108 protein-coding genes and 1 tRNA gene (2 of these 109 only partly in view) are annotated in these 109,878 nt (G+C 68.3%); 55 read left to right on the forward strand and 54 right to left on the reverse strand.

Annotation, left to right across the window (positions count from 1 at the left end):
* A protein-coding gene (locus ACSFBM_RS05265) for a MaoC family dehydratase (RefSeq protein WP_435435674.1) crosses the window boundary here: on the forward strand, positions 1-18 show its 3' end. Its footprint begins 429 nt before the window's first position; 18 of the gene's 447 nt are visible here — the last part of the coding sequence; its start codon lies off the left edge, out of view; it ends in the stop codon at positions 16-18.
* A 20-nt stretch (positions 19-38) separates the two neighbouring features.
* On the opposite strand, the gene ACSFBM_RS05270 is transcribed toward ACSFBM_RS05265, so the two are convergent.
* On the reverse strand, positions 39-854 hold the full coding sequence (locus tag ACSFBM_RS05270) for a ferritin-like domain-containing protein (RefSeq protein WP_435483423.1): 816 nt from the start codon (positions 852-854) through the stop codon (positions 39-41).
* Positions 855-904: 50 nt separating this feature from the next.
* Here ACSFBM_RS05270 and ACSFBM_RS05275 point away from each other — a divergent pair, with 50 nt between their 5' ends.
* A complete protein-coding gene (locus ACSFBM_RS05275) occupies positions 905-1,429 on the forward strand; it encodes a gamma carbonic anhydrase family protein (RefSeq protein WP_435435676.1) in 525 nt (174 codons plus the stop codon).
* 37 nt (positions 1,430-1,466) lie between these two features.
* On the forward strand, positions 1,467-2,474 hold the full coding sequence (gene hslO / locus ACSFBM_RS05280) for an Hsp33 family molecular chaperone HslO (RefSeq protein WP_435483424.1): 1,008 nt from the start codon (positions 1,467-1,469) through the stop codon (positions 2,472-2,474).
* Positions 2,475-2,493: 19 nt separating this feature from the next.
* Here hslO and ACSFBM_RS05285 read toward each other — a convergent pair whose 3' ends face one another.
* From ACSFBM_RS05285 to ACSFBM_RS05315, 7 genes are read right to left on the reverse strand one after another with little or no spacing between them, the layout of a single operon-like run.
* Entirely contained in the window at positions 2,494-3,450 is a 957-nt protein-coding gene (locus ACSFBM_RS05285; RefSeq protein ID WP_435483425.1) for a hypothetical protein, read from the reverse strand.
* 52 nt (positions 3,451-3,502) lie between these two features.
* A complete protein-coding gene (locus ACSFBM_RS05290) occupies positions 3,503-4,168 on the reverse strand; it encodes an AAA family ATPase (RefSeq protein WP_435435679.1) in 666 nt (221 codons plus the stop codon).
* The gene (pnuC, locus tag ACSFBM_RS05295) at positions 4,165-4,797 is read right to left on the reverse strand and encodes a nicotinamide riboside transporter PnuC (protein WP_435483426.1); all 633 of its coding nucleotides are present in this window, start codon (positions 4,795-4,797) and stop codon (positions 4,165-4,167) included. The genes ACSFBM_RS05290 and pnuC overlap by 4 nt, the downstream gene beginning before the upstream one ends.
* A 22-nt stretch (positions 4,798-4,819) precedes the next feature.
* On the reverse strand, positions 4,820-5,098 hold the full coding sequence (locus ACSFBM_RS05300; RefSeq protein WP_435435681.1) for a septum formation initiator family protein: 279 nt from the start codon (positions 5,096-5,098) through the stop codon (positions 4,820-4,822).
* A 19-nt stretch (positions 5,099-5,117) separates the two neighbouring features.
* Positions 5,118-6,401, reverse strand: coding sequence for a phosphopyruvate hydratase (gene eno, locus ACSFBM_RS05305; protein WP_435435683.1), 1,284 nt, complete (start codon positions 6,399-6,401; stop codon positions 5,118-5,120).
* A gap of 49 nt (positions 6,402-6,450) precedes the next feature.
* Positions 6,451-6,741: a DUF1330 domain-containing protein gene (locus ACSFBM_RS05310; RefSeq protein WP_435483427.1), complete on the reverse strand. Its 291-nt coding sequence runs from the start codon at positions 6,739-6,741 to the stop codon at positions 6,451-6,453.
* Complete coding sequence (locus tag ACSFBM_RS05315; protein ID WP_435483428.1) at positions 6,738-8,420, reverse strand: CTP synthase; 1,683 nt, start codon at positions 8,418-8,420, stop codon at positions 6,738-6,740. Before ACSFBM_RS05315 ends, ACSFBM_RS05310 begins: the two co-directional genes overlap by 4 nt.
* A 124-nt stretch (positions 8,421-8,544) precedes the next feature.
* On the opposite strand from ACSFBM_RS05315, the gene coaBC reads away from it, so the two are divergent.
* The 4 genes from coaBC (at position 8,545) to ACSFBM_RS05335 (ending at position 11,358) form a co-directional block, all read left to right on the forward strand.
* Positions 8,545-9,768, forward strand: coding sequence for a bifunctional phosphopantothenoylcysteine decarboxylase/phosphopantothenate--cysteine ligase CoaBC (coaBC, locus tag ACSFBM_RS05320; RefSeq protein WP_435483429.1), 1,224 nt, complete (start codon positions 8,545-8,547; stop codon positions 9,766-9,768).
* Positions 9,768-10,229: a hypothetical protein gene (locus ACSFBM_RS05325; protein ID WP_435483430.1), complete on the forward strand. Its 462-nt coding sequence runs from the start codon at positions 9,768-9,770 to the stop codon at positions 10,227-10,229. Before coaBC ends, ACSFBM_RS05325 begins: the two co-directional genes overlap by 1 nt.
* A complete protein-coding gene (dut, locus tag ACSFBM_RS05330) occupies positions 10,230-10,676 on the forward strand; it encodes a dUTP diphosphatase (protein WP_435435688.1) in 447 nt (148 codons plus the stop codon).
* Positions 10,677-10,857: 181 nt separating this feature from the next.
* Positions 10,858-11,358 carry an outer membrane lipoprotein gene (locus tag ACSFBM_RS05335; protein ID WP_116908620.1) on the forward strand — a complete coding sequence of 167 codons (501 nt, stop codon included), beginning with the start codon at positions 10,858-10,860 and terminating at the stop codon, positions 11,356-11,358.
* Between the two features lie 63 nt (positions 11,359-11,421).
* On the opposite strand, the gene ACSFBM_RS05340 is transcribed toward ACSFBM_RS05335, so the two are convergent.
* Positions 11,422-11,946 (reverse strand): FKBP-type peptidyl-prolyl cis-trans isomerase, encoded by a 525-nt coding sequence (locus tag ACSFBM_RS05340; protein ID WP_435483431.1) that lies wholly within the window; start codon positions 11,944-11,946, stop codon positions 11,422-11,424.
* A 14-nt stretch (positions 11,947-11,960) separates the two neighbouring features.
* Here ACSFBM_RS05340 and ACSFBM_RS05345 point away from each other — a divergent pair, with 14 nt between their 5' ends.
* The 3 genes from ACSFBM_RS05345 (at position 11,961) to ACSFBM_RS05355 (ending at position 13,954) form a co-directional block, all read left to right on the forward strand.
* On the forward strand, positions 11,961-13,103 hold the full coding sequence (locus ACSFBM_RS05345) for a JmjC domain-containing protein (protein WP_435483432.1): 1,143 nt from the start codon (positions 11,961-11,963) through the stop codon (positions 13,101-13,103).
* Positions 13,093-13,593: a hypothetical protein gene (locus tag ACSFBM_RS05350; RefSeq protein ID WP_435483433.1), complete on the forward strand. Its 501-nt coding sequence runs from the start codon at positions 13,093-13,095 to the stop codon at positions 13,591-13,593. The genes ACSFBM_RS05345 and ACSFBM_RS05350 overlap by 11 nt, the downstream gene beginning before the upstream one ends.
* 94 nt (positions 13,594-13,687) lie before the next feature.
* The gene (locus ACSFBM_RS05355) at positions 13,688-13,954 is read left to right on the forward strand and encodes a hypothetical protein (RefSeq protein ID WP_435435692.1); all 267 of its coding nucleotides are present in this window, start codon (positions 13,688-13,690) and stop codon (positions 13,952-13,954) included.
* A gap of 68 nt (positions 13,955-14,022) precedes the next feature.
* Here the strand turns inward: ACSFBM_RS05355 and ACSFBM_RS05360 are convergent, their stop codons facing one another.
* The 8 genes from ACSFBM_RS05360 to ACSFBM_RS05395 all read right to left on the reverse strand — a co-directional run bounded on the left by ACSFBM_RS05360 (position 14,023) and on the right by ACSFBM_RS05395 (position 21,511).
* Positions 14,023-14,799: an MBL fold metallo-hydrolase gene (locus tag ACSFBM_RS05360; protein WP_435483434.1), complete on the reverse strand. Its 777-nt coding sequence runs from the start codon at positions 14,797-14,799 to the stop codon at positions 14,023-14,025.
* Between the two features lie 5 nt (positions 14,800-14,804).
* A complete protein-coding gene (gene bamC, locus ACSFBM_RS05365; protein WP_435483435.1) occupies positions 14,805-15,896 on the reverse strand; it encodes an outer membrane protein assembly factor BamC in 1,092 nt (363 codons plus the stop codon).
* 140 nt (positions 15,897-16,036) lie between these two features.
* Positions 16,037-16,927, reverse strand: coding sequence for a 4-hydroxy-tetrahydrodipicolinate synthase (gene dapA / locus ACSFBM_RS05370; protein WP_435483436.1), 891 nt, complete (start codon positions 16,925-16,927; stop codon positions 16,037-16,039).
* Positions 16,928-17,005: 78 nt separating this feature from the next.
* Entirely contained in the window at positions 17,006-17,575 is a 570-nt protein-coding gene (locus ACSFBM_RS05375) for a class I SAM-dependent methyltransferase (RefSeq protein WP_435483437.1), read from the reverse strand.
* A 43-nt stretch (positions 17,576-17,618) separates the two neighbouring features.
* Entirely contained in the window at positions 17,619-17,759 is a 141-nt protein-coding gene (locus tag ACSFBM_RS05380) for a hypothetical protein (protein WP_435483438.1), read from the reverse strand.
* A 19-nt stretch (positions 17,760-17,778) separates the two neighbouring features.
* Positions 17,779-19,002: an MFS transporter gene (locus ACSFBM_RS05385; protein ID WP_435483439.1), complete on the reverse strand. Its 1,224-nt coding sequence runs from the start codon at positions 19,000-19,002 to the stop codon at positions 17,779-17,781.
* Between the two features lie 108 nt (positions 19,003-19,110).
* Positions 19,111-20,319 carry an MFS transporter gene (locus ACSFBM_RS05390; RefSeq protein WP_435483440.1) on the reverse strand — a complete coding sequence of 403 codons (1,209 nt, stop codon included), beginning with the start codon at positions 20,317-20,319 and terminating at the stop codon, positions 19,111-19,113.
* Entirely contained in the window at positions 20,312-21,511 is a 1,200-nt protein-coding gene (locus ACSFBM_RS05395) for a serine hydrolase domain-containing protein (protein ID WP_435483441.1), read from the reverse strand. The genes ACSFBM_RS05390 and ACSFBM_RS05395 overlap by 8 nt, the downstream gene beginning before the upstream one ends.
* 90 nt (positions 21,512-21,601) lie before the next feature.
* Between ACSFBM_RS05395 and ACSFBM_RS05400 the strand changes: the two genes are divergently transcribed.
* From ACSFBM_RS05400 to ACSFBM_RS05420, 5 genes are all read left to right on the forward strand, one after another.
* A complete protein-coding gene (locus ACSFBM_RS05400; protein ID WP_435483442.1) occupies positions 21,602-22,498 on the forward strand; it encodes a LysR family transcriptional regulator in 897 nt (298 codons plus the stop codon).
* A 65-nt stretch (positions 22,499-22,563) separates the two neighbouring features.
* Complete coding sequence (locus ACSFBM_RS05405; RefSeq protein WP_435483443.1) at positions 22,564-24,561, forward strand: DNA topoisomerase IV subunit B; 1,998 nt, start codon at positions 22,564-22,566, stop codon at positions 24,559-24,561.
* Positions 24,562-24,575: 14 nt separating this feature from the next.
* Positions 24,576-25,502 (forward strand): lytic transglycosylase domain-containing protein, encoded by a 927-nt coding sequence (locus tag ACSFBM_RS05410; RefSeq protein ID WP_435483444.1) that lies wholly within the window; start codon positions 24,576-24,578, stop codon positions 25,500-25,502.
* Positions 25,503-25,536: 34 nt separating this feature from the next.
* Positions 25,537-27,945, forward strand: coding sequence for a DNA topoisomerase IV subunit A (gene parC / locus ACSFBM_RS05415; protein WP_435483445.1), 2,409 nt, complete (start codon positions 25,537-25,539; stop codon positions 27,943-27,945).
* Positions 27,945-28,136, forward strand: coding sequence for a hypothetical protein (locus tag ACSFBM_RS05420; RefSeq protein ID WP_435483446.1), 192 nt, complete (start codon positions 27,945-27,947; stop codon positions 28,134-28,136). The genes parC and ACSFBM_RS05420 overlap by 1 nt, the downstream gene beginning before the upstream one ends.
* Positions 28,137-28,194: 58 nt before the next feature.
* On the opposite strand, the gene ACSFBM_RS05425 is transcribed toward ACSFBM_RS05420, so the two are convergent.
* Both ACSFBM_RS05425 and ACSFBM_RS05430 read right to left on the reverse strand, forming a co-directional pair.
* Positions 28,195-29,181, reverse strand: coding sequence for a Bug family tripartite tricarboxylate transporter substrate binding protein (locus ACSFBM_RS05425; RefSeq protein ID WP_435483447.1), 987 nt, complete (start codon positions 29,179-29,181; stop codon positions 28,195-28,197).
* A 23-nt stretch (positions 29,182-29,204) separates the two neighbouring features.
* Complete coding sequence (locus ACSFBM_RS05430) at positions 29,205-30,749, reverse strand: class I adenylate-forming enzyme family protein (RefSeq protein ID WP_435483448.1); 1,545 nt, start codon at positions 30,747-30,749, stop codon at positions 29,205-29,207.
* Between the two features lie 293 nt (positions 30,750-31,042).
* Here ACSFBM_RS05430 and ACSFBM_RS05435 point away from each other — a divergent pair, with 293 nt between their 5' ends.
* The 4 genes from ACSFBM_RS05435 to ACSFBM_RS05450 are packed head-to-tail and all read left to right on the forward strand — an operon-like array spanning position 31,043 to position 34,251.
* Positions 31,043-31,771, forward strand: a complete 729-nt coding sequence (locus ACSFBM_RS05435; RefSeq protein WP_435483449.1) for an SDR family oxidoreductase — start codon at positions 31,043-31,045, stop codon at positions 31,769-31,771.
* A 14-nt stretch (positions 31,772-31,785) separates the two neighbouring features.
* A complete protein-coding gene (locus tag ACSFBM_RS05440) occupies positions 31,786-32,412 on the forward strand; it encodes a 2-hydroxychromene-2-carboxylate isomerase (RefSeq protein ID WP_435483450.1) in 627 nt (208 codons plus the stop codon).
* Between the two features lie 20 nt (positions 32,413-32,432).
* Complete coding sequence (locus ACSFBM_RS05445; RefSeq protein ID WP_435483451.1) at positions 32,433-33,404, forward strand: NAD(P)H-dependent flavin oxidoreductase; 972 nt, start codon at positions 32,433-32,435, stop codon at positions 33,402-33,404.
* A gap of 10 nt (positions 33,405-33,414) precedes the next feature.
* Positions 33,415-34,251 carry an IclR family transcriptional regulator gene (locus ACSFBM_RS05450; protein ID WP_435483452.1) on the forward strand — a complete coding sequence of 279 codons (837 nt, stop codon included), beginning with the start codon at positions 33,415-33,417 and terminating at the stop codon, positions 34,249-34,251.
* Positions 34,252-34,271: 20 nt separating this feature from the next.
* Here ACSFBM_RS05450 and ACSFBM_RS05455 read toward each other — a convergent pair whose 3' ends face one another.
* On the reverse strand, positions 34,272-35,390 hold the full coding sequence (locus tag ACSFBM_RS05455) for an MBL fold metallo-hydrolase (RefSeq protein ID WP_435483453.1): 1,119 nt from the start codon (positions 35,388-35,390) through the stop codon (positions 34,272-34,274).
* A gap of 184 nt (positions 35,391-35,574) precedes the next feature.
* Between ACSFBM_RS05455 and ACSFBM_RS05460 the strand changes: the two genes are divergently transcribed.
* The 6 genes from ACSFBM_RS05460 (at position 35,575) to ACSFBM_RS05485 (ending at position 45,049) form a co-directional block, all read left to right on the forward strand.
* Positions 35,575-37,167, forward strand: coding sequence for an esterase/lipase family protein (locus ACSFBM_RS05460; protein WP_435483454.1), 1,593 nt, complete (start codon positions 35,575-35,577; stop codon positions 37,165-37,167).
* A gap of 23 nt (positions 37,168-37,190) precedes the next feature.
* Positions 37,191-37,727, forward strand: a complete 537-nt coding sequence (locus tag ACSFBM_RS05465) for a cysteine hydrolase family protein (protein WP_435483455.1) — start codon at positions 37,191-37,193, stop codon at positions 37,725-37,727.
* A gap of 793 nt (positions 37,728-38,520) precedes the next feature.
* Positions 38,521-39,327, forward strand: coding sequence for a translesion DNA synthesis-associated protein ImuA (imuA, locus tag ACSFBM_RS05470; RefSeq protein WP_435483456.1), 807 nt, complete (start codon positions 38,521-38,523; stop codon positions 39,325-39,327).
* A complete protein-coding gene (locus ACSFBM_RS05475; protein WP_435483457.1) occupies positions 39,296-40,690 on the forward strand; it encodes a Y-family DNA polymerase in 1,395 nt (464 codons plus the stop codon). Before imuA ends, ACSFBM_RS05475 begins: the two co-directional genes overlap by 32 nt.
* Complete coding sequence (locus ACSFBM_RS05480) at positions 40,683-44,066, forward strand: error-prone DNA polymerase (RefSeq protein ID WP_435483458.1); 3,384 nt, start codon at positions 40,683-40,685, stop codon at positions 44,064-44,066. Before ACSFBM_RS05475 ends, ACSFBM_RS05480 begins: the two co-directional genes overlap by 8 nt.
* 65 nt (positions 44,067-44,131) lie before the next feature.
* Positions 44,132-45,049, forward strand: coding sequence for a hypothetical protein (locus ACSFBM_RS05485; RefSeq protein WP_435483459.1), 918 nt, complete (start codon positions 44,132-44,134; stop codon positions 45,047-45,049).
* A 19-nt stretch (positions 45,050-45,068) separates the two neighbouring features.
* On the opposite strand, the gene ACSFBM_RS05490 is transcribed toward ACSFBM_RS05485, so the two are convergent.
* The 3 genes from ACSFBM_RS05490 to ACSFBM_RS05500 form a co-directional block, all read right to left on the reverse strand.
* Entirely contained in the window at positions 45,069-46,082 is a 1,014-nt protein-coding gene (locus tag ACSFBM_RS05490; RefSeq protein WP_435483460.1) for a phosphotransferase enzyme family protein, read from the reverse strand.
* A gap of 165 nt (positions 46,083-46,247) precedes the next feature.
* Complete coding sequence (locus tag ACSFBM_RS05495) at positions 46,248-46,472, reverse strand: hypothetical protein (protein WP_435483461.1); 225 nt, start codon at positions 46,470-46,472, stop codon at positions 46,248-46,250.
* A gap of 104 nt (positions 46,473-46,576) precedes the next feature.
* Positions 46,577-47,854 (reverse strand): SGNH/GDSL hydrolase family protein, encoded by a 1,278-nt coding sequence (locus ACSFBM_RS05500; protein WP_435483462.1) that lies wholly within the window; start codon positions 47,852-47,854, stop codon positions 46,577-46,579.
* Between the two features lie 110 nt (positions 47,855-47,964).
* Between ACSFBM_RS05500 and ACSFBM_RS05505 the strand changes: the two genes are divergently transcribed.
* A complete protein-coding gene (locus ACSFBM_RS05505) occupies positions 47,965-48,864 on the forward strand; it encodes a LysR family transcriptional regulator (RefSeq protein WP_435483463.1) in 900 nt (299 codons plus the stop codon).
* An 11-nt stretch (positions 48,865-48,875) separates the two neighbouring features.
* On the opposite strand, the gene ACSFBM_RS05510 is transcribed toward ACSFBM_RS05505, so the two are convergent.
* From ACSFBM_RS05510 to ACSFBM_RS05530, 5 genes are all read right to left on the reverse strand, one after another.
* Positions 48,876-49,499, reverse strand: coding sequence for a hypothetical protein (locus ACSFBM_RS05510; protein ID WP_435483464.1), 624 nt, complete (start codon positions 49,497-49,499; stop codon positions 48,876-48,878).
* A gap of 32 nt (positions 49,500-49,531) precedes the next feature.
* The gene (locus ACSFBM_RS05515) at positions 49,532-49,816 is read right to left on the reverse strand and encodes a hypothetical protein (RefSeq protein WP_435483465.1); all 285 of its coding nucleotides are present in this window, start codon (positions 49,814-49,816) and stop codon (positions 49,532-49,534) included.
* 75 nt (positions 49,817-49,891) lie between these two features.
* Positions 49,892-49,965, reverse strand: a tRNA-Gly gene (locus tag ACSFBM_RS05520).
* 141 nt (positions 49,966-50,106) lie between these two features.
* A complete protein-coding gene (locus tag ACSFBM_RS05525; protein ID WP_435483466.1) occupies positions 50,107-50,484 on the reverse strand; it encodes a hypothetical protein in 378 nt (125 codons plus the stop codon).
* A 78-nt stretch (positions 50,485-50,562) separates the two neighbouring features.
* A complete protein-coding gene (locus tag ACSFBM_RS05530; RefSeq protein WP_435483467.1) occupies positions 50,563-50,946 on the reverse strand; it encodes a hypothetical protein in 384 nt (127 codons plus the stop codon).
* Between the two features lie 150 nt (positions 50,947-51,096).
* Between ACSFBM_RS05530 and ACSFBM_RS05535 the strand changes: the two genes are divergently transcribed.
* Positions 51,097-51,327 (forward strand): hypothetical protein, encoded by a 231-nt coding sequence (locus ACSFBM_RS05535; protein WP_435483468.1) that lies wholly within the window; start codon positions 51,097-51,099, stop codon positions 51,325-51,327.
* Between the two features lie 118 nt (positions 51,328-51,445).
* The gene (locus ACSFBM_RS05540; protein WP_435435723.1) at positions 51,446-51,805 is read left to right on the forward strand and encodes a hypothetical protein; all 360 of its coding nucleotides are present in this window, start codon (positions 51,446-51,448) and stop codon (positions 51,803-51,805) included.
* Between the two features lie 419 nt (positions 51,806-52,224).
* Here the strand turns inward: ACSFBM_RS05540 and ACSFBM_RS05545 are convergent, their stop codons facing one another.
* Both ACSFBM_RS05545 and ACSFBM_RS05550 read right to left on the reverse strand, forming a co-directional pair.
* Positions 52,225-52,542 (reverse strand): hypothetical protein, encoded by a 318-nt coding sequence (locus tag ACSFBM_RS05545; protein WP_435483469.1) that lies wholly within the window; start codon positions 52,540-52,542, stop codon positions 52,225-52,227.
* Positions 52,543-52,766: 224 nt separating this feature from the next.
* Entirely contained in the window at positions 52,767-53,591 is an 825-nt protein-coding gene (locus ACSFBM_RS05550) for a ferritin-like domain-containing protein (protein WP_435483470.1), read from the reverse strand.
* Between the two features lie 253 nt (positions 53,592-53,844).
* Here ACSFBM_RS05550 and alaS point away from each other — a divergent pair, with 253 nt between their 5' ends.
* The 3 genes from alaS to ACSFBM_RS05565 all read left to right on the forward strand — a co-directional run bounded on the left by alaS (position 53,845) and on the right by ACSFBM_RS05565 (position 58,864).
* Positions 53,845-56,469, forward strand: a complete 2,625-nt coding sequence (alaS, locus tag ACSFBM_RS05555; protein WP_435483471.1) for an alanine--tRNA ligase — start codon at positions 53,845-53,847, stop codon at positions 56,467-56,469.
* A 57-nt stretch (positions 56,470-56,526) separates the two neighbouring features.
* Positions 56,527-57,543, forward strand: coding sequence for a 2-dehydropantoate 2-reductase (locus ACSFBM_RS05560; RefSeq protein ID WP_435483472.1), 1,017 nt, complete (start codon positions 56,527-56,529; stop codon positions 57,541-57,543).
* 61 nt (positions 57,544-57,604) lie between these two features.
* The gene (locus ACSFBM_RS05565) at positions 57,605-58,864 is read left to right on the forward strand and encodes a D-amino acid dehydrogenase (protein WP_435483473.1); all 1,260 of its coding nucleotides are present in this window, start codon (positions 57,605-57,607) and stop codon (positions 58,862-58,864) included.
* Between the two features lie 44 nt (positions 58,865-58,908).
* Here ACSFBM_RS05565 and ACSFBM_RS05570 read toward each other — a convergent pair whose 3' ends face one another.
* Complete coding sequence (locus tag ACSFBM_RS05570) at positions 58,909-59,664, reverse strand: transporter substrate-binding domain-containing protein (RefSeq protein WP_435483474.1); 756 nt, start codon at positions 59,662-59,664, stop codon at positions 58,909-58,911.
* 162 nt (positions 59,665-59,826) lie between these two features.
* On the opposite strand from ACSFBM_RS05570, the gene ACSFBM_RS05575 reads away from it, so the two are divergent.
* Genes ACSFBM_RS05575 through ACSFBM_RS05595 form a run of 5 tightly spaced genes read left to right on the forward strand, consistent with a single transcriptional unit; the run spans position 59,827 to position 66,161 of the window.
* Positions 59,827-60,243: a response regulator gene (locus tag ACSFBM_RS05575; RefSeq protein WP_435483475.1), complete on the forward strand. Its 417-nt coding sequence runs from the start codon at positions 59,827-59,829 to the stop codon at positions 60,241-60,243.
* Positions 60,240-60,860, forward strand: coding sequence for a biliverdin-producing heme oxygenase (locus ACSFBM_RS05580; RefSeq protein ID WP_435483476.1), 621 nt, complete (start codon positions 60,240-60,242; stop codon positions 60,858-60,860). Before ACSFBM_RS05575 ends, ACSFBM_RS05580 begins: the two co-directional genes overlap by 4 nt.
* Positions 60,861-60,888: 28 nt before the next feature.
* On the forward strand, positions 60,889-63,183 hold the full coding sequence (locus ACSFBM_RS05585; protein ID WP_435483477.1) for an ATP-binding protein: 2,295 nt from the start codon (positions 60,889-60,891) through the stop codon (positions 63,181-63,183).
* Complete coding sequence (locus ACSFBM_RS05590) at positions 63,176-63,634, forward strand: response regulator (protein ID WP_435483478.1); 459 nt, start codon at positions 63,176-63,178, stop codon at positions 63,632-63,634. Before ACSFBM_RS05585 ends, ACSFBM_RS05590 begins: the two co-directional genes overlap by 8 nt.
* Positions 63,627-66,161, forward strand: a complete 2,535-nt coding sequence (locus ACSFBM_RS05595) for a response regulator (protein ID WP_435483479.1) — start codon at positions 63,627-63,629, stop codon at positions 66,159-66,161. The genes ACSFBM_RS05590 and ACSFBM_RS05595 overlap by 8 nt, the downstream gene beginning before the upstream one ends.
* A gap of 46 nt (positions 66,162-66,207) precedes the next feature.
* Here ACSFBM_RS05595 and ACSFBM_RS05600 read toward each other — a convergent pair whose 3' ends face one another.
* Positions 66,208-67,017, reverse strand: coding sequence for a substrate-binding domain-containing protein (locus ACSFBM_RS05600; RefSeq protein ID WP_435483480.1), 810 nt, complete (start codon positions 67,015-67,017; stop codon positions 66,208-66,210).
* Positions 67,018-67,217: 200 nt separating this feature from the next.
* Between ACSFBM_RS05600 and ACSFBM_RS05605 the strand changes: the two genes are divergently transcribed.
* The gene (locus tag ACSFBM_RS05605) at positions 67,218-67,730 is read left to right on the forward strand and encodes a Spy/CpxP family protein refolding chaperone (RefSeq protein WP_435483481.1); all 513 of its coding nucleotides are present in this window, start codon (positions 67,218-67,220) and stop codon (positions 67,728-67,730) included.
* 29 nt (positions 67,731-67,759) lie between these two features.
* Here the strand turns inward: ACSFBM_RS05605 and ACSFBM_RS05610 are convergent, their stop codons facing one another.
* The 3 genes from ACSFBM_RS05610 to ACSFBM_RS05620 all read right to left on the reverse strand — a co-directional run bounded on the left by ACSFBM_RS05610 (position 67,760) and on the right by ACSFBM_RS05620 (position 72,911).
* On the reverse strand, positions 67,760-68,530 hold the full coding sequence (locus tag ACSFBM_RS05610; RefSeq protein WP_435483482.1) for a TIGR04325 family methyltransferase: 771 nt from the start codon (positions 68,528-68,530) through the stop codon (positions 67,760-67,762).
* Between the two features lie 90 nt (positions 68,531-68,620).
* A complete protein-coding gene (locus tag ACSFBM_RS05615) occupies positions 68,621-69,541 on the reverse strand; it encodes a response regulator (protein ID WP_435483483.1) in 921 nt (306 codons plus the stop codon).
* Positions 69,513-72,911 (reverse strand): hybrid sensor histidine kinase/response regulator, encoded by a 3,399-nt coding sequence (locus tag ACSFBM_RS05620; protein WP_435483484.1) that lies wholly within the window; start codon positions 72,909-72,911, stop codon positions 69,513-69,515. The genes ACSFBM_RS05615 and ACSFBM_RS05620 overlap by 29 nt, the downstream gene beginning before the upstream one ends.
* A 245-nt stretch (positions 72,912-73,156) precedes the next feature.
* Here ACSFBM_RS05620 and urtA point away from each other — a divergent pair, with 245 nt between their 5' ends.
* The 9 genes from urtA (at position 73,157) to ACSFBM_RS05665 (ending at position 81,883) form a co-directional block, all read left to right on the forward strand.
* On the forward strand, positions 73,157-74,422 hold the full coding sequence (gene urtA, locus ACSFBM_RS05625) for an urea ABC transporter substrate-binding protein (RefSeq protein ID WP_435435740.1): 1,266 nt from the start codon (positions 73,157-73,159) through the stop codon (positions 74,420-74,422).
* A 168-nt stretch (positions 74,423-74,590) separates the two neighbouring features.
* Positions 74,591-75,505 carry an urea ABC transporter permease subunit UrtB gene (urtB, locus tag ACSFBM_RS05630; protein ID WP_435483485.1) on the forward strand — a complete coding sequence of 305 codons (915 nt, stop codon included), beginning with the start codon at positions 74,591-74,593 and terminating at the stop codon, positions 75,503-75,505.
* A 31-nt stretch (positions 75,506-75,536) separates the two neighbouring features.
* Entirely contained in the window at positions 75,537-76,727 is a 1,191-nt protein-coding gene (urtC, locus tag ACSFBM_RS05635) for an urea ABC transporter permease subunit UrtC (RefSeq protein WP_435483486.1), read from the forward strand.
* 15 nt (positions 76,728-76,742) lie between these two features.
* A complete protein-coding gene (gene urtD / locus ACSFBM_RS05640) occupies positions 76,743-77,486 on the forward strand; it encodes an urea ABC transporter ATP-binding protein UrtD (RefSeq protein ID WP_435435744.1) in 744 nt (247 codons plus the stop codon).
* Between the two features lie 15 nt (positions 77,487-77,501).
* A complete protein-coding gene (urtE, locus tag ACSFBM_RS05645; RefSeq protein ID WP_435483730.1) occupies positions 77,502-78,191 on the forward strand; it encodes an urea ABC transporter ATP-binding subunit UrtE in 690 nt (229 codons plus the stop codon).
* A 24-nt stretch (positions 78,192-78,215) separates the two neighbouring features.
* Complete coding sequence (gene fmdA, locus ACSFBM_RS05650) at positions 78,216-79,448, forward strand: formamidase (RefSeq protein WP_435483487.1); 1,233 nt, start codon at positions 78,216-78,218, stop codon at positions 79,446-79,448.
* A gap of 16 nt (positions 79,449-79,464) precedes the next feature.
* A complete protein-coding gene (locus ACSFBM_RS05655; protein ID WP_435483488.1) occupies positions 79,465-79,809 on the forward strand; it encodes an FmdB family zinc ribbon protein in 345 nt (114 codons plus the stop codon).
* Between the two features lie 233 nt (positions 79,810-80,042).
* The gene (locus tag ACSFBM_RS05660; protein WP_435483489.1) at positions 80,043-80,393 is read left to right on the forward strand and encodes an alpha/beta hydrolase; all 351 of its coding nucleotides are present in this window, start codon (positions 80,043-80,045) and stop codon (positions 80,391-80,393) included.
* Between the two features lie 194 nt (positions 80,394-80,587).
* The gene (locus ACSFBM_RS05665; protein ID WP_435483490.1) at positions 80,588-81,883 is read left to right on the forward strand and encodes an aspartate carbamoyltransferase; all 1,296 of its coding nucleotides are present in this window, start codon (positions 80,588-80,590) and stop codon (positions 81,881-81,883) included.
* A gap of 19 nt (positions 81,884-81,902) precedes the next feature.
* Here the strand turns inward: ACSFBM_RS05665 and ACSFBM_RS05670 are convergent, their stop codons facing one another.
* The 3 genes from ACSFBM_RS05670 to ACSFBM_RS05680 are packed head-to-tail and all read right to left on the reverse strand — an operon-like array spanning position 81,903 to position 83,264.
* On the reverse strand, positions 81,903-82,253 hold the full coding sequence (locus tag ACSFBM_RS05670; RefSeq protein ID WP_435483491.1) for a VOC family protein: 351 nt from the start codon (positions 82,251-82,253) through the stop codon (positions 81,903-81,905).
* Positions 82,250-82,549, reverse strand: a complete 300-nt coding sequence (locus tag ACSFBM_RS05675; RefSeq protein WP_435483492.1) for a hypothetical protein — start codon at positions 82,547-82,549, stop codon at positions 82,250-82,252. Before ACSFBM_RS05675 ends, ACSFBM_RS05670 begins: the two co-directional genes overlap by 4 nt.
* 31 nt (positions 82,550-82,580) lie before the next feature.
* A complete protein-coding gene (locus ACSFBM_RS05680; protein ID WP_435483493.1) occupies positions 82,581-83,264 on the reverse strand; it encodes a class I SAM-dependent methyltransferase in 684 nt (227 codons plus the stop codon).
* 187 nt (positions 83,265-83,451) lie between these two features.
* Here ACSFBM_RS05680 and ACSFBM_RS05685 point away from each other — a divergent pair, with 187 nt between their 5' ends.
* Complete coding sequence (locus ACSFBM_RS05685; RefSeq protein ID WP_435483494.1) at positions 83,452-83,799, forward strand: hypothetical protein; 348 nt, start codon at positions 83,452-83,454, stop codon at positions 83,797-83,799.
* 63 nt (positions 83,800-83,862) lie between these two features.
* A complete protein-coding gene (locus ACSFBM_RS05690) occupies positions 83,863-84,846 on the forward strand; it encodes a MurR/RpiR family transcriptional regulator (RefSeq protein ID WP_435483495.1) in 984 nt (327 codons plus the stop codon).
* Here the strand turns inward: ACSFBM_RS05690 and ACSFBM_RS05695 are convergent.
* A complete protein-coding gene (locus ACSFBM_RS05695) occupies positions 84,783-85,688 on the reverse strand; it encodes an HAD-IIA family hydrolase (RefSeq protein WP_435483496.1) in 906 nt (301 codons plus the stop codon). The two genes, ACSFBM_RS05690 and ACSFBM_RS05695, sit on opposite strands and share 64 nt — an antisense overlap.
* A gap of 137 nt (positions 85,689-85,825) precedes the next feature.
* On the opposite strand from ACSFBM_RS05695, the gene ACSFBM_RS05700 reads away from it, so the two are divergent.
* The 6 genes from ACSFBM_RS05700 to ACSFBM_RS05725 all read left to right on the forward strand — a co-directional run bounded on the left by ACSFBM_RS05700 (position 85,826) and on the right by ACSFBM_RS05725 (position 92,905).
* Complete coding sequence (locus tag ACSFBM_RS05700) at positions 85,826-86,770, forward strand: phosphate/phosphite/phosphonate ABC transporter substrate-binding protein (protein ID WP_435483497.1); 945 nt, start codon at positions 85,826-85,828, stop codon at positions 86,768-86,770.
* A 17-nt stretch (positions 86,771-86,787) separates the two neighbouring features.
* Positions 86,788-87,621, forward strand: coding sequence for a phosphonate ABC transporter ATP-binding protein (gene phnC / locus ACSFBM_RS05705; protein WP_435483498.1), 834 nt, complete (start codon positions 86,788-86,790; stop codon positions 87,619-87,621).
* The gene (gene phnE, locus ACSFBM_RS05710; RefSeq protein ID WP_435483499.1) at positions 87,618-88,616 is read left to right on the forward strand and encodes a phosphonate ABC transporter, permease protein PhnE; all 999 of its coding nucleotides are present in this window, start codon (positions 87,618-87,620) and stop codon (positions 88,614-88,616) included. Before phnC ends, phnE begins: the two co-directional genes overlap by 4 nt.
* 179 nt (positions 88,617-88,795) lie before the next feature.
* Positions 88,796-88,999, forward strand: coding sequence for a hypothetical protein (locus ACSFBM_RS05715; RefSeq protein WP_435483500.1), 204 nt, complete (start codon positions 88,796-88,798; stop codon positions 88,997-88,999).
* 89 nt (positions 89,000-89,088) lie between these two features.
* A complete protein-coding gene (locus ACSFBM_RS05720) occupies positions 89,089-91,341 on the forward strand; it encodes a phosphocholine-specific phospholipase C (RefSeq protein WP_435483501.1) in 2,253 nt (750 codons plus the stop codon).
* Between the two features lie 46 nt (positions 91,342-91,387).
* Complete coding sequence (locus tag ACSFBM_RS05725; RefSeq protein ID WP_435483502.1) at positions 91,388-92,905, forward strand: YadA family autotransporter adhesin; 1,518 nt, start codon at positions 91,388-91,390, stop codon at positions 92,903-92,905.
* A gap of 48 nt (positions 92,906-92,953) precedes the next feature.
* On the opposite strand, the gene ACSFBM_RS05730 is transcribed toward ACSFBM_RS05725, so the two are convergent.
* The 12 genes from ACSFBM_RS05730 to ACSFBM_RS05785 form a co-directional block, all read right to left on the reverse strand.
* Complete coding sequence (locus ACSFBM_RS05730; protein ID WP_435483503.1) at positions 92,954-95,179, reverse strand: glycoside hydrolase family 3 N-terminal domain-containing protein; 2,226 nt, start codon at positions 95,177-95,179, stop codon at positions 92,954-92,956.
* Positions 95,180-95,368: 189 nt separating this feature from the next.
* Positions 95,369-96,367 carry a tripartite tricarboxylate transporter substrate binding protein gene (locus tag ACSFBM_RS05735; protein ID WP_435483504.1) on the reverse strand — a complete coding sequence of 333 codons (999 nt, stop codon included), beginning with the start codon at positions 96,365-96,367 and terminating at the stop codon, positions 95,369-95,371.
* Between the two features lie 36 nt (positions 96,368-96,403).
* Positions 96,404-97,387 carry an NAD(P)-dependent oxidoreductase gene (locus tag ACSFBM_RS05740; protein WP_435483505.1) on the reverse strand — a complete coding sequence of 328 codons (984 nt, stop codon included), beginning with the start codon at positions 97,385-97,387 and terminating at the stop codon, positions 96,404-96,406.
* Positions 97,388-97,394: 7 nt separating this feature from the next.
* Positions 97,395-98,390: a Bug family tripartite tricarboxylate transporter substrate binding protein gene (locus tag ACSFBM_RS05745; protein WP_435483506.1), complete on the reverse strand. Its 996-nt coding sequence runs from the start codon at positions 98,388-98,390 to the stop codon at positions 97,395-97,397.
* Positions 98,391-98,408: 18 nt separating this feature from the next.
* Complete coding sequence (locus ACSFBM_RS05750) at positions 98,409-99,317, reverse strand: amidohydrolase family protein (RefSeq protein WP_435483507.1); 909 nt, start codon at positions 99,315-99,317, stop codon at positions 98,409-98,411.
* 13 nt (positions 99,318-99,330) lie between these two features.
* Entirely contained in the window at positions 99,331-100,299 is a 969-nt protein-coding gene (locus ACSFBM_RS05755; protein WP_435483508.1) for a tripartite tricarboxylate transporter substrate binding protein, read from the reverse strand.
* A 39-nt stretch (positions 100,300-100,338) separates the two neighbouring features.
* Positions 100,339-101,127 (reverse strand): class II aldolase/adducin family protein, encoded by a 789-nt coding sequence (locus tag ACSFBM_RS05760; protein ID WP_435483509.1) that lies wholly within the window; start codon positions 101,125-101,127, stop codon positions 100,339-100,341.
* A gap of 36 nt (positions 101,128-101,163) precedes the next feature.
* Complete coding sequence (tcuB, locus tag ACSFBM_RS05765; RefSeq protein WP_435483510.1) at positions 101,164-102,411, reverse strand: tricarballylate utilization 4Fe-4S protein TcuB; 1,248 nt, start codon at positions 102,409-102,411, stop codon at positions 101,164-101,166.
* Entirely contained in the window at positions 102,395-103,822 is a 1,428-nt protein-coding gene (gene tcuA, locus ACSFBM_RS05770; RefSeq protein ID WP_435483511.1) for an FAD-dependent tricarballylate dehydrogenase TcuA, read from the reverse strand. Before tcuA ends, tcuB begins: the two co-directional genes overlap by 17 nt.
* 77 nt (positions 103,823-103,899) lie before the next feature.
* A complete protein-coding gene (locus tag ACSFBM_RS05775) occupies positions 103,900-104,826 on the reverse strand; it encodes a LysR family transcriptional regulator (protein ID WP_435483512.1) in 927 nt (308 codons plus the stop codon).
* 107 nt (positions 104,827-104,933) lie between these two features.
* Positions 104,934-105,701: a class II aldolase/adducin family protein gene (locus tag ACSFBM_RS05780; RefSeq protein WP_371083434.1), complete on the reverse strand. Its 768-nt coding sequence runs from the start codon at positions 105,699-105,701 to the stop codon at positions 104,934-104,936.
* Between the two features lie 25 nt (positions 105,702-105,726).
* Positions 105,727-106,317 (reverse strand): HD domain-containing protein, encoded by a 591-nt coding sequence (locus ACSFBM_RS05785; RefSeq protein ID WP_435483513.1) that lies wholly within the window; start codon positions 106,315-106,317, stop codon positions 105,727-105,729.
* Positions 106,318-106,452: 135 nt separating this feature from the next.
* Between ACSFBM_RS05785 and ACSFBM_RS05790 the strand changes: the two genes are divergently transcribed.
* Positions 106,453-107,175 carry a Crp/Fnr family transcriptional regulator gene (locus ACSFBM_RS05790; protein ID WP_435483514.1) on the forward strand — a complete coding sequence of 241 codons (723 nt, stop codon included), beginning with the start codon at positions 106,453-106,455 and terminating at the stop codon, positions 107,173-107,175.
* Between the two features lie 45 nt (positions 107,176-107,220).
* Here ACSFBM_RS05790 and ACSFBM_RS05795 read toward each other — a convergent pair whose 3' ends face one another.
* From ACSFBM_RS05795 to gluQRS, 3 genes are all read right to left on the reverse strand, one after another.
* Complete coding sequence (locus ACSFBM_RS05795; RefSeq protein ID WP_435483515.1) at positions 107,221-108,405, reverse strand: ABC transporter substrate-binding protein; 1,185 nt, start codon at positions 108,403-108,405, stop codon at positions 107,221-107,223.
* 171 nt (positions 108,406-108,576) lie between these two features.
* Positions 108,577-109,359 carry a tRNA (guanosine(46)-N7)-methyltransferase TrmB gene (trmB, locus tag ACSFBM_RS05800; protein WP_435483516.1) on the reverse strand — a complete coding sequence of 261 codons (783 nt, stop codon included), beginning with the start codon at positions 109,357-109,359 and terminating at the stop codon, positions 108,577-108,579.
* Positions 109,356-109,878 carry the 3' portion of a tRNA glutamyl-Q(34) synthetase GluQRS gene (gene gluQRS / locus ACSFBM_RS05805; protein ID WP_435483517.1) on the reverse strand. Its footprint extends 380 nt past the window's final position, so 523 of the gene's 903 nt are visible here — the last part of the coding sequence; its start codon lies off the right edge, out of view — the gene reads right to left on this strand; it ends in the stop codon at positions 109,356-109,358. Before gluQRS ends, trmB begins: the two co-directional genes overlap by 4 nt.

Below are 109,878 nucleotides of genomic sequence, written 5' to 3' on the forward strand. Positions count from 1 at the left end.
CACGCGCGGCCTGCCTAGAACGACGCAGGCCGACGGCTTCAGGCCTTGTCCTGGGCCGCCGAGAGCTGGCGCAGTTCCTCGGCGCTGAACCCCGCCCGCCCGCGCGCCTCGAGGTTGAACGGCGGCTTGTGCCGCGGCGCGTCATAGCGCGCCACGAGCGCGGGGTAGGTCGCTTCGGCGTCGATGCCCGCGCCGTCGCACAGCCATCGGTACCAGTGATTGCCGATGGCCACGTGGCCCACTTCGTCGCGCAGGATGATGTCCAGGATCTCGACCGCGCGCAGCGCGTCCGGCGTGTTCACGCGCTTGAGCTTGGCCTGGATGAGCGGCGTGGCGTCCAGGCCGCGTGCTTCCAGCGTGCGCGGCACCAGCGCCATGCGCGCGAGCACGTCGTCCTTGGTTTTCTCGCACATGTTCCACAGGCCGTCGTGGCCGGGGAAGTCGCCGTAGCGGTGGCCCATGTCCTGCAGGTGGGTGTGCAGCAGCGTGAAGTGCAGCGCCTCTTCGTCGGCCACGCGCAGCCAGTCGCGGTAGTAGGCCTCGGGCATGCCGTCGTAGCGCCACACGGCGTCGAGCGCCAGGTTGATCGCGTTGAACTCGATGTGGCAGATCGAATGGATCAGCGCCGCGCGGCCCTCGGGGGTGAAGGGCGAACGTTTCTGCACGGCGGTGGCGGCCACGCGCAGGGGCTTTTCGGGGCGGCCCGGCACGCCGATGTCGTCGCCCGGCACGCGGATGGCATCGCTTGCTATTGAATCTGTAGCGGACAACGCAGCGGCGGCGCGGGTGGCGGCCACCTTTTCATCGGGATCTGTCAGGCGCAGCGCGGCGAGCGCGCTCAATCGGGGGTGCATCCCTACAATTCTAGTTTTGACCTTCTTTGACATTCCCGGAGACAAGAACAATGGCGCTCTACGAACTCGACGGCGTGGCTCCCCAACTGGGCGAAGGTGCATGGGTGGCCGACAGTGCGCAGGTCATGGGCAACGTCAGGCTGGCGGACAACGCGAGCGTGTGGTTCGGCGCCGTGCTGCGCGGGGACACCGAGACGCTGACCATCGGGCGCAACAGCAACGTCCAGGACCTGTCGGTGCTGCATGCCGACGTCGGCTGCCCGCTGACCATCGGCGACAACGTCACCGTGGGCCACCAGGTGATGCTGCACGGCTGCACGGTGGGCGACAACTCGCTGATCGGCATCCAGGCCGTGATCTTGAATAACGCGAAGATCGGCCGCAACTCGATCGTTGGCGCCGGCAGCGTCGTGACCGAGGGCAAGGAGTTTCCCGACAACTCCCTCATCATCGGCTCGCCGGCCAAGGTGGTGCGCACCCTGGACGACGCGGCGGCTGCCCGCCTGCGCCAGAGCGCGGAGCACTACGTGGAAAACGCCCATCGCTTCGCGAAGGGCCTTAAAAAGATCGCCTGACCGGTTCGGTTGCAGGCACACACAGAAAGAAAACGTTTTGAGCGAGCTGCACAAATTCCTGTTCGATGGCCTGCCGGTGCGCGGCATGATCGTGCGCCTGACGGATGCGTGGCAGGAGATCCTTGCGCGGCGCGCCTCCAACACCTCCACCGGTCCCTACCCGCCGCCCGTGGCCGAGCTGCTGGGCGAGATGGCGGCCGCTGCCACGCTGATGCAGTCGAACATCAAGTTCAACGGCGCGCTGATCCTGCAGATCTTCGGCGACGGCCCGGTGAAGGTGGCCGTGGCCGAGGCCAAGCCCGACCTGAGCCTGCGCGCCACCGCCAAGGTCATCGGAGACCTGCCGGCCGATGCGCGGCTGCCCGACATGGTCAACGTGAACAACAAGGGCCGCTGCGCGATCACGCTCGACCCCAAGGACAAGCTCCCCGGTGTCACGCCCTACCAGGGCGTGGTGCCGCTCTTCGGCGACGAGGGCGAGAAGCTGGGCAAGCTCAGCGACGTGCTGCAGCACTACATGCTGCAAAGCGAGCAGCTCGACACCACGCTGGTGCTCGCGGCCGACGACAAGGTGGCCGCGGGCCTGCTGATCCAGCGCCTGCCGGTGAAGGGCGAGGGCAACCTGGAAGGCACGTCGGGCACGTCCCAAAGAGACCACGACCAGGCCAACGAAGACCAGATCGGCCTGAACGAGGACTACAACCGCATCTCGATCCTCGCGTCCAGCCTGACGCGCGACGAGCTGCTGACGCTGGACATCGAGACCATTCTTCGCCGCCTGTTCTGGGAAGAAAAGCTGCTGCGCTTCGAGCCGCAGGCCGGCCTGCTGGGCCCCCACTTCGCGTGCACCTGCGGGCGCGAGCGCGTGGCGCAGATGATTCGCGGCCTGGGCGTGGAGGAGGCCGACAGCATCCTCGCCGAGCGCGGCGACATCGAGGTGGGCTGCGACTTCTGCGGCAAGCAGTACCGCTTCGACGCGGTCGATGCGGCGCAGATCTTCAGGCCGCCGACCGACCAGATTCCGGGCAGCCCGATCGTTCAGTAGAAGGCGGGCGCCTTCAACCTCAGCGCGGCGCGTCGTCGAACCCGCCGAACGCAATGTCCGGCGCGCTGGTGTTGTGCTTGGACGGCAGGCTGCGCCCGAAGCGCACCTGCGTGGCCTGCAAGGTCTTCACCTCTGGCAATGGCAGCACCTGCGGCTCGGCTTGCGGCGATGCCTGCCAGCGCACCTCGCTCACGTCGGCGTTGTCAGGCGTCACGTACATCGAGCGCAGCACCGCGAAGGGCTGGGCGCTGGCGGTGGGCTTGGAGAGCGTCACGTCGAGCACGGTGCGCGTGCGGCTGATTTCGTCGACACGGGCCACGGCGCTCCCGCCGTCCGTGAAGCGCACATGAATGGCCAGCGGCCGGGGCACGATGCGGATCGATGCGATGTTCACCACCGGCCGCGCCGCCGCCTCGACCGGCCCCAGCAGGAACGACGAGCCGTACACGCCGTCGCCGAAGCGCGCGTCGGGCAGCGGCTTCAGGCGCCAGTAACCGTCGGACGGATAGAGCACGATGGCCTCGAGCGCCTTGCCGTTCTCCTTCTTGAACACCTGCAGCAGGTGAAAGCCGCTGTCCTTGCGCTTGCCCACCTGCACGGGCACGCGCTGTGCGCGCCAGAAGGTCGGAAGCGTCATGCCGACGATGCGCCACTGGGCGTTGTCCATCAGCACCACGGTGCGCTTCCTGAAGCGATGGGCCGGGTCGGTAGGGTGCGCGCCGCCGTCGAAGTTGCAGCCCGAGAAGTCGGGTGCCGTGACGTCGTTGCCGATCTTGTCGAGGTAGTCGGGCTGCAGCGCCTCGATGCGCATGCGGCGGATGCCCTCGCCGCGCAGGGTGAGGGAGACGTTGTCTTCCTCGGCGCAGGCGGTGGTGGTGGTGCCGTTCTCGACGGTGGCGGCGACGGGGGCAGCGAGGGCGAGGGCGGGGGCGGATGCCAGCAGCAGGGCGGCGAAAGCGGCGGTCGAAAGGTGCATCGGGTCTCCGGTGAAAGGGGCACGGGCGCGATGCGGCGCGACAGCCGGGGTGCTAGTCGCGGCGCGCAATCAGGTCGCTGAAGAGCTTATGTTCGCATTGCGGGTCGGAACACTTCTCGCAAGGCCATGACCACGAGGCGGGCTTCGCGTCGAGCCGGCCTCGCGCGCGGCCCTCGTTGCCGGCGATCGAATTGATGGCGTTCCATGCGCTGGCCAGCCGCTCGCCGCCCGTGCCGTGCACCACGGCAAACGACAGCCTGGCGCCGGTGAGCGCGGCGCGCACCAGCGTGTCGGTCGGCTGGCGCGCGTGCGGGCCGTCGCGCATGTCGTCGGCCACCCAGGGCAGGTCGAGCGCGGTGAGCAGGGTGATGGCATAACGCCGCTGTGCCGCCAGCGCGCCGTCGTACAGCGTGGTGTCGGCGAACAATTGCTCGCTGTAGACCGCCGTCATGAGCGCTGTGGTGTCGGCCACCACCACGCCCAAGGCGGCCGCGGCGTCGATGCGGCGGGTCTGTTCATCGGCGATGGCCTGCTGCTCGTCGGGGCGCGGCGTGCGGCCTTCGCGCTCGCACCACTCGCGCAGGTACTCGCTCACGAGCGTGGTCGGTGTGCCGCGCTCCTGCAGGCGCTGCGCAAGGGCGCGCGCCAGTTCGGTCTTGCCGGTGCTCTCGGCACCCACGAGCGCGATGACGCAGCCGGTCGGCAGGCTTGGCGTCATGGGCGCACCGCCTGGGTCGCCGCGCCCGGCATGCGTTGCCGCCACGCCAGGTAGCCGGCCACGCTGAGCACCGCGAACACCGCGTACAGGCCCACGGTGAGCCACAGGCCTTTGTGGATGAAGAGCCCCACGCTCACCACGTTCACTGCCAGCCAGATCAGCCAGTTCTCGATGAACTTGCGCCCGAGCAGGAACTGCCCGACCAGGCTCAGCCCGGTGGCGAAGCCGTCCCACCAGGGCACGTCGGTGTCGGTGAAAAAGATCAGGAAGAGGGCGACCGCCGGCCATGCGAAGGCGCAGGCGGCCAGGGTGAGGGCGATGCCGCGTGGCGAGAGCCGGCTGACATGCAGCGCGCTGCCGTCGGCGCGGTGGCCGCGCAGCCATTGCGCCCAGCCCCACAAGGCGACGAAAGCGAAGAAGACCTGCAGCGATGCGTCGCCGTAGATGCGTGCCTTGGCGAACACGGCCACGTAGAGCAGCGAACTGACGATGGCCAGCGGCCAGCCCCAGTGGATCTCGCGCATGTTACAGCCGACCATGGCGAGTGCCAGCAGGGCGGCGACGAATTCGAGCCAGCTGACGGGGGAGCCCCACAACAAAAAAACGGGGGCCGAGAGAAGCTCGGTCATCAGCGGGCGAAAGATTGAAGGGTCAGTGCGCGATCTGTACGAACACTTCGTTCGGCTTGACCATGCCGAGTTCCGCGCGCGCGCGTTCTTCGACCATCTCGAGGCCGTCCTTGAGGTCGTTGACCTCGGAGTTCAGGCGCTCGTTGGTCAGCGCGGCCTTGGCGTTGGCTTCCTTCTGGTCGGACAGCTTGGTGCGCAGCTGGCCCACGTCGCGCACGCTGCCGCGCCCGTTCCACAACTGCCACTGCAGGATGGACAGCAGGAGCAGCAGGATGATCGGTGGAACGAGGCGGGCGCGCATGCCGCGTGGCGTCCTGGCGTTACTTCAGGTTGTAGAACGCGCCGCGGCCGGGGTACACGGCGATGTCGCCCAGGTCTTCTTCGATGCGCAGCAGCTGGTTGTACTTGGCGATGCGGTCCGAACGCGACAGCGAGCCGGTCTTGATCTGGCCGGCGTTGGTGCCCACCGCGATGTCGGCGATGGTGCTGTCCTCGGTTTCGCCCGAGCGGTGCGAAATGACGGCCGTGTAGCCCGCGCGCTTGGCCATCTCGATGGCGGCGAAGGTTTCGGTCAGCGTGCCGATCTGGTTGATCTTGATCAGGATCGAGTTGGCGATGCCCTTGTCGATGCCCTCTTGCAGGATCTTGGTGTTGGTGACGAACAGGTCGTCGCCCACCAGCTGCACGCGCTTGCCCAGGCGTTCGGTCAGGTGCTTCCAGCCGTCCCAGTCGCCTTCGTGCATGCCGTCTTCGATGCTGATGATCGGGTACTTGTCGACCCAGGTCGCCAGCATGTCGGTCCAGCTCTCGGCCGACAGCGAGAGGTTTTCGCCCGACAGCACGTACTTGCCGTCCTTGTAGAACTCGCTGGCCGCGCAGTCCAGGCCCAGGGCGATCTGCTCGCCAGCGGTGTAGCCGGCCTTGTCGATCGCTTCGAGGATCAGCTGGATCGCCGCTTCATGGCTTTCGACGCTGGGGGCGAAGCCGCCTTCGTCGCCCACCGCCGTGCTGATGCCGCGGTCGCCCAGGATCTTCTTGAGCGCGTGGAACACTTCGGCGCCGTAGCGCACGGCCTCGCGGAAGCTCTTGGCGCCCACGGGAATGATCATGAACTCCTGCAGGTCGAGGCTGTTGTTGGCGTGCGCGCCGCCGTTGATGACGTTCATCATCGGCACCGGCAGCTGCATGCCGCCCATGCCGCCGAAGTAGCGGTACAGCGGCAGGCCCGACTCTTCGGCCGCGGCGCGGGCCACGGCCATCGAGACGGCCAGGGTGGCGTTGGCGCCCAGGCGGGCCTTGTTGTCGGTGCCGTCCAGGTCGATCATCGTGCGATCGAGGAAGGCCTGTTCGCTCGCGTCCAGGCCGAGCACCGACTCCGAGATCTCGGTGTTGATGTTCTCCACCGCCTTCAGCACGCCCTTGCCGAGGTAGCGGCTCTTGTCGCCGTCGCGCAGCTCGATGGCTTCGCGCGAACCGGTCGATGCGCCCGAGGGCACGGCCGCGCGGCCCATGGTGCCCGACTCGAGCAGCACGTCGCACTCGACGGTGGGGTTGCCTCGGCTGTCGAGAATTTCGCGGCCGACGATGTCAACGATTGCACTCATCTTTTGTCTTTCTCTTTTGGTTCTCTTTGGGCGAATAAATGAACGGGGCTCAGAGGCCCTCGACGGCGATCATGTTCATGATTGCGGCGCCGGCACGCGCTTCGCGCGCCTTGAGGTACTCGGGCGTTTCGTAGAAGGCCTTGGCCTGCTCGAAGCTGGCGAACTTGAGCACGACCACGCGCGTGGGCTGCCAGTCGCCTTCCAGCGGCTGCACCTGGCCGCCGCGCACGCACACTTCGGCGCCGTGCGCCTGCATGGCAACGCTCGACCACTTCTTGTAGTCCTCGTACTGCGCCGGGTTGGTCACCTCGACATGGGCAATGACGTAGCCGCTGCTCATGCCACGGCCTTCAGCGACTTGCCGGTGCTGCCCGCGCTCTTGTCCTTGTGCTCCAGCGCCGCCTTGATGAAGGCGTTGAACAGCGGGTGGCCGCCCCACGGGGTCGACTTGAACTCGGGGTGGAACTGCACGCCCATGAACCAGGGGTGCACGTCCTGCGGCAGCTCGACGATTTCGGTCAGGTGCTCGCGCTGCGTGAGCGCGGAGATCACGAGGCCGGCTTTGCGCAGCTCGTCGAGGTAGTTGACGTTGGCTTCGTAGCGGTGGCGATGGCGCTCGGTGACCACGTCGCCGTAGATGCTGTGCGCCAGCGTGCCGGGCGTGACGTCGGAGCTTTGCGCGCCCAGGCGCATGGTGCCGCCGAGGTCGGACTTCTCGTCGCGCGTCTTCACGGTGCCGTCGGCGTCCTTCCACTCGGTGATCAGCGCGATCACGGGGGTGGGCGTCTCGGGGTCGAACTCGGTGCTGTTGGCGTTCTTGAGGCCGGCCACGTGGCGGGCGTATTCGATGGTGGCCACCTGCATGCCCAGGCAGATGCCGAGGTAGGGCACCTTGCCTTCGCGGGCGAAGCGCGCAGCCGAGATCTTGCCCTCGACACCGCGCTGGCCGAAGCCGCCGGGCACCAGGATGGCGTCGTACTTGGCCAGGCGCGAGACGTCCTGCGTCGAGATGGTCTCGGAGTCGATGTAGTCGATCTTCACGCGCGCATGGTTCTTCATGCCGGCGTGGCGCAGCGCCTCGTTGAGCGACTTGTAGCTGTCCGACAGGTCGACGTACTTGCCGACCATGGCGATCGACACTTCCTTTTGCGGATGCTCGACCTCGTACACCAGGTCGTCCCAGCGCTGCAGCTTGGCCGGCGGGGTGTTGATGCGCAGCTTGTCGCAGATCAGGCCGTCCAGGCCTTGCTCGTGCAGCATGCGGGGCACCTTGTAGATGGTGTCCACGTCCCACATCGAGATGACGCCCCACTCGGGCACGTTCGAGAACAGCGAGATCTTGGCGCGCTCGTCGTCGGGAATCGGGCGATCGGCGCGGCACAGGAGCACGTCGGCCTGGATGCCGATGGCGCGCAGTTCCTTGGCGGTGTGCTGGGTGGGCTTGGTCTTGAGCTCGCCGGCGGCGGCGATCCAGGGCACGTAGCTCAGGTGCACGAAGGCCGAGTTGTTCGGGCCGTTGCGCAGGCTCATCTGGCGCACGGCTTCGAGGAAGGGCAGCGACTCGATGTCGCCGACCGTGCCGCCGATTTCGACGATGGCCACGTCCACTTCGTGCGAGGTGCCGATACCGGCACCGCGCTTGATGTATTCCTGGATCTCGTTGGTGATGTGCGGAATCACCTGTACCGTCTTGCCGAGGTAGTCGCCGCGGCGTTCCTTCTCGAGCACGCTCTTGTAGATCTGGCCGGTCGTGAAGTTGTTGGCCTTGCGCATGCGCGTGTTGATGAAGCGCTCGTAGTGGCCGAGGTCGAGGTCGGTCTCGGCGCCGTCATCGGTGACGAACACTTCGCCATGCTGGAAGGGCGACATCGTGCCGGGGTCGACATTGATGTACGGATCGAGCTTGATGAGGGTGACTTGGAGGCCGCGCGATTCGAGGATCGCGGCGAGCGAGGCGGAGGCGATTCCCTTGCCAAGGGAAGAGACGACACCACCGGTGACGAAGACAAATTTGGTCATGCCAGTTCCGGACGTGATGAATCCGGGCAGTGGGAAATTGCGATTATAGATGTGCCCTTCGCGACACTTCGGGCCGAGGGCTTGTTGCGCGAAGCTTCATGGCCTATGCGCAACAATACGGCCCATGCAAGATCTCGCCGGCAAACACATCGTCCTGGGCCTCACGGGCGGCATCGCCTGCTACAAATCGGCCGAACTGTGCCGCCTGTTCGTGAAGGCCGGGGCCACGGTCCAGGTCGTGATGACCGAGGCGGCCGAACAGTTCATCACCCCGGTGACCATGCAGGCGCTCTCCGGGCGCACCGTCTACACCTCGCAGTGGGACACCCGCGAACCCAACAACATGCCGCACATCAACCTGAGCCGCGAGGCCGATGCGATCGTGCTGGCGCCCTGCAGTGCAGACTTCATCGCGCGGCTGGTGCAGGGCCGCTCGGACGACCTGCTCAGCCTGATGTGCCTGGCGCGCCCCACGCAGCGCATTCCGCTCCTGATCGCACCCGCCATGAACCGCGAGATGTGGGCCCATCCCGCCACCCAGCGCAACCTGATGCAGGTGGCGGCCGATGGCGCCAACGTGCTGGGCGTGGGCAGCGGCTGGCAGGCCTGCGGCGAAACCGGGGACGGGCGCATGCTCGAGCCGGCGCAACTGCTCGAGGACATCACCGCCTTCTTCAGCCCCAAGCTGCTGGCGGGGCAGAAGATGCTGGTGACCGCGGGCCCGACCTTCGAGGCGCTGGACCCGATTCGCGGCATCACCAACCATTCGTCCGGCAAGATGGGCTTTGCCATTGCCCGCGCGGCCCGCGAGGCGGGCGCCGAGGTCACGCTGGTGGCCGGGCCGGTGCACCTGCCGACCCCACGCGGCGTGACGCGCGTCGACGTGATTTCGGCACAGGACATGCTCGATGCGACCGTCCGTGCTGCGGAGTTTGCTAGCATTTTCGTAGCAACGGCGGCAGTGGCCGACTGGCGGCCTGCAACGCACAGCGACCAGAAGATCAAGAAAGACGGCAGCGGCAAGACGCCGGTACTCGACTTCGTCGAGAACGCCGACATCCTGCTGACCGTGGCACGCAGCGAGCGGGCCCAGGCGAAGCAACTTTTCTGTGTGGGCTTTGCCGCCGAAAGCGAAAACCTCATCGAACATGCCAAGGCCAAGCGCCAGCGCAAGGGCATTCCGCTGCTGGTCGGCAACATCGGCCCGCTGACTTTCGGACAAGACGACAACGCGTTGCTGCTGGTGGACGCCCACGGCGTGCGCGAGCTCCCCCGCGCGCCCAAGCTCACGCTGGCGCGCGAACTCATGACCGAAATTGCCGCACGACTTACCGACTGGAGGGTCTGATGAACCTGAATCCCCAATGGAACACGCCGCCCAACGGCGACTTCGCCCGCTATGTCGAGCGGCTGTCGGCGCAGGCGCTGCTCCCCAAGCGCGCGGCCAAGGAGGGCGAGCCGGGGCTCGACGTCGGCATCACGACCTTGCCCAACCAGCCCGGTCCCGTGACGGCCGCCATGCAGCAGCGCGGTGACGCGTCCAGCGGCGAAGTGGCCAGGTCCCAGCCTGGCACCTTCGACCCGACGACGCTCAAGGTGCTGGGCGGCGTGGGCGCGCTGGTGTTCCTGGTGCTGTGGTCGATCGGCGTGCCCTTCAGTGCGCTGGTCCTGCTGCTGGGCGTGGCGGTCTGGTTCGGCAGCAAATTGAAGGGCGTGAAGCTCACCCCGGGCATTGCCAAGTGGCAGCAGGTGCTCGAGGACGCGGCCCGCAAGCAAAGAGAACAGCAACACAAGCAAGGCAGCAAGTAAGTGAAAGTCGACGTCCGTATCCTCGATCCGCGCATGGTGGATCAATTGCCCGCGTATGCCACCCCCGGAAGCGCCGGCCTCGACCTGCGGGCGTGCCTTGATGCGCCCATTACCCTGGCGCCCAACGGTTGGCAGCTGGTGGGCACCGGCATTGCGATCCACCTGGCCGACCCGGCCTATGCCGCGCTGATCCTGCCGCGCTCGGGCCTGGGCCACAAGCATGGCATCGTGCTGGGCAACCTCGTGGGCCTGATCGACAGCGACTACCAGGGCGAGCTGAAGATCAGCGCGTGGAACCGCAGCGACACGCCCTTCGTGCTGGAGCCGATGGAACGGCTGGCGCAGTTGGTGATCGTGCCGGTGGTGCAGGCGCAGTTTCGGGTGGTCACAGAATTTGCACCTACGCAACGCGGCGAGGGCGGCTACGGCTCCACAGGCAAGCACTGAGCCTTTTGGGGATCCGATCCTTAAGGGGACCTGAGTGTCCGAGCGGTAAAGAACGGAACTGCCGAGGCCCGCGCGCCTCGAAGGTTTCAGTGTGTGTTTTGCGTCATCGCGGCAGCGGCTGCGGCGTTAGTCACACGCAAGTGCATTTTTGTGCACCGTTCTATCCGAGGAGCCTCCCAACATGAAGATCTCAATGCGCTTCGTTTCCGTCACTGCTTCCGTGCTGGCCGTTGCCACGCTCACGGCGTGCGTGGCCCCCGCGCCGGTCTACCAGACCTCGCGCTACCCGTACCAGGCGCCCCCGCGGGCGATCCAGTACCAGGAAGCTTCCTACGTCGAATACGGCCACGTCGCCAACATCGAGGTGTTGCGCAGCGAAACCGCGGGTACCGGCACGAGCGGCGGCGGCGCCGTGGCAGGCGGTGTCATCGGTGGCGTGGTGGGCAACCAGTTCGGGCGCGGCAACGGCCGTGCCGCGGCCACCGCGCTGGGCATCGTGGGTGGTGCCCTGTTGGGCAACACCATCGAGGCACAGCAGAACGGGCCGCGCGCCTATGAAACCTATCGCGTGTCGGTGCAGACCGACCGCGGCGGCTACCGCGCCTTCGACGTGCAGAGCCCGGGCGACCTGCGCATCGGCGACCGCGTGCGCATCGACAACGGCCAGATCTCGCGCATGTAGCCCTCGTTCTTCGAGACGCGAAAAAGCCGGGCACGCCCGGCTTTTTGCTGGGTTGCCCAGGCCTCAGTGCAGCGTCTGGTTGCCCGGCGCCATGGGCGCCACCTTGAAGAAGCCTGTGCCCGCCGAACCACGGCCGATTTCCTCTTCGGAGGCTTCGCGCACCGAGCGCACCGTGATGTCGAGCCGGATCGCAATGCCCGCCAGCGGATGGTTGCCGTCCAGCACCAGGTGGTCGGGGTAGATTTCGGCCACCGTGTAGATCGTGTCCTTCGGAATGGTGTCGCTCACGCCCTTGGGCAGGGCGGAGCCGTCGAAGGTCATGCCTTCTTCCGTGTCCGCGGGAAACAGCGAGCGGGGCTCCAGAAAGAGCAGCTGGTCGTTGAAGTCGCCGAAGCCCTGCTCGGGTTCGACCTGCAGCTGCACCCGGGCGCCGGGCTCATGGCCCTGCAGGGCCGCCTCGATCACGTCGAAGAGATCGTCGCCGCCGACCAGAAAGTCCACCGGTTCGTCCAGCACGTCCAGCACGTCGCCGAGCGTGTCTTTCATGGTCCAGGTCAAGCCGACCACGCATTGTTCAGAGATTTCCATTGCAGAATTCTCCCATGGAGATTACACAACCGCTGCCGTTGCTCGGCGGCCTGAGCGCCGCGCAGTTCATGCGGCGGTACTGGCAGAAAAAACCCTTGCTCGTTCGCCAGGCGATTCCCGACATGGTGCCACCGATCGAGCGTCATGCGCTGTTTGCGCTGGCCGAGCGCGAGGAGGTCGAGTCGCGCCTGATTCGGCATGGCAAGTCCGGCTGGTCGCTCAAGCACGGGCCGCTTGCCCGCCGCGCCTTGCCCCCCCTGAAACAGCCCGCCTGGACACTGCTCGTGCAGGGCGTGGACCTGCATCACGAGGGCGTGCACGAGCTGCTGCGGCAGTTCCGCTTTCTGCCCGACGCCCGCCTGGACGACCTGATGATCAGCTATGCGAGCGACACCGGCGGCGTCGGCGCGCATTTCGACAGTTACGACGTGTTCCTGCTGCAGGCGCAGGGGCGCCGCAAGTGGTCCATCGGCAAGCAGGGCGACCTGAGCCTGCAGCCCGGTGTGCCGCTGAAGATCCTGCAGAACTTCGAGCCGGAGCAGACCTTCGTGCTGGAGCCCGGCGACATGCTGTACCTGCCGCCCAAGTACGCCCACGACGGCGTGGCCGTGGGCGACGACTGCATGACGTGCTCCATCGGGCTGCGCTCGTCCGCGGTGGGCGAGATGGGGGCCGACCTGCTGTCCCGCATGGCGCAGGCCTACTCTGAAGACCTTGAAGACGCCGGGCCCGCCGAACTGGCCCGCTACCGCGATCCGACGCAGCCCGCCGTCGATGCGCCGGCTCGCATGCCCGTCGCGTTGCAGGCCTTTGCGCGCAAGGCCGTCGAGACCGCGCTGCGCGACCCCGATGCCGTCGAGCGCGCGCTCGGCGAATCGCTCACCGAGCCCAAGGCCAACGTGTGGTTCGATGAAGGCGGCGAGTTGCCCGATGCCACGCAGCGTGTGGCGCTCGACCGCCGCACGCGCATGCTCTACGACACGCGGCACATCTACATCAACGGCGAGAGTTTTCGCGCAGGCGGTGCCGACGCCACGCTGATGCGCCGACTGGCCGACCAGCGCGAACTCGGGCCGCGCGAACTGGCCCGCGCGAGCGAAGGCGCGCGCGGGTTGCTGGGCGAGTGGTGCGAGTCAGGTTGGCTTCATGCCGACTGACGAAACTCATTCGCTGGCCGACGGCCGTTTCGACGGCCGCGAGGCCTTCGACGCCATCCTGCGCGGCGCACTGTCTTGCGCGGCGCAACAAGGCTGGAAGGAAATCGTCTTCAGCGACCCCGATTTCTCGGACTGGCCTCTGGGCGAGCGCGCGAGCATCGAGGCCTTGCAGGCCTGGTCGGCCAGCGGGCGGCGCTTCGTGCTGCTCGCACAGCGCTTCGATGTGCTGGAGCGCGCGCATGCCCGCTTCGTCCCGTGGCGCCGCATGTGGGACCACATCGTCGAATGCCGCGCGACCGGCAAGGCCGCGGGCGCCGAGGTGCCCAGCGCCATCTGGACACCCACCTGGTTCGTGCATCGCATAGACCCCGAGCGCAGCAGGGGCGTGAGCGGCACCGACGCGCAGTCGCGCCGCGCTTTGCGCGAGGCCATCGACGAGTGCTGGCGCCTCGGGCGGCCGGCCTTTTCAGCGTCGACGCTGGGCTTGTAAGCCAATGCCGCGAATCCGGCCGCCAGACACATTCGAGCGGTGATGCAGGTCTAGAATTTTTTCGTTCCAGACATTCATCGCCAAAGGAGATTCCATGAAGAAGTCAACGTCCGTCCTGGTTGCCTCGCTGATTGCCGCTGCCGCGCTTGCCGCCTGCGGAAAGAAGGAGGACGCCGCGCCGGCGGTTGTGACGCCGGCTCCTGCGCCAGTGACCGAACCCGCACCGCCGGCAGCCGCGCCGGCCACCGCGCCCACCACCGATTCGGGCGCCATGGCGCCTGCACCGGGCGCTTCGTCGGCACTCGATGCCGCGAACGCCGCGACCGAAGCTGCGAAGAAGAACGAGGCGCCCAAGCAGTAACGACTGCCTGGCACTCGCCATGAAGAAAGCCGCCATGAGGCGGCTTTTTTTCGTGGTGCGGATTCAGCTCACACGTCGAGCCAGGGCGAGCCTTCCGCGGCTGTTGCGGTGAGCATCTCGGACTCGTTGCCGCCCAGGGCATCGGCCATCAGGCGGCGCACGATGTCGGGCCGGTTGTTCTGCTCGCTCAGGTGTGCAGCCACCACATGCCGCAGGCCGTCGTGAAGCACTGCACGCGCGATTTCAGCGGCGGCCGTGTTCGACAGGTGGCCGTAGTTGCCGCCCACACGGTGCTTCAGGAAGGACGGATACGCAGAGTTGGCCAGCAGGTCGCTGTCGTGGTTGAACTCCAGCAGCAACGCATGCACACCGCCCAGCCTGGCCAGCACATGGGCCGTGGAATGCCCCAGGTCGGTGAGCACGCCGAGCGTGCGGTTGCCGTCGGTGCAACGCAGCTGCAGGGGCTCGCGCGCGTCGTGCGGTACGGTGAAGGGCTGCACGCCGATGTCGCCGACCGAAAACTCGGCATCGTCGCGCGCGATGTTCAGCCGGCCTTCGAAGTCGCGCCCGCCCGTGGCGAGCCACGTGCCTTCGCTCATCCAGACAGGAATGCGGTTGCGCCGCGACAGCGAATGGGCACAGCCGATGTGGTCGCCGTGCTCGTGCGTCACGAAGACCGCATCGATGTCGCCGGCGACGAGGCCCGCTTGCGCGAGCCGCAGGTCGAGCTGCTTGAGGCCGAAGCCGCAGTCGACCAGGAGGCGGGAGGTGCGGCCGGCGCTGGTCGATTCGACCAGCGCGGCATTGCCCGTGCTGCCGCTGCCGAGGCTTCGGAAGCGGAGCATGCGGGTTACTTCAGGTCGTCTGCAATGACCTTGACGATGCGCTCGGCGTTGGCCGAGGTTTCCGGCGCGCCGGCTTCGTTGAGCACCGACACCGTCGTGGCTTCGCCCTGGCCCTTGACCGAGATGCGGAACTTGATGGGTGCTTCGTCCTTCGGCGAGCCGCTGAACAACTTGCCGAAGAAGCCGGGCTCCTTCTTGTCGGGGTTCGGCGTCACGTAGCGCACGTAGTACACGCCGGCGCTGCGGTCGCGGTCTTCCACGGTGAAGCCGGTGCGGTCGAGTGCCAGGCCAACGCGGCGCCATGCGCGGTCGAAGCCTTCGCTGATCTGCACCACTGGCTGGTTGCCGACCTTGGCAATGACGGCGGTCTTGGTCGGCGCGGTGGTGGCGGCGAGGATCTTCGACTGCTCTTGCGAGACGCCGAGCTTGACCATCAGGCGGCGCAGGAATTCGGTCTCGAGTTCAGGATCGCTCGGGCGGGGCTGCCACACGGTCTGGTCCTGGCGCGAGTTGTTGTAGACCTCCTGCATGCCGCGGTGGCTGATGAAGATCTCGGTGCCGTTGGGCGTGCGCTCCAGGCGGGTGCGGAAGCGGTCGAGCTCGCCGGTCGAGTAGACCGAATCGACCAGCTTGCCCAGCGTGCCGCGGATGATGTCCTGCGGCAGCTTGGCGCGGTTCTCGGCCCAGTCGGTTTCCATGATGCCCAGGTTGCGCTGCTCGGTGGTCAGCAGGAAGCCGCTTTCCTGCCAGAAGTCTTTCACCGGGTCCCAGAGCTGGTCGGGCGCGCGGTTGACGACGATCCAGCGCTGCGTGCCCGCGCGCTCCATGCGCACGTCGCCGAGGGCGCTCACTGCGGTGGGCACGCCCGGTGCGTTGGCGATGCCGGCCTGGTATGCATTGGCGGTGACGGCGCCGCCGGGCACTGCATAGCGGTTGTCGCGCGAGAGCTGCGACAGGTCGGGGGGGACCTCGAGCGTCGGGGCCTTGCCGGCGCTCTTGTAGTCGATCTTGTCGCTCTCGAGGACGGAGCACGCGGCGAGGCTGGCAACGAGGGTGGCCAGCAATGCATATCGCGAAAGTTGCGAAAGGTTCTTCAACGTCTTCTTCCTTGTTGGAATGGTTCGGTCAATCTATGGGCCGCAGCGCCCGCCATCTCTGAGCACAGTTCCGGCAAAAGGTTGCGTAACCTTGTTGCGGCCAGGGGAAAAGGCAGGTCCGGGGTGTGTGGAGGACGCTCTCAACCCTTGAGAAGGCCGGTGGCGCGCAGGGCGCCTTCGACGGCCGGGCGCGCGGCTTCACCGAGTTCGGTGAGCGGCAGGCGCAGCGTGCCACCGCACAGGGCGAGCCGGGCCATGGCCCACTTCAGGGGAATCGGGTTGGGCTCGACGAACAGGTTGCGATGCAGCGGCATGAGCTCGAACTGGATCTCCATGGCCCGCTTCACGTCGCCCGCCAGCGCGGCCACGCACAGTTCGTGCATCTTGCGCGGCGCGATGTTGGCCGTGACGCTGATGTTGCCCTGGCCGCCGCAGAGCATGAGCGCGACCGCGGTCGGGTCGTCGCCGGAGTAGACGGCGAAGGTCTTCGGCACGTCGCGAATGAGCCACTGGGCCCGCTCGATGTTGCCGGTGGCTTCCTTGATGCCGATGATGCCGGGCACCTGCGTGAGGCGAAGCACGGTGTCGTGCGCCATATCGGCCACGGTGCGCCCGGGCACGTTGTACATCACGATGGGCAGGTCGCCCACGGCTTCGGCGATGGCCTTGAAGTGCTGGTACTGGCCCTCTTGCGTGGGCTTGTTGTAGTACGGCACGACCTGGAGCTGCGAATCGGCGCCCACGCCCTTGGCGAACTTGGCGAGCTCGATGGCTTCCTTGGTCGAGTTGGCGCCGCAACCGGCCATCACGGGCACGCGGCCCTTGGCCTGTTCGACGGACACGCGAATGATTTCGCAGTGCTCTTCGACGTCGACCGTCGGCGATTCGCCGGTGGTCCCGACCACGCCGAGGCAGTCGGTGCCTTCTTCGATGTGCCAGTCGATGAGCCGCCGCAGGGCGGGGTAGTCGACACTGCCGTCGTCGTGCATCGGCGTGACGAGCGCAACGATGCTGCCTGTCAATTGCTCCAAGGGGAATCTCTTTGTCGGTGGACGAAAGCGCCGATTCTACTTACTCCGGCAGCCTGTCAGGCCGCTGCTGCGGCGCCCTCAGTTTCCCTTCAGGAGGTGGCGCACCGGTTGGCCTGCGCCGGGTGCGGCGGGGCGAACGGCCGCAATGCGCTGCACGAAGCGCGCCGGTTCGGCCACGAAGCCGTCTTCGTAGGCCACCACGCGCAGGCCCTCGCAGGCCGCGAGCAGCTCGCCGGGTTGCAGCAGGAAGTCGGGCCGCGAGGGCTTGCCGACGGTTTCGTTGCCCACGGCAAAGGTTTCGTACAGCAGCACGCCGCCCGGTGCCACGGCGGCCACGATGTCGGCCATGCGCGCGCGCCAGAGGTAATTGGTGACGACCACCGCGCCGAAGGCCTGGCCCGCGAAAGGCCAGGGGCCGGATTCGATGTCCGCCATGACCGTGCCGCCGAACGCGCCCGCCGCCGCCAGGGCCTCGGGCGAGCGGTCGACGCCGGTCGCCGCATGCCCGCGTCCGGCGAACCACTGCATGTGCCGCCCGGACCCGCAGGCCACGTCGAGCACGGTGGTGCCGGGTGCGAGCAGGTGCGACCAGCGCACGAGCCATTCGGAGGGGGTGGCCGAAGCGTGCGTAGGTGCTATATCTTTCATAGCGTGCTGCGCACGTCCAGCGTGCGTGAGAAGGGTAGAAGGCTCAGAAACAGGACCAGATCTGGTCGGCCAGCGTCACCAGGAAGTCCGGGTGCACGTACATCGCGAACACGCCGCCCAGCACCGCCAGCGCGGCGGCAAGCCAGCCGGCGTTCGCGAGGTGTCGGCGCAGATGTGGTGCCATGGCCCCGTTTTATACGCAATCAGCCTGCGGCGCCCACCGGCTGCGGGGCGCGCGCGATGGCGTGTTCCTTCACCGGCAGGTTGATCAGCGCGGCGAACACGCCCAGTGCGATCGCGATGTACCAGACGATGTCGTAGCTGCCCGTGGTGTCGTACAGGTAGCCGCCGAGCCACACGCCCAGGAAAGAGCCGACCTGGTGGCTCAGGAACACGAAGCCGCTGAGCATCGACAGGTGTGCCACGCCGAAGATGCCCGCCACGATGGCGTTGGTGGCCGGCACCGTCGACAGCCACAGGAAGCCCATGGCCGCGGAGAACACATACACGCTCATCGGCGAGATCGGCGCCAGCAGGAACAGCGCGATCGCCACCGCCCGCGCGAAGTAGATGGCCGCGAGGATCTTGCGCTTGGCCAGCGTCTGCCCCAGCAGCCCGACGGTGTACGTGCCGAACACGTTGAACAGCCCGATCAGCGCCAGCGCGTAGCCCGCCACCTCGGCCGGCAGCGCGCGGTCGCGCAGGTAGGTCGGCATGTGGATGCCGATGAACGCCAGCTGGAAGCCGCACACGAAGTAGCCCGCCATCAGCAGCCCGAAGCTCGGATAGCGGAAGGCCTCGCCGACCGCCTGCAGCACCGACTGCTCGCGGTGTCCGGCCAGCGCCGCCGTCCTGGGTTCGCGCAGGCCGAAGGCCAGCGGAACGATGACCAGCACCAGCACCGCCAGCACCGCCAGCGCGGTCTGCCAGCCCAGGTGGCCGATGAGCCGGCCTTCGATGGGCGCCATCAGGAACTGCCCGAACGAGCCGGCTGCCGCCGCCACGCCCATGGCCCAGGAGCGCCGCTCGGGCGGAATCTGCCGCCCGATCACCCCGTAGATCACCGCGTAGGTCGAGCCCGCCTGGGCCGCGCCGATCAGCACGCCCGCGCTCAGCGTGAAGAGCAGCGGCGTAGGCGAATGCGCCATGCCGAACAGGCCCAGCGCATAGAGCACCGCACCGCCGATCAGCACCCGGAACGCCCCGAAGCGGTCGGCCAGCATGCCCGCGAACACCCCGAAGATGCCCCACGACAGGTTCTGGATGGCCAACGCGAACGAGAAGGTCTGGCGGCTCCAGTCCTGGGCCTGCGTGATGGGCTGCAGCCACAGCCCGAAGCCGTGGCGGATGCCCATCGAGAGCGTGACGATCATCGCCCCGCAGAACAGGACTTGCTTGATCGAGAGGGTGGGGGCGGGCGCTTGCATGGCGTCGAATGTAGCGACTTGCAGGCTGTGGCAGGTGAGCTGGCGGCCGAAGCCATTGATGATTTATCGGCGGCGTTTCGATGCGCTCGGTGCATCAAAACCGCGGGCTCAATGCGCAGTCGCGCCCGCGACAGCCCGGGCGCGCGGAAAGCCATGCGCGCAGGCCCGCCAGGCCAGCCACAGCGCCGGCACCAGCAGCACGACCAGCGACCAGGACAGCACACCCGCGCCCCGGCTCTGCAGCAGCACGCCGCCGATCAGCCCGCCCCCCGCGATGGCGATGTTCCACGCCGTGACCACCATCGACTGCGCCACGTCCGCCGCGTCGCCCGCAGCCTGCGCCGACGCGGTCTGGAACAGCGTGGCGGCCCCGCCGAAGGCCACGCCCCAAACCCCCATGGCAACGAAAACCGCCGCCGGCGACCCTGTCACCGTGCCCAGCAGCAGCGCCGCCAGCCCGAAGCCCGCGGTGCTGGCCAGGACCAACTCGCGCAGCCAGCGGTCGATCAGCAAGCCCGTCGCCCAGATGCCCGCCAGCGAGGCCGCGCCGAACACCAGCAGCGCCAGGTCGACCCGCTCGCCCAGCCCGGCGTGCGCGAGGAACGGCGCGATGTAGGTGTAGAGGATGTTGTGCGCCAGCACGAAGGCCAGCATCACCGCCAGCACCGGCCGCACGCCCGGCAGCAGGAACACGCGCCGCACGCTCTGCTGGCGGCCGGCCTCCTGCCCCGGAAAGTCGGGCACCTGCCAGCGCACCCAGCCCAGCAGCAGCACCGAGAGCGCCGACATGATCAGGAACGCCGGGCGCCAGCCCACGCCGTTGCCCAGCAGCGTGCCGGCCGGAATGCCCAGCGACAGCGCCAGCGGCGCGCCCAGCATGGCGACGGCGATGGCCCGGCCCTGCATGGCCGGCGGCACCATGCGGGCCGCCTGCCCGGCCAGCAGCGCCCAGAGCAGGCCCGCGAACACACCGGCGAAAAAGCGCGCGACCAGCGTCAGCGCGTAGTCGTGCGACAGCGCGGTCACCGTGTTGACGATCGCGAAGCCGCCGATGGCCGTCAGCAGCAACGGCCGGCGCCGCCAGCTGCGCGTGAAGGCCACCAGCGGAATCGCCGCCACCAGCGAGCCGATGGCGTACACGGTCACCAGTTGGCCGACCAGCGCGGGCGTGACGTCCAGGCCCGCGCCGATTTGCGGCAACAGGCCGGCCGGCATCGCCTCGGTCAGGACGGTGATGAAGCCCGCCGCCGCCAGTGCGAGCAGGCCCGGCAGAGGCAGCCTGGCCTCCGCGCGGTGGGGGGTGTGAAGCTTATGCATAGACGGCATCCCGCAGGTCGGCCACGAAGCGGCCCGACATGCCTTCGTAGAGCGTGTTGGTGAAGGCCACCACGCTGAGTTCGCGGGCGCGGTCGACGAACCACGCGTGCCCATACGCGCCGCCCCATCGCCAGGTGCCCACCGACTCCGGCGAAGCGGCGGCCGCAGGGTCGTGCAGCACCGAGAAGCCCAGTCCGAAGCCGTAGCCGGGTGCGTCCGCAGGACCCCAGGCGCCTGTGTGGTTGCTGCCCATCTCGTTCACCAGTGCTTGCGGCAGCAGCGGTGCGCCTCCGGCGCGCAGGGTCTCGAGCAGCCGCAGAAAATCGCCCGCGCTGCCGACCATGCCCGCACCGCCCGAGGGGAACGCTGTGGCGTCGAGGGCGCGCGAAGGATCGAAGCGGATGCCGACGGCGCCTTCGAAGGGCGTAGCGACGGTGGGGCCGTCCATGCGCCGCGGCGCCGAGCCGGCCTCGTTCACATAGGGCGTGACCAGCCGGGTGTCGTGCGGCGCGGCGAAGAAGCCGGTGTCCCGCATGTCCAGCGGTCCGGTGACAAGCCTGCGCACCGCGTCACCCAGGGGTGCATCGCTGGCCGACTCGACCACCCCGCCGAGCACGTCGATGGCCAGCGAATAGAGCCAGGCCGTGCCCGGTGCGTACAGCAGCGGCACCTGCGCGATGCGCCGCAGGTTCTCGGCCAGCGTGTGGCCGCTGCGGTCCATGCCGTCGGACACGCCGGCCTGTGCATATGGGCCGGTTTCGGTCGGCTCGAAGAAGCGGTAGCCCAGGCCCGCGGTGTGCGTCAGTAGCTGCCGCAGCGTGATGGCGGGCTCGCTCCCGTCCGGCAGGCGCGGGCGAAAGTCCGGCAGCCAGCGGGTGACCGGGTCGTCCAGCCCGAGCCGGCCCTGGCCCACCAGCACCATCGCGGCGGTCGACACGATCGGCTTGGACACCGAGGCCAGCCGGAACAGCGCGTCCTCGCGCATCGGCCGGGCCGCCTCGCGGTCCGCCAGGCCAGCTGCGCGCCGGTGTGCAAGGCGCCCGCCATGGGCGACCAGCACCACCGCGCCGACCAGCCGCAGGTCGGCCAGCGCGCCGTCGATGACCGCATCGATGCGCGACGGGTCCGGGCCACGCCAGCCGGCGGCCGTCGTGGATGAAAGGGAAGGGGAGATTTCGTTGGCGAATGACATGGCGCCAACGATAGGAACAAGCCGACTCCCGAAAAAGGGGGCTACAGTTCCGCTCAATACGGACATTGAAGTCCGCAATGGAGCCCTCGCATGGACAGCCTCAGTGGCTTCACCGTCTTCATCCAGGTGGCCGAAACGCGAAGTTTCGTCACCGCCGGCCGCGCGCTCGGCGTGTCCGCGTCCGCCGTGGGCAAGCGCGTGGCTCGGCTCGAAGAGCGGCTGGGCGTGCGGTTGTTCCACCGCAGCACGCGCAGCATCACGCTCACCGCCGAAGGCACGCTGTTCCTGGCGCGCAGCCGCCGCGTGCTGGCCGAGATCGAGGCCGCCGAGCAGGAGCTGTCGCAGTCGTCCGGGGCGCCGCGCGGCAAGCTGCGCGTGAGCCTGCCGCTGGTCAGCTCGCTGGTGCTGCCGGTGCTGGCCGACTTCATGCGCGACCACCCGGCCATCGAGCTCGACCTCGACTTCAGCGACCGGCTGGTCGACGTCATCGAGGAAGGCTTCGACGCCGTGGTGCGCACCGGCGAACTGGCCGATTCGCGGCTCTCCGCAAGGCGGCTGGGCGCGTTCTCGCAGTTGCTCGTGGCCTCGCCCGACTATCTGGCGCGCCGCGGCACCCCGACCTCGCTCGCCGAGCTGGCCGCGCACGCCTGCCTGCACTACCGCTATCCGGCCACCGGCAAGGTCGAGGTGTGGCCCCTTCTGCCGCTGCCCGACGGCAGCGAGTGCAGGCCGCCCGTCTCCATGGTCTGCAACAACATCGAGACCCGCCTGTGCTTCGCGCAGCGCGGCCGCGGCATCGCCTGCCTGCCGGACTTCAGCGTGCGCGAGGCGCTGGCCGCGGGGCGGCTGCGCAGCGTGCTGGCCGACCAGGTGCGGCCCCACACCATCGGGCTGGGCGTGCTGTGGCCCTCGGGGCGGCATCCGTCGCCCAAGCTGCGGGCCTTCATCGACTTCCTGGGCGCCCATCTGTCGATGCCCAAGGAATAAGGCGGCCGGACGTTTCCTGTATGGGTATCCAGTTATTTCCCCGCCACTGACTACAATCCGCCCCCATGGCGACTCCCCCCAAGACTCCCCCCAATTCATCGTCCGCGTCTTCCGGCTACTCGGAAGGCTCCATCCGCGTGCTCAAGGGCCTCGAGCCCGTCAAGCAGCGCCCGGGCATGTACACCCGCACCGACAACCCGCTGCACATCATTCAGGAAGTGCTCGACAACGCCGCCGACGAGGCGCTGGCGGGCTACGGCAAGAAGATCAAGGTCACGCTGCACCTCGACGGCTCGGTCAGCATCGAAGACGACGGCCGCGGCATTCCGTTCGGCATGCACCCCGAAGAAAAGGCCCCCGTGGTCGAACTCGTGTTCACCCGGCTGCACGCCGGCGGCAAGTTCGACAAGGGCTCCGGCGGCGCCTACAGCTTCTCGGGCGGCCTGCACGGCGTGGGCGTGTCGGTGACCAATGCGCTGTCGAAGCGGCTCGAAGTCACCTCGCACCGCGAAGGCTCGGCCGCCAAGCTGGCCTTCAGCGCCGGCGACGTGATCGAGGCGCTCGAGATCCGCAAGCTCGAAGCCGGCGAACGCAAGCAGGGCACCACCGTGCGCGCCTGGCCCGACGCCAAGTACTTCGAGACCGCGGTGCTGCCCATGGCCGAGCTCACGCACCTGCTGCGCAGCAAGGCCGTGCTGATGCCCGGCGTGAGCGTCACGCTCACCAACGAGAAGACCAAGGAAAGCCAGCAGTGGCTCTACAAGGGCGGCCTCAGCGACTACCTGATGCAGACCCTCAACGGCGATCCGGTCATTCCGCTGTTCGAAGGCGCTGGCCATGCCGACAAGAACGCCGACAACTTCGCCGAAGGCGAGGGTGCCGACTGGTGCGTGGCCTTCACCGAAGACGGCCAGCCGGTGCGCGAGAGCTACGTCAACCTGATTCCCACCAGCGCCGGCGGCACGCACGAAAGCGGCCTGCGCGACGGCCTCTTCACCGCGGTGAAGGGCTTCATCGAGCTGCATTCGCTGCTGCCCAAGGGCGTGAAGCTGCTGCCCGAGGACGTGTTCGCGCGCGCCTCGTACGTGCTGAGCGCCAAGGTGCTCGACCCGCAGTTCCAGGGCCAGATCAAGGAGCGGCTGAATTCGCGCGACGCGGTTCGCCTGGTGTCCAGCTTCGTGCGTCCCGCGCTCGAGCTGTGGCTCAACCAGCACGTCGACTACGGCAAGCGGCTCGCCGAACTCGCCATCAAGGCCGCGCAGACGCGCCAGCGCGCCGGCCAGAAGGTCGAGAAGCGCAAGGGCTCCGGCGTGGCCGTGCTGCCGGGCAAGCTGACCGATTGCGAGAGCAAGGACATCAGCCACAACGAAGTGTTCCTGGTCGAGGGCGACTCCGCCGGCGGCAGCGCCAAGATGGGCCGCGACAAGGAAAGCCAGGCCATCCTGCCGCTGCGCGGCAAGGTGCTCAACACCTGGGAGGTCGAGCGCGACCGGCTGTTCGCCAACAACGAAATCCACGACATCTCGGTGGCCATCGGCGTCGACCCGCACGGACCCGACGACACGCCCGACATGAGCGGCCTGCGCTACGGCAAGGTCTGCATCCTGAGCGATGCCGACGTGGACGGCTCGCACATCCAGGTGCTGCTGCTGACCCTGTTCTTCCGGCACTTCCCGAAGCTCATCGAAACCGGCCACGTGTATGTCGCAAAGCCGCCGCTGTTCCGGGTCGACGCGCCCGCGCGCGGCAAGAAGCCGGCCTCCAAGGTCTACGCGCTGGACGAGGGCGAACTGACCGCCACGCTCGACAAACTGCGCAAGGACGGCGTGCGCGAAGGCGCCTGGAGCATCAGCCGCTTCAAGGGCCTGGGCGAAATGAGCGCGGAACAATTGTGGGAAACCACGCTCAATCCAGACACCCGGCGCCTGATGCAGGTCCAATTGGGCCGGTTCGACTTCACGTCCACCCACGGCGAGATCACCAAGCTCATGGGCAAGGGCGAAGCGGCGGCGCGGCGCGAGCTCATGGAATTGCGCGCCGACGACGTCGACATCGATGTTTGACCCTCCCACCACGCATGTCAGCTTTCAAGCGTTCGTTGCTATTGGCCCTTTTGCTGTGCATGCAGCAGGGGTTCGCGCGCGCCGCTGACATCTACGGCTACGTCGACAGCAAGGGCGTGGCGCACTTCGCCTCCGAGAAGATCGACGAGCGCTACCAGATCTTCTTCAGGGGCGGTCAGAGCTTCGACACCGCCCAGGGCATTTCGCCGCTGGCGCGCAGTGGCCGCAAGCTCGACGGCAAGGTGCCGCCCGCATCGCAGACCCTGCTTGCCATGTTCGAGGCCTCGCCCAGCTACAAGAGCGCCAAGGCGGCGCTGCGCGATGCGTCGAACAAGCACGACATCGACTACGAACTGCTGCAGGCGCTGATCGCCACCGAATCGGGCTTCGACGCGCAGGCCGTCTCGCCCAAGGGCGCGATGGGCCTCATGCAGCTCATGCCCGCGACCGCGCAGCGCTACGGCGTGTCGGCGGACAAGCGCACGACCATCGAGAAGAAGCTGTTCGACCCGCGCATCAACATCGCCGCCGGCTCGCGCTACCTGCGCGACCTCATCGCCATGTTCCCGGGGCAGATCGAGCTGGCCCTGGCCGCCTACAACGCGGGCGAGGGCGCCGTGCAGCGCGCGGGCAACAAGATTCCGAACTACAAGGAAACGCAGAACTACGTGCAGACCGTGCTGCAGCTCTATGCGTACCTCAAGCCCGGCGCCACCGGGCGCAGCGGCGGCGCCGGCACCGTCGGCGGCAAGTCGCCCGGGCGCGTGCGCATGGAAATGGGCGGCGCCGTCGGCCGCGGCAACATGCCGCCCGAGCGGCCGACGCAGTTGCCCGCGTTGCCCGCGTTGCCCGACCCGTCCGCCGTGCCTACCTCTCCCTACATGCCCGAAGTGCCCGTCTCCTCCCTGACGGGCTCGTCTTCGGTGGCCATGACCGAATAAACAAGCAACAGCAATCTTCCGGAAACGACAGACGATGGATTCCCAACCTCCGCTCGACCTTGCGGGCCCCACCGACGGCGACACCACCCTCACGCTGGCCGACTACGCACAGACCGCCTACCTCGAGTACGCGCTCAGCGTGGTCAAGGGCCGCGCGCTGCCCGACGTGTCCGACGGCCAGAAGCCGGTGCAGCGGCGCATCCTTTACTCGATGTCGCGCATGGGCCTGGGCTTCGGCGGCACCAACGGCACCGTGGGCGCCAAGCCCGTGAAGAGCGCGCGCGTGGTCGGCGACGTGCTGGGCCGCTTCCATCCGCACAGCGACCAGGCCGCATACGACGCGCTGGTGCGCATGGCGCAAGACTTCTCGCAGCGCTATCCGCTGGTCGACGGCCAGGGCAACTTCGGCAGCCGCGACGGCGACGGCGCCGCGGCCATGCGCTACACCGAGGCGCGCCTGGCGCGCATCACCAGCCTCTTGCTCGACGAGATCGACGAAGGCACGGTCGACTTCATTCCCAACTACGACGGCAGCACCGAAGAGCCGCGCCTGCTGCCCGCGCGCCTGCCCTTCACGCTGCTCAACGGCGCGAGCGGCATCGCGGTGGGCCTGGCCACCGAAATCCCGAGCCACAACCTGCGCGAGATCGCCGACGCCTGCGTGGCGCTGATCAAGTCGAACGGCCAGTTGAGCGAAGAAGAACTCTTCGCCATCGTGCCCGGCCCCGACTACCCGGGCGGCGCGCAGATCATCAGCAGCGCGAGCGACATCGCCGACGCCTACCGCACCGGCCGCGGCTCGCTCAAGGTGCGCGCGCGCTGGAAGATCGAAGAGCTGGCGCGCGGCCAGTGGCAGCTGGTGGTGAACGAACTGCCGCCGGGCGTCAGCACGCAGAAGGTGCTCGAGGAAATCGAGGAAATCACCAACCCCAAGGTCAAGACCGGCAAGAAGGCATTGAGCGCCGACCAGACGCAGCTGAAGGCGGCGATGCTGTCGGTGCTCGACGTGGTGCGCGACGAGTCCAGCAAGGACGCGGCCGTGCGCCTGGTGTTCGAGCCCAAGACCTCGCGCATCAGCCAGGAAGAGTTCATCACCACGCTGCTGGCGCAGACCTCGCTGGAAACCTCGTCGTCGATCAACCTCACCATGGTGGGCATCGACGGCAAGCCGACGCAGAAATCGCTGCGCCAGATGCTCAACGAGTGGATCGCGTTCCGCCAGGTCACCGTCGAGAAGCGCTCGCGCCATCGGCTGAACAAGGTGCTGGAGCGCGTGCACATCCTCGAAGGCCGGCAGCTGGTGCTGCTGAACATCGACGAGGTGATCGCGATCATCCGCGCGGCCGAAGACCCCAAGGCCGCGCTGATGGCGCGCTTCAGCCTCAGCGAACGCCAGGCCGAGGACATTCTTGAAATCCGCCTGCGCCAACTGGCGCGGCTGGAGGCCATCAAGATCGAGCAGGAGCTCAAGGGCCTGCGCGAGGAACAGAAAAGGCTGGAGGACATCCTGGGCAGCCCGGCCGCCTTGCGCCGCCTGCTGGTGAAGGAAATCGAAACCGATGCCAAGACCTTCGAAGACCCGCGCCGCACGCTGATCCAGGCCGAGAAGCGCGCCGTGGCCGAAGTGAAGGTGGTCGACGAGCCTGTCACCGTCATCGTCTCGCAGAAGGGCTGGGTGCGCGCGCAGAAGGGCTGGGCGAGCGAGAAGGCCGCGGCCAACGGCGCGAGCGCGGAGAAGGGCGCCACGCCCGAATACAGCTTCAAGTCGGGCGATGCGCTCTACGGCGCCTTCGAATGCCGCAGCGTCGACACCCTGCTGGTGTTCGGCTCCTCCAAGGACAAGGGCGTGCGCGTCTACACCGTGCCCGTGGCCTCGCTGCCCGGCGCGCGCGGCGACGGCCAGCCCGTCACCACGCTCATCGAGCTGGACAGCGGCACGCACGTCACGCACTTCTTCGCCGGCCCGGTCGGCGCGAGCGTGCTGCTGGCCAACACCGGCGGCTACGGCTTCATCGCCACGGTCGAGAACATGATGTCGCGCCAGCGCGGCGGCAAGGCCTTCATCGACGTGGGCGAGGGCGAGCAGCTGTGCCGGCCTTCGCTGGTGGGCGGCGCGAGCGGCGCCGAGCCGATGCCCGCGGCCACGCACGTGGCCTGCGCCTCGACGGGCGGGCGCATCCTGACCTTCGAGATCGCCGAGCTCAAGAGCCTGCCCAAGGGCGGCCGCGGCCTCACGCTGATCGACCTGGAGCCCAAGGACACGCTCGCGGGCGCGGCGGCCTACACGCGCAGCGTGCGCATCGAAGGCATCGGCCGCGGTGCCAAGGAGCGCGAGGAAACACTGGAGATCCGCACGCTGAACAACGCACGCGGCAACCGTGCGCGCAAGGGCAAGGCGGCCGACCTGGGCTTCAAGCCGACCGGCGTCGTGCGGGTGCTGTGATGGGCGGCATCGACGTCAGCGTCATCGGCCTGTTCATCGCCGTGGTCACCGGCCTCGGCAGCTACGTGCTGGGCAAGCGCATGCGCGAGAAGCGCGCGGCGAAGAAGCGCGAGAAGGACCGCATCGCTTCGCAGGCCGGCGAGACCCGGCAGGTGCGCCGGGCGCGCGAGCGCAAGGAGCGCGGCGGGTAGCCACGCTCCGGCGCCGGGCCGGCCAGGCCTTCCCGGCCTTTTTCCGGGGGTTCAGCGCCTATTTGCGGGACAGGCCCAGCGCGTCGAGGATTTCCTTCTCGCGCTTCATCGCATCCACGGCAAAGGCGCGGTAGTCCTTCGCGCTCATGTAGTCCGGCTCCATCTCGTAGCGGGCCAACATCTCCCTGAACTCCTTCGTCTCCATCGCCTGCTTGAACGCATCGTGCAGTTTGGCGGCAATGACGGGGTCCAGCCCCTTGGGGCCTACCAGTCCCCAAGGCGAGGTCTGCACGATGTTCGCGCCGCTTTCCTTCAGCGTGGGCACGTCGGGGTAGCGCGCCATGCGCTTGTCGCCCCACACGGCGATCAGCCGCAGCTTTCCGGAATCCACGTAGGGCACGAAGGCGGAGGTCTCCGCCGCAGAGTCGACCTGGCCGCCCACGATGGCCTGCAGCGATTCGGCGCTGCCCTTGTACGGAATGTGGTTGAGCTCGATCTTGTACAGGCGCGACAGCTGCTCCATCGTCAGGTGGTTGGTGGTGGCGATGCCCGGGGTGCTGTAGGTCAGCTTGCCGGGGTTCGCCTTGGCGTGCGCCACGTAGTCCTTCAAGGTCCTGATCGGCGAGTTCGCGGGCACGACGATGCCGAAGGCGTAGCCGGTCAGGCCGATCACATAGCTCAGGTCCTTGGCCGGGTCCCACTTGATGTCGTTGGTGTAGGGCAGCCGGTAGACCCCGGCCGAGGCAATGCCCAGCGTGTAGCCGTCCGGCGTGGCCGACTGCAGGCTCTGCGCAGGCATCGTGCCGCCGACGCCGGGCTTGTTCTCGATGACGATGGGCTGCTTGAGGATGGCGCCCGCCTTTTCCGCGAGCACCCGCATCGGCGCATCGGTCGAGCCGCCCGGGGCGAAGCCGATCATGATCTTGATGGGCCGCGAGGGATAGGCGCCCGGCTTTTCCTGGGCGTGAGCCTGCGGGCCGGGAACGACGACGGCGGCAAGGCCGGCGAGCGTGAATGCGAGGGCGTGGAATGTGCGATGGCGCATGGGAGTGCTTGAAGTGATGGTGTTCATGGCGCGGTGTTCAAAGGCGTTTGCGCGAGCGCTTTCAGCACGCCCTTGAGCACCTTGCCGTTGGGTGCCGACGGCAGCGTCGCCATGGCGCGGATCTCGCTGGGTTGCTTGTAGGGCGACAGGTGCTCGCGCAGGTGCGCGCGCAACCGCGCGTCGTCGATGGGCATGCCTTCCCTGGTTTCGATGAAGGCCACGATTTCCTCGTTGTGCCCGGCCTCGCGCCCGACGACCGCCGATTGCACGACGCCCGGGTAGGCGTTCAGCACCTGCTCCACCTCGAGCGGATAGACGTTGAATCCCGAGCGGATGATCAGCTCCTTGGTGCGTCCGGAGATGAACAGCGCGCCGTCGGGCGTGAGCCGCGCAAGATCGCCCGTGTTGAACCAGCCCGCCGCATCGATCACGGCCGCGGTGAGCTCGGGGCTGCGGTAGTAGCCCTTCATCACACCGGGTCCGCGCACCCACAGCTCGCCTGCTTCGCCTGGTTCGACGCTGGCGCCGCCCAGGCCCTGGATGCGAAGCTCGACGCGCGGAATGCCCGGGCCGACGGCGCAGTCCTCGCGCGGCGTGTCCAGCCGTGTCTGCGCGACGGTGGGCGCGGTCTCGGTCAAGCCGTAGCCGTTGTGCAGCGGCAGCCTGAATTCCCGTTCCACCTCGGTCTTGAGGCTGGGCGTGAGCGGCGAACCGGCCACGCTGATCAGGCGCAGCGCGGGTGCGTCGATGGCCACGCCGCTCTTGCGCGCCCACTCCAGGATGCGGGCGAACAGCGCGGGCACGCCGGTGAACACGCTGACGCCATCGCGGCGCAGCGCCCGCACAGCGTTCTCGGGTGCAAAGCGCGGCTCGAGCAGCAGCGCGGCGCCCGCGCACATCGCGCCGAGGAACTGCGTCGACAGGCCCACCACATGCGCCATCGGCAGCACGCCGTAGACGACGTCGCGCGGGCCGAGCCGCCGCAGCTCGCGCGCGGAGGTGGCCACGAACATCAGGTTCGCGTGCGTCAGCATCACGCCCTTGGGCGCGCCCGTGGTGCCCGACGTGTAGACCATGGCCGCCACCTGTTTCGCGGGGTCGGCGTCGCAGGGCTCCGGCAGCACGTCCTCGGCGAGCGGGCCGATGGCGATTTCGCCCAGGTCGCTGTCGAAAGGCGTGGCCTGCTGGCGCTGCGCGTGGCCGCGCGCCTCGGGCGAGACATGGCACAGGTACAGCACGCGCCGCGCGCCGGAGTGCGCGATGAACTGGTCGATCTCGCGTGGCGACAGGCGCGCGTTCACCGCGACGGTCCAGGCGTCCAGCTTGCTCAGCGCCAGGAAGGCGACGCACAGCGCCGCGCAGTTCTCCCCGACGATGAGCACGCGGTCGCCGGCCCGCACGCCCGCGTCGGCCAACTGCCGCGCCATGGCGTCCATCTGCGCGCCGAGCTCGCCATAGCTCAGCGACACGCCGGCGTCGCGCAGCGCCAGCGCGTCGGGCTGCCCGGCGATCCAGGGCGAAAGAAGGTGGTGCACCCGAGGGGGCTGGGCGTGTGTCTCGGTTGTCATTGGTGGGTCGGTCCCGTGTTTCGAATGGCGGCGAGTCTATGAAGCAAGCGCTCCGAAGCATGTCTTTTGAAAACTGCACTGCAGAACAGAGAGCAGGGATTTCCCCAGTGAGAACGCACCGGGTTTCATCGCCTTCATTCGAGCGGCGGTGCAAGCCGGCATGCAGCTTCAAGTTCTGCAATGCAGTTTTGAATTCCGCTCGGCATGCGCTGTTCGGCGGTCCGGCATCCCAGAATGAAGTGGCCGCGCGGCAACCCGCGTGCATTCACAGACCGACCGACGAAAGACAACGCATGAACGACAAGAAAGCCATCCTCGTGATCGGCGCCGGAGACGCCACCGGTGGCGCCATCGCCAAGCGATTCGCCCGCGAGGGCTACATCGCCTGCGTCACCCGTCGCAGCGCCGACAAGCTCCAGCCGCTGGTGCGCGAGATCGAAGCCGCGGGCGGCCAGGCGCACGGCTTCGGCAGCGACGCCCGCAAGGAAGAGGAGATGGTCTCGCTGGTGGACAACATCGAGAAGAACATCGCGCCCATCGAGGTGGCGGTGTTCAACATTGGCGCGAACGTGCGCTTCGGCATCACCGAGACGACGGCGCGCGTCTACTTCAAGGTGTGGGAGATGGCCTGCTTCGGCGGCTTCCTCATGGGCCGCGAGGTGGCCAAGCGCATGCTGGAGCGCGGGCGCGGCACCATCATCTTCACCGGCGCCACCGCCAGCCTGCGCGGGCGCGAGGGCTACGCCGCGTTCGCCGGCGCCAAGCACGGCCTGCGCGCGCTGGCGCAGAGCATGGCGCGCGAACTGTGGCCCAAGGGCATCCACGTGGCGCACCCGGTGGTCGACGGCGCCATCGACACCGAGTTCATCCGCACCAACTTTCCCGAGCGCTACGCGCTGCTGGATCAGGGCGGCGTGGTGTCGCCGGACAGCATCGGCGAGGCCTACTGGCAGATCCACCAGCAGCCGCGAGATGCGTGGACGCACGAGATGGAACTGCGCCCGTGGATGGAAACCTGGTGAGCAGGGGAGCGACCATGAACGAGACGAACACCGTGAAGCTGCGCTTTCTCTTCGACTTCGGCAGCCCCAACGCCTACCTGTGCCACAACGTGCTGCCAGCCGTGGCGGCGCGCACGGGCGCTGCGATCGAGTACGTGCCGATCCTGCTGGGCGGGCTCTTCAAGCTCGCCAACAACCGCTCGCCGGCCGAAGCCTTCGCCGATATCGCGAACAAGCGTGCCTACGACGCGCTGGAGTTCCAGCGTTTTCTTGCGAAGCACCGCATCACGGCCTACCGCCGCAATGAATTCTTTCCCGTCAACACGCTGACCATCATGCGCGGCGCGGTGGCGGCGCAGGCGCTCGGCTGCTTCGAGCGCTATGTCGATGCCGTCTTCTCGTGCATGTGGGAGCGCAGCCTGAACATGGCCGATGCGACCGTGGTGGCCACCGCGCTGAACGACGCGGGCCTGCCCGCGGCCGAGCTCTTTGCGTCCATGCAGACCGCCGAGGTCAAGCAGGCGCTCATGGCCAACACGCAGGCCGCCTTCGAGCAGGGCGCCTTCGGCTCGCCCACCTTCTTCGTGAACGACCAGATGTTCTTCGGCAAGGACCGCCTGCGCGAGGTCGAGGAAGAAATCGTTTCGCAGCACAGCCACTGACAGTCCCCGGCACTTTCACCATGAAAACCAGAATCACTGAACTCTTCGGCATCGCGCACCCCATCATCCAGGGCGGCATGCATTTCGTCGGCTTCGCCGAGCTGGCCGCGGCGGTCTCCAACGCGGGCGGCCTGGGCATCATCACCGGGCTCACGCAGAAGACACCCGAACTGCTGGCGAAGGAAATCGCCCGCTGCCGCGAGATGACCGACAAGCCCTTCGGCGTGAACCTCACCTTCCTGCCGACCTTCGCCTCGCCGCCGTATCCCGAGTACATCGACGCCATCGTCGAAGGCGGCGTGCGCATCGTCGAGACGGCCGGGCGCAGCCCCGAGCAATACATGCCGCAACTGAAGAAGGCCGGCGTGAAGGTCATCCACAAGTGCACCTCGGTGCGGCATTCGCTCAAGGCGCAGGCCATCGGCTGCGACGCGGTGAGCGTCGACGGCTTCGAGTGCGGCGGCCACCCGGGCGAGGACGACGTGCCCAACTTCATTCTGCTGCCGCGCGCGGCCGAGGCGCTCGACATTCCGTTCGTCGCCTCGGGCGGCATGGCCGACGGCCGCAGCCTGGTGGCCGCGCTGGCGCTCGGTGCGGAGGGCATCAACATGGGCACGCGCTTCATCGCCACGCAGGAGGCACCGGTGCATGCGAACGTGAAGGCGGCCATCGTCGCGGCCTCCGAGCTCGACACGCGGCTGGTGATGCGCCCGCTGCGCAACACCGAGCGCGTGCTGAACAACGCGGGTGTGGAGGCCTTGCTCGCCATCGAGCGCGAGAAGGGCGCGGGCACGCAGATCGACGACATCCGCGAGTTCGTGGGCGGCGTGTACCCGAAGGTGATGGTCGACGGCGACATGGACGCCGGCGCCTGGAGCTGCGGCATGGTGGCCGGCCTGATCCACGACGTGCCGACGGTGGCCGAACTGGTCGCGCGGATCATGCAAGAGGCCGAGGCCATCGTTTCGCAGCGCCTGGCACGGCTGCTCTAGAGTAGGGCGCATGAAGCGCGCAGAAATCCATTCCAAGCGGGAGCTCGGCGAATACGAAGACGTCGAGCGCAAGGTCAACGCCAAGGAAGACCGGCACTTCGTGACGGCCCTCGCGCGCGGCCTGCAGGTGCTGCAATGCTTCGCCTCGGGCGAGGAGCGCCTGGGCAACCAGGAGCTGGCCGAGCGCTGCGGGTTGCCCAAGTCCACCGTCACGCGGCTGACCTACACGCTGACCAAGCTCGGCTTCCTGCACCACGTGGCGGAGTCGGGCCGCTACCGGCTGGGCATGGCCACGCTGACGCTGGGCGGCACCACGCTGTCGCGGCTCGATGCCAAGGAGGTGAGCCGTCCGCTCATGCAGCAGCTGGCCAACGACACCGGCTGCCTGATCGCGCTGGGCATGCGCGACGGCATGTCGATGCTCTACCTGGAAACCTGCCGCAGCGATTCGATCGTCACCATCCGGCTGAACATCGGCTCGCGCATTCCGCTGGCCACCTCGGCGATGGGGCGGGCCTACCTGGCCGGTGCCAAGCCGGGCGCGCGCCGCGGGCTGGAGGAGCGCATCCGCACGCTCGACGTGGCGGGCTGGCCGCGCATCGAGCAGGGAATCCGCCAGGCGGTCGCCGACATCGAGCAGTACGGCTGCTGCAGTTCCTTCGGCGACTGGCGTGCCGAGGTGAACGCCATCGCCTCACCGCTGCGGGTCGGCAAGGGCATGCCCCTGATGGTGCTGAGCGCGGCGGGGCCGCGCTCGATGGCGCCGGAGGCCTTCATGCAGGACGTACGCCCGCAGCTGCTCGATACGGTGCGCGCGATCGAGCGGCATTTCCGCAATCCGGCCTAGGCCCTGACAAGCAATCGAGCTCAGCGCAGCCCGACCCACCAGCGCGTGTTGGTGCGCGCCTGCCCCACCGTCACCACTTCGCCGATCACCGGCGTGGCCAGCTCGATCTTCTTCGCCTCGGTGAGGTTCGCGATGCGGTCCAGCGGGTCGTGCCAGGTGTGGAAGGCGAGGTCGAAGGTGCTGTTGTGCACCGAGAAGAACACCTTGCCGCGCAGGTCCTCGAAGGCCTGCACGCTCTGCTCGGGCGTCATGTGCACGGCGGGCCACATGGCGTCGTAGGCGCCGTTTTCCATCAGCGCGATGTCGAAGCCGCCGAAGCGGTCGCCGATCTGCTTGAAGCCGGGGAAGTAGCCCGAGTCGCCGCTGTAGAAGATGCGCTGGTCGCCGCTTTGCACCACCCACGAGGCCCACAGCGTGCGGTCGCGGTCGCCCAGGGTGCGGCCCGAGAAATGCTGTGCGGGCGTGGCGGTGAGCTTCACGCCGTCGTGTTCGCCGCCTTGCCACCAGTCGAGCTCGCTCACGCGCTCGGCCGGCACGCCCATCACCACCAGCCGCGAGCGCACGCCCAGGGGCACGAAGTAGCGTTGCACGCTTTTCGAGAGGTACTCGATGGTGGCCAGGTCGAGGTGGTCGTAGTGGTCGTGCGAAAGAATCACGCCCTCGATGGGCGGCAGCTGTTCGAGCGTGATCGGCGGCTGGTGAAAGCGCTTCGGCCCGGCCCACTGCACGGGCGACACGCGCTCGCTGAACACCGGGTCGATCAGCCAGTACTTGCCGCGCAGCTTGAGCAGGTGCGACGAATGGCCCAGGCGCACCACATGGTTGGTCTTGACGTCGAGCGCGTCGAGCGTGGCCCGGTCCAGCGGCTTCACCGGAATGGCGTCGACGGGCACGCTGTCGACCTTGCTGCCCACGATGAAGCGCGACCAGATGCGCCAGGCGCTGGCCTGCGCGGGCAGGTCGGGGTTGGCCATGTTGTGGAACCCGCCGTCCTTGAACTGGGGCGAGTTGTCGTAGCGTGCCTCGCCGCTGGCGGCGCTGCAGCCAGCGACGAATGCGCAGCCGGCCGCGGCCAGCGCGGTACCGCGACGCAAGAGTTGCGGCAGGTAGGAGCCCTGCGAGCCCGATTCGTCAGCCATGGGGAGCCTTCTTGATTGTGTTTGTCGGATGGCGGGAGATTAGCCATGGCAGGCGTTTCAATGGTTTCAGCCTTAGAAACATTCGGCAGGCAGGGCCTTTGCCTATGCCATGCGCTGTATGGCCGGCGCCCATGTGCCTCGGCACACTGGAAGGCTCGATCGGCTTCGACAAGGCGGCAGACCCATGAGCAGCAATCGCTATCCCATCATCTACGTGCGCGGCTACGCCATGACCGAGGCCGAGCGCGACGACACCGCGGCCGACCCGTTCTGCGGCTTCAACCTGGGCTCCACGGTGTACCGCGCCACGGTGAAGAAGGAAGCGCCCGCGCAGAAGTTCGTCTTCGAGTCGCCCGTGGTGCGGCTGCTGGCCGACTTTCAATACCAGAGCGTCTATCAGAACGGCCTGGACATCCTCGACCCCGACTGGAAACCATCGCCCGACGAGAACGGCAAGGACGTGGACGGCATTCCCTCGGCCTCGGTCATCATCTATCGCTACTACGACTCGGGCTCCGAACTGCTCGGCGACGGCCAGTCGAAGGACGTGACCGTGTACGCCCAGGGCCTGAGCCAGCTGATCCTGCGCGTGCGCGACCTGGTGGCCTTGCGCGAGGGGCCGGGCTACGACCGCGCCGACTTCCGCTGCTACCTCGTCGCGCATTCGATGGGCGGCCTCGTGGTGCGGGCCTTTCTGCAGAACGCCTCGCTCGGCGACGCGGCCGCGCGCGTCTGCGTCGACAAGGTGTTCACCTATGCCACGCCGCACAACGGCATCGACATGGGCGGCATCAACGTGCCGGCCTGGCTCACGGTCAACGAGATGAACACCTTCAACCGCGACAAGATGTCCGAGTTCCTGGCCACCGCGCCGGTTGACGGCCGCATGGACTACCTGCCGGCCACGGCCTTTCCGCCCGAGCGCTTCTTCTGCATGGTCGGCTCCAACCGCGGCGACTACGAAAGCGCCAAGGGCCTGTCGCGCATGTTCGCGGGCCATGGCAGCGACGGGCTGGTGCGCATCGAGAACGCCTCGCTCTGGTCGACCGATGCAGCCGGCAAGACCCAGCCGGTGGCCACCGCCTATACCTACCGCTCGCACTCGGGCTTCTTCGGCATCGTCAATTCCGAGGAGGCCTACCAGAACCTCGTGCGCTTCCTGTTCGGCGACGTGCGGGTCGACCTGTGGTTCGACGTCGACGGCGTCACGCTGCCGCCCGACCTGCCCGCGGGCGCCGACGTCGACGCGCTCTACCAGGTCGAACTGCTGGCCGCGCCGCGCGGCAAGCGCTGGTACCTGAGCCGGCGCGTGGCGGAAGAAGACTCGCCCGCCTGCCGCACGCACAAGGAACTGACCGACCCTGCCAAGGCCGACCGGCGCGCCATCTACCTGTCGAGCGTGTTCCTCGCCAACAAGGCCCGCGTGAAGCAGGACCGCCCGACACTGGCCTACGCCATGACCCTGGGCGTGCGCGTGCCCGACTACCAGGTCAACAACAAGTTCTGGCTCGACGGCCACTACGAGGGCAGCTCGCTGTTTCGCGACACGCTGGTCATCGAGCTCTCGCCGCCCGCGCCGGACGATGCGGCGCAGGACTGGAGCGTCAAGTACGGCTGGCAGACCGACACGGCAGGCAAGGCCTCGCTGCCGATCAGCCCAAGGCAGCTGGCCGGTGGCAAGCTGCAGTTCGTGGTGCCGCTGTCGAGCCTGGGCGCCGCGCCGGCCGCGCCCGGCATCAGCGGAAAAGTACGGCTCGAGGTGAGTGCCTGGAACTGAAGCGGGCGGCTACGATGGGCGCCATGAAAACTGCCATCCTTGTCATCGATGTCCAGCGCGGTCTGTGCGACGACCTGCCGCGTCCCCATGAAGCCGAAGAAGTGATGCAGCGCATCAACGCGCTCACCGAACGCGCCCGCGCGAGCGGCGTGCCGGTCGCCTTCATCCAGCATGAGAACGCGGTGGACCTGGAGTTCGACTCCGAGCGCTGGCAGCTCGCCAGCGCGCTGAACACCGACTCGCGCGACGCGAAGATCCGCAAGACCACGCCCGACTCGTTCCTGCGCACGCCGCTCGAAGCCTGGCTGTCGGACCAGGGCGTGAAGCGGGTGGTGATCTGCGGCTACTCGTCGGAGTTCTGCGTGGACACCACCACGCGCCGCGCCGCCGCGCTGGGCTACGAGGTGGTGCTGGCCGCCGACGCGCACACCTCGCACGACAAGCCGCATGCCACGGGCGCGCAGATTCGGGCGCACCACAACGCCACGCTGTCGGACATCACGAGCTTCGGCGTGCCGATTCGCGCGGTGCCCGCTGCCGACATCGTGCTGGCCGGTTGACGATCACCGCCACGCCGGTTGGCCGTCAGCGGCAAACAAACCCGCTTTCACCCCTCTGTTGCAGCTTTGACTGCCAACCCGCCTTGCAGCGCGTCCGTTGATAATTGTTGCTTCGACCGGCTGCCTTTATGGCATTACTGGCAATGCCAAACCCTGAAACCGTTCCTGGCCAAGGTCAACCAAGTTACATATTGCGACGTTGATCTTCGATCTGTCCGGACGATGAGAAATGATCGGCAACCTGCCGATGCGCGTTCCACACGTCATCAGACCCATGAACAATTCCTCGTGTGTCGCAGGTACGGCAACCCGGTTAGCACCTTTTAGAATCATGTCCAGTCTCACCTGAGGTTTTGCAAGTCATGCTCATCATTGGCATTGCCGTAGCCTCTTTTTTTGCAGGTGTTGTCGTCGGAGTGATAGGCATGAGCCTGCTGGCCATGGCCAAGTCCGAGGACTGAACTCGCAGCGTGCGCTGATCGCCGCAGCCATCCCTGCCAGCGGCCGCAGGCTCAAGACGCAAGTCGGCCGCACGTCGAAGAACACCTCGCCGGTGTCCCCCCCAGGTCGCGAAAGCCCGCCGCGCGCCGCGTCATAGGCCTTGGCCCAGCGCTTGGCCAGGGCGAACTCACGCCTGCTCGCCCGACACCAGTCAAGGGCTTCAACACTGCCCAATGTGGGGGTGGTCCTTGGCCACCGTTGGCGCTAACATCTGTATATTCATCCAGTAGTTTTACGGTTGCTGGAGTCAAAGGGATACCCCTTTATCAAAGTACAGCTGGCAGTCTTCACCATGGGCCTTCCTTTCCTCGACTCCTTTTCCGCCGCCGCGGGCCGCGGCGTCTGGCATGCCGACGAGCTGGGCCTGGCCGATGCGCAGGTCGTGGCCACCGGCCACGCCGCGCTCGACGCCGAGTTGCCGGGCGGCGGCTGGCCGGTCGGGGCCATGACGGAGCTGCTGCAAGCCTCGCCCGAAGCGCATGTGTGGCAGCTGTTGCTGCCCGCGCTGGCGCAGGCCGTGCAGGCGCGCGGCGGGCCGGTGGTGCTGATCGGACCGCCCTACGAGCCTTGCGGGGCGTCGCTTGCGGCCCAGGGGCTGCCGGTGGAATCGCTGATGTGCGTCAAGAGCGAGGCGGCGCCCGCGCGCCTCTGGGCCTGCGAGCAGGCGCTGCGCTGCGCGGACGTGGCGGCCGTCGTGGCGTGGCTGCCGCAGGCGCGGGTGGGCGAGCTGCGGCGGCTGCAGCTGGCGGCTGCACAGCATGAGCTGCTGCTGTTCGTGTGCCGGCCCGAATCGGTCGCGTTGTCGGCCTCGCCCGCGCGCCTGCGCATCAGCGCCGATCGCTGCGAGGCCGACGCGTCGCAGATCGAACTGCACATCCTCAAGCGCCGCGGCCCGCCGCTGGCCGCGCCGGTGATGCTGCCGGCGCGCAACGCGCGCATGACCGCGCTGCTGGCCGCCGCCCGGCTGCGGCGCAAGCTGCGTTTGCAGCAGCAGGGCACGGTGCCCGCCGGCGCGACGGCCACCTCGGCCACCGTGGTGCGCATCGACGCATGGAAGGGAGGCCAGGATGCACTGGATCGCCTTGCAGTGGTCGCTTGAGGCCGATACCCCCGATACCCCTGACACCCCCGATGCCGCCCGCGCCACCGATGTCGTGGCCCTGCCCACGCCTGAAGCCCTGGGCTGGTGGGCGCTGCAGTACACGCCCCACGTCGCCTGGCAGGACGAGGCACTGATGCTCGAGGTCTCCGCCTGCGAACGCCTGTGGGGCGGCCGGACCCCGCTGATGCGGCAGTTGCTCGCGTCCAACCCCGTGCCCGGCGCGCGCATGCTGGGCGCCCAGGGCGCCACCAGCCTCATAGCGCTGGCGCGGCTGCGCCTGTTCGCGCGCGAAGAGCGCCGTCCCAGGGAGATTCCGGCCGGCCTGCCGCTGGACACGCTGACGGCCGCCCACGGCCACCTCGACCTGCTCGCGCGCCTGGGCTGCCGCACCTGGGGCGACGTGGCGGCGCTGCCGCGTGGCGGCCTCACGCGGCGCTTCGGCGCGGAACTGCGCGTGGCGCTCGACGCCGCCTGGGGCCTGCGCCCCGAAAGCCACGCCTGGCTCACGCTGCCCGACGTGTTCGAGCAGAAGCTGGAGCTGCCCGCGCTGGCCGAGACCGGACCCGAACTCATGTGGTCGGCCAACCGGCTGCTGTCGGCCCTGCAGATCTGGCTGCGCGCACGCCAACGCGGTGCGCGCGCGCTCGAGCTGCAATGGACGCTCGACCTCAAGCGCTTCAACGGCGTGAACCTGCCGCCGCACCAGCAGCTCACCGTGCGCACCGCCGAGCCCACGCAGGACATGGCGCACCTGCGCCGCCTGTTGTCCGAAAAGCTCGCCCTCACCACGCTGGCCGCGCCCGTGAGCTGGCTGAGGCTGCGCACGCTGGAAACCGACCCGTGGGCCGGCGCCAGCACCAGTTTCCTGCCGGAAGACAACCGCAAGGGCGACAGGCTGCACGAGATGGTCGAGCGGCTCAGCGTGCGGCTCGGGGCGCAGCAGGTGGTGGTGCCGTCGGCGCAGGCCGACCATCGGCCGGAGCGCAAGCAGGCGTGGCGGCCGGCGCTGCAGAAAGAAAATTCACCCGGCAAGGCGCTCGACAAGGCTCGCAAGCAAGCGCAGGCCGCCGCGTCGCAGCCCGACGCCCTCTACCCGCCGTGGCTCTTGCCCGAGCCGCTGCTGCTCGACATGGACGGCGAACGCCCGTGCTACCGCGGTCCGCTGAGCCGGTTGATCGGCCCGCAGCGCGTGGAGGCCGGCTGGTGGGGCGGCAAGGAAGAGGGCGGCCAGCCCGCACTGCGCGACTATTACGTCGCGCAGAGCCCCGAAGCCGGGCTGGTGTGGATCTTTCGCGAGCGGCACGCCGCGCGCTTTTCTGCCGGCGAGGTGCGCTGGTACCTGCAGGGCTTCTATGCCTGAACTCAGCGACAAGCAGGAGCGCAAGCGCCAGCCGGCCAAGGTGCATGCGCTGCCGGTGCAGATGCGGGCGCGGCCGGCGGCGGAACTGCCGGGCTATGCCGAGCTGCACTGCCTGACCAACTTCAGCTTCCAGCGCGGCGCGTCGACGCCCGAGGACATGGTGGACCGCGCCTACCAGCTCGGCTACGAGGCGCTGGCCATCACCGACGAATGCTCGGTCGCCGGCATCGTGCGGGCGCACGTTTGCCTGCGCGGCATGGAGCTCAAGCTCGACGCGTACGAACGCGAGAACCCCGACGAGCCGAAGATTCCGCGCAACCCGGGCTTTCGCCTGCTGTTCGGCAGCGAGTTCCAGTTCGAGCGCTTCAAGCTCGTGGTGATCGCGAACGACACCGAGGGCTGGGGCAACCTGTGCGAGTTCATCACCACTGCGCGCACCACCGAACTGCCCAAGGGCGAATACCGCGTGAGTTGGGACGACAGCGACATGGCCTCGCTGCAGCACTGCCAGGTGCTCTTCGTGCCGAACCGCAACCCCGGCGGCGCGGTGGACACGGCCACGCTGCACGAAGACCTGGCGGCCGCCAGGGCGCTCTACGCAGGCAACCTCTGGCTGGCCGTGGAGCTGTTCAACGAGCTGGACGACGACCTGTGGTTCGTCACGCTGATGCAGGCGGGCGAGCAGGCCGGTGTGCCTCTGGTGGCAGCCGGCGACGTGCGCATGGACGTGCGTTCGCAAAAGCCGCTGCACGACGTGCTGACGGCCGTGCGCGAAGGCAGGACGGTGGCCGAGTGCGGCTTCGCATTGCAGTCGAATGCCGAGCGGCACCTGCGCTCGCGTGTGCGGCTGGCTCAGTTGTACCTGCACGACATGCTGGACAACACGCGGGTGGTGGCCGAGCGCTGCAGGTTCGATCCGGAGGTGATTCGCGAGAACTACAAGTACCCGCTCGAGAGCGTGGGCAGCCACGAGACGCCCACGCAGACGCTGGTGCGCAAGACCTGGGAAGGGGCGCTCGAAAGGTATCCGCTCGAGCGCCATGCCTCGGGCATTCCGCAGGCCGTGTGCCGGCAGGTGCGCAAGGAGCTCGACCTCATCATCGAACTCGAATACGAGATGTTCTTCCTCACGGTGGAGAACGTCGTCAGCTTTGCCAGGAGCAGGGGCATCCTTTGCCAGGGGCGCGGTTCATCGGCCAACTCGGCGGTCTGCTATTGCCTGGGCATCACGGCCATCGATCCCGAGAAGGGCACGCTGCTGTTCGAGCGCTTCCTGAGTCGCCACCGCAAGGAGCCACCCGACATCGACGTCGACTTCGAGCACCAGCGGCGCGAGGAGGTCATCCAGTACATCTACGAACGATACGGCCGCGAGCGCGCCGCCATTGCCGCCGTCGTCATCTGCTATCGCTCCCGCAGCGCGCTGCGCGACGTGGGCAAGGCCATCGGCATCGACGAACGGCTGATCGACGAATTCGCCAAGGACCATTACTGGTTCGACGACACCTTGCTCGGCGAGCAACTGAATGCGGCGTGCGAGCGCGCGGGCGTGAAGGAGGACGCGCTCAAGCTCGAACACTGGATCGAGATGACGCAGCGGCTCAAGGGCTTTCCGCGCCACCTGAGCCAGCACGTGGGAGGCTTCGTGCTCACGCACACCAAGCTCACGCGGCTGGTGCCGATCGAGAAGGCCTCCATGAAAGACCGCTCCGTCATCCAGTGGGAGAAGGACGACCTCGAGGCCATGGGCATGCTCAAGGTCGACGTGCTCGCGCTCGGCATGCTCAGCGCCATTCGCCGCGGGCTCGACCACATGAACCGCTGGCGGGGCTCGATGGTGGAGATGCACCAGGTTCCCAACGACGACCCGCAGGTGTTCGACATGATCTGCGACGCCGACACCGTGGGCGTGTTCCAGATCGAGAGCCGCGCGCAGATGTCGATGCTGCCAAGGCTGAAGCCGCGCACTTACGAAGACCTGGTGATCGAGGTGGCGATCGTGCGGCCCGGGCCCATACAGGGGGGCATGGTGCATCCGTATCTCAAGCAGCGCGAGCGGGTGCGCAAGGGCTTGCCGATCCACTACGAGAAGGAAGAACTCCGCCCCGCGCTCGAACGCACGCTGGGCATCCCGATCTTCCAGGAGCAGGTGATGCAGATCGCGATGATCGCGGCCAAGTTCTCGGCCGACGAAGCCGATCAGCTGCGCCGTGCCATGGCGGCGTGGAAGCGCAAGGGCGGCCTCGACAAGTTCCACGAGAAGCTCGTCGAGGGCATGAAGGACAACGGCTACAAGATCGAGTTCGCCGAAGCCATCTTCAAGCAGATCCTCGGCTTCGGCGACTACGGCTTTCCCGAGAGCCACGCCGCGAGCTTCGCGCTGCTGGTCACCGTGAGCAGCTGGCTGAAGAACTACGAGCCCGCCTGCTTCCTCGCCGCGCTGCTCGACTCGCAGCCGATGGGCTTCTACAGCCCCTCGCAGCTGGTGCAGGACGCACGCCGACATGGCGTCGAAGTGCGGCCGGTCGATGTCATGGTGAGCGAGATGGACACCACGCTCGAAGCCCGTGCGCCCGATGCCCCGCGCATGCCGGCGGGCACCGACGCGCGCTACGCCGGGCGCCTGGGCAACGACAACCAGCCCGCGGTGCGGCTGGGCCTGAACCGCGTCCAGGGCCTCAGCGCGGCAGGTGCCGAGCGGCTGCTGAAAGCCCGCGCACAGGCCCCTTTCACCGGCACCGAAGACCTGGCCCTGCGCGCCGAACTCGAGGCCAAGGACATGGCCGCGCTGGCCGCGGCCGATGCGCTGATGGCGCTCTCGGGCCATCGGCGACAGCAGGTGTGGGACGCCACCGCCACCCGCGGCATGGGCGCGCGCGCGCCGGCCCTGCTCAAGGGCGTGCCCATCCACGAGCAGGCGCTGCTGTTGCCGGCCGCGCCCGAGGGCGAGGAAATCGTCGGCGACTACGCGGCGCTCGGCCTCACGCTGCGCCGCCATCCGCTCGCGCTGCTGCGTCCGCGCCTGGCGCGCATGAAGCTCATGAGCGCGGCCGAGCTGCGCGAGATGGCCACGGGCCAGACCGTGCGCGCCTGCGGCATCGTCAAGGGGCGGCAGCGGCCCGGAACTGCCAACGGCACCATCTTCGTCACGCTGGAGGACGAGACCGGCAACGTCAACGTGATCGTCTGGAACCATGTCATCGAGGCCTGGCGCGAGCCGCTGCTCAAGTCGCACCTGCTCGCGGTGCAGGGCACCTGGCAGCGCGACGACGACAGCGGCGGCAAGGTGCAGCACCTGGTGGCCACCGGCTTCAAGGACCTGACGCCGCTCATGGGACGGCTGGCGCAGAGCAACACCAGCCGCGACTTCCATTGAACCGAATGCAACCGATCGTTCCATGCCTCGCGCCATTCGCGAGTTTTCGCTAACCTGTTCCTGACATGTCCGAACTCCTGCTTGAACCCCCTGTCGCCACGCCTATCGGACCGCCGCCGCCGGCGCCCGATGTGCCCAACCCCGTGCAGCCGCCCCCCATGCCGCCGCCCGAGGGCGATCCGCCGCCGGCAGTGCCGCCTTTCACCGACCCCGGCTTTCCGTCTCCGGTGATGGACCCGCCGCTGCCGCTGCAGAGGGCCGCCCCCGAGGTGCCGTTCGGCAAGCTGCATGCGCGGCGCCTGCGCGAGATCTACCGCTCGGCCGGCTGGCCGTGCTGCGACGCCATCGAGGTCGAGCTGCTCGCGGGCGGCTACCTGGCGCGCGTGCGCACCGTGCACGGCCACGAAACGCTGCGCGTGACCGATGCCGGCATCGCACGCATCGCCACCACGCTCACCCTGAACCGCGCTGCGTTGTCGCCGCACGAGGCGCTGGTGGAGCGCGTGGCGCGCGAGATGACGCGCGGCGGGCGCATCGCGTGGCGCGGTCTCGGCCTGCGCGCCAGGCTGCCGGCGCTGGAAGAGGGCGGCAAGGCGCGCTGGTGCATTGCGCGGCCCGATGTGTTCTCGATCCGCAATACCAGCGTCGAGGCCTATGCGCATCCCATCGTCCATGAGGTGAAGGTGAGCCGCGCCGACCTGCTGGGCGACCTGCGCAAGCCCGACAAGCGCGCGGCCTACCTCGACCTGGGCGGCGAGTGCTGGTACGTGCTGGGCAATGACGCCAAGGGGCGATGCATCGCCACACCCGACGAGGTGCCGGCGGAATGCGGCGTGATGGTGCTCGAAGCAGATCGCCTGGTGGTGGCGCGCGCCGCGGTGCATCGCGCGTTCGACCGCATTCCGTTCGCGGTGTGGCTGGCGCTGGCCAAGGCGCAGCCCATCGCCGGCTTCGAGGACGACGCGCAGGACATGCTGATCTGACGCGCGTGCGTGCGTCGGCTCATGTCACGGCGTCGTAGCTGCGGTGCGCGATGGCGACAACGTCGTCCGGCATGAACTGGCTCGTCATCCGGCGCAGGCCTTCTTCACGGTCTTGCACACTGGCCGCGGCGTCGAACATCTGGTCGCAGATCTCGAGGATGTCCTGGGTGATCCGCTCGTAGCGGTAGTAGGCCAGCGCCACGGCGTCGATGTTCGCTGCGCCGTAGCCTTCGTAGAACAGCGCTTCCTGCGCCGGCTGGTTCCACACGTGGCCTGCACCGCCGCCGATGAACATCAGGTCGCATTCTTTCGGCGCGAGCATGAGCTTGTGCCAGCCGACGATGGACAGGCGCTCGCCGTCGCCCACGAGCACGTTGCCTGCATGAAGGGCGGCGTGGCACGGCACCAGCTGCGGTGGGCGTTCCAGCAGGATGGACGCGAGCTGCTCGCTGCGGTAGACGATGGTGTCGATCTCTTCGGCGTGCGCTTCCCAGAACGCGAAGAAACGCGCGACGATGTCGTCGCCGGTCACGCCGTTGATGAACCGGCGCTGATAGCGCCGAACGCCTTCGCGCCAGTGGTGGACGTAGCGTTCCCTGGGGAGGCTCGCCGACAGCGCCTCAGGCAATGCCGTGCGGTGGATGGCACCCAGTGCGGCACCGAGCGTGCGCCACTGCGTGTCCGTCAATGCGCGCGCCAAGCCGTTGGGGCCGTCGAAGAACGGGTAGAGCGCCCAGCCGAAGCCTTCGCTTTGCACGCTCGGCCGCGCGTGCGTTGTCGGCAACGGCGCCATCACGGCCTCGATGCCTTTCTCGTGATGAAGAAAGGCCGGCACGCTGACGACCGATGGATCGAACCCGTCGCGGCGCAGCTTGAGGAAGTACGCGGTGCCGTCATCGGCATCGACGCGAAAGGCGGCTGAATTCACGTCGGCGCCGATCGGCAGGAACCGGGCATTTGCGTTGTTCAGCCCGTATGCCTTGGACAGGCATTGCCGGATGGATTCGTGCGAGAGGTCTGGGGGCGTCAGCATGTGTTTGCACCCGACCGAGAAAAGACGGGTCAATGAAAGACCCGCAACGATAGCGCGACTCCCCAGTGCGCCCTGTAAGACGTCAGCAGCTCGTGCCGCACGTGCGGCCATGGATGCGAGCAGACGAGGGCAAAGCCGGTCGACATGCGGCGAAGCTCGGGCAGTTCAAGCACCCGGCGGCCACCAGCTCTCGGCCGTCGTGCGTATCACGCGCGCGGCCTGAACGCGCACATCGTTTCCCTCATGCAAGTCGCCAGGGCCCGTCTCGCGGGCTACCTTGAAAGGCCAGGTCGAGAGGCGACCGGTGCGCGAACGCGTCTGCAACTGCTGCAGGCGGGAAAAGAAAAGCGCCTGCGCCGGGGCGGACGCAGGCGGGTTGGCGGTGGTCATGGTGTCGCCTCGGTGGTGTTCTTGGAGACGAGCAATTTTAAGGAAATACTGTATTTATGTACAGTATTTTCACAGTCTCAAACCACTGGCGGATCCGACCGGTCTCAGGGCCGGGCCGGCGCGCCGAGCACGGCCTCCAAGTCGATGGCCGCGGCCATGGCCTTGTAGCCCGCATCGCCCGGGTGCAGGTGGTCGCCCGAGTCCATCGCCGCCTTCATGCGCGACGGATGCGCCGGGTCGCGCAGCAGCGCGTCGAAATCGACCACCGCATCGAACGCGCCGCTTTCGCGGATCCAGCGGTTCACGGCCTGGCGCACCTTGTCCTTCTCCGGCGAATAGTGACCTTCGAGCGGCGTGCCTTCCAGCGCACGCTCGTTCGGGGGGATGGTGGCGCCCATGATGCGCACGTTGTGGGCGTGCGCCATCTCGATCAACGCGCGAAAGCCCTGGATCAGTTGTTCCGCGCGCACCGCGGGTTCGCCCGGCGCGAACGGGCCGCCCGGCCAGCCGATGTCGTTGGTGCCCAGCATCACGACCATGGCACGCACGCCGGCTTGCGCGAACACATCGCGGCCGGCGCGCTCCAGGCCGGCGCGGCCCATGCCGTCCTTCAGCAGGCGGCCGCCCGAGATGCCGGCGTTCAGCACCGCCACATTGCGGCCCGCCAGGCGCTCGGCCAGCGCGTCGGGCCAGCGCGTGTTGGCGCCCGGCGTCGAACCGTTCCCGTCGGTCAGCGAATCGCCGAAGGCGACGACGGTGGCTGGCGGCGTGGACGTTTCCACGATCAGGCTGCTGACGTAGACGCGCGTGCTCCAGGGCGTGGCCGCCGCAGGCATGCGCTGCGCAGCCGTCAGATCGCCATCGGCCACGTAGGCAGTCTGGCGTGCATCGAAATGAAAGCCCGCGGGCTGGCTGGGTTGCGGCAGATAGAGCGACACGGCGACTTCGCCGAGCGCGGGAACGGCGATGTCGATCGGGTCGCTGACCAGCCGCGCGCCGGGCGCCACGGTCGCTTCGGTCTGCCCGCCGAAACGCAACGGCCGGTCGCTGCCTTCGACGATGGCCGAACCGCCGGCATGCCTTGCCACCCGTGCTGCGCCGATGTGCAGCGGCGCCGTGCCGCCTTCGTTGCTGATCACCACGCGCAAGCGCGTGCCGCCGATGCTCAGGCGTGCCACCTGGCGCACGGTCTGCCGGTTGAACTGGAAGGGCAGGCCCAAGGGCAGCACGAAGTCGCCGTGCCAGAGCGGCTGCGTGCTGGCCATCCAGCTGGGGCTCCAGTGCGTGGCCACCGGTGGGGCCGCCGACGCGACGGCTGCGCCGGCCAAGGTGAGCGCAAGGGCGCCGTGGCGAAGGATCGATGTGAATGAAGGTGCCGTCATGGAAGATGTCCTTGAGAGAAGTTGAAACCAGGCCTCGACTTTCTTTCATGCCCATCTGGATGGGTAGACGGCAGAATGGCATCCTGGCCATTCCATATTCGAATACATCCGTGGACACCTTGCGCGCCCTCGAAGCCTTCGTCCACAGCGTGGAACTTGGCAGCCTGTCGGGTGCGGCCCGCGCGCTCGGCACCACGCAGCCCACCGTCAGCAAGCTGGTGGCGGGGCTGGAGCGCTCGCTGGGCGTGCGGCTGCTGCGGCGCACCGCGGCGGGGCTGAGCCTGACGCAGGAGGGGCAGCGCTTTCACGAGCGTGCGCAGCGCGTGCTCGAGGACTACGGCGACGCGGTGTCCGACGCGCGCGAAGGCCTCCAGCAGCCGCGCGGCCTGCTGCGCATGAGTGCCCCGGTCACCATGGGCCAGCGGCACCTCAACGCGATGGCGGTGGAGTTCCTGGCGCTGTACCCCGACATCGAACTGGAACTGGTGCTGGACGACCGCTTCGTCGATCCGCGGGAAGAGCGCATCGACGTGTCGCTGCGCGTGGGCGGTGTGCTGCCGCCCGACCTGGTCGCGCGCCACGTCGGCACCTGGCCGCGTGTGCTGGTCGCCTCGCCGGCCTACGTCGCGGCACGCGGCAAGCCGCGCAAGCCGCAGGACCTGCCGGCGCACGACTACCTGCGCTATGCGCCGGGCGACGACGGCGTGCTGCTGCAGGGGCCCGAAGGCGCGGTCAGCGTGCCGGTGCGCAGCCGCTACCGCGTGAACAACGCCGTGGCGATGCTGGACAGCGTGCTCGCCGGGGCCGGCATTTCATTGCAGCCCACGTGGATGGTGGCCGACCTGCTCGCGCAAGGCCGCCTGGTGCGCGTGCTGCCGCGCCACACCGGCCCGACGCAGGAGGTGCACCTGCTGTATGCCGCGCGCCGCCACCAGCCGCTGCGGGTGCGTGTGTGGGTGGACTTTCTGGCGCAGCGGGTGGCCAAGCTGCCGGGTGCCGTGCGCAAGTAGGGGAGCGACCCTCAGGTGTTGCGCAGTTCGCGCGTACCGGCGGGGGTGTCGGGGCCGGTGCGCAGGCTGCGCTCGATGAACTCGCGCGCAACGGCATCCACGTTGGCCGGTGCCGGCGCGTTGAAGGACATGCGGTACTTCAGCAGCCTGCCGCCGCGCGCCGTGAGGTAGGTGAACGAGTCGTAGACCTTGCCGTCCCGGGCGTTCACCAGGCGGAAGGAAATCGAGCGGAACGCCAGGCCGTCGATGCGCACGTCGCGCGTGGCGCCAATCTTCGCGCTGGCGTACACGCCTTGCGCGGCGGCCCGCTGGACCTCGGCGAGGGTGCTCTTGAAGTGCTCGTCGAACTGCGCGTCGTCCACGCCCGGGCGCCAGTCGGTGCGCTTCATGTCGTACACGTAGACGTCGACCCAGCCGATGCTGCTCTCGAAGCGATGGCTGCGCCCCAGGCCGGCGTTCAGCGCCTCGTAGGACCGGGTGCCCGTGTAGCGCCATTGCACGCCTGTGGGTGGGGCGGTTGCCGGTTCGTAGGCCGCATCGGCGCTGGCTTTTGGCGAATTGCCGGGTGAGGTGCCCGGTGCCGTGGCGCATGCACTCAGCAGGGTGCACAGAAGCAGGGCGTACAACAGTTTCATGGCCGGCTCCGAAGGGGCAGGGAACGACAGCGTCAGTCGATGCGGATCTCGAAGTACGCCTCGTCGGCTTCGCCGAGCGCGCGAAAGCCCGCTGTCTTGGCTGCGTCGTAGGACTTGGCCCAGGTGGCGGCGAGCGCGATTTCGTCCTTGGTCAGTTCGTCCGCGCTCGATTCGCTGGCGTTCTCGAACGCCTTCAGCGCGGGCTCGACGTTCTCGCCAAGGAGCTTGTCGAGTTCGCGGCGGAAACGCGATTCCGCAGAGGTGATGACATCGGCCGGCGCGTCGAGGAAATCGATCAGTTTGACGGTGTAGCTCATGGCCGGATGCTACGTGATCGGGGGGGGAGGAGCGAGGCTGCTTGCGCTCTGGAAAGGAGCCCTGCGCAGGCTTGTTGGAGCGGGTGAAGGGAATCGAACCCTCGTATGAAGCTTGGGAAGCTGCCGTTCTACCATTGAACTACACCCGCATTGTCCTGCTCGCCATGCAACGAGTGGCTGCCTGTCGGCCACATGCCTGCGAACGACGACAGCCGGGGAGTATAGAGCGGTGCGGGCGCCGAAGACGCCGCGCAGTGCTTTTCGTGGCAACACCGCAACCGGCGCAGGGCCTACACCTGCCTGGTGGGCGGTTCCAGCTCCGCGCGCAGCGCGTTGCGCTGTTCGAGCACATTGGCCAGGTTCTCGTGGAAGAGGTCCACATTGGGCATCCTGAAGCCGAGCCAGCCCAGGCCCGGGTGGCGCAGGTTCAGGATCAGGCTGCCATCCGGCTGCATCGACCATTGCCACGCAGGTCCATCGACCTGTGGCGCGCCCTTGATGAACACCGGCAGCGTCTCCGGGAAGGCTGGCTCCATCGTCTTTCGGGTCTCCGCCAGAACGCGGATCAGCCGGTCGAAGGCCTCCGCGGGCTGCAGGGCGCCGGTAGTGGACCAACTGGCGAAGTCGGTGCCGTTTTCGTGGGTCATCTCTACATTCATGAGCTTCATGCCCTGTTCCTTTCAAGAGCGTTCTGCTCGCTCGGCGGAAACGATTTTGCGCGCCGCTCCCGATGGGGTGCAGGGTGTTCAGCAATGCCCGTCGTCTTCCGGTAGTTGATACATCCCGATGCTCGTCTTGCGCCCGGACTGCTTTGTCGACAGTTCCAGCCATGCGAGGCCGACCTCGATGCGCACGCTCGGCGACACGGCGTTGGCCTGGGCGGCGTCCACCACGACGGTGAAACCGTGTTCGCGCAATTGCTCGATGGCTGCCGCATTCGGCGCGGCATCGCGAAAGACGACGCGGTTTGCCAGCCGGTGCGCGTGGAAGAACGCCTCATAGCCGACGCCCGGAAGCGTCTTGGCGACGTCGTTCCATTTCAAAATCAGCCGTGCGCTCTCGGGCCACGGCTGGACCGCCAGCGTCTTGAGCGCTGCAACGACCCGCTCGATCTCTCTTGCGCCTGACATCTCCGCCTCATTTGGTTTTCGGAATGTTAGCTCGCAGCGATGGCGGCTACGACACATGTCCACAGACTTATGACATTTCGGCAATCATTGTTAATACTTGTGATTTAGTTCCTGGGGCTTGGGCGCCTCAGAACTTATGCTGGCCTCATCATGCGAGCGCCTTCCTGTCTCCTCGAACTCCCCGATGGCTGGTCGGCGGACTTCGAAATCATGCGAACGGTCCATGGCTCGTATGCAGGCATCGCCAAGCTCAGTCTTGGGGGCGTTCAGAAATGCGCGCTGGTGATCACGCAGCAGTTGACGTGGGACGGTGCCTTCGAGCGCGCGTGCGTTCGTGCCGCCCACTTCGTCAAGGAATGGATCGCCAGCCCGCGCGAGTGACCGCCATGCCGCGGCGATGTGACATCTGGGAACGTTCTTCACCGAAGCGATGTGAGCGGCGGCGCAGCTCGGGGCGTTGTCACTCCATCGGGGTCCTTCCCGCACTTCTGGAGACGACGTGTCCTTTCATCGAAACACTCTCAAAATTGCCGTGGCGGGCGTGATGGTCGCCGGTGCGCTTTCCGTGGCCACCGCCGCCAACGCAGGCACGAGCTGGTCCATTGGCGTCAACGTTCCCGGCCTCGTGGTGAGCGAGCCGGCGCCTGTGTACTACGAGCCAGCGCCTGTCTATTCTCCGCCGGCGCCCGTCTACTACCAGCCGCCGCCGGTGCGCTACCGGCCGCCCGCAGTCTATGAGCCGGCGCCCGTCTATTACGAGCGCGCCCCTCGATGGGACCGCGAGGAGCATCGTGAATGGCGCCGCCGGGAGTGGGAGCGGCGCGAGCACTATCGCCGCTACCAGGAGGACCGTGACTGAGCGGACCGTCTCGGTTTCTTGGGCAGTCGACGGGCAAAAAAATACCCGCCGGAGCGGGTTCGAGGAGCCCATGTGGGCGCTCTAAGAGAAACAGAGAGCTCTTCTTTTGTGCGGCCCTGTTGCGTGACAGCATCTGCATGTTCGATGGGTATCCGGGGCACGTCTGTCAGTCAGAAACAGTCAGTGGCCGTAGGACACTCCTAGAAACGTGAACTATTTGGCAGTTCTTACGGGCCCCTTGTTCGGCAAGGACCCCGAACGCCAAACTCGCAATCAGGAAGTGTCGGCCCTGTCCGACAAGGTTCTGCTTCCTGAAGCCCTAGATTTTGCGGACTCGCCTCGATGTGCGAGTTCTCTGTGTGTGACAGCACTCAAGAGGTTCACAACCCAGCCAGGCGCTGGGTTTTTTTTGGGACGCGTCACCTGAGCAGCTCGAACTGGAACGCCGTCGTTTGCGGCTTGCTCAGCAGCGGGGCGGTCAGGCCGGTCGCGTGTTCCCAGGCCTCCCGCCACGCACGTGCGTGGGCTTTCTGTGTTTCGGTCAAGGCATCGGTGCCAGACTCGAGCTGACTGGTCCACGCCCGGTAGCACCTGATCACCCGGGACGGTGCGCCGATGTGCTCCTCGAGCAGTCTCAAGAAAGTGAATCGCACCTCCATCAGGTCGCGAATGGAGAGGTCGGAACCGTCCAGTCGTATGGTGTAGGGTTGCTCGCGCTTGGCTGTGTTTTCGAACATCGGACTCGCATGCAAGAAGGCTGCGAGCCAACTTGCCAGGAGCGAACTGCCGCTCTTCCGAAGGTCTCAAGCCTCGCCTCTAGAAAGGGGTGAGCGGCAGATACTAGCGAGGCTTTCGTTGCCGAAATCGGGACGGCCGTCCCGGTTTGTCACTTCTTCAGCCCTGGTTTGTGAATCTGCGGCGTACGTTGTATGCATTCCCCGCCCACTCCTGTGGGGGCAGGTCAGCGCAGAAATACGTGCTGCATGAACTGCCGGATCGGGTACTGGATGACCGTTTGCACCCTTGCAGGCAGTTCCAGCGGCCGCATCAGCATCTTGAGCGTGGTGCCGGCGCTCAGGTTCGTGCGGATGGTGCTGTTCATGCGCGCGCTCAATGCCTGCACATAGGCCGTGTCGCTGGCCCGTTCGGGCGAGCGCGCCTGCACCACGTGCCGGATGGCGCAGTCCGCGTCCTCGCTCTTGAGCTCGAGCGTGCGCCGGCCGATGGTGCCGAAGACGCGGAACCGGCTCAGCCGTTCCTGCTCGCGGTAGCGGCGGAAGAAGCGATAGAAGTGCTTGTAGTGATTGACTTCGTCGGTCGCGATGCGCGTCGCCAGGTCTTGCAGCACCGGCTCGTCGGTACTGCGCGCCATGGCGCGGTAGTAGGTGGCAGTGCCCGTCTCGACCACGCAGCGCGCGGTCATCTCAAGGGCGCGGGTGGGGCCGAGCAGCTCGACCTTGCAGTAGGTCGCGTACTCCTTCAGGAAGCCCTGGTACGCGGTGTCCCATTCGAACTCGGGCCACACGTGGCGCACGTAGGCGCGCAGGGCCTTGCCGTGCTGCAGCTCTTCGAGTTCCCAGTGGTTCGTCAGCCAGTCGGTCACCTCGTCGTCGCCGCGGAAGAAGTCGACCAGGTTCTGCGTATAGAGGTCGGAGCCGCTCTCTATGAAGGAGGCGGAGGTCACCAGGTAGAAGAGGTTCTCGTCCGGGCGGACCTTGTCGAGCGCAATGCGCGAAAAATCGAGGTCTTCGATCTGCCAGTGTTGTTCCGCCTCGTGGCTTGCCATGCGAGCTCCTTGATTCTTTGTGTCCGTACAAGTACGGATGGCGCAGACCGCTTTTGGTTCTCGTTTTTTGCGCCGGGTCACATATTAGCCGCGCCGCCCCGAACCCGGAGTTTGCCCCGGGAAGGCGCGGGCGTCATGGCCAAACCTATAATCGTTTGTTCAAGCAAATCAAGCAGTTAGGCCGGTTCGCCGCAGTGGGTTCGACACAGGGTCGCCATCGCCGGGCCGCCCTCGACAGAAGACGAATCCAAAGATGAGCCAGCCCACATTCACGGTCGCGGACATCCGCAAGACCTTTCTCGATTTCTTCGCTTCCAAGGGCCACACCGTCGTGGCCTCGAGTTCGCTGGTGCCGGGCAACGACCCGACGCTCATGTTCACGAACTCGGGCATGGTCCAGTTCAAGGACGTGTTCCTCGGCGAAGACAAGCGCAACTACGTGCGTGCCGCCTCGGTCCAGGCCTGCCTGCGCGCCGGCGGCAAGCACAACGACCTCGAGAACGTGGGCTACACGGCGCGCCACCACACCTTCTTCGAGATGCTGGGCAACTGGAGCTTCGGCGACTACTTCAAGCGCGAATCGCTCACCTGGGCGTACGAACTGCTGACCCAGGTCTACAAGCTGCCGGCCGACAAGCTCTGGGCCACCGTCTACATCGAGGACGACGAGGCCTACGACATCTGGACCAAGGACATCGGCCTGCCGCCCGAGCGCGTGGTGCGCATCGGCGACAACAAGGGCGGACGCTACATGTCCGACAACTTCTGGATGATGGCCGACACCGGCCCGTGCGGCCCGTGCTCCGAGATCTTCTTCGACCACGGCCCCGAGATCCCCGGCGGCCCGCCCGGCAGCCCCGATGAAGACGGCGACCGCTACATCGAGATCTGGAACAACGTGTTCATGCAGTTCGACATGCAGCCAGACGGCTCGGTCAAGAAGCTGCCCGCACCCTGCGTGGACACCGGCATGGGCCTGGAGCGCCTGGCCGCGATCCTGCAGCACGTGCACAGCAACTATGAAATCGACATCTTCGATGCGCTCATCAAGGCCGCAGCGCGCGAGACCGGCGAGAAAGACCTGTCGAACAACTCGCTGCGCGTGATTGCCGACCACATCCGCGCCACCTCCTTCCTGGTGGCCGACGGCGTGATCCCGTCGAACGAAGGCCGCGGCTACGTGCAGCGCCGCATCATTCGCCGCGCCATCCGCCATGGCTACAAGCTGGGCCAGAAGAAGCCGTTCTTCCACAAGCTGGTGCCCGACCTCGTGAAGCTCATGGGCGACGCGTATCCGAAGCTGGTGGCCGATGAAAAGCGCATCACCGACACCCTGAAGGCCGAGGAAGAGCGCTTCTTCGAAACGCTGGCCAACGGCATGGAGATCCTCGACGCGGCATTGGCTGGCGACGCGAAGACGCTGCCGGGCGAAGTGGCCTTCAAGCTGCACGACACCTACGGCTTTCCGCTCGACCTGTCGGCCGACGTGTGCCGCGAGCGCGGCGTGAGCGTGGACGAGGCCGGCTTCAACGCCGCCATGGAAAAGCAGAAGGCCGCGGGTCGTGCGGCCGGCAAGTTCAAGATGGACCGCAACGTCGAATACGCCGGCGCGGGCAACACCTTCACCGGCTACGAGCACCTCGAGGAAAACGCCAAGGTCGTGGCGCTGTACGTCGACGGTGCGGCCGTGCAGGAACTGAAAGAAGGCCAGGGCGGCATCGTGGTGCTGGACACCACGCCGTTCTATGCCGAGAGCGGCGGCCAGGTCGGCGACCAGGGCGTGCTCGTTGCCGAAGGCGTGCAGTTCGGCGTGGACGACACGCAGAAGATCAAGGCCGACGTGTTCGGCCACCACGGCACGCAGACGCAGGGGACGCTGAAGGTGGGCGACGCGGTCAGGGCCGCGGTCGACATCGAGCGCCGCAACGCCACCATGCGCAACCACTCGGTCACCCATCTGATGCACAAGGCCCTGCGCGAAGTGCTGGGCGACCACGTGCAGCAGAAGGGCTCGCTGGTCGATGCCGACAAGACGCGCTTCGACTTCGCGCACAACGCCGCCGTCTCGCACGCGCAGATCCTCGAGATCGAGAAGCGCGTGAACGCCGAAGTGCTGGCCAATGCGCCGACCCAGGCCCGCGTGATGGACATGGAGTCGGCCCAGAAGACCGGCGCCATGATGCTGTTCGGCGAGAAGTACGGCGAGAGCGTGCGCGTGCTGGACATCGGCTCCAGCCGCGAGCTGTGCGGCGGCACCCACGTGAGCCGCACCGGCGACATCGGCCTGTTCAAGATCGTGAGCGAAGGCGGCGTGGCCGCCGGCGTGCGCCGCATCGAGGCTGTCACCGGCGCCAATGCGCTGTCGTACCTGCAGGACCTGGAATCGACCGTGCACAGCGTGGCCGCCACGCTGCGCACACCGGCCGCGGAACTGCAAGGCCGCCTCACGCAGGTGCTGGACCAGGTGAAGGCGCTCGAGCGCGAAGTGGGTGCGCTCAAGGGCAAGCTCGCGTCGTCCAAGGGTGACGAACTGGTGTCGCAGGCGGTGGACGTCAAGGGCCTGAAGTTGCTGGTCGCCAAGCTCGACGGCGCCGACGCCAAGACGCTGCGCGACACCATGGACAAGCTCAAGGACAAGCTGAAGACGGCCGTCATCGTGCTGGCCGCCGCCGACGGCGACAAGGTGCAGATCGCGGCCGGCGTCACCGCCGACAGCACGGGCAAGGTCAAGGCCGGCGAGCTGGTCAACTTCGTGGCCCAGCAGGTCGGCGGCAAGGGCGGCGGCAAGGCCGACATGGCCATGGCCGGCGGCACCCACGCGGCAGGCCTGGCGGCCGCGCTGCAGTCGGTGCAGGCCTGGGTCGAAGAGCGCGCCTGACGCCACCCGACGGCCCCACCGCACACACGCACCACGCACACACGCACCACGCACTTCATGCAAGAAGACATCCCCGGTGAAGTGCTTGTGATGGGGGCCGGCACCATCGGGTGCTTCATCGGCGGCAGCCTCGCGGCGGCCGGTGTGCCTGTCACGTTCGTCGGCCGCCCGCGCGTGCTCGACAAGCTCGCTGCGCACGGCATGACGCTCACCGACATGGATGGCGCAAAACACACGCTTCCTGCGGCAGGCCTGCAGTTGAGCGAACAGGTGCCGCCCGGCGCGCGGCCCGCCCTGGTGCTGCTGTGCGTGAAGAGCGGCGCCACGGCCGAGGCCGCGGGCGAGCTGGCTTTTGCGCTGCCCGCGGGCACCACGGTGGTCTCGCTGCAGAACGGCATTTCCAACTGTGCCGCCGCGTCGCAGACCGGCCCCTCGCTCAACGTGCGTGCCGGCATGGTCCCGTACAACGTCGCCGAGATCGGCCCCGGCGCCTTTCACCGCGGAACCCCGGGGCGCCTGGCCGCGGAAGACGATTCGGCGCTGCACCCCTGGCTTGCGGTGTTCGCGCGCGCCGGCGTGCCGCTCGACCTGCATCCCGACCTGCTGCCGGTGCAGTGGGGCAAGCTGATGCTCAACCTCAACAACCCGGTCAACGCGCTCTCGGGCCTGCCGCTGCGCGACGAACTCATGCAGCGCGGCTACCGCCGCTGCTTCGCGTCGTTGATCGACGAGGCGTTGAGCATCCTCAACGTGGCGGGCATTGCGCCCGCGCAGGTGGCCGCGGTGCCGGCGCGCCGCCTGCCGGGCGTGCTGCGCCTGCCCGACTGGCTGTTTCGCGTCGTCGCGGCACGCATGCTGCGCATCGACGCCAAGGCGCGTTCCAGCATGGCCGACGACCTGGCGCTGGGCCGTCGCACCGAGATCGACTCGCTCAGCGGCGAGGTCGTGCGGCTCGCGCAGGAGCACGGCCTGAGCGCACCGCGCAACGCGCGCATGGTCGCCTTGCTCGAGGCCTGGCCGCAACAGCCGAAGCGCTGGACGGCACGGCAATTGCAAGATGCGCTCGGCCTCTAGCGCCTGAGCCCTGTACCCTCGGCTGCATCGCGCTGGACGGCGGCTTCAAAGGGTTGATCTCATGCAGGTTCTGATTCTGGGCAGCGGTGTCATCGGCACCTCGGTGGCTTACTACCTGGCGCGCGCCGGGCACGAGGTGACGGTGCTGGAGCGCCAGCCGGCGCCCGCGCTCGAAACCAGCTTCGGCAACGCGGGCGAGGTCTCGCCGGGCTACTCGGCGCCCTGGGCCGGGCCCGGCGTGCCGGTCAAGGCCATCAAGTGGATGCTCATGCAGCACAGCCCGCTGGTCATCAAGCCCATGCTCGACCCCGCCATGTGGCGCTGGGGCCTGTCGATGCTGCGCAATTGCACGCAGGCGCGCTACGAGGTCAACAAGGGCCGCATGGTGCGGCTCGCCGAATACAGCCGCGACTGCCTGAAGGCCCTGCGCGCGGACACCGGCATCGCCTACGACGAGCGCATGCAGGGCACGCTGCAGCTCTTTCGCACGCAGCAGCAGCTCGACGGCACCTCGAAGGACGTCGAGGTGCTGCAGGCCTCGGGCGTGCCCTACCAGGTGCTCGACCGCGAAGGCTGCGTGCAGTACGAGCCCGCGCTCGCGGCGGTGAAGCACAAGTTCGTCGGCGGGCTGCGCCTGCCGGGCGACGAGACGGGCGACTGCTTCAAGTTCACGCAGGCGCTGGCCAGGCTGGCCGAGGCCGAGGGCGTGACTTTCAAATTCGGCGTGACCGTCCAGGCCATCGAACATGATGCGGCCAAGGGCGTGACCGCGGTGCGCACCGACAAGGGCAACTTCACCGCCGAGCGCTATGTTGTCGCGCTCGGCAGCTATTCGCCCGCGCTGGTCAAGCCGCTGGGCATCGACCTGCCGGTGTACCCGGTGAAGGGCTTCTCGATCACCGTGCCCATCACCGATGCGAGCGGCGCCCCCGAGTCGACCGTGATGGACGAAACCTTCAAGGTGGCTGTCACGCGCCTGGGCGAGCGCATCCGCGTGGGCGGCACCGCGCAGCTTTCGGGCTTCGACCTGCGGCTGGACGCCGGCCGGCGCGACACGCTCGAACACGTGGTGACCGACCTGTTCGCCCGGGGCGGCGACGTGCGCGACGCTTCTTTCTGGACCGGCCTGCGCCCCATGACGCCCGACGGCACGCCGGTCATCGGCGCGACCCGCATTCCCAACCTGATGCTGAGCACCGGCCATGGCACGCTGGGCTGGACGATGGCCGCAGGCACCGGCCGCGTGATGGCCGACATGGTGTCGGGCAGGGCGCCCGAGATCGACATGGAAGGGCTCACCGTCGCGCGCTACGGCGGCTGAAGCCGACACTGACCACAGCGACACCGCTCGACCGGGTTGCAGGGTCAGGAAGAAGCCGGCGCGACAACCGCCCCCTCGATGCGGTGACGCTTCAAGGCATCGGCGACGAAGCCGCTGGCCTTCATCTCCTCGACAAAGGCCGCCAGGAATGCCTGCGCCTGCGCGCCCCGGCTGGCCGGCGTCCCCATGGCCTGCTGGATCACCATGAAGCGCCCCGGCAGCACGCGCACGCCGGGTGCGCGCTGTGCCTCGCCTTCGAGCAGCTGGCGAATGCCCGCCGCCACCTCGACCTCGCCGGAACGCAACGCCGCGAGCGCCGGCCCCGCGCCCTGCAGCCGGACGATGTCGGCCGCCTTGATCTCTCGCGTCAGGAACAGGTCGTAGGCACTGCCCGCGCCGACCGAGATGCGGTGGCCCTTTGCATCGACCTGCGCGTTGTCCGTCAGCGCCGACGAGTCAGTCACCAGGTAGCTGCCTTCGATCAGCACGTAGGGCGCGGTGAACAGCAGCCCTTCGCTGCGCGCGGGGTCGACGGCGAAGAAGCCGATGTCGGCCTTCTCGTTCTTCACAGCGTCGACCGACGCGGCGGCCTTCTCGAACACCACCAGCTCGACGTCCACGCCCAGCCGCCGTGCGAACTCTCGCGCCAGGTCGATCGACACGCCGACCGGCTCGCCGGTGGTGGCGTCCTTGTTGGCCAGGATCGGGTTGCCCAGGTTGATGGAGGCGCGCAGCGTGCCGCCGGGCGCAAAAGCAGCGAGGAGGGCGGGGGAAATCAGGGTTGGCTGAGGCTGTGTCATGGCGTTCCACAAGGGGATGGCAGAGGGTGACAAGGGAGCGGCCGCCCAGTTTACGGCGACAGCCTTCCCAATTTCCTACTGGATGTAGGGAAGCGCGCTCACCGGCCCTGCGACAGATTCGCGTAGGCTCGAACGATCCGCAAATAGAACTTGCCTGCAGCCGTGCCGCTTTCCACTTTTCTCGTCGAAGACAACGCTCACATCCGCCAGACACTGATCGCCGCCATGGAGGACGAAGTCGACGTTCACCTGATCGGTACCGCCACCACGGAGGCGGAAGCCGTCGCCTGGCTGGGCGAGAACCCCGGCGCGTGGGACCTGCTGGTGGTCGACCTGTTCCTGCAGGAAGGCTCGGGCCTGGGCATCGTCAAGCGCAGCGGCAAATGCCGCCCCGGCCAGCGCGTGGTGGTGCTGACCAACTACGCCACCGGCGAAATCTCCGACTGGGCGCGGGAGCTCGGTGCGGACGCGGTGTTCGACAAGGCGGTCGAACTCGACGATTTTTTTGCACTGTGCGCCAGCCTGGAAGCGGAATCACGCGCGCGCGGCGGCAACCCCCTGGAGGCGATCGAGCCATGAGCGTGGCCGGTCCCGCCCCTTCGGTGGCCGAGGTGCTGCGCCCGCTGCGCACCGCGACCCATGCGCTGCACGAGGCCCTCGATGCCCGTTTGCCGATCGCCCGCGAAGACGCCTCGCTGGCCGACTACGCAGCCCACCTGCGCGCGCTGCGCCCCTGGCTTGAATCGGTACGCCACGCGCTGGCCGTGTCGGGTGACTCGGGCCTGGGCCGCGTGGCCCGGCGCACCGAGCGCCGCCTGGCCGCGCTCGCGCTCGACCTGGAGGACGCCGGCTCCGCACAGAGCCCGCTGCACGGGGAGGGCGCCGCACCGGCCGATGCCCAACTGCTTGCCGGCCCGGCACGCGACCCCGCCTTCGCCTGGGGGCTGGCCTATGTGCTCGAAGGCTCGCAACTGGGCGGTGCGTCCATGTTCAAGCGGCTCGGCCCGCGGCTGGCACCGCACCCGATGCGCTACTTCCAGCCGGTCGATGCCCCCGAGGGCCTGCCCGCGCAGTGGAAGGACTTTGTCGCCCAGCTGGCCGCGGCGCTGCGCGACCCGGCCGCCGTGCAGGCGGCCCAACGCGGGGCGGTGGCCGGTTTCCGAACCCTGATGCCGCGCTTCGGGCTGACGGCCTGACGCAGTGGCGCTGAACGTATCCGTGCCCATGTCCATGCCCGCAGCATCCACAGCCACCGCCGACGCCCGCACCATCGAGCCCTTGCAGGTCGAGCTGTCCTCCTGCGACCTGGAGCCGATTCGCGTGCCCGGTTCGATCCAGCCGCACGGTCGCCTGCTGGTGCTGCAGCCCGACTCGCTTGCGCCTGTCGCCTGGAGCGAGAACTGGTCCGACGCGCAGCTTGCCGCCGCGCAGCAAGCGCTGCACGACCTGTCGCTGCCCACCCTGCCTTTTCTGCAGGCGGAACACGCCGGGGCCTCGCCGGTGTCGCTCGGCGCGCTCAGGCTGGGCGCTGCCGGCGAACTGTTCGACACCTCGGTGCACCGCAGCGAACGCCACCTGATCGTCGAGTTCGAGCCTGCCACGCCCTCGGGCGGCAACGAGGCGCCGATCTACTCCCTGGGCCGCGTCTTCCTGCCGCAACTGCAGCAGGCGCGCACGGTGCCCGAACTCGCGGCGCTGGCCGCACGCGAGATGAAGCGGCTCACCGGTTTCGGCCGCTGCCTGGTCTACCGCTTCGACGAAGCGGGCCACGGCGAGGTGCTGGCCGAGGAAGCCGACCCGGACTACGACAGCTACGTCGGGCACCACTTTCCGGCCACCGACATTCCACAGCAGGCGCGCGCGCTGTACCTCGTCAACCATTTCCGGCTGATTGCCGACGCCAACTACCAGCCGGTGCGGCTGCGCGCCCACGACGCGTCGCTCACGGCGGCCGACATCGATCTGTCGCAGGCCCAGTTGCGCAGCGTGTCGCCGATCCACCTCGAGTACATGCGCAACATGGGCACGCTGGCGTCCATGTCGGTGTCGATCGTGGTCGACGGCAAGCTCTGGGGCCTCGTGTCGTGCCACGACCATGCACCGCGTTTTCTGGACACGGGCACGCGCCTGGCCTGCGAGCACCTGGGGCAGCTGCTGTCGCTGCAGGTCCAGTCCAAGGAAAGCAACGGCGAGGTGGCCGAGCGGCTCGAACTGCGCCGCCTCACGCTGCAGATCGTCTCGCACCTGGGCGAGAGCGACGCCACCCTGCAGCACCTGGTGGCCGAAGCCTCGCTGATGCTGCGCGTGATGCGCTCCTCGGGCGCAGCCGTGGTGCTGGACGACGAGGTCTGGTGCACCGGCGACGCGCCCGAACGCGCGCAGGTGCAGGAGCTGGCGCGCTGGATCGCGGGGCTGGGCGTGGAGGTCTACGAAAGCGATTCGATGGCCGCGCACTTCACGCCCGCCGAGGCTTTCCGGCGCACGGCCGCCGGTGTGCTGGCCATTTCCATCTCCCAGGTGCACCGCCACCTGATCCTGTGGTTCCGCCCGGAAATCGTGCGCACCGTGCGCTGGGCGGGCGACCCGCGCAAGCCGGAGAGCACCGCCGGCGGCCGCATCCATCCGCGCCTGAGTTTCGCCAGCTGGGTCGAGAACATCGGCGGGCGTTCCAGGCCGTGGTCGGCCACCGAGGTGGGTGCGGCGGGCGAGCTGCGGCAGGCCCTGATCGGCGTGGTGCTGCGCCGCGCCGAGGAGCTGGCGGCGGTGGCCACCGAGCTGGGCCGCGTCAACCAGGAGCTGGAGGCGTTCTCGTACACCGTCTCGCACGACCTGCGCGCACCCATGCGCCACATCGCGGGCTATGTCGACCTGGTGGCGCAGACCGAGGGCAAGCAGTTGAGCGAGCGCGCCCACCGCTACCTGTCGCATGTGAAGGACGCGGCCGCGTTCGCGGGGCAGATGGTCGATGCGCTGCTCGACTTCTCGCGCATGGGCCGCGCCGCGCTCAAGCAGCGCCCCGTCGACACGGCCTCGCTGGTCGATGGCCTTGTGCGAGAGCTGTCGCGCCAGGAGCCGCGGCGCGCCATCGAGTGGCAGATCGACGAGGCCCTGCCGCCGCTGCATGCCGATCCGCTGCTGCTGCAGGTGGCGGTGCGCAACCTGCTGGCCAACGCGGTGAAGTACTCGCGCACGCGCAGTCCCGCCCGCATTGCGGTGCGCGGCATTCGCAGCGACCTGGGCGACGGCCTGGAGGTGCAGGACAACGGCGTGGGCTTCCAGATGAAGTACGCCGACAAGCTGTTCGGCGTGTTCCAGCGCCTGCACCAGGCGGAAGATTTCGAAGGCACGGGCATCGGCCTGGCCAGTGTGAAGCGGATCGTGGAGCGCCATGGCGGCACGGTCCAGGCCCGGGGGGAGGTGGACGCCGGCGCGACGTTCGGCTTCGTCCTCCCGCGCGAGGCCGCTGACAGCACCGCATCGGCACACCCGCCGGCCGCGAACGGAGAAGGACATGCTTAAACCGATCCTGCTCGTCGAAGACGACAAGCGCGACCTCGAACTCACCCTCGTCGCGCTGGAGCGCAGCCAGCTCGCCAACGACGTGGTGGTCATGCGCGACGGTGCGCAGGCGCTCGAATACCTGCTGCGCCAGGGCGAGCATGCCGGGCGCGAGGAAGGCAACCCGGCGGTGATCCTGCTCGACCTGAAGCTGCCCAAGGTCACCGGCCTGGAGGTGCTGCAGGAGGTGCGCGCCAACGCGGCGCTGCGCAGCATTCCAGTGGTGATGCTCACGTCGTCGCAGCAGGAAACGGACGTGGTGCGCAGCTACGAGCTGGGCGTGAACGCCTATGTGGTCAAGCCCGTGGCGTTCGACCGCTTCGTCTCGGCCATTGCCGATCTCGGTGTCTTCTGGGCGGTGCTCAACGAGCCGCCGCCCGGCTCGCTCAAGGCAGTGCGCAAGAATGACTGAATCCGCCGGCGCCCCTGACACCACGCCGCGCGCTCCGCGGGTGCTGATACTCGACGACTCACGCTTCGACGTCGAGTTGCTGACCGAGGCGCTGGCTGCCGCATTTCCGTCCGCGCGCGCGTGTGCGGTGCGCGACGAACGCGGTTTCGTTGAGGCGCTGAACGACGGGCACTACGCGCTGATCCTCTCCGACTACGAGCTGCCCGGTTTCTCGGGTGCGCAAGCGCTGGAAATGGCGCGCCGCATGGCGCCGCAGACGCCGTTCGTCTTCGTGTCGGGCGTGATCGGTGAAGACAACGCGGTGGAACTGCTCAAGCGCGGCGCCACCGACTACGTGAGCAAGGGCCGCCTGTCCCGGCTGCCGGTGGTGGTCCAGCGGGCGCTCAAGGAGTCGGAGGACCGTCGCGCCAAGGCCGACGCCGAGCGCCAGCTGCAGGCTGCGAACGACGCCATCGTGGAGGCCGAGGCGCGCCGCCTCGCGCTGATGGAGCTGGCCGAGCGCATCCGCGACATGGAGGACCCTGGCGACATTGCCTATACGGCCTCCGAGATGCTGGGCCGGCGCATGCGGGTCGACCGGGCCGGCTACGGCGTGGTGGACACCTTTGCCGAGACCATCGCCATCGAACGCGACTGGACGGCGCCCGGCGTCGCCAGCCTGGCGGGGCTGCTGCATTTTCGCGACTACGGCACCTACATCGAGGACCTGAAGCGCGGCGTGACGGTGGCCTTCGACGACGCCTATGCCGACCCGCGCACGCGTGACAACGCCGATGCGCTCGTCGCCATCACCGCGCGTGCCGTGGTGAACATGCCGATCACGGAGCGGGGCGGGCTGGTGGGGCTGCTCTACCTGAACCATGGCCGGGAGCGCACCTGGCTGCGCGACGAGATCGAGTTCATGCGCGAGGTCGGCGAACGTGTGCGCTCGGCCGTGGCGCGGCGCGAGGCGCAGATCGAACTGCAGGCGCTGGCTGCGTCCCTCGAACGCCAGGTGGAGGCACGCACGCACGAGCGCGACCGCACCTGGGCGCTGAGCCAGGACTTGCTGAGCGTGGCCAGCCTCGAGGGCTTCTTCGTGAGCGTGAACCCCGCGTGGGAGGAAGTGCTCGGCTGGAGCGCCGACGAGATCCGCGCCATGCCGTTCCACACGCTGGTGCATCCCGACGACCTGGCCTCGACCCACGCCGAGATGGCGCGGCTCGCCGCCGGCGAACGCTCCACCGGTTTCGAGAACCGCTATCGCACCCTCTCGGGTGCGTACCGCTGGCTGTCGTGGACCGTGGTCCCCGATCGCGGCCTGCTGTATGCGGCCGCGCGCGACGTCACCGAACAGAAGGAGCGCGCGGCCGAGCTCGACGAAGCGCGCGAGCAACTGCGCCAGAGCCAGAAGCTCGAAGCCGTGGGCCAGCTCACCGGCGGGCTGGCGCACGACTTCAACAACCTGCTGGCCGCCATCAGCGGCAGCCTGGAGCTCATGCGCCGGCGCGGCCTGGACGGCAAGCCCGCAGACATGGAGCGCTACCTCGGCGTGGCGCAGGGCGCGGTCAAGCGCGCGGCGGCGCTCACACACCGCCTGCTGGCCTTCTCGCGCCGCCAGACGCTGGAGCCCAAGCCGATCAACCCCAACCGCCTCGTGGCCGACATGGAAGAGCTGGTGCGCCGCACGCTGGGCCCGCACATCACCCTGGAAACGGTGGCCGCCGTGGGGCTGTGGAACGTGCATGCCGACCCGGGCCAGCTGGAAAACGCACTGCTCAACCTGTGCATCAACGCACGCGACGCCATGCCTGAAGGCGGCAAGCTGGTCGTGGAAACCGCCAACCGCTGGATGGACGCGCGCGCCGGGCGCGAGCGCGACCTGCCGATGGGGCAGTACGTGTCGCTCACCGTCAGCGACAACGGCGTGGGCATGCCGAGCGAGGTGGTGGCGCGCGCCTTCGACCCCTTCTTCACCACCAAGCCGATCGGCATGGGCACCGGCCTCGGGCTGTCGATGATCTACGGCTTTGCCCAGCAGTCGGGCGGGCAGGTGCGCATCTACTCCGAAGTGGGCAAGGGCACCTCGGTGAGCATCTACCTGCCGCGCCACGACGCGCAGGAAGAGGCGGCCAGCGCACCCGCCGAGGCCACGCTCGCGCCGCGCGCCGACCAGGGCGACACCGTGCTGGTGCTCGACGACGAGCCCGCGCTGCGCATGATCATCGTGGAGGTGATGCAGGGCCTGGGCTACGCAACGCTGGAAGCCGGCGACGGTGCCGAGGCGCTGCGCATCCTGCAGGCGCCGCGCCAGCGCATCGACCTGCTCGTGAGCGACGTGGGCCTGCCCGGCGGCATGAACGGCCGGCAGGTGGCCGACGCCGCGCGCACCGCGCGCCCCGGCCTGAAGGTGCTGTTCATCACCGGCTATGCCGAGAACGCCGTGCTGAGCCACGGCCACCTGGACCCGGGCATGCACGTCATGACCAAGCCCTTCGAAATGGACGTACTGGCGCGCCGGGTGAAGCAGCTCATCGAGAGCCGCTGACAGCCGCTAGGAGCCGCTAACAGCCGCGAACAGCCGGTCGGGCCCGCTACTTCGCCGTCAGCGGCTCCAGCCCGGTCTTCGCGATCGTGGGTGCGGCTGCGGGGGAATTCAGGTAGCGGATCAGCTGCCGCGCAGCGTCGGGCTGCTTCGACGTGGTGGCGATGCCTGCGGAGAACACCGTCACGCGCTGCACTTGCGCCGGCAGCGGGCCGATGTAGTCGATGCCCGCCACCGGCAGCAACTCGCTGACCTGCTGCAGTCCCAGCGCCGCGTCGCCGCGCGCCACGACGGTGCCCACGCGCTCGCTCAGGATGCGCTTGCTCTTGGGCTTGACCTGGTCTTCGATGCCCAGCGTCTTCAGCAGTTCGGTCTCGTAGTAGGTACCGCTTGCGCTGGCCGAGTAGGCGATCGACGGCGCGGCGAGCAGCGTGCGCTTGAGCGCCTCGACCGTGCCGATGTCGGGCCGGGGCGCGCCCTTGCGCACCGCGAAGCCGATGGCCGAGCGCACCAGGTCGACCTGGCTGCCCGGCACCACCTTGCCCTGTGCCACCAGCGCGTCGAGCGCAGGGCGCGCCAGGATCACCACGTCGGCCGGCTCGTTGCGTGCGAGGCGGCTGGGAATCGAGTCGTCTGCGTTGCCCATCGAGGCGCCGTAGGCCGTCTTCACGCTGCGCCCGCTGCTGCGTTCGAACGCGGGGCGCAGGTCGTTGTAGGCGGCGGTGAAACCGCCCGAGGTCATCACGTGGATGTCGCTGTCGGCGGGCTTGCTGCCGCCGAGGCCGCCGCAGCCCGCGAGTGCCAGGGCCGCGATCAGGGGGAGCGCCGTGCGGCGCGTCAGGGCGAGGAAAGGCTTCATGGGCGTGTCTCCGGAGAAAAGGCCATCGTAGAAGCCGGGGCTGTCATTTCGCCTTCAGGGAATTCGGGGTTAGTACCGAGGTAAAGACCGTCCGCTTTACCCCTGGTTTACCGGACTGCAACGCGCGGGACAGCCGGCACGCCTGAAATGCACGCGGGCCTTTTTGCGGCCCTTGCGATGATTTCACCCAAGGATCCCCCATGATGAAACGACCCCTGCACCGGTTGGCCCTGGCGGCGGCCCTGCTTGCCGTGAGCACCCACGGCTTTGCACAGTTCGGCGGTGGCGGCAGCGGCATGGGCGGTGGCGGCAGGCGCGGGGCGCGGCCCGACAGCGCCGCCAGCCCGCGCAACGGCGACGCGCTCTCCACGCCGGCCACCGCGGCGGGAAAGGTCCGCGACAAGCTCTACGACCTGCGGCTGCAACTGATGATCGAGCCCGCGCAGTCGCCGCTGTGGGACCGGTTCTCCGACGCCGTGTGGGAGCTCGTCGGCCGCGGCGGCATGGCCGGCGCCGCACCGTCGGACGAGCAGACGGCCGTGCAGTTCGCGCAGCAGCGCGCCGTGCAGTTCGCGCAGCAGCGCGCCGCGCAGGCGCAAGGGCGGGCACAGCGCGTGCAGTCGGTGAGCGACGCGCTGTCGGCGCTCTACAACGCCCTGACGCCCGAGCAACGGCACATTGCCGACCAGAACCTGCCGGCCGTCATTCCCTGAATTCCGGCGGGCATCGACCTGTCGTCGGGTCAGGCCGCCAGGTCGAAGCAGCAACCCGCGTAGTAGGGCTTGTCGCCGCCGCTCACGAAGGGCACCTCGATCGGCTTGCCCTCGTTGCGCCACACGTCGCGCTTCTTGTAGCCGGAGCGTGCCAGGTCGGCCAGCAGCTCGTCGTGGTGCTGGATGCGGTAGGGGCACACGGCCACGCCGATGCTGTTGAGCGTGAAGATCGTGCGCTCCGGGTGCACGGCCGTGGTGTTCATGATGATCCGCCTGGGCCTCATGGCCAACGAGGAAAGAATCGCGTCCATGCGCACGGGCAGGTACTGCAGGCTGCCCGAGGCGTACAGCACGTCGCAGCCGCTCGCGTCGCGGTAGTCGGTGGTGAAGGCCAGTTGCGCGGTGGCCTCGCGCTTCACGGCCATCGCGCGGCCGCTCTCGACCACGCCGGGCACATCGCACACGGTCCACCGCAGGGTGTCGGGATAGCTCAGCACGCGGCGGAAGGCGTAGTACTTGATGCCGACGTGGCCGCCCAGGTCGAAGATGCGCGTCAGGCCCGCATCGACGGAGCGGCCCAGCCAGAACAGGCTCGGGTAGTCGTAGAAATAGATCTGCGGGCTGTAGAGCTCGCCCGCGTCGGCGTTGGCGTAGCCCACGGCCTTGGAGGGCGGCGCGCCGGCTTCGGCTGCCGCGAAGCTGTCGAACGACCCCATGAACAGGTTCTCGTCCGTGTTGTCCAGGAACTTGCGCCTGTAGGCGCTTTCGCTGGGTGGGAACCGCAGAAAGCTAGAGAGCATGTTTGTCTCCGGTGGCGCCTTGATTCTGAGCGCGACCGAAGCATTCGAGGCCTAAAGCCATGCGCCTCTGGGGCAGTTACCCCGCAGGGGTTACATACCGCTGGCCAGTGCCGCGGCCGCCGCGCGGGTCTCCACGCCCAGCTTCTCGAAGATGTGCTCCAGGTGCTTGTTCACCGTGCGCGGACTGGTGCCCAGGATCTCGCCGATGTCGCGGTTGGTCTTGCCCTTGGCAAGCCAGGAGAGCACCTCGGTCTCGCGCGGCGTGAGGGCCGCGTCGGCCAGCCGCGCCGACGACGCGCCGCCGGGGCCGTCGCGCTGCATGGCGAACAGCAGCATCGTTTCGCCCAGCGCCGCGGCGCCCAGGTTGCGCACCGACAGGCGCATGCCCGTGGCGGTGCCGATGGCTATGGACGCGCCCGCCGCGAGCGCCGGTTCGAGCGATGCGGGCAGCAGCCCCGGCGCCACCGGGTCTTCCAGCGCATGCAGCCACAGCGCGGCCTGCGGCGAGCGCCAGGCGATGCGCCCGCGCGTGTCGACGAACACCACGCCCATGCCCGCCACGTCGACCGCATCGCGTGCCATGCGCGTGATGCGGGCGTTGCGCGCATGCGTGTGCAGCCGGGCCAGCACTTCCTGCGCGCGAATGGGCTTCACCACATAGTCGACACCGCCGCATTCGAAGCCCTCGACCACGTGCGCGGTTTCCGACAGGCCCGTCATGAACAGCACCGGAATGTGCGCCAGCGCCGGGTTGGCCTTGATGCGCCGGCAGGTCTCGAAACCCGAGAGGCCGGGCATCATGCCGTCGAGCAATATCGCGTCGGGCACCACCAGCTCCAGCCGCTGCAACGCGGCCTCGCCGTCGGCGGCGACCAGCACGGTGTAGCCGCTGGCCTCCAGCGTGTCGCACAGCATGCCCAGGCTGCTGGGGGCGTCGTCCACCACCAGCACCACCGGGCGTTCGGCGTGCTGGCGTTCGGGTTCAGGAGGGAGCGATTGGAGTGTCTGCATCTTCTGCCAGTGCGTTGCGAAGGGTGTCGAGTTCGAAGCGCGCGACCATGCCGCGCAGCCAGGTGCAGGTGGCCGCCGCCGTGGGCGATGCGGCAGCCAGCCGGTCGAGCGCGGTGTGCAGTCCGCGCACATGGCCCATCTGCACCAGGCGCATGAGTTCGGCGCGGTCGTCTTCCGACAGCGCGAGCTGCCGCGGGCGCTGCGGCGCCGCTTCCTCGGTGGCGGGCGGCACCGCATCGGCGGCCGAGAGCCATTCGAGCCCGAGGTGCCGCTCCAGCGTGGCAATGAGCTCCGACTCGATCACCGGCTTGCCCACGAAGGCCTGGCAACCGGCGGCCTGCAGCCGCTCGGGCTGGTTCTCGAACATGTTGGCCGAGACGATGACGATCGGAATGTCCTTGAAGCCCGCGGCGCGCACCGAGGTGGCGGTCTGCCAGCCGTCCATGTCGTCCATCGTCAGGTCGAGCAGGATGGCCGAGGGCAGCTCCTCGCGCAGGCTGTCGAGGCACTCGGTGCCGCTGGCGGCCTCGCGCACGGCAAAGCCCAGCGGCGCGAGCATGCCGGCCAGCATCTGGCGCTGCACCGGCTGGTCGTCGACCACCAGCAGCGTGCGCCGCGCGCCCACGTAGCCCGACACGGGCTGGCGAAAGTTGAGGCCCTTGGCCTGCGGCCCGGGGTCGGCCACCGCGCGCAGGTACACGCGCACGCTGAAGGTGCTGCCTTGCGACGAGGTGCTGGCCAGCTTCAGCTCGCCGCCCATCAGCGAGGTCAGCAGGCCGGTGATGGTGAGGCCCAGCCCCGTGCCCGGCTCGCCGCGCCGCCGGCCCGCCGCCCCGCGCTCGAAGGGCAGGAAGATGCGCTGGTGGTCCTGCGGCGCCACGCCGATGCCGGTGTCGACCACGTCGAAGCGCAGCACCTCGCGCCGCGCATCGACATGCAGCGTGACGGTGCCGCTGTCGGTGAAGCGCACGGCGTTGGTCAGCAGGTTGATGAGCACCTGGCGCAGCCACTTGGCGTCGGCATGCACCCACGGCGGCAGCCGGCCCGCGTGCGTGTAGACGAAGGCCAGGCCCTTGTTCTCCGCCTGCGGGCGCACCATGTGCACCAGCTGCTCCAGAAAGGCCGGCAGCGCCAGCGGCGCGGGCTCCAGCTGCAGCCGGCCGGCCTCGATGCGCGCAAGGTCGAGCAGCCCGTCGATCAGCCCCAGCATGTGCTCGCCGCTGCGGTGGATGGTCTGCACCGCCTCGCGCGGCGGCGAGGCCGCATCGCCCTTGAGCAGGATCTGCGAGTAGCCCAGGATGCTGTTGAGCGGCGTGCGCAGCTCGTGCGTCATGCCGGCCACGTAGCGCGTCTTGGCCTGGTTGGCGGCCTCGGCGGCTTCCTTGGCGGTCTGCAGGGCCGCGTCGGTGCGGCGGTGCGCCTCGATCTCCAGCGCCAGCAGGTTGTTGTGGCGGTTCGATTCCTCTTGCGCCATCTGCCGGCTCTCGCTGCCCAGCACCACCCACCAGGCGGCCACCGCGGCCACCACCGACAGCAGCGCGAACACCTTGAGGAAGGCCGTGGCCATGGTCGAGTCGCTGGTGCCCGCGAGCGCCTCCTGCGCATACACCACGCCCACCACCGTGGCCAGCAACGCAATGAGCGAGGTGGCAATCAGCAGGTAGTGCGCCACGCGAAAGTTCAGCCGCGCCGACAGCGCCGGCGGCAGCAGTGCCTGCAGCCAGCCGCTCATCTGCTCGGCCGCGCGCGAGTCGGTCTTGCAGCGGTCGTGGCAGCGCGATTCGAGGGTGCAGCACAGCGAGCAGATCGGCGCGCTGTAGGCCGGGCAGTGCGCCATGTCTTCGGACTCGAAGCTGTTGTCGCACACCGAGCACTTCACGCTCTGGCCCGGCGCCCAGCGGTCGATGTCGGTGCGCGCGAGGTAGTAGCGCCCGCGCGTCTTCCACGCCAGCAGCGGCGACACCGCCATCGCCGTGACCAGCGCGATGAAGGGCGAGAAAGCGCGGGCCCAGTGGCCCAGCGCGCCGGAGTACGCCAGCATGGCCAGGGCGGCCGCTACCAGCATCGCGACCAGCCCCACGGGGTTGATGTCGTACAGGTGTGCGCGCTTGAACTCGATGGTCTTGGGGCTCCAGCCCAGCGGCTTGTTGATGACCAGGTCGGCCACCAGCGCACCTACCCACGCGATGGCGATGTTGCTGTAGAAGCCCAGCACGTGTTCCAGCGCCGAGAACACGCCCAGCGCCATCAGCAATATCGCAATGACCACGTTGAACACCAGCCACACCACGCGCCCCGGGTGGCTGTGCGTGAGCCGCGCGAAGAAGTTCGACCACGCGAGCGAGCCCGCATAGGCGTTGGTCAGGTTGATCTTCATCTGCGAGACCACCACGAACAGCACCGTGATGCCCAGCACCCAGGCCGGGTCGCGCAGCACGTACGAAAAGCCCGTGAGGTACATCTGCGTGGGCTCGACCGCGTGGTTGGCCGGTATCTCGTGCTGCAGCGCCAGGAAGGCGAGAAAGGCGCCGCCCATCATCTTCAGCATGCCTGGCACGATCCAGCCCGGCCCGGCGATGAGCACCGCCGCCCACCAGCGGCCGCGGTTGGCGGCCGTCTTCTCGGGCAGGAAGCGCAGGTAGTCGACCTGCTCGCCGATCTGCACCACCAGGGAGAAGGCCACGGTGGCGGCGGCGCCGAACATCAGCGGGTCGAAGCCGCTGCTGTCCGAGGTGCGGCCCACCAGGCTGGTGAAGTCGGCGTACAGCTCGGGCTTTTTCACCAGCACCGCGATGAAGGGGCATACGAACAGCACGATCCAGATCGGCTGCGTCCACAGCTGCAGCCCCGAGATGAGCGTGATGCCGCGCGCCACCAGCGGAATGATCACGATCGACGACACCATGTACAGCAGCCACAGCGGCCAGTCGAGGTACATCTGCAGCGCCAGCGCGAGGATGGCGGCCTCGAGCGCGAAGAAGATGAAGGTGAAGCTCGCGTAGATCAGCGACGTGAGCGTGGAACCCAGGTAGCCGAAGCCCGCGCCGCGCGTGAGCAGGTCCATGTCCACGCCGTGGCGCGCCGCGTAGTACGAGATGGGAAGCCCGGTCAGGAAGGTGATGAGCCCCACTACCAGGATGGCCCACAGCGCGTTCGAGAAGCCGTAGCTCAGCGCGATGGCCCCGCCGATGGCCTCCAGCGCCAGGAACGAGGTGGCGCCGAAAGCCGCGTTGGCCACGCGGAACTCCGACCACTTGCGAAAGCTGCGCGGCGTGTAGCGCAGGGCGTAGTCCTCCAGCGTTTCGTTCGCGACCCAGGCGTTGTAGTCGCGGCGGATGCGAAAGATCTTCTGTCCGGAGACGGATTGCATGGCGGGTTCTCGCGGCGGCGGTGGCATGGGGCGGGTACAGCAAGAAGCGCTCCCTGTGCCCTTTTTTCCGCCGATCTCCGGCTCGCGAGTCTGCGGGCAGGGCCGGTTCCCGCCGCTACGTTGAATGACGTATTCGCGCATACGCCACTGATTTCTAAAGTTCCAGCCATGGTGCTCGGGGCACCGTCCGATGCACTGTGATGGTGCGCGGCCTTCCTTTCCAACAACCTGCCTGGAGTTTCCTGATGTCGCGTGATTCCGATCTTTCTCTCGATGCCCTGGCATTGCGCCGCCGCCGTCTGCTGCAGGGCGCCGCCGCGCTGCCTGTGATGGGCCTGAGCGGCCTGAGCTTCGGCCAGGGGCAGTTCCCCACGGCCAAGGTCAACACCACCAAGCTCGCGGTCACCGACACCGAAGTCACGGTGGGCCAGCTGCATTCGTCCACCGGCACCATGGCCATCTCGGAGACCGGCTCCATCCAGGCCGAGCAGTTGGCCATCGACCAGATCAACGCCATGGGCGGCGTGCTGGGCCGCAAGATCAAGGTCATCAAGGAAGACGGCGCCTCCGACTGGCCCACCTTCGCCGAGAAGTCGAAGAAGCTGCTGGTCAACGACCACTGCGCCGCGGTGTTCGGCTGCTGGACCAGCGCCTCGCGCAAGGCCGTGCTGCCGGTGTTCGAAAAGGAAAACGGCCTCTTGTACTACCCCACCTTCTACGAAGGCCTGGAGCAGAGCAAGAACGTGATCTACACCGGGCAGGAGGCCACGCAGCAGATCATCTGGGGCCTGGACTGGGGCGCGAAGGAGAAGAAGGCCAAGACCTTCTTCCTGGTGGGCTCCGACTACATCTGGCCGCGCACGTCCATGAAGATCGCGCGCAAGCACATCGAGAACTTCCAGAAGGGCTCGGTCAAGGGCGAGGAGTACTACCCGCTGGGCCACACCAACTTCAACTCGCTGATCAACAAGATCAAGGTCGCCAAGCCCGACTGCATCTTCGCGGCCGTGGTGGGCGGCTCGAACGTGGCCTTCTACAAGCAGCTCAAGGCCGCGGGCATCACCGGCGACAAGCAGTTCCTGCTCACGCTGGCCGTGACCGAAGACGAAATGACCGGCGTGGGCGGCGAGAACTTCGCGGGCTTCTACTCGTCGATGAAGTACTTCCAGTCGCTGGACAACGAGAACAACAAAAAATTCGTGGCCGCCTTCAAGGCGAAGTACGGCAAGGACGCGGTGATCGGCGACGTGACGCAGGCCGGCTACCTCGGCCCTTGGCTGTGGAAGGCGGCGGTGGAGAAGGCCGGCAGCTTCGACGTGGACAAGGTGGTCGCGGGTTCGCCGGGCATCGAGCTGAAGACGGCGCCTGAAGGCTACGTGAAGCTGGATGCGAACCACCACCTGTGGAGCAAGGCGCGCATCGGGCAGGGGCAGCTGGACGGGACGTTCAAGGTGGTGGCGGAGTCGGCTGAGTTGATCAAACCCGATCCGTTCCCGAAGGGCTACCAGTAAGTCTTTGCCTTTCTCCCTCCCCCTCTGGGGGAGGGCAGGGGTGGGGGCAAGCGGCCTTTGATGAAGCCTTGCGTTTGCGAGAGCCGCTGAGCCCCCATCCCAACCTTCCCCCAGAGGGGGAAGGGGCCAACACCCAACACCCGATACCCAAAACCGGAACCAGTCGCCATGACTCTGTCGGACATGATGAACATCGGCCTCATGCAGGGCTTCGCGGGGCTGAGCCTCTTCGCGGTGCTGCTGCTGATGGGCCTGGGCCTGGCGATCATCTTCGGCCAGATGGGCGTGATCAACATGGCGCATGGCGAGTTCATGACCATCGGCGCCTACTCGATCTACCTGGCCGCGCGCGTCACCGAAAGCCTGGCGCCGGCGTTCATGCCGTACTACTTTCCGATCGCCATCGGCCTGGCCTTCGTGTTCGCCTTCATCGTCGGCTGGATCGTGGAGTGGGTGCTCATTCGCCATCTCTACAAGCGGCCGCTCGACACGCTGCTCGCCACCTGGGGCGTGAGCCTGGGGCTGCAGCAGATCTTTCGCACCTTCATCGGCCCCAAGGAAGTGAGCCCCACGCTGCCCGAGTGGCTCATGGGCTCGTGGACGCCGCATGAAGGTCTCGACATTCCCATCAACGGCCTCTTCGTGCTGGCGCTCACCGCGCTGGTGACGGCCGGCGTGCTCATCGCGCTGCACAAGAGCCGCTGGGGCCTGCGGGTGCGCGCCACCGTGGCCAACCGCACGATGGCCAACGCCACCGGCATCGACACGAAGAAGACCGACCGCCTGACCTTCGCCATCGGCTGCGGCATTGCCGGCGTGGCGGGCGCAGCCTTCACCACCATCGGCTCGACCGGGCCGACCTCTGGCTCGCTCTACATCGTGGACGCCTTCCTGGTCGTCACCTTCGGCGGCGCGGCCAGCCTGCTCGGTACCGTGGTCTCGGCCTTCGGCATTGCGCAGACGCAGTCGATCTCCGAGTTCTTCATGACCGGCTCGATGGCCAAGGTGCTGACGCTGTCGCTGATCGTGCTGATCCTGATGATGCGGCCCCAAGGCCTGTTCGCCGTCAAGGTCCGCCGCTGATGAACCCGATTCCCTTTTGGAGAACGTTCCGATGAATTTCATCAAGGCCTCGATCCTGCGCTACCAGCTGGGCAGCCTGCTGCTGCTGGTGCTGCTGCTGGCGGTCGTGCTGCCGCTGTCGCTCGACATCTTCCGCCTCAACCTCGTGGGCAAGTACCTCACCTACGCCTTCGTGGCCGTGGGGCTTGTCATGGTGTGGGGCTACGGCGGCGTGCTGAGCCTGGGGCAGGGCGTGTTCTTCGGCATCGGCGGCTATGCGATGGCGATGTTCCTCAAGCTCGAAGCTTCCGACCCCATCACGACCAAGATCCAGTCCACGCCCGGCATTCCGGACTTCATGGACTGGAACCAGATCACCGAGCTGCCGATGCTGTGGCTGCCGTTCAAGAGCCTGCCGCTCAGCCTGATGCTGGTGGTGCTGGCGCCGATGGCGCTGGCCTGGCTCGTGAGCTTCGCGATGTTCAAGCGCCGCGTGGGCGGCGTGTACTTCGCGATCATCACGCAGGCGGTGGCGCTCATCTGCACGGTGCTCATCATCGGCCAGCAGGGCTACACGGGTGGCGTGAACGGCATGACCGACCTGAAGACCATGCTCGGCTGGGACACCCGCACCGACAGCGCCAAGTACATCCTGTACTACGTCTGCGTGGGCCTGCTGGTGCTGAGCATCCTGCTGTGCCGCTGGGTGCAGACCAGCAAGCTGGGCACGCTGCTGCTGGCCATGCGCGACAAGGAAGACCGGGTGCGCTTCTCGGGCTACGACGTATCGAACTTCAAGGTCTTCACCTTCTGCCTGGCGGCCGGTCTCTCGGGCATCGGCGGTGCGATGTTCGCGCTGCAGGTGGGCTTCATGTCGCCGAGCTTCGTGGGCATCGTTCCTTCCATCGAGATGGTGATCTTCTGCGCCGTGGGCGGCCGCATGAGCCTGGTGGGCGCGGTGTACGGCGCGCTGCTGGTGAACGCGGGCAAGACGCTGTTCTCGGAGAGTTTTCCGGACCTGTGGCTGTTCCTGATGGCGGGGCTCTTCATCGGCGTGACCATGGCCTTCCCGATGGGGTTGGCGGGTGTGTGGGAAGAAAAGATCCGCCCCTGGTGGAAGTCGCGCCGGCAGGCGTTGCGTGACGCCGCGGTGAAGCCGCCTGCAGCCACCGTGATCGCCACGCCCAGCGAAACCACACCCGAGCCCACGCTGCCCGAAGGCGTCGGCAGCCAGCGCGCCTGACCAAGGACCCATGCCATGAGCAACACAGACTTCGCCCTCGCGGTGGAAGACCTCACCGTGTCCTTCGACGGCTTCAAGGCCATCGACGACCTGACGCTGTACATCGACAGGAACGAGCTGCGCGTGATCATCGGGCCCAACGGCGCGGGCAAGACCACGCTGCTCGACCTGATCTGCGGCAAGACCAAGGCCAGCGCCGGCAGCATCAAGTTCAAGAACACCGAACTTACCAAGATGGCCGAGCACAAGCGGGTGCGGCTGGGCATCGGACGCAAGTTCCAGACGCCGTCGATCTACGAGAACCTGAGCGTGTTCCAGAACCTGGAGGTGTCGTTCCCCAAGGGTCGTTCGGTCTTCGGCGCGCTGGCCTTCCAATGCGACGACGAGGTCAAGAGCAAGGTGCAGGCCATCGCGCAGGAGATCGGCCTGGCCGATCGCCTGGACACCGAGGCCGGCCTGTTGAGCCATGGCCAGAAGCAGTGGCTGGAAATCGGCATGCTGCTGATGCAGGAGCCCGAGCTGCTGATGCTCGACGAGCCCATCGCCGGCATGAGCGCGCGCGAACGCGAACTCACGGCCGACCTGCTCAAGCGCATCTGCCAGAACCGTGCGGTGATCGTCATCGAGCACGACATGGCGTTCGTCAAACAGATCGCGCACAAGGTCACCGTGATGCACCAGGGAAAGATCCTGGCCGAAGGGCCGATGGAGAAGGTGCAGGCGGATCCCAAGGTCATCGACGTCTATCTGGGGCACTGAACCATGAGCAACATCATGCTGAAGGTCGAAGACCTGCACGTCGCCTACGGCCAGAGCGAGGCCCTGCACGGCCTCTCGTTCGAGGGCCATGCCAACGAAACCATCGCCATCATGGGGCGCAACGGCATGGGCAAGACCACGCTGTTCAAGAGCCTCATGGGCATCCTGCCCTTGAAGAGCGGGCGCATCGAAGTGGCGGGCCAGGACGTGTCGCGCGACGAAAGCTTCAGGCGCGTGGCCAAGGGCATTGCCTATGTGCCGCAGGGCCGCATGATCTTTCCGACGCTGACGGTGGAAGAGAACATCCAGACCGGCCTGGAGAACGCGAAGACACGGCGCATTCCCGAAGAAATCTACGCGCTGTTCCCGGTGCTGTGGGACATGAAGAGCCGCAAGGGCGGCAACCTGTCCGGCGGGCAGCAGCAACAGCTTGCCATTGCGCGCGCGCTCGTCACCGACCCCAAGGTGCTGCTGCTCGACGAGCCCACCGAAGGCATCCAGCCTTCGATCATCAAGGACATCGCCAGGGCGCTCAACGAGATCCGCAAGCTGCGCGGCATCACCATCGTCGTGTCCGAGCAGGTGCTCAGCTTCGCGATGGACGTGGCCGACCGGCTGTTCGTGATCGAGGGCGGGCGCCTCGTGCACGAGACCGCGCGCGACAAGACCGACGTCGACCACATCAAAGCCTACCTCTCTGTTTGACCACAACCCCAGGAGCCACTGCAAATGACGGACACGCTGATCAAGGTCGACCTGACCAAGCCGCCCACCGAGAACGAGAACATCCACAACCGCTGGCACCCGGACATTCCGATGGCCTGCTGGGTCAATCCGGGTGACGACTTCATCCTCGAGACCTTCGACTGGACCGGCGGCTTCATCAAGAACAACGACAGCGCCGACGACGTGCGCGACATCGACCTGAGCACCGTGCACTACCTGTCGGGCCCGGTGGGCGTGAAGGGTGCCCAGCCCGGCGACCTGCTGGTGGTCGACCTGCTGGACATCGGCGCCAAGCAGGACAGCCTGTGGGGCTTCAACGGTTTTTTCTCCAAGCAGAACGGCGGCGGCTTTCTCACCGACCACTTTCCCGAAGCGCAGAAGTCGATCTGGGACTTCAAGGGCATGTTCACCAGCTCGCGCCACATTCCGCGCGTCAACTTCGCGGGCCTGATCCATCCCGGCCTCATCGGTTGCCTGCCCGACAAGCCCATGCTCGACATGTGGAACGAGCGCGAGCAGAAGCTCATCGACACCGACCCGGACCGCGTACCGGGCCTGGCCAACCCGCCCTTCGCCGGCACCGCCCACATGGGCAAGATGACCGGTGAAGCGCGTGCCAAGGCCGCAGCCGAGGGCGCGCGCACCGTGCCGCCGCGCGAGCATGGCGGCAACTGCGACATCAAGGACCTGTCGCGTGGCTCGAAGGTGTTCTTCCCGGTGTATGTGGACGGCGCGGGCCTGAGCGTGGGCGACCTGCACTTCAGCCAGGGCGACGGCGAGATCACCTTCTGCGGCGCCATCGAGATGGCCGGCTGGGTGCACATGAAGGTCACGCTCATCAAGGGCGGCATGGCCAAGTACGGCATCAAGAACCCGATCTTCAAGCCCAGCCCGATCACCCCGCAGTACAACGACTACCTGATCTTCGAGGGCATCTCGGTCGACGAGAGCGGCAAGCAGCACTACCTGGACGTGAACGTGGCCTACCGCCAGGCCTGCCTGAACGCCATCGAGTACCTGAAGAAGTTCGGCTACTCGGGCGCGCAGGCCTATTCCATCTTGGGCACGGCGCCGGTGCAGGGCCACATCAGCGGCGTGGTCGACGTGCCCAACTCGTGCGCCACGCTGTGGCTGCCCACGGGCATCTTCGACTTCGACATCAACCCGAATGCCCTGGGCCCGATGAAGATGCTCGACGGCAGCGTCGACATGCCGCTGTCGCCCGACGTGCGCTGAACAAGGACGCCACGGCATGCCCACCTACGACTACGCCTGCGGGCAGTGCGGCGGCTTCGAGGCGCTGCGGCCTTCGGGCCTGCGCGACGAGCCGGCCGCATGCCCCGATTGCGGCGGGGCCGCCCCGCGCGTGCTTGCCGCCGCACCGCGGCTTGCGCTCATGGCCTCCGGCACGCGCCACGCCATGGAAACCAACGAACGCGCGCGGCACGAGCCGGGCAGCTCGCGGGACTATGCGCGTTTCAAGCACCCGGCGGGGTGCGGCTGCTGCAGCACTTCTTCGAAGCGCGGCGCCACGGTGACGGCGCCCAGCGGCGCGAAGTCGGCGCCTTCGAGGCGGCCGTGGATGATCAGCCACTGAGGGGTGCCATTTCCGGTCGAAATGTGTTCACCCGTGTCGCGCGCCTTCGGTTCGCGCGTTCCTGCCCCAGCTGTTTCATCGGGAAACGCTGGGGCAATCCCTATTGACCTGCTCAATTTCAAGGGCGGCATTGTTTCAATACTGTGAACGCCGCGGTTCCTTTTGCAGCCGTTTTTCGGGTCGCTCCAGGATCAAACTTCTCCTCACCAACCAAACACCTGAAGGAGATTGAAATGAATGCCTCGAAGATCCTCGCCGCTACTGCTCTCTCGCTCCTGGCTGCCGCCGGAGCCCATGCAGAAACCTACGACGGCGTGCACGTCGTGAACTCTTCGGTCACCCGCGCCGAAGTCGCACCGCAAGCCGCTGCCGCCGCACGCGCCGGCAACGAGTACAGCGATGCCTCCGCCGCTGGCGCCCAAGCCTTCACGTCGACCGCCAACCGCGCGACCGTGCAAGCCGAAGCCGTCGCCAAGGCGCACGACCCGCTGGCCAGCCTCGACCGCCGCGCTTTCTACCGCGACGAAGTGCCGCAAGCCTACAAGAAGCCCAGCGTGTCGTTCACGCGCCAGGCCGGCCTGTAAGCCACAGCCACGGCACCTTCGGGTGCTGAACAGGAACGGGCCTTCGGGCCCGTTTTTTCGTGCGCGCAGCTTTTCCACAAGCTGCGCGACATGCGCGCCCGGCGCCAGCGATGCGGTCAGCCCGGGCGACGCGCTGCCCAACAAGTTCACCAAGCACTTTCAAAATATACGCATTGAGTATATATTTGCGGCCCATGAACATGCCGCAACAGGTGCTCCTTCGCGACGCGATGCGTCAACTCAACATGACACGCGATGCGTTCGCAGAGCGCATCGGCAGCCGAAGAAGGGCGCTGGACGCCTGGCTGCTGCCCGACGAATCCAATGAATTCAGGGCCATGCCCGAAGTCGCGCGGCGCTTCGTGGGCGAAATCCTGGCCTCCGACGGTCGGCGCGGTGAGTATACGCAAAGCGCACATGAAGGCGCCTTGCGCAAGGCCACCGCCGTCGACGGCGCGCACCACCTGCTGTCGGTCAGCCAGTTCAACCGCGACGCCATCGACGAACTGTTCCAGCTGGCCGACGTTATGCAGCCGATCGCGCGCCGCCGCAAGGTCAGCCGCGTGCTCGAAGGCGCCGTGCTGGCCAACCTGTTCTTCGAGGCCAGCACGCGCACCCGCGTGAGCTTCGGTGCGGCGTTCTGCCGGCTGGGCGGCTCGGTGTGCGACACCACGGGCTTCACCTTCTCGTCGATGGCCAAGGGCGAGTCGATCTACGACACCAGCCGCGTCATCAGCGGCTACGTCGACGCGATCGTGGTGCGGCACCCGGAGCAGGGCTCGGTCGCGGAGTTTGCGCGCGCCACCAATGTGCCGGTCATCAACGGCGGCGACGGGCCGGGCGAGCACCCGAGCCAGGCGCTGCTCGACCTGTACACCATCCAGCGCGAGTTCTCGCGGCTGGGCAAGCTGGTCGACGGCGCGCACATCGCGATGATCGGCGACCTGAAATACGGGCGCACGGTGCATTCGCTCATCAAGCTGCTGTCGCTGTACCGCGGGCTGAAGTTCACGCTGATCTCGCCGCCGTCGCTGGCCATGCCCGCGGAGATCGTCGAGGCCGTCAGCCGCAACGGGCACGTGGTCCAGACCGCGGCCACGCCCGCGCAGGCGCTGGCCGGCGCGGACGTCATCTACGCCACGCGCATCCAGAAGGAGCGCTTCGCGCACGACGAGGTGCTGGAAGGTTTCGACAACGCCTTCGAGGTCAACCATGCGCTCGTCGAGTCGGCGTGCAAGCCCGAAGTGGTCGTGATGCATCCGCTGCCGCGCGACGGCCGCCCCGGTTCGCACGACCTGAGCGTGGACCTCAACAACGACCCGCGCCTGGCCATCTTCCGCCAGACCGACAACGGCATCCCGGTGCGCATGGCGATCTTCGCCACGCTGCTGGGCGTGGACAAGCTCGTGAGCCGCTCGATGCGCGACGCCGCGTGGACGCCGCCCTCGCACATCGGGCCGGACGACAGCGTGTTCCACGGGCTCGACTGAGCCCGCGGCGACGCATGCTTCAGGTGTGCGCGAGGATGTTGACCAGCTTGCCGAACGGGTCGCGCACGTAGAAGCGGCGCACGCCCCATGGCTCATCGACCGGCCCGTATTCGATGGCGAAGCCGGCGGCCTTCATGCGTTCGAAGGCGGTGTCGACGTCGTCGACCTCGATGGACAGGTCGGGCACCGGCGTGCCCGAGCCGCCTTCGGCCGCCACGCTGAGCTGCACTGCCATGTCCGCTTGCGAGCCATAGGTCTGGATCCAGCCGTGGTCCATGAGCAGGTCGAGGCCGAGCACGTCCTTGTAGAAGACGGCGGCGCGCGCCGGCTCGGGCGTGGCGATGTTGGCGACGATGCGTTTGACTTTCATGGCGTGGGCTTCGTGATGGTGAAAGTGCGGGGCCGGCTGTCGCGCTCGACGTGCAGCAGATCGCCCTCGATGCGCATGCCGGTCCAGCGCTCGGTGTGTCCATTGCCGTGCACGATCTCGAGGCTGTCGTGCGACAGCATGCGGTAGCTGAAAAGCGGCGCGGTGACGGGGCCGTCCTTCACGCCCATGGTCGCGGCCACGTGGCCCGTGGCGTTGAAGTGGTAGCGCTCGATGAGCGTGTCGCAGACGAGGTCCAGCGTGTGGCCGAAGAGGCGTGTGATGTCGATGGTCGGCATGGCTCGGGGATTCTGCCCCGGCACCGCGTGCTCAACCAGCCATGCGCCGGTACGTCAGCAACCGCCCCCGATACGCCAGCCGGTCCACGCTCGCAAGCTGGTCCAGCCGCTGCTCGCGCATGCCGAAGCCTTCGTCGGCCATCTGCCGGTTGAAGGCTGGCCGGTTGCCGCGGTCGGGGTCGACGATCCACACCTCGGCGGCGGGGCTGGTGTGGCGGCCGATGAAGGCGGCGAGCAGGCCCCGGGCGTCGCGCTCGTACAGCAGGTCGCTGCCGATGACGAGGTCGAACAGGCCGTGCACGTCGCCGGCCAGGCCGGTCTCCTGCATGCCCCAGTGGCCGCGGCGGTACTTCATGGGCGGCAGGGCGTTCAGGCGCAGGTTCTCGAGCAGGAAGCCCGCGGTGAGCGGGTGGCAGTCGCTCGCGGTCATGTCGTTGCCGCGCCGGTGGCCGACCAGGCTGGCGAGCGCGAGGCCGCAGCCGATCTCGAGCACGCGCGTGCCCCGCACCACGGGGTGCACCGCCATGCGCGCGGCCAGTTGCGCGCCCGAGGGCCACAGCAGCCCGAACATCGGCCACGACGCGGAAGAGATGCCCTGCGCGGCCGCCGTGCCCAAGGGGTCGGAGAACTGCTGGCGGTCGAGCAGCGACCGGATGACGAGGTCGTCGGCACCCGCGATGGCGATGCGCTCCAGCTTGAGTAGGTAGCCCGGCATCGAAGGGTGCGGGGTCTCGCGTGCGAGGCCCCGGTGCAGCAAAGGTGGGCCAGTATGCGCCCTGTGCGGCGGGGCATCCGCTCACGCGCGCCTAAGTGGCCCGTCACCCGCGCCTAAGCTGCCTCTCACGGGCCGGTAAGAGCACCGTCCTAGAGTGAAAACACCGTCATCACTCAAGGAGACAACCATGAGAGTCCGTACCCTGACCCTGTGCATCGCCGCCGTGCCGGCGCTGGTGCTCGCCTCGTTCGCGCATGCGAGCGGCTACGCCGACCCTGACTATCCGCAGGCGTCGCATTCCACCATGTCGCGCGATGCGGTCGCCGCCGACGCCATGCGCGCGAACAACGGCATGCATTCGACCGAGGTCCTCGAATCGCAGGTGGCCACGCCCGTGTCGGGTCTGGACCGCGCGCAGGTGCAGGCCGATGCCGTGCGCGCGAACAACAGCATGCATCCGACGGAGGTGCTCGAGTCGCAGGTGCAGGCGCCCGTGGCATCGGCGAACGCGCCCGCGAGCACCAGCGGCGAGTGAGCCGTCGGCGCTTCGCGCCGCGATGCATGAAACCGCCATCGGGGGCGGGTAAGCTCGCGGCCCATGAAGCGCAACAGCACTCCCAGCATTCCCGGATCTGTCGGCGGCAAGGCTTCTGCAGCCGGCAGCAGGACGTCGGCGGCGCCTGCCGCCGCCGCCCCCGCAACCCCTTCCGCGCCCGCCTCCGAAGGCCCCGACGTCCAGGTGTCCGCCGTGCTGGCCCGCATCCAGGCCTTGTGGTCGTCGCTGGGCCCGGTGGGCCAGCGCATCGCCGACTTCATCGTCAAGAACCCGCGCGAGGTGGTGCACATGTCGGTCAGCGAGGTGGCCGAGCGCACGGGTTCCAGCGAAGGCAGCATCGTCGGCCTGTGCAAGAACCTGGGCGCCACCGGCTTCCAGCAGATCAAGATCGCGCTCGCGCAGGAACTGGTGCGGCCGGTGCAGTTCATCCATGAAGACCTCGACCCGCAGGACAACGCCACGGCGGTGATCCGCAAGATCTTCCAGAGCAACGTGCAGACGCTGCACGACACCGAGGCCACGCTCGACGCCAAGGCGATGGAGCGCGCGGTGAAGCTGTTCCGCAAGGCCGAGCGCATCGAGGTCTACGGCATCGGCAGCTCGGCCACCATCGCGGAAGACGCGCACTACCGCATGCTGCGCATCGGCCTGAACGTGAAGCTGGCGGTCGACTCGCACGTGCAGGCCATCAGCGCTTCGCTCACCGATGCGAAGACGGCCGTGCTCACCATCTCGCATTCGGGCAGCTCGCACGAGACGGTGACGGCCACGCGCCTGGCCAAGGAGGCGGGCGCGTCGACGGTGTGCATCACCAATTTCGGCAAGTCGCCGATCCAGGCCTATGCCGACGTGCTGCTGTTCACCATGGCGCGAGAGACCCACTTTCGCACCGAGGCGATGACGAGCCGGCTCGCGCAGCTGGCGATCATCGACGTGCTGATCGCCTGCCTGGCACTGTCGGACTACGACACCTCGGTGCGCACGCTGCGCCAGACCTTCGACGTGCTGTCGCTCAAGCGGTACTGAGACGGAGACGGAGACGGAGACGGGGCAGCGGCGATTTCCGCGGGCTCGGCGAGCAGCCCGGCCACCGAGGGCGCGACCGCGCCGCTCGCCTGGCCCACCAGCACGCACGCCATGCCCAGCCGCGCGGCGCCCTCGGCGTCGGTGAGCGGGTTGTCGCCGACCACCACCGTGTCTTCGGCGCGCGCGCCCAGGCAGCGCAGGCCTTCCTCGAACAGCAGCGGCGCGGGCTTGCCGATCACGCGCCAGGGCTGCACGCCGCTGGCCGCGACCACGGCCGCGAGCAGCGCGCCGGTCTCGGGCACCACGCGGCCTTGCGGGCCGGGGTGGGTGGCGTCGGCATTGCTCACGACCAGGCGCGCGCCGCGCAGCAGCTCGTTCACCACCAGCGCGAGCCGCGCGTGGCTGAAGTGCATGTCCAGCGCGAGCAGCACGAAGTCGGCATCGGCCTGCACCTGCTGGCAGCCCAGCGAACGCGCGAAGCGCTGCAGCGCCGGGCTCGCGGCCAGCAGCACGCGGGCGCCGGGGTGTTCGCGCGCCAGCTGCCGCACGGCCAGCTCGCCAGCCAGCACGATGCGCTCGGGCGGCACGCGCAGCCCGAGCCGGCGCAGGCGTTGCGACAGGCCCGGCGCGGTGTGCGTGGAGTTGTTCGAAACGACGGCGTAGCGCCCGTCGAAATGCGCCAGCAGTTCGGCCGCGCCCGCAATGGGCTCCTGCTGGCGCACCAGCGTGCCGTCGAGGTCGACCAGCAGGTGGCGGGCCCGCGCCAGGCGGGCATCGGTGACCACGCTGCCTCGGCGGTCATGGCCCGCGGCGGTCCCTGGTGTCTTGGGGTTGTTGCTCATGGCGGCGGATTGTATTGAACATTGCTCAGTGTTTTATTGAATTTAGAATGAGTAAATTTCATTTGCTTGTCATCTTCGTTTTCTAAAGTTCCGGGCATCGGCTCCCGAACACCGCCTCGAAACGAAAGAAACACCCCATGAAAAAACTCATCGCCCTTGCGACCACGGCCGCCGCCGCCGTGTCGCTGTCCGCGGCACTCTCCCTCCCGTCGCATGCCCAGTCGGTGGCCGACGGCTCGCGCGAGCATCCGCTGCGCGTGCTGCTGATTCCGGCCGACGGCGGCACCGAGTCGGGCACCAAGGCCGACTACGCGCCGGTGTTCAACGCCATCACGCGCACCACGGGCCTGAACTTCGACCTGAAGGTGGGCCAGTCGTACGGCGCCGTGGTCGAGGGCATGTGCAACCAGCTGGCCGACATCGCCTTCTTCGGCCCCGTGGCCTATGTGCAGGCCCACAAGCGCGGCTGCGCGCAGCTGCTGGCCGTGGGGGTGGAGAAGGGCGCCTCCGTGTACTACGCCGGCATGTTCGCCAAGGCGAACGGGCCCGTCGCCTCCATCGGCGACGTGAAGGGCAAGCGCGTGGCCTTCGGCGACGTCAACTCGGCGTCGAGCTTCACCTTCCAGGTGGCGATGCTGATGGACGCGGGCATGGACCCGGCGCGCGACCTCTCGGCCATCCGCATGACCGGCAGCCACGCCAGCAGCCTGGCCGCGCTGGTGCAGGACCAGGTCGACGTGGCTTCGCTCTCGTTCGATTCGTACGAGAAGGCGGTGAAGCAGGGCGCGGTCGATCCGAAGACGGTGAAGGTCATTGCGAAGAGCATGGCCATTCCGTACCCGCCGCTCGCGCTCAATTCGAAGCTGCCCGAGCCGCTGAAGGCCAAGTTGAAGGACGCCTTCCAGACCGTGAACAAGGCCCCCGGCATCACGCCCGACATGATCCGCGGCTACGGCGGCGGCAAGATCGACGGCTACGACACCAGGTTCTCGGAAGACGAGTTCAACGTCGCGGCCGAGAAGCTGGGCCTGCTCACCGACGAGCTCAAGGGCCGCATCCTGGCCAAGGCCGCGCAGCGCTGAGCGGGGCAAGGCACGCCATGCTGAATTTCGAATCGGTCGCCATGCGCTACGCCGACGGCACGCAGGCGCTCGGCGGCGTCTCGCTGCAGGTGCCCGCGGGTCAGTTCTGCGTGGTGCTGGGCTCGTCGGGCGCGGGCAAGTCGACGCTGCTGCGCATGGCCAACGGGCTGGTCAAGCCCACGCAGGGCGCGGTGCAGGTCGAGGGGGTGCGCATCGCGGCCGGTTCGCTGGCCCGCATCCGCCCGCGCATCGGCATGATCCACCAGCAGTTCAACCTCGTGCTGCGCTCCACCGTGGCCGAGAACGTGCTCGCCGGCGCACTGCCGGCCATGCCGACCTGGCGCGCGCTGCTGGGTCTGTTTTCCGACGACGCACGCCGCAAGGCCTGCGAGCTGGTCGAAGCGGTCGGCCTGCAGGAGCTGCACCTGCTGCGCCGCGTGAGCGAGCTTTCGGGCGGCCAGCAGCAGCGCGTGGGCATCGCGCGCGCCTTCATGCTCGACCCGCCGCTGGTGCTGGCCGACGAGCCCGTGGCCAGCCTCGACCCCCGGACGAGTCACGACGTGCTGTCGCTGCTGCGCCGGCAGGCGCGCGAGCGCGGCACCACCGTGCTGTGCAGCCTGCACCAGATCGAGCTGGCCTGCGAGTTCGCCGACCGCATCGTCGCGCTGCGCCACGGCGCGGTGGTGTTCGACGGGGTGCCCGGCGCGATCGATCCGCGGGTGTTCGACGCGGTCTACGGCCGCACCGCCGACGCCGCCCACGGCGTCCACGCCGCGCGGCCCGAGGGGCTGACCATGGAACCCGAAGCCGCGTTGCCCTTGCGCGCAGGCGTGCTGGAGCTCGCGCAATGAGCCGCCCCGCATCCGCCTGGCACCTGCCGCGCCCCTACGGCGCGCGCAGCCTTGCCGTGCTTCTGCTCGTGCTGGTGGCGGGCTTCTTCGCCGGCCAGCGCGTGGAGATGGGCCGCATGCTGTCGCTCACCGGCGAGGGCGTGCTCGCGGCGGTCGGCCTGCGCGAACACTCGCAGGTGCTGTCGGGACTGGGCACCATCGCGCGTTCGCTCTTTCCACCGCAGGTGTCCGAGCGCACCGAGACCGCGCGCATCGAGGGCTTCGACCGCAACCGGCTGCCGTGGTTCTCGCACGTGGAAACGGTCGAGACGCGCGAGCCCAAGCTCAACCCGCAGACGCTGCAGATGGAAGAGCGGGTCGACAGCCAAGAAGTGCTGGTGGAGCCCTTCGGCTATCTCTGGCACGTGGCGGTGAAGATGCTCGAGACCTTCGAGATCGCCATCTGGGCCACGCTGCTGGCCATCCTGCTGAGCGCACCGCTGGCCTGGTGCAGCGCGAAGAACTACACGCCGAACCGCGTCGTGTACACGCTGGCGCGCAGCTTGGTCGGCATGTTCCGCGCGGTGCCCGAGCTCGTGAGCGCGCTGTTCCTGGTGCTGGCCTACGGCTTCGGTCCCATCGCGGGGGTGCTGGCCCTGGCACTGCACTCGGCAGGTTTTCTCGGCAAGTTCTACGCGGAGGACATCGAGACCGCCGACGACAAGCCGCAGGAGGCCCTGCGCGCCATCGGCGCGAACAGGTTGAAGGTGATGCGCTTCGCGGTGCTGCCTCAGGTGATGCCGCAGTTCATCGCCTACACGCTGTACGTGCTCGACCGCAACGTGCGCATGGCCACCGTGGTGGGGCTGGTGGGCGCCGGCGGCATCGGGCAGGAGCTGAAGGGGCGCTACGACATGTACAACTACGCGCACGTCGGCACGATCCTCATCGCCATCTTCCTCACCGTGCTGGTGCTCGACCGCCTCGCAGCGCGCCTGCGCAGCCGCTATGCCTGAGCCCTGACCCTGCGCGGCGCTGGCGCCCCCCACGCCGTGGGTTCACCCTGCGCGCCACACCCCTGATTTCTCGAAGCCGGTGCAACCCCGCAAGGCGGCTGCGCGGCCCCCGTTCGCCTGTTTTCCGACTCCCGTTCGCTCCACGTCTTCCGTCTTCTTCTCGATCAAAGGAACCTGTCATGACTCCACGTGCTTCCCGGCATGGCCTCTTCGCTTCGGCCGCGGCCGGCTTCCTCTTGTGCCTGGGCCTCGCCGCGTGCGGCGGTGGGGGAGGGGGCAGCGGTGGCGGTGTGCCGGTGCTGCCGCCCGGTGGCAGCCCGCCGCCGGCCACCACGCCGCAGCAACCCGGCCAGCCGGCACCCGTGCTGAAGTGCGCGCCCTGAGGCGAGCAGCCTGCCTGCTCGCACGCCTCCCGCGCCTTCCGCTTCGTCCCCTCTTTTCTCCCTTTCTGTCCTCGCGTTGAAAGACTTCCATGAACCACACCAACCGTCGCGACTTCTTCCGCAAGACGGCCGGCGCCGTCGGCGCGGCCTCGGCCCTCACCATGCTGCCGCCCGCGATCCGCAAGGCCCTTGCGGTCGAGGCCGCGGTCGACACCGGCACCATCAAGGACATCAAGCACGTCGTGATCCTGATGCAGGAGAACCGCAGCTTCGATCACTACTTCGGCACCCTGCGCGGCGTGCGCGGCTTCGGTGACCGCTTCCCGATTCCCCTGGCCAGCGGCAAGCCTGTGTACTACCAGCCCAACCCCACCGTCGGCGGCCCCGACATCCAGCCCTTCCGCCGCGACTCGACGGTTGCCAATGCGCTGATCGGCTCCGGCGCGCCGCACAATTTCCCCGACATGCAAGGCGCATGGAACCAGGGAAAGATGGACCGCTGGATCCAGTTCAAGAACCAGGTGACGATGGGCCACTACCTTCGCGAGGACATTCCGTTCCAGTTCGCGCTGGCCGATGCCTTCACGCTGTGCGACGGCTACCACTGCTCCATCCTCACCGGCACCGACCCGAACCGCGTGGTGTTCTGGTCGGGCTCCAACTTCAACCCCGAGCTGCGCAAGCGCGGCATCAACAGCACGGACACCGACTCCGAGCCCGTCAACTCGCGCTGCTGGCCCAGCCCTTCCAACTGGGTCGCGGGCAGGGCGCAGAAGGCCGACGGCACCGGCCAGACCGACCCCGTCACCAGTGCCTACAACTACAAGTACGTCAACAACTCCTTCAAGTGGGACACCTTGCCCGACGTGCTGCAAAGGGCAGGCATCAGCTGGCACATCTACCAGAACATGAACAACAACTGGACGGGCGCCATGAACGGCTGCCTGGCCTTCGAGAGCTTCCGCACCGCGCAGCCGGGCTCGCCGATCTATGAACACGGCCTGACGGGTGGCCCCGCGGCGGCCGACGGCGCCGTGAACTTCCTCGCGCAGCTCAAGCAGGACGTGATGAACGACACCCTGCCGCAGGTTTCTTGGGTTCTGCCCACGCAGGCCCTGGCCGAGCACCCCGGCAGCAGCGAAGGCGTGGCCGGCGCCGCCGACTTCATCTCCGACGTGATGGCCGCGCTGACGTCCAACCCGGCGGTGTGGAGCAAGACGGCCCTCTTCGTCACCTTCGACGAGAACGACGGCTTCTTCGACCACCTGGCAATGCCGGCCGTGCCGTCGTACGACGCCAGCGGCGTGCTGATGGGCAAGTCGACCGTGCCGCTGGACGGCGAGTACTTCGACGTCGCCGCGGGCTCCTACCTGAACGCGGCCGACACCACCAGCGGCAAGATTCGCCCCTGGGGCCTGAGCTCGCGCGTGCCCATGTACGTGGTCTCGCCGTGGAGCAAGGGCGGCTGGGTCAACTCGCAGGTGTTCGACCACACCTCGATGGCCATGTTCCTGGAGAAGCGTTTCGACATCACGGTGGACGCCGTGAGCCCGTGGCATCGCGCGGTGTGCGGCGACCTCACGTCGTGCTTCGACTTCGTGAACCCGAACAACCCGGTGGTGCCCGCGCTGCCCGACACCAGCACCTACCTTGCCATCAACGCGGCGCAACGGCTCCTGCCCACGGGCCCGGTGACCACCGCGCCCGCCACGCCGCAGCCGCTGTTCCAGGAGACCGGCACGCGCTATTCGCGCGCGTTGCCCTACGAGCTGCACACCAGCGCGCGCGTGGAGCCGCGCGGCCTGGTGTCGCTGATCTTCGCCAACACCGGCACGCAGGGCGCCGTGTACCACGTGTACGACAAGCTGCACCTGGACCGCATTCCGCGCCGCTACACCGTGGAGGCCGGCAAGCAGCTCACCGACTACTGGAACTCCGGCGACACCGACAGCGGCAAGTACGAGCTGTGGGTGTACAGCACCAACGGCTACGTGCGCACCTTCAAGGGCGACGCGCTGGCCACCGACGCGGCGGGGTTCAAGCCCGAAGTGCAGGTCTGCTACGAGCCGGCCAACGGCCAGGTCTACGTGAAGGTGCACAACACCGGCACCGCGGGCGGCACGGTGTCGGTCAAGGCCAACGCCTACCGCACCGACGGCCCCTGGTCGCTCGACGTGGCCGCGGGCGCCACCGGCATGCTGCACTGGAACCTGGACGACAGCGGCCACTGGTACGACTTCACCGTGAGCGCCGCCGACTTCGAGCGCCGTTTCTCGGGCCGCGTCGAAACCGGCAAGCCCAGCGTGAGCGACCCGGCCATGGCGATGCACCTGGCGGCCTGACGCGGCGCCTGCCACGACAACGACAACAACGACAACAAGGAGAACCATGAAGCAAAAGCGCACAACGCGCGGCGCAGCCCTGCTCGGGCTGGCCGTTGCGCTCGGCTCGGGCGCGGGCCTCATGCCCGCGGCCCGGGCCCAGACCATCACCTGGAACCCGGCCAAGTCCAACCTCGGCATCGGCACCGGCACCGGCACCACCGGCGTCACCGGCACCAACAACCAGGCGCTGGGCACCAACACGGGCAACAACGTCAGCACCAACTACAACCTGGCCATCGGCGACGGCGCCGGGTCGAACGTGAGCGGCGACAACGCCAACCAGGCCATCGGCTACCAGGCCGGCGTCAACGTGGTCGGCGGCTGGAACCAGTCGTTCGGCCGCAGCGCGGGCGACAACGTAACGGGCAATCACAACAATGCCACCGGCTTCCATGCCGGCAGCACGGTCAAGGGCTCGGACAACAACGCCACGGGCACCAACGCGGGCATGAACGTGACCGGCAGCCGCAACAACACGCTCGGCAGCAACGCCGGCCAGCAGGTCACCGGCTCGGACAACGAGGCCTACGGCACCAGCGCCGGCATCAACGTGACCGGCAACGCCAACCTGTCCTACGGCAGCGGCGCGGGCAACAACGTCAAGGGCAGCAACAACATCGCGTCGGGGCAGGGCGCAGGCTTTGGCGTGACTGGCTCGGGCAACCAGTCGTCGGGCCAGCAGGCCGGCGCGGGCGTGTCGGGCAACAACAACCTCGCGATGGGGCAGGCCGCCGGCGGCGGCGTGCAGGGCAGCCAGAACCTGTCGTTCGGCAACGCGGCCGGCCAGGGCGTGACGGGCAACGGCAACGTGGCGCAAGGCAACGGCGCAGGCCAGCATGTGAGCGGCGACGGCAACATCGCCCTCGGCAACGACGCGGGCGCCTACGTGAATGCGAGCCAGAGCATGTCGCTGGGCACGTCGTCGCGCGCCAGCGCCGACAACGCCGTCGCGCTCGGCAGCAACGCCACGGCCGCGCACGCCAACAGCGTCGCGCTGGGCGCGGGCAGCGCGACCACGCGCGGCGCGCAGGCCGCGTACACGGCAATCGGGCTGGCGGGCGTGCAGTCGTCGGTGGGCGAGGTGGCGCTGGGCAACCGGCAGCTCACGGGCGTCGCGCCCGGCAGCGCAGCCACCGACGCAACCAACGTGGGCCAGGTGCAGGGCATGGTGCGGGACGGCGTGGCCACGGCCAACGCCTACACCGACACCGTCGCCGCGCAGGGCGGGCCGCTGGGCAAGGCCTACACGGACATCACGGCCGCGCGGCTGCAGGGCCAGATCGACGACAACGCGCGCCGCGCCTACGCGGGCATTGCGGGCGTGGCCGCCATGGAAGCCGCGCCGATGGTGCCGGGCAAGCTGAGCTACGCCGTCGGGCTGGGCAACTACCGCAGCGAAAGCGCGCTGGGCGGCTCGCTGCGCCAGACCTCGCAGGACGGCCGCTACAGCGTGACGCTGGGCGTGGGCGCCACCAGCTCGGGCGTGGTGACGCGGGTGGCGTTCACGGGCGTGTTCGACTGAGCCTGGGCCGCGCGCGCGTCAGTCGCGCGCGTTCAAAAGTACGCGTGTTCAGTCGCGCGTGAGCACGAAGCGCTTGCGGATGCCGCCCGCGGCCGAGGGCGCCACCCACACGTCGAACTCGCCGGGTTCGACCACCGGCTTCATGTCGCGGCCGATGAACGCCAGGTCGTCGGCCGCGAGGGTGAACTCGACCTGCGCCGAAGCGCCCGGCGCGATGGTCACTTTGCGAAAGCCCTTCAGTTCGCGCACCGGCCGCGTCACGCTCGCGGCGCGCTCGGCGATGTAGAGCTGCACCACTTCCTCGGCCTCGCGCTGGCCGGTGTTGGTGACGGTGGCGCGCACGCGCAGGGTGTCCGACAGGGTCATGCGCTCCTGGCTGAGCTCGACGCCGTCATAGCGCACCGGGGCATAGCCCAGGCCGAAGCCGAAGGGGTAGAGCGCTTCGTTGGTGGCGTCCACGTAGCGCGCCTTGAAGGCCGTCTCGGGCGCGTTCTCCGGCGAGGGCCGGCCGGTGCGCTTGTGGCCGTAGTAGTAGGGCACCTGGCCCGCCGTCTGCGGAAAGCTCACGGGCAGGCGGCCCGAGGGATTGAAGTCGCCGAACACCACGTCGGCGATGGCGTTGCCCGTCTGCACGCCGAGAAACCAGGTGACCAGGATGGCGCGCGCATTGCGCACCGCGCCCTTCAGCGCCATGGCGCGGCCGTTGCTCAGCAGCACGACCACCGGCTTGCCGGTGGCGGCCACGGCCTCGGCCAGGTCCTGCTGCGCCTGCGGCAGGCCGATGTCGCTGCGCGAGCGCGCCTCGCCCGACATCTTCTGGCTTTCGCCGACGGCCAGCAGCACCACGTCGGCATTGCGCGCGGCGGCCACCGCGGCGTCGATGCCGCCGGGCAGCGCGCTCTCGATGCCCGAGCCGCGCACCACCGTCACCGACGAATCGGCGCCCAGCGCGTTGCGCAGGCCCTGGTCGATGCCGACCGGCGCCGACTGGCCCGGGAACAGGCTCCAGGCGCCCATCAGGTCGATGGTGCCTTCGGCGAAGGGGCCGACCAGCGCGATCTTCGTGCCGGCCTTGGGCAGCGGCAGCAGCATGCGGTCGTTCTTCAGCATGACGATGGAACGGCGTGCGCTCTCGCGGGCCAGTTCGATGAACGCGGGGTTCTCGGCGCGTTGCGCGGCGGGCGGGCCGTCCAGGCCGTGCATGGGGTCGTCGAACAGGCCCAGCTTCATCTTCACGCGCAGCACGCGGCGCACCGCCTCGTCGAGCCGCGCCATGGGCACTTCGCCCGAGGCCACCAGGTCGGGCAGGTAGCGCATGTACAGGCCGCTTTGCATGCTCATGTCGGTGCCGGCCATGAAGGCCTGCTTGGCGGCTTCGCGCGGGTTGGCGGCGTAGCCGTGCTCCACCAGTTCTTCGTCGGCCGTGTAGTCGGACACCACGAAGCCCTTGAACTTCCACTCGTCGCGCAGCACGCCGGTGAGCAGCGCCGGGTTGGCGGTGGAGGGCACGCCGCCGATTTCGTTGAACGCGCTCATGACCGACAGCGCGCCGGCGTCCAGCGCCGCGCGGAACGGCGGCAGGTACACCTCGCGCAGGGTGCGTTCGGAGATGTCGCTCACGTTGTAGTCGAGCCCGCCCTCGGCCGCGCCGTAGGCCGCGAAGTGCTTGGGCGTGGCCAGCATCGCGTCGGGCCGCGACAGGTCGGGGCCCTGGAAGCCGCGCACGCGCGCGGCGGCGAACTGCCTTGCCAGGTACACGTCTTCGCCCACGCCTTCGAGGCCGCGGCCCCAGCGCGCGTCGCGTGCGATGTCGACCATGGGCGCGAAGGTCCAGCGGAAGCCGTCGGCCGTGGCCTCGACCGCCGCCGCGCGCGCGGTGCGCTCGGCCAGCGCGGGCTCCCAGCTGGAGGCCTCGGCCAGCGGCATCGGGAACATGGTGCGAAAGCCGTGGATCACGTCCGCGCCGAAGATCAGCGGAATGCCCAGGCGCGTTTCGTTCACCGCAATCTGCTGCAGCCGCCGCTTGCCTTCGAGGCCTGCGTTGTTGAACAGGCCCGTGAGGCGGCCAGCGCGCACGTCGGCGGTTTCCTGCTGCGCGTTGCGCCAGCCGGCCTGGGGGTTGTTGGGGGTGTCGATGTCGGCGGGGCCGTACAGGCTGAGCTGGCCGGCTTTTTCCTGCGTCGTCATGCGCGCGATGAGCGCTTCGATGCGGGCATCGGGCGTTTGCGCCGCTTTCGCGGCGTCCGCTGCAGCAGGCGGCGCGGCGGGCGTCACGGGTGCGGCGCAAACGGGGGGAAGAAAAAGCGCGAGGGACAGGAGAACGGAGGCGGAGCCCGTCAGGGCCGGAATTCGAACGTGCATGGCGCTCTATTCTGCAGACAACGCCGGCCGACGGGGTTCGGCGGGTGTCCGCGTCGCCCGCAGGCCTTTTCCGGCGGTGCCGCGCGGTGCGCCGTGCGGGGATCACTCCGCGGTGGCGCCCGACTCCCTGGCCACCTTCACCCATTTGGTGGTCTCGGTGCCGACGAAGGCGGCGAGTTCCTGGGGCGTCATGCGCCCGGCCGTCACGCCCTGTTCTTCGAAGCGCTTCGCCACGTCGGGTTGCGCCAGCGCGCGGGCCACCTCGGCATTCAGCCGCTGCACCAGTGCGGGTGGCGTGCCGTGCGGCGCCATGAGCGCGAACCAGGTGGTCATGTCGTAGCCCTTGAGGCCGGCCTCGTCGAGCGTGGGCACGCCGGGGTAGGCGGGCGAACGCGACCGGGTGGTGACCGCCAGCGCGCGGACCTTGCCGGCGCGGATGTGCGGGGAGGCCGAGGGGCTGGTCTCGATGGCCATCTGGATCTGCCCGCCCATCAGGTCGGCCATCATCGGCGCGCCGCCCTTGTAGGGCACGTGCGTGATGTCCGTCTTGGTCATCGAGCGGAACAGCTCGCCCGAGATGTGCTCGGTGCTGCCGTTGCCCGCCGAGCCGAAGTTGACCTTGCCGGGGTTGGCCTTGATGTAGGCCACGAGTTCTGCGACCGTCTTCGCGGGCACCTTCTCGTTGACGATCAGCACGTTGGGCGTGGAGGCGACCAGCGCCACCGGCTCGAAGTCGCGCTGGAAGTCGTAGGGCAGGCGCTTGTAGAGGCCCGGCGCGATCGCATGCGCAATGGTCGCCAGGAACAGCGTGTGGCCGTCGGCCGGCGCCTTGGCCGCGATGCCCGCGCCCACGGTGCCGCCCGCGCCGCCTCGGTTGTCGATGATCACCGGCTGCTTGAGCGACTCCGACAGCTTCTGGCCCACCGTGCGCGCCACGATGTCGGTGGTGCCGCCGGCCACGAAGGGCACGATGAGGGTGATCGGCTTGGTGGGCCATGCGGCGGCGTCGGCGGGGTCGGCAGCAACGGCGCACGAGGCCGCCGCGGCGAGGAACAGCGTGGCGAGGCCGGTGCGAAGAAATCGGGGGCGTGAGGTTGTCATCGGGTTTGTCTGCGTGTTGTTGTGAGGAAAGCGTTGTCAGGCGACCCGGTTCACGAGCGCTTCGCCCGCGCACCAGCGCCTCAGGTTGTCCAGGAAGATGGCGGCCACGCGCCCTTCGTTGCCGTCCGAGTGGCCGGCGGTGTGGGGCGTGACGATCACGTTCGGCAAGTCCCACAGCGGGGACGCGGGCAGCAGCGGCTCGTTCGCGAACACGTCGAGGACGGCGCCGGCCAATGTGCCGCCCTGCAGTGCCCCGATGAGCGCGGGTTCGTCGACCACCTCGCCGCGCGCGACGTTCACCAGCCGCGCACCGGCCGGCAGCAAGGCCAGCGCCGCCGCGTCGACCAGGCCGCGCGTGCGCGCGCTCAGCGGGCAGGCCAGCAGCAGCCAGTCGGCCTGCGGCAGCACCTCGTGCAGCCGCTCGAAGGGCACGCTGTGCTGCGCCGGCGCGGCGGCGGGGGCGTCGCTGCCGCGCACCGCCACCACGCGCAGGCCCAGCGCCGCCAGCAACGCACCCAGCCCTTGCCCGATCGGGCCCCAGCCCACCACCACGGCGGTCTGTCCCGCGAGGTCGCGCGGCTGCGTCGTGCCGATCAGCGGCGCCCAGGTCCTGGCACGCTGCGCCGCCAGCAGCTGCGGAAACTGCCGCGCGAGCATCAGCACGCCGGCCAGCGCGCTCTGCACCACCACGCCCGCGTTGGCGCCCGACGACGTGGTCACCTCGACCCCGCGTGCGCGCAGCTCGCCGTACACGGGACGGTCGGCGCCCGCCGAGTGCGCATGCACCCAGCGCAGCGAGGCCGCGTGGCGCAGGCTGTCGTGAAAGGCCTTGGTGTGCGGCAGCACGCTGTTCTTGGTCGACAGCCCGGTGACGTCGCGCGAGACGAAGGCCACGTCGGCGTCTTCCCCGAGGGCCACGAGCGTGTGCGCACGGCCGCCCAGGGCGTGGTGCAGGCCGGCGGCGGTCTGACGCTGCGCGTCGGGGGAGAGCAGGATGCGAAGGGGGGCGCTGTCCGTCATGGGTGTTTCATTCGGCCGTCGCGCCCGATTCATGCACGATCAGCTTCCACTTTTCATACTCGCTGCGCGCGAACTTGCCGAATTGCTCGGGCGAACCGCCGACGGGGTCGGCGCCTTCGCGGATCATCTGCGCCTGCAGCGACGGCAGGGCCTCGTTCACGGAGGTGTTGAGCAGCGCGATCACCGGTTCGGGCGTGCCCTTGGGCGCGAAGAATCCGAACCACGAGCCGGCGGAGAAACCGGGAAAGCCTTTCTCGGCCACGGTGGGCACGTCGGGCATCGAGCGCGAGCGTTTCGGGCTGCTCACCGCAATGGCGCGCAGCTTGCCGGCCTGGATGTGCGCGATCACCGAGGGGATGGTCGCGAACATGAACTGCACCCGGCCCGCCAGCAGGTCGTTGAGCGCGTTGGCGCCCTTGTAGGGCACGTGCAGCGTCTCGGCGCCCACGCGCTTGCTCAGCATGAAGCTCGACAGGTGCGACGAGGTGCCCACGCCGGTGGAGCCGTAGTTGAGCTTGTTCGGGTTGGCCTTGGCGTAGGCGATGAACTCCTCCAGCGTCTTCACCGGCAGATCGGGGTGCACGACCAGCACGTTAGGCACGTCGGCGATCTGCACCACCGGCACGAGGTCGGTGAGCGGGTCGTAGCTCATGTTCTTGTAGAGGGTCTGGTTGACCGCCATCGGCCCGACCGAATTGACGATCAGCGTGTAGCCGTCGGCGGGCGCGCGCACCACGAACTCGGTGCCGATGTTGCCGCCGCCACCGGGCTTGTTGTCGATGATGAACGACTGCTTGAACTTCTCGCCCAGCTTCTGCGCCACCGCGCGCGCCAGGATGTCGGTGGTGCCGCCGGCTGTGAAGGCCACGACCACGCGCACCGGCTTCGACGGATAGGCCGCCTGCGCGCGGGCCTGCGGCAAGGCGCCCAGGCCGGTGGCCAGCAACGCGGCCGTGCCGAGCAGGCGGCGGCGGGGGAGCAAGGTGTCTTTGTCTCGTGTCATTGTTCTGTCCTCGAAGGGTTACGTTGCGGGGCGCGCGGTGGGAAAGTCGTACAGCACGCCCGGGTTGTCGACCAGCACGCGTCTGCGCAGCGCCTCGTCGGGCAGCCAGCGCGCGAGCAGGTTCAGCAGCGCGCCGTCGTCCGGCACTTGCGCAGCCTCGAAGTAGTTGATGTGCGGCCAGTCGCTGCCCCACACCACGCGCCCGGGGTTGGCCTGCAGCAGGGCGGCAGCGAACGGGTCGATGTCGGTGTAGGGCGGCCCCATGCCGGTGTTGCGGTCGGCGCCCGAGATCTTGGTCCAGGCATTGCCCTCGGCCAGCATCCGGCACAGCGTGCGAAAGCCTTCGTCGTGCACGCCTCGCAACGCCGCCATGCGGCCCATGTGGTCGATCACCAGCGGCAGGCCCAGGCGCTGCAGGCGTGGCGCCAGCTCGACGAGGTCCGGCGCGTGGATCCAGATCTGCGCGTGCCAGCCGCGCCCGGCAATGCGCGGCGCCAGCGCTTCGAGCACTTCGAGGCCCACGCCGTTGCGGTACACGGCATGGCCGTCGCGCTTGAACAGGTTGACGCGCACACCGCGGATGCCCGCTGCGTGCCAGCGGTCGAGCTCGGCATCGGTGGTGTCGGCCTGCGGCACGGCGATGCCGCGCAGGCGCTGCGGGTACTGCGAGAGCGCGGCGAGCACGGCGCCGTTGTCGGTGCCGCTGGCGCTGCCGGTGACGAGCACGCCGCGCGTGAGGCCCAGCCGGTCGAGGTGCGCGATGAAGGCCGCGCCCGGATGCTCGGCCGGCGTGTAGCTGCGGTCGTCGGCCAGCGGAAAGCGGTCGTAGGGGCCGAAGACATGGGCGTGGCTGTCGCAGGCGCCGGGCGGCGGCGTGAACGTGACGGGGGTGAAGGCGTCGTGGGGAGGCAGGCAGGGGCGGGTCATGGCGCGTGCTCCTTCAGTCGATCTTGAGCTTGCCGGTCTTCGCGAGCACGTGCGCGCTCGCGTCTTCCTTCTTCAGCGTCGCCAGCCATTCGTCGGGCGACGAGGCCTGGCCGGGGCTGCCGACCGAGACCAGGCGGCGCTTGACGGTGTCGTCGGCCAGCGCTTTGCGCAGAGCGGCGTTGAGCGCGCCGATCACTTCCTGCGGCGTGCCGGCCGGTGCGAGCAGGCCCGTGGCGGTGGTGGCATCGAAATCCTTCAGGCCGGCCTCGCGCAGCGTGGGTACGTTCGGCAGCGCAGGGTCGCGGTCCTTCGACATCACGGCCACCGCGCGCAGCATGCCCGACTGGATGTGCGCGGCCGAGCTCGTGAGCTGGTCCACCACGAGGTCGATCTGCCCGCCCAGGAGGTCTGTGAGCGCCGGGGCGGAGCCCTTGTACGGCACGGTGTTCAGGCTCAGCTTGCCGGCCTGCTCCAGCTGCAGCAGCGCGATGTGGTTGGTGGTGCCCGGGCCGGCATGGCCCGCGGTGACCTGGCCCGGTTTGCTGCGCGCGGCCGAGAGCACGGCGTCGATGTCCTTGTACGGGCCTTGTCCGCGCACCGCGATCACCAGCGGCGTGGTGGCGGCCAGGCCGATGGGGGCGAAATTGTCGAGCGCGTAGGTCGTCTTCGTCATCAGCGGCAGCACGACGAGCGCGTTGGGCGTGCTGACCAGGAGCGTGTAGCCGTCGGGCTGCGCACGCGCCACGTACGACGCCCCGATGGCGCCGCCGGCACCCGCGCGGTTGTCCACGATCACGGACTGGCCGAGGATCTGGCCCAACGCCGGTGCCAACGTGCGCGCGACGACGTCGAGGTTGCCGCCGGGCGCGAACGGCACGACGAGCGTGACCGGTTTCTGCGGGAATTTCTGCTGCGCGAGCGCGGGCAGCGCGAAGGCGGCTGCAAGCGCCGTCAGCACGGCGGGGAGGAATCTTCTCTTCATGGGGCGTTGTCTCTTTGGTTCTTCGGTGTGCGCTTGGCATCAGTCGCGGAAGCTCGGGTCCATGCGGTCGAGCTTGCGCAGCAGCGCGGGCCATTCCATGAGGCCGTAGGGGCGGCGGGTGCCGGGCTGGTAGTTGTTCCAGGTTTCCTCGAGCACCTCTTGCGGCACGGCCTTGAGCGGTGTGTTGCACGACATCGCGCCGATCTGCGCGCGGCAGGCCAGCTCGAGCCGGTGCATCCAGTTGAAGGCCTCGCCCACGCTGCGGCCGACCACGAGCGCGCCGTGGTTGCGGAAGATCACGGCCTCGCCCTGGCCGAGGTCGGCGAGCAGCGAGGCCTGCTCTTCGGTGTTGAGCACCACGCCCTGGTAGTCGTGGTAGCCGATCTTCAGGAAGCGCATGGCCGTCTGCGTGAGCGGCAGCAGGCCGCATTCGAGCGAGGACACCGCCATCGAGGCCCAGCTGTGCGTGTGGATCACGCAGGCCACGTCGGGGCGCGCCGCATGCACCGCGCTGTGGATCACGTAGCCGGCCTTGTTGATGCCGTAGCCCAGCTCGCCGAAGTCGGGCGACGAGAGGATGCGGCCATCGGCGTCGACCTTGATGAGGCTGGACGCGGTGATCTCCTCGTACATCATCCCGTAGGGGTTGATCAGGAACGCGCCGTGCTCGCCGGGCACGTGCGAGGAGATGTGGTTGGCCATCATGTCCGACATGCCGAACAGGTCGACCAGCCGGTAGCACGCAGCCAGGTCGATGCGGGCCTGCCACTCGGCTTCGGAGCAGCGGTCTTTCATGGAAGGGATCTGGAGCACGCCAGGGATCGTCATCGCGGGGGTCCTTTCGATTGCAGGATTCGGGTTCTTTCAGTCGGCGCCCAGCTGCAGGCGGTTGGGCAGGCGCTTCTCGATCGCGGACTTCAACAGCGCCGCCGAGCGGAACATGCCGTGCGCGAACTTGCCATAGGGCAGCGTGAGAAAGAGCGCCATCACCACGCCCAGGTGCACTGCCAGCAACAGCGCCATGAATTGCGTGTCGCGCCAAGCGAGCAGCGCCAGGCCGGTGAGGCTGGTGAGCAGCAGCAGGGCGATGAAGCCGCGGTCCATGGGCCGCTGCGCCACGTCGCCGTGCGCGGCGTTGCGCCGCAGGTTGAGCCACAGCAGGCCGACGGGGCCGACCACGAGGCCGATGCCGCCCGCGGTGCCCAGCAGCACCGGCAGGCTGGTGAGCGCATAGGGTGCGTGCAGGTCGAACAGATAGTGGTACAGCGTGGCCACGCAGGTGGAGGCGAAGCACAGCATGAAGCCGTAGAAGGTGAAGTGGTGCATGCGCCGCCGCCACAGCGTGAAGCGGTCGTCTTCGTTGTTGCAGCCTTCGCCGTGGCCGCCGCCCAGGTACTTGAGGCGCAGCACGTCGCTCACCGCTTCGGTGCTCGCGGGGCCACGCACGCCGGGCATGGCCGGGGCCTTCCCGGGCCCATTCGCGGGGTCGTTCGCGGGCGACACCTCGCGCCAGAAGCGCCGCACGCCCATCGCCAGCGCGAGCACCACGAACAGCGACACGGTGCCGAACAGCAGCGCGAGGAAGTTGTGCGGAAAGATCGCGTAGAAGTTGCCCGCCAGCGGCGCGTGCAGCAGCGAACCCGACATGGCCACGGCCAGCACGAGGAACAGCGCCAGCCCGCCCGCCAGTGCCAGCGCGACGGTGAGGCCGGCCTTCTTGTACAGCGCGCCCATCGCGGGCGGCCAGGCGTAGTCGTGGTAGGTCTGCATGCGCACCTGCGCCATCGCCTGCGGCACGTTCACCGCGAACTCGTGCGGCGGCGCGTACTGGCAGGCATGCAGGCAGGAGCCGCAGTTGTGGCACAGGTTGGCGAGGTAGTGCGTGTCGGCCTTGCCGAATTCGAGCCGCCGCGTCATCGCGGGGAACACGGCGCAGAAGCCTTCGCAGTAGCGGCAGGCGTTGCAGATCTGCAGGATGCGGGCGACCTCGCCTTCGCTGGCCGTGAGCGGCAGGGCGGGCTGGATCGGGATCACGCGCGGTGGCGGCGGGGCGCTGCCGATGCCGTCGGCATCCGCACGGGCGCGTGCGACGAGATCAGTGAGCTGCTGCAAGGGCGGTCTCCGGGGAATTTGTCGAAAGGGTCCTGGCGGCTTTCGCTGCCTGCGTGCCGGCGATGCGGCCGAAGGCCGTGCCGATGCTCATGCCGACGCCCGCCGTGTAGCCCTTGCCCAGCACGTTGCCGGCCATCATTTCGCCGGCCACGAACAGGTTGGGGCTGGGCCGGCCGCCGAAGCGCACGGCCGCCGTCTCGTCGACCTTCAGGCCAAGGTAGGTGAAGGTGATGCCGGGGCGCACGGGGTAGGCGTAGAAAGGCGCGGTGTCGAGCGGGCGCGCCCAGTGCGTCTTGGCGGGGGCGAGGCCTTCGGTGTGGCAGTCGTCCAGCGCGGTGTGGTCGAAGCGGCCGACGCGGCAGGCGGCGTTGTAGTCCTGCACGGTGCGCACGAAGGTGGCTTCGTCCAGGCCGATCTTCTGCGCGAGTTCGCCCAGCGTGTTCGCCTGCGTGCCGGTGAACACCGGCGGCATGAAGCGCCCGACCGCCTTCTGGTCGATGACCGACCACGCAATCTGCCCCGGCTGCTGCGCCACCAGGCGTCCCCAGATCGCATAGCGCTTGGGCCAGAAGTCTTCGCCTTCGTCGTAGAAGCGCTCGGCCTCCCGGTTGACCACCACGCCGAGCGACACGCAGTCGATGCGCGTGCAGATGCCGCCGTCGTACAGCGGCGCGCGCGCGTCGATGGCCACCATGTGGCCCTGCGACGGGTCGCCGATGCTGTCGGCGCCGGCGGCGATCATGTACTTCAGCAGCACGCCCTGGTTGAAGCGCGTGCCGCGAATCAGGAAGTTGTCGGCCGGCCACTCGCCGCGCTCGTTCTGGCCCCAGGCTTCGCGCAGCCATTCGCGGTTCGACTCGAAACCGCCGGCGGCCAGCACGCAGCTTTTGGCTTCGATGCGTTCGCCGGCTTCGGTGCACACCGCCAGGAAGCGGTCGCCGTCGAGCGCCACCGAGGCCACGGGCGTGTCGTAGCGGATCTGCACGCCCAGCCGTTCGGCACTGCGGAAATAGGCGTTCACCAGCGCCTTGCCGCCGCCCATGAAGAACGCGTTGGTGCGCGCCACGTGCAGCGCGCCCGACAGCGGCGGCTGGAAGTGCACGCCGTGGCTGCGCATCCAGTCGCGGCAGTTCGACGAGGCGCGAATCACCAGGCGCGCCAGGTGCTCGTCGGTGAGGCCGCCGGTCACCTTCAAGAGGTCCTGCCAGTACTCCTCTTCAGGGTAGGCCTCGACCAGCACGTCCTGCGGCGCGTCGTGCATGCAGCGCAGGTTGCGGGTGTGCTGCGAATTGCCGCCGCGCCATTCCTTGGGCGAGGCTTCGAGCAGCAACACCGAAGCGCCGGCCTCGCGCGCCATCAGCGCGGCGCACAGCGCGGCATTGCCGCCACCGACAACCAGTACGTCTATCACTCGTGGGTCTCCTTGGAATGCAGGAGACTTTAGGCAACGGGGCCTTCACGCGAAAGGCCGGTTGGGGCAACGGGTGTTCAGTTCTTGTGAAGACTGGCGCCGGTCCAGCGGCCCTCGCGCACCAGGGCGCGGGCGGTGTCCGCGACCACCACGCGCGCCGCCAGTGCGGCGGGCGAGAGTTCGTCGTCCGACAGGCTCACGAGCAGGTTGCGGCGGCCGACGTGGGCGTCGCCGATCTGCGTGAGCTCCAGGTCGTCGCGGTCGTGCCGGGCCGTGGCGGCGCCGGGCTGCACGGTGGCACCGTAGCCGGCGCGCACCGCGTCCATCAGCAGCGCGAGGCCGTCGACCTCGGCCACGATGTTCGGCGTGACGCGCGCCCGCGCAAAGGCCGCCGTGAGCGTGGCGCGCAGGCCGTGGCTGCCGCTCGGCAGGATCAACGGCACATCGGCCAGCTGTGCCAGGCGCACCTTGGCGCCCGTGGGCCGTTGCGCCAGGGTCGGCGACGCGACCACGAAAAGCTTTTCGTCCAGCAGCGGCGTGACGCTCCAGCGCCGCGGCGTGTCGGTCTGGAACAGCACGGCCAGGTCGAGCTGGCGCGACTGCAGCATTTGCGTGAGGTGGCCCGACAGCGCCTCGACCATGTGCAGCCGCACCTCGGGGTAGCGCTCCTGCATGGCCCGCATCAGGGGCACGCCCAGCACGGTGGCGGTGGTGGGGGCCAGGCCCACGCTCACATGGCCCGACAGGCGGGCCTGCTGCGCCGCGCGCACCGCATCGTCGGCATGGCGCAGCGTGAGCTGCGCCTGGTGCAGAAAGGCCAGGCCTGCGTCGGTGGGCGTGACGCCGGTCGAGCTGCGTTGCAAGAGCCGCGTCGACAGCTCGCCCTCGAGCCGGCTGACCTGCTGGCTCAGCGCGGAGGTGACCACGCCGAGTTCGAGCGCGGCGCGCCCCATGCTGCGGAGTTCGCAGACCTTGACGAAGTAGCGCAGTTGCCTCAGTTCCATGCGCGCATCATCGCGCACACCCGCCAGGAGGCACGGACAAAAAAATGGCCGCCGGCACCCGTCGCGCAGGCGCTGGCAGCCGTGGAAACCGAAAACGCCGTGTCGTCTTACTGCTTGTAGCTGTCGTCGACCCGGTCGAGCTTGCGAATGAGCGAAGGCCACACGAAGCTGCCGCCCAGCCCGCCGGTCTGCACCTTCATCGCCTGGCCCACGCCCTCGACGATCTTCGGGTTGACGTGCGTGAGCTCGCTGCCGCCCGACTGCGCCGCGATCTGGATCTGGCAGGTGTTCTCGAAGGTGTACATCGACAGGAAGGCGTCGGCGATGGTCTTGCCGCAGGTCAGCAGGCCGTGGTTGCGCAGCATGAGGAAGTTGGCGTGGCCCATGTCGGCCTGCAGGCGCGGCTTCTCGTCGTCGCGGAAGGCCACGCCTTCGTAGTCGTGGTAGGCCAGCGAGGCCAGCACGAAGGTCGACTGCTGGCTGATGGGCAGCACGCCGTTCTTCTGCGCGCTCACCGCGATGCCGGCCTTGGTGTGGGTGTGCAGCACGCACTGGATGTCTTCGCGCGCGGCATGCACTGCGCTGTGGATGACGAAGCCCGCCGGGTTCACCGGGTAGGGCGAGTCGATGACCTTGTTGCACTGCTGGTCGACCTTGACCAGGCTGGACGCGGTGATCTCGTCGAACATCAGGCCGTAGGGGTTGATCAGGAAGTGGTGCTCGGGGCCGGGCACGCGCGCGCTGATGTGCGTGAACACGAGGTCGCTCCAGCCGTACAGCGCCACCAGGCGGTAGCAGGCGGCGAGGTCGACGCGAAGCTGCCACTCCTCGGCGGAGACGAGCTTCTGGATTTCGGGTTGGGAGAAGGCGTTCATGGGGTGTGTGTCCTTGGGAAGAGTCTCAGGCGGCCGCAGGCTCGGTGAGCGCGGCCTTGTAGATGCTTTGCTTGGGCTGCGCCATCACGCGGCGCAGCATCGGCTCGAACTCGCCGATGGGCAGCGTCTCGGCCTGCGGGTCGAAGGCGGGGTTGTCGTAGAGCGCGCAGAACTCGGCCGTGCGCTCGTAGTGCGGGTGGTCCTTGAAGTTGTCGCGCATGTCGCGGTTCAGGCCGATGTGGTGAAAGAAGTAGTGGCCCTGGAAGATGCCGTGGTGCTGCACCATCCACAGGTTGGCTTCGCTCACGAAGGGCTTGAGGATGGCGGCGGCGATGTCGGGGTGGTTGAAGCTGCCCAGCGTGTCGCCGATGTCGTGCAGCAGCGCGCACACCACGTACTCCTCGTCGCGGCCGTCGCGCAGCGCGCGCGTGGCGGTCTGCAGCGAGTGGGTGTAGCGGTCGACCGGGAAGCCGCCGTAGTCGCCTTCGAGGATCTGCAGGTGCTTGATCACGCGCGCGGGCAGGCCGCCGGTGAACTGCATGAACTCGCCGCCGATCAGTTGCCAGTCTTCGCGCGTGCTCTCCTGCATGCTCTTGAAACTTGCGCGTGCGTTCATCGGGGGGCTCCGTTATCTGTTCGTGGGGTGCCGGCCACTTTAGACCCCGGCTTGACGCCCAACTGTCAAAAATTTGACAATGCAGGGTGCTCGTAAACCCCTGTCTCCAGGGGGACGGCCCACCCTTGCGGACAGATGCCTCCCACCCCCAAGCCACGCCTTTCCGCCCCGCATCGCGCGGCGCTGGAGCGCAACCCGTGGTTCACCAGCATGCCGCGCGCGCAGCGCGACGCGCTGGTGGGCGCGGCCGAACTCATCCATGTGCGCCGAGGCGCGATGGTGTTCCGCCAGGGCGACTCGATCGAGGCGGTGGGCGGCGGCTTCTACGGGCTGTTGGCCGGCACCATCAAGATTTCGTCGCTGCGCCAGGACGGGCGCGAGGCCATCCTCGCGATGCTGGAGCCGGGCATCTGGTTCGGCGAGATCACGCTGATCGACGGGTCGCCCCGCACCCACGATGCCACCGCGCTCGAGCCGCTCGACCTGCTGGTGGTGCCGCCCGAGGCCTTCGCGCGGCAGATGCGCGACGTGGTCTTTTCCAATGCCATGGTCGCGCTGCTGGCGGCGCGCGTGCGCATGCTCTACGGCCTGACGGAAGACGCCACCCTGCGCAGCCTGCGCGCACGGGTGGCGCACCGGCTGCTGGTGCTGGCGCGCGGCGACGCCACGCAGTCGGTGCACCTTCGCCACGTGGTGATGCTGTCGCAGGAGGCGCTGGCGATGATGCTCGGCGTGACGCGGCAAACGCTGTCGAAGGAACTCAATGCGCTGGCCGGCGAGGGCGTGATCGCGCTGGGCTACGGGCGCATCGAACTGCTGTCGCTCGATGCGCTGCAGGCGCTGGTGAGCACCGGCTGATGCCCGTTGCAGGGAGCCACGCACGGGCATCGGCCCGTGCGTGGCTCAGCGAAGGATGCGCCCGTCGGCCGAGATGCTGATCAGGTCGATGCGGCGCACGTTGTCGCGCAGGCCCGGGCGCAGGTTGATGCGAAAGCCGCCCACGTCGTAGTCGGTCATGCCGGTCATGGTGCGTTGCAGGGTCGCGGTGTTGAAGCCGCGGCCCGCGCGGCGCACCGCTTCGCCGGCCGCCTTGGCCGCGATGAAGCCCTCGAGCCCTTCGTAGGACGCGGTCTGGTCGGAGGTGTCCACGGCCGCGAGGTATTCCTTGACGATCGGAATGGCCGAGGGCCGCGGCGAGGGCACCACCTGCGAGATGACGATGCCGCCGATGTCCTTGCCCAGCGTGGCGTAGAGCGGGTCGATGCCGACGATCGAGAAAGCCATGAAGTTGCCCGTGTAGCCGCTCTTGCGCAGCGTGCGGATGGCGTTGGCCGTGGTGCCCGACAACGACACCAGCACGATGGCCTGCGGCGACTTCTGCTGCACGCCTTTCAGCGCGGCGTCGAGCTTGTCGCCGTTGGGCGGCACCAGCGCGGTGGCGACCAGCGCGGGCAGCTTCAGCTCGGCGATGGCCTGCTCGACCGCTGCGAGGCCGGCGCGGCCCATGGCGTCGTCGTCGCCCACCAGCGCCACGCGCGTCTGCCCCACGGTGGCGCACTGGCGCACGATCTTGAGGGCCTCGTCGATCATGCCGGGGCGCACATGGAACACGTTGGGATGGTCGGCGCCGCGCAGGTTGTCGGCGGCCGCGAAGGGCGCGAACAGCAGGCTGCCCTGCTGCGTGGCGACGTTCGCGCCGGCGTCGCTGCTGGCCGTGCCGACGAAGCCGAACAGCATGTCGGCCTTGTTCGCGCCGAGCAGGGTGCGTGCGTTGGCGGTGGCGCGGGCGGCGTCGTAGCCGTCGTCGAGCTGCAGCAGCTTCAGCTGGAGGCCGCTGGCTGCGTTGCGTTCATTGAAGTCGGTCACTGCGAGGCGGCTGCCGGCGGCGAAGGCGCTGCCGATTTCGCTGGCCCCGCCGGTGAGCGGCACCGACTGGCCCAGCAGCACCACGCGCGGGGCACCGCCTGCGCCACCCGGCGCGGCGCGGGGGGTCTGCGCCATGACGGGGCCCGCCATGCCGCCGATGCCGCTGGCCAACAGCGTCGCACCATATGCCTTGGCCAGCCATTCCCTGCGCGATGCGTTCATTGGACACTTTCTTTAACAGTAGTAAAAAAGTGTAGCAATTTCGAGGCCAAGGAGGAAGGCGGAGGACGCGTAGATGGCGCGAATCACCGAGCTAGCTGGCCCGGCTTCAAAGGCAGCGGCCTTTTCGCGCCTTGCGTGGCCGCCCCCGGCCAGCGCCCGGCCAGCGCCCGCTCAGGCGGCCCGCTCGAACACCAGGTCCCACACGCCGTGGCCCAGCTTGATGCCGCGGTTCTCGAACTTGGTGAGCGGGCGGTACGCGGGCTTGGGCGCGTAGGCCTCGGCCGTGTTGCGCAGCAGCGGCTCGGCGGCCAGCACCTCGAGCATCTGCTCGGCGTAGGGCTGCCAGTCGGTGGCGCAGTGGATGTAGCCGCCGGGGCGCAGGTGCTGCGCGAGCTTGGTCACGAATTCGGGCTGGACCAGGCGGCGCTTGTTGTGGCGCTTCTTGTGCCACGGGTCGGGAAAGAAGATGTTCACGCCGGCCAGCGTGCCGGGCTGCAGCATGTGGTCGAGCACGTCCACCGCATCGTGCGCGCAGATGCGGATGTTCGGGATCGACTGCTCGCCGATGCGCTTGAGCAGCGCACCCACGCCGGGCTCGTGCACCTCGCAGCACAGGAAGTTGGTTTCGGGCAGCACCGTGGCGATGTGCGCGGTGGCCTCGCCCATGCCGAAGCCGATCTCCAGCACCGTCGGTGCGTCGCGCCCGCCGAAGGCTGCCGCGAGGTCGAGCGGCTCGGCCTTGTAGGGCAGCAAAAACAGCGGGCCCAGCTCGGCGAAGGCGCGCGCCTGGCCGTCGGTGGTGCGCCCGGCGCGCTTCACGAAGCTCTTGAGGCGGCGGTGCAGCGGGTGCGGCTTGGACGCGTCGCGGCTGCTGTCGCCGCTGTCGCCGTCTTCGGAGGCGGGCGCATCGTCGCTGGGCGGGAGGTCGTGGGGCACGGTGTCGGGAATGTTCATGAGGGCCGCGAATTGTAGAGAGCGCGCCATTCGGGCACCCAGGCGGCCAATGCGGCGGCGCAATCGGTGGACGCGGCGGGGGACAGCCCCAGCACCTGCGCGGCGCGGTCGAGCGCGGCCAGCGCGGCTTGCGGCGAGCCGGTGTCGATCGACGTGGCGCCGTTCTGCTTGGACAGCTTGTCGCCGTCGGCGCCGCGCACCAGCGGCGTGTGCAGGTAGCCGGGTGTGGGGAAACCGAGCGCGCGCTGCAGCAGCACCTGGCGCGCCGTGTTGTCGGCCAGGTCTTCGCCGCGGACCACGTCGCTCACGCCTTGCTCGGCGTCGTCGACCACCACGGCGAGTTGATAGGCCCAGGGCCCGTCGGCGCGCCGCAGCACGAAGTCGCCGACCTCGCGGCCCACGTCCTGCCGCTGCGGGCCCAGGCGACGGTCGGTCCAGCCCACGTCGGCGTCCAGCTTGAAAGCGGCAAAGCGCCAGGCGCGCGCGGGCTTGCCGTGCAGGCCGTCACGGCAGGTGCCG

Source organism: Variovorax pasteuri (genome assembly GCF_051216435.1).
Lineage (GTDB): Bacteria > Pseudomonadota > Gammaproteobacteria > Burkholderiales > Burkholderiaceae_C > Variovorax.

Bases quoted from the DNA above. Each gene is read 5' to 3' on its own strand.
- ACSFBM_RS05270 (WP_435483423.1), bottom strand. From the start codon at position 854: ATGCACCCCCGATTGAGCGCGCTCGCCGCGCTGCGCCTGACAGATCCC.
- ACSFBM_RS05275 (WP_435435676.1), top strand. From the start codon at position 905: ATGGCGCTCTACGAACTCGACGGCGTGGCTCCCCAACTGGGCGAAGGT.
- ACSFBM_RS05285 (WP_435483425.1), bottom strand. From the start codon at position 3,450: ATGCACCTTTCGACCGCCGCTTTCGCCGCCCTGCTGCTGGCATCCGCC.
- ACSFBM_RS05290 (WP_435435679.1), bottom strand. From the start codon at position 4,168: ATGACGCCAAGCCTGCCGACCGGCTGCGTCATCGCGCTCGTGGGTGCC.
- pnuC (WP_435483426.1), bottom strand. From the start codon at position 4,797: ATGACCGAGCTTCTCTCGGCCCCCGTTTTTTTGTTGTGGGGCTCCCCC.
- ACSFBM_RS05300 (WP_435435681.1), bottom strand. From the start codon at position 5,098: ATGCGCGCCCGCCTCGTTCCACCGATCATCCTGCTGCTCCTGCTGTCC.
- eno (WP_435435683.1), bottom strand. From the start codon at position 6,401: ATGAGTGCAATCGTTGACATCGTCGGCCGCGAAATTCTCGACAGCCGA.
- ACSFBM_RS05310 (WP_435483427.1), bottom strand. From the start codon at position 6,741: ATGAGCAGCGGCTACGTCATTGCCCATGTCGAGGTGACCAACCCGGCG.
- ACSFBM_RS05315 (WP_435483428.1), bottom strand. From the start codon at position 8,420: ATGACCAAATTTGTCTTCGTCACCGGTGGTGTCGTCTCTTCCCTTGGC.
- coaBC (WP_435483429.1), top strand. From the start codon at position 8,545: ATGCAAGATCTCGCCGGCAAACACATCGTCCTGGGCCTCACGGGCGGC.
- ACSFBM_RS05325 (WP_435483430.1), top strand. From the start codon at position 9,768: ATGAACCTGAATCCCCAATGGAACACGCCGCCCAACGGCGACTTCGCC.
- ACSFBM_RS05335 (WP_116908620.1), top strand. From the start codon at position 10,858: ATGAAGATCTCAATGCGCTTCGTTTCCGTCACTGCTTCCGTGCTGGCC.
- ACSFBM_RS05340 (WP_435483431.1), bottom strand. From the start codon at position 11,946: ATGGAAATCTCTGAACAATGCGTGGTCGGCTTGACCTGGACCATGAAA.
- ACSFBM_RS05345 (WP_435483432.1), top strand. From the start codon at position 11,961: ATGGAGATTACACAACCGCTGCCGTTGCTCGGCGGCCTGAGCGCCGCG.
- ACSFBM_RS05350 (WP_435483433.1), top strand. From the start codon at position 13,093: ATGCCGACTGACGAAACTCATTCGCTGGCCGACGGCCGTTTCGACGGC.
- ACSFBM_RS05355 (WP_435435692.1), top strand. From the start codon at position 13,688: ATGAAGAAGTCAACGTCCGTCCTGGTTGCCTCGCTGATTGCCGCTGCC.
- ACSFBM_RS05360 (WP_435483434.1), bottom strand. From the start codon at position 14,799: ATGCTCCGCTTCCGAAGCCTCGGCAGCGGCAGCACGGGCAATGCCGCG.
- ACSFBM_RS05375 (WP_435483437.1), bottom strand. From the start codon at position 17,575: ATGAAAGATATAGCACCTACGCACGCTTCGGCCACCCCCTCCGAATGG.
- ACSFBM_RS05380 (WP_435483438.1), bottom strand. From the start codon at position 17,759: ATGGCACCACATCTGCGCCGACACCTCGCGAACGCCGGCTGGCTTGCC.
- ACSFBM_RS05385 (WP_435483439.1), bottom strand. From the start codon at position 19,002: ATGCAAGCGCCCGCCCCCACCCTCTCGATCAAGCAAGTCCTGTTCTGC.
- ACSFBM_RS05390 (WP_435483440.1), bottom strand. From the start codon at position 20,319: ATGCATAAGCTTCACACCCCCCACCGCGCGGAGGCCAGGCTGCCTCTG.
- ACSFBM_RS05395 (WP_435483441.1), bottom strand. From the start codon at position 21,511: ATGTCATTCGCCAACGAAATCTCCCCTTCCCTTTCATCCACGACGGCC.
- ACSFBM_RS05400 (WP_435483442.1), top strand. From the start codon at position 21,602: ATGGACAGCCTCAGTGGCTTCACCGTCTTCATCCAGGTGGCCGAAACG.
- ACSFBM_RS05405 (WP_435483443.1), top strand. From the start codon at position 22,564: ATGGCGACTCCCCCCAAGACTCCCCCCAATTCATCGTCCGCGTCTTCC.
- ACSFBM_RS05410 (WP_435483444.1), top strand. From the start codon at position 24,576: ATGTCAGCTTTCAAGCGTTCGTTGCTATTGGCCCTTTTGCTGTGCATG.
- parC (WP_435483445.1), top strand. From the start codon at position 25,537: ATGGATTCCCAACCTCCGCTCGACCTTGCGGGCCCCACCGACGGCGAC.
- ACSFBM_RS05420 (WP_435483446.1), top strand. From the start codon at position 27,945: ATGGGCGGCATCGACGTCAGCGTCATCGGCCTGTTCATCGCCGTGGTC.
- ACSFBM_RS05425 (WP_435483447.1), bottom strand. From the start codon at position 29,181: ATGCGCCATCGCACATTCCACGCCCTCGCATTCACGCTCGCCGGCCTT.
- ACSFBM_RS05430 (WP_435483448.1), bottom strand. From the start codon at position 30,749: ATGACAACCGAGACACACGCCCAGCCCCCTCGGGTGCACCACCTTCTT.
- ACSFBM_RS05435 (WP_435483449.1), top strand. From the start codon at position 31,043: ATGAACGACAAGAAAGCCATCCTCGTGATCGGCGCCGGAGACGCCACC.
- ACSFBM_RS05440 (WP_435483450.1), top strand. From the start codon at position 31,786: ATGAACGAGACGAACACCGTGAAGCTGCGCTTTCTCTTCGACTTCGGC.
- ACSFBM_RS05445 (WP_435483451.1), top strand. From the start codon at position 32,433: ATGAAAACCAGAATCACTGAACTCTTCGGCATCGCGCACCCCATCATC.
- ACSFBM_RS05450 (WP_435483452.1), top strand. From the start codon at position 33,415: ATGAAGCGCGCAGAAATCCATTCCAAGCGGGAGCTCGGCGAATACGAA.
- ACSFBM_RS05455 (WP_435483453.1), bottom strand. From the start codon at position 35,390: ATGGCTGACGAATCGGGCTCGCAGGGCTCCTACCTGCCGCAACTCTTG.
- ACSFBM_RS05460 (WP_435483454.1), top strand. From the start codon at position 35,575: ATGAGCAGCAATCGCTATCCCATCATCTACGTGCGCGGCTACGCCATG.
- ACSFBM_RS05465 (WP_435483455.1), top strand. From the start codon at position 37,191: ATGAAAACTGCCATCCTTGTCATCGATGTCCAGCGCGGTCTGTGCGAC.
- imuA (WP_435483456.1), top strand. From the start codon at position 38,521: ATGGGCCTTCCTTTCCTCGACTCCTTTTCCGCCGCCGCGGGCCGCGGC.
- ACSFBM_RS05475 (WP_435483457.1), top strand. From the start codon at position 39,296: ATGCACTGGATCGCCTTGCAGTGGTCGCTTGAGGCCGATACCCCCGAT.
- ACSFBM_RS05480 (WP_435483458.1), top strand. From the start codon at position 40,683: ATGCCTGAACTCAGCGACAAGCAGGAGCGCAAGCGCCAGCCGGCCAAG.
- ACSFBM_RS05485 (WP_435483459.1), top strand. From the start codon at position 44,132: ATGTCCGAACTCCTGCTTGAACCCCCTGTCGCCACGCCTATCGGACCG.
- ACSFBM_RS05490 (WP_435483460.1), bottom strand. From the start codon at position 46,082: ATGCTGACGCCCCCAGACCTCTCGCACGAATCCATCCGGCAATGCCTG.
- ACSFBM_RS05495 (WP_435483461.1), bottom strand. From the start codon at position 46,472: ATGACCACCGCCAACCCGCCTGCGTCCGCCCCGGCGCAGGCGCTTTTC.
- ACSFBM_RS05500 (WP_435483462.1), bottom strand. From the start codon at position 47,854: ATGACGGCACCTTCATTCACATCGATCCTTCGCCACGGCGCCCTTGCG.
- ACSFBM_RS05510 (WP_435483464.1), bottom strand. From the start codon at position 49,499: ATGAAACTGTTGTACGCCCTGCTTCTGTGCACCCTGCTGAGTGCATGC.
- ACSFBM_RS05515 (WP_435483465.1), bottom strand. From the start codon at position 49,816: ATGAGCTACACCGTCAAACTGATCGATTTCCTCGACGCGCCGGCCGAT.
- ACSFBM_RS05525 (WP_435483466.1), bottom strand. From the start codon at position 50,484: ATGAAGCTCATGAATGTAGAGATGACCCACGAAAACGGCACCGACTTC.
- ACSFBM_RS05530 (WP_435483467.1), bottom strand. From the start codon at position 50,946: ATGTCAGGCGCAAGAGAGATCGAGCGGGTCGTTGCAGCGCTCAAGACG.
- ACSFBM_RS05535 (WP_435483468.1), top strand. From the start codon at position 51,097: ATGCGAGCGCCTTCCTGTCTCCTCGAACTCCCCGATGGCTGGTCGGCG.
- ACSFBM_RS05545 (WP_435483469.1), bottom strand. From the start codon at position 52,542: ATGTTCGAAAACACAGCCAAGCGCGAGCAACCCTACACCATACGACTG.
- ACSFBM_RS05550 (WP_435483470.1), bottom strand. From the start codon at position 53,591: ATGGCAAGCCACGAGGCGGAACAACACTGGCAGATCGAAGACCTCGAT.
- alaS (WP_435483471.1), top strand. From the start codon at position 53,845: ATGAGCCAGCCCACATTCACGGTCGCGGACATCCGCAAGACCTTTCTC.
- ACSFBM_RS05560 (WP_435483472.1), top strand. From the start codon at position 56,527: ATGCAAGAAGACATCCCCGGTGAAGTGCTTGTGATGGGGGCCGGCACC.
- ACSFBM_RS05565 (WP_435483473.1), top strand. From the start codon at position 57,605: ATGCAGGTTCTGATTCTGGGCAGCGGTGTCATCGGCACCTCGGTGGCT.
- ACSFBM_RS05570 (WP_435483474.1), bottom strand. From the start codon at position 59,664: ATGACACAGCCTCAGCCAACCCTGATTTCCCCCGCCCTCCTCGCTGCT.
- ACSFBM_RS05580 (WP_435483476.1), top strand. From the start codon at position 60,240: ATGAGCGTGGCCGGTCCCGCCCCTTCGGTGGCCGAGGTGCTGCGCCCG.
- ACSFBM_RS05585 (WP_435483477.1), top strand. From the start codon at position 60,889: ATGTCCATGCCCGCAGCATCCACAGCCACCGCCGACGCCCGCACCATC.
- ACSFBM_RS05590 (WP_435483478.1), top strand. From the start codon at position 63,176: ATGCTTAAACCGATCCTGCTCGTCGAAGACGACAAGCGCGACCTCGAA.
- ACSFBM_RS05595 (WP_435483479.1), top strand. From the start codon at position 63,627: ATGACTGAATCCGCCGGCGCCCCTGACACCACGCCGCGCGCTCCGCGG.
- ACSFBM_RS05600 (WP_435483480.1), bottom strand. From the start codon at position 67,017: ATGAAGCCTTTCCTCGCCCTGACGCGCCGCACGGCGCTCCCCCTGATC.
- ACSFBM_RS05605 (WP_435483481.1), top strand. From the start codon at position 67,218: ATGATGAAACGACCCCTGCACCGGTTGGCCCTGGCGGCGGCCCTGCTT.
- ACSFBM_RS05610 (WP_435483482.1), bottom strand. From the start codon at position 68,530: ATGCTCTCTAGCTTTCTGCGGTTCCCACCCAGCGAAAGCGCCTACAGG.
- ACSFBM_RS05615 (WP_435483483.1), bottom strand. From the start codon at position 69,541: ATGCAGACACTCCAATCGCTCCCTCCTGAACCCGAACGCCAGCACGCC.
- ACSFBM_RS05620 (WP_435483484.1), bottom strand. From the start codon at position 72,911: ATGCAATCCGTCTCCGGACAGAAGATCTTTCGCATCCGCCGCGACTAC.
- urtA (WP_435435740.1), top strand. From the start codon at position 73,157: ATGTCGCGTGATTCCGATCTTTCTCTCGATGCCCTGGCATTGCGCCGC.
- urtB (WP_435483485.1), top strand. From the start codon at position 74,591: ATGACTCTGTCGGACATGATGAACATCGGCCTCATGCAGGGCTTCGCG.
- urtC (WP_435483486.1), top strand. From the start codon at position 75,537: ATGAATTTCATCAAGGCCTCGATCCTGCGCTACCAGCTGGGCAGCCTG.
- urtD (WP_435435744.1), top strand. From the start codon at position 76,743: ATGAGCAACACAGACTTCGCCCTCGCGGTGGAAGACCTCACCGTGTCC.
- urtE (WP_435483730.1), top strand. From the start codon at position 77,502: ATGCTGAAGGTCGAAGACCTGCACGTCGCCTACGGCCAGAGCGAGGCC.
- fmdA (WP_435483487.1), top strand. From the start codon at position 78,216: ATGACGGACACGCTGATCAAGGTCGACCTGACCAAGCCGCCCACCGAG.
- ACSFBM_RS05655 (WP_435483488.1), top strand. From the start codon at position 79,465: ATGCCCACCTACGACTACGCCTGCGGGCAGTGCGGCGGCTTCGAGGCG.
- ACSFBM_RS05660 (WP_435483489.1), top strand. From the start codon at position 80,043: ATGAATGCCTCGAAGATCCTCGCCGCTACTGCTCTCTCGCTCCTGGCT.
- ACSFBM_RS05665 (WP_435483490.1), top strand. From the start codon at position 80,588: ATGAACATGCCGCAACAGGTGCTCCTTCGCGACGCGATGCGTCAACTC.
- ACSFBM_RS05670 (WP_435483491.1), bottom strand. From the start codon at position 82,253: ATGAAAGTCAAACGCATCGTCGCCAACATCGCCACGCCCGAGCCGGCG.
- ACSFBM_RS05675 (WP_435483492.1), bottom strand. From the start codon at position 82,549: ATGCCGACCATCGACATCACACGCCTCTTCGGCCACACGCTGGACCTC.
- ACSFBM_RS05680 (WP_435483493.1), bottom strand. From the start codon at position 83,264: ATGCCGGGCTACCTACTCAAGCTGGAGCGCATCGCCATCGCGGGTGCC.
- ACSFBM_RS05685 (WP_435483494.1), top strand. From the start codon at position 83,452: ATGAGAGTCCGTACCCTGACCCTGTGCATCGCCGCCGTGCCGGCGCTG.
- ACSFBM_RS05690 (WP_435483495.1), top strand. From the start codon at position 83,863: ATGAAGCGCAACAGCACTCCCAGCATTCCCGGATCTGTCGGCGGCAAG.
- ACSFBM_RS05695 (WP_435483496.1), bottom strand. From the start codon at position 85,688: ATGAGCAACAACCCCAAGACACCAGGGACCGCCGCGGGCCATGACCGC.
- ACSFBM_RS05700 (WP_435483497.1), top strand. From the start codon at position 85,826: ATGAAAAAACTCATCGCCCTTGCGACCACGGCCGCCGCCGCCGTGTCG.
- phnC (WP_435483498.1), top strand. From the start codon at position 86,788: ATGCTGAATTTCGAATCGGTCGCCATGCGCTACGCCGACGGCACGCAG.
- phnE (WP_435483499.1), top strand. From the start codon at position 87,618: ATGAGCCGCCCCGCATCCGCCTGGCACCTGCCGCGCCCCTACGGCGCG.
- ACSFBM_RS05715 (WP_435483500.1), top strand. From the start codon at position 88,796: ATGACTCCACGTGCTTCCCGGCATGGCCTCTTCGCTTCGGCCGCGGCC.
- ACSFBM_RS05720 (WP_435483501.1), top strand. From the start codon at position 89,089: ATGAACCACACCAACCGTCGCGACTTCTTCCGCAAGACGGCCGGCGCC.
- ACSFBM_RS05725 (WP_435483502.1), top strand. From the start codon at position 91,388: ATGAAGCAAAAGCGCACAACGCGCGGCGCAGCCCTGCTCGGGCTGGCC.
- ACSFBM_RS05735 (WP_435483504.1), bottom strand. From the start codon at position 96,367: ATGACAACCTCACGCCCCCGATTTCTTCGCACCGGCCTCGCCACGCTG.
- ACSFBM_RS05740 (WP_435483505.1), bottom strand. From the start codon at position 97,387: ATGACGGACAGCGCCCCCCTTCGCATCCTGCTCTCCCCCGACGCGCAG.
- ACSFBM_RS05745 (WP_435483506.1), bottom strand. From the start codon at position 98,390: ATGACACGAGACAAAGACACCTTGCTCCCCCGCCGCCGCCTGCTCGGC.
- ACSFBM_RS05750 (WP_435483507.1), bottom strand. From the start codon at position 99,317: ATGACCCGCCCCTGCCTGCCTCCCCACGACGCCTTCACCCCCGTCACG.
- ACSFBM_RS05755 (WP_435483508.1), bottom strand. From the start codon at position 100,299: ATGAAGAGAAGATTCCTCCCCGCCGTGCTGACGGCGCTTGCAGCCGCC.
- ACSFBM_RS05760 (WP_435483509.1), bottom strand. From the start codon at position 101,127: ATGACGATCCCTGGCGTGCTCCAGATCCCTTCCATGAAAGACCGCTGC.
- ACSFBM_RS05775 (WP_435483512.1), bottom strand. From the start codon at position 104,826: ATGGAACTGAGGCAACTGCGCTACTTCGTCAAGGTCTGCGAACTCCGC.
- ACSFBM_RS05780 (WP_371083434.1), bottom strand. From the start codon at position 105,701: ATGAACGCCTTCTCCCAACCCGAAATCCAGAAGCTCGTCTCCGCCGAG.
- ACSFBM_RS05785 (WP_435483513.1), bottom strand. From the start codon at position 106,317: ATGAACGCACGCGCAAGTTTCAAGAGCATGCAGGAGAGCACGCGCGAA.
- ACSFBM_RS05790 (WP_435483514.1), top strand. From the start codon at position 106,453: ATGCCTCCCACCCCCAAGCCACGCCTTTCCGCCCCGCATCGCGCGGCG.
- ACSFBM_RS05795 (WP_435483515.1), bottom strand. From the start codon at position 108,405: ATGAACGCATCGCGCAGGGAATGGCTGGCCAAGGCATATGGTGCGACG.
- trmB (WP_435483516.1), bottom strand. From the start codon at position 109,359: ATGAACATTCCCGACACCGTGCCCCACGACCTCCCGCCCAGCGACGAT.